The 89,671-nt window shown below is 43.5% G+C and carries 94 protein-coding genes and 1 riboswitch; of the genes, 45 read left to right on the top strand and 49 right to left on the bottom strand.

Annotation, left to right across the window (positions count from 1 at the left end; all coding sequences use genetic code 11):
- On the top strand, nt 1–506 hold a 506-nt coding region (locus QZZ55_RS09665), incomplete at its 5' end, for a tRNA (adenine(22)-N(1))-methyltransferase TrmK (protein ID WP_293267118.1).
- Between the two features lie 43 nt (nt 507–549).
- Here the strand turns inward: QZZ55_RS09665 and purU are convergent.
- The 3 genes from purU to QZZ55_RS09650 form a co-directional block, all read right to left on the bottom strand.
- Nucleotides 550–1,407 carry a formyltetrahydrofolate deformylase gene (purU, locus tag QZZ55_RS09660; protein WP_293267117.1) on the bottom strand — a complete coding sequence of 286 codons (858 nt, stop codon included), beginning with the start codon at nt 1,405–1,407 and terminating at the stop codon, nt 550–552.
- Nucleotides 1,408–1,468: 61 nt separating this feature from the next.
- Nucleotides 1,469–2,527 (bottom strand): arginine N-succinyltransferase, encoded by a 1,059-nt coding sequence (locus tag QZZ55_RS09655; RefSeq protein ID WP_293267116.1) that lies wholly within the window; start codon nt 2,525–2,527, stop codon nt 1,469–1,471.
- Nucleotides 2,528–2,844: 317 nt separating this feature from the next.
- A complete protein-coding gene (locus QZZ55_RS09650; RefSeq protein ID WP_293267115.1) occupies nt 2,845–3,045 on the bottom strand; it encodes a (2Fe-2S)-binding protein in 201 nt (66 codons plus the stop codon).
- A gap of 159 nt (nt 3,046–3,204) precedes the next feature.
- Between QZZ55_RS09650 and bfr (QZZ55_RS09645) the strand changes: the two genes are divergently transcribed.
- Nucleotides 3,205–3,669, top strand: a complete 465-nt coding sequence (gene bfr, locus QZZ55_RS09645; protein WP_293267114.1) for a bacterioferritin — start codon at nt 3,205–3,207, stop codon at nt 3,667–3,669.
- Nucleotides 3,670–3,686: 17 nt separating this feature from the next.
- On the top strand, nt 3,687–4,154 hold the full coding sequence (gene bfr, locus QZZ55_RS09640) for a bacterioferritin (protein ID WP_293267113.1): 468 nt from the start codon (nt 3,687–3,689) through the stop codon (nt 4,152–4,154).
- A 90-nt stretch (nt 4,155–4,244) separates the two neighbouring features.
- On the opposite strand, the gene metE is transcribed toward bfr (QZZ55_RS09640), so the two are convergent.
- Nucleotides 4,245–6,545: a 5-methyltetrahydropteroyltriglutamate--homocysteine S-methyltransferase gene (gene metE, locus QZZ55_RS09635; protein WP_293267112.1), complete on the bottom strand. Its 2,301-nt coding sequence runs from the start codon at nt 6,543–6,545 to the stop codon at nt 4,245–4,247.
- A 131-nt stretch (nt 6,546–6,676) separates the two neighbouring features.
- Between metE and QZZ55_RS09630 the strand changes: the two genes are divergently transcribed.
- The 7 genes from QZZ55_RS09630 to QZZ55_RS09600 all read left to right on the top strand — a co-directional run bounded on the left by QZZ55_RS09630 (nt 6,677) and on the right by QZZ55_RS09600 (nt 12,283).
- On the top strand, nt 6,677–7,579 hold the full coding sequence (locus QZZ55_RS09630) for a LysR family transcriptional regulator (protein WP_293267111.1): 903 nt from the start codon (nt 6,677–6,679) through the stop codon (nt 7,577–7,579).
- A gap of 308 nt (nt 7,580–7,887) precedes the next feature.
- Nucleotides 7,888–8,790 carry a GTP cyclohydrolase FolE2 gene (gene folE2, locus QZZ55_RS09625; RefSeq protein ID WP_293267110.1) on the top strand — a complete coding sequence of 301 codons (903 nt, stop codon included), beginning with the start codon at nt 7,888–7,890 and terminating at the stop codon, nt 8,788–8,790.
- Nucleotides 8,787–9,458 carry an ATP-binding cassette domain-containing protein gene (locus QZZ55_RS09620; RefSeq protein ID WP_293267109.1) on the top strand — a complete coding sequence of 224 codons (672 nt, stop codon included), beginning with the start codon at nt 8,787–8,789 and terminating at the stop codon, nt 9,456–9,458. Before folE2 ends, QZZ55_RS09620 begins: the two co-directional genes overlap by 4 nt.
- A gap of 41 nt (nt 9,459–9,499) precedes the next feature.
- Nucleotides 9,500–10,318 (top strand): metal ABC transporter permease, encoded by an 819-nt coding sequence (locus tag QZZ55_RS09615; RefSeq protein WP_366512304.1) that lies wholly within the window; start codon nt 9,500–9,502, stop codon nt 10,316–10,318.
- Nucleotides 10,319–10,328: 10 nt separating this feature from the next.
- Nucleotides 10,329–11,201: a metal ABC transporter substrate-binding protein gene (locus QZZ55_RS09610; protein ID WP_293267107.1), complete on the top strand. Its 873-nt coding sequence runs from the start codon at nt 10,329–10,331 to the stop codon at nt 11,199–11,201.
- Entirely contained in the window at nt 11,198–11,605 is a 408-nt protein-coding gene (gene hisI, locus QZZ55_RS09605; protein ID WP_293267106.1) for a phosphoribosyl-AMP cyclohydrolase, read from the top strand. Before QZZ55_RS09610 ends, hisI begins: the two co-directional genes overlap by 4 nt.
- Nucleotides 11,606–11,788: 183 nt before the next feature.
- On the top strand, nt 11,789–12,283 hold the full coding sequence (locus QZZ55_RS09600; RefSeq protein ID WP_293267105.1) for an Lrp/AsnC family transcriptional regulator: 495 nt from the start codon (nt 11,789–11,791) through the stop codon (nt 12,281–12,283).
- 23 nt (nt 12,284–12,306) lie between these two features.
- On the opposite strand, the gene QZZ55_RS09595 is transcribed toward QZZ55_RS09600, so the two are convergent.
- The 7 genes from QZZ55_RS09595 to QZZ55_RS09565 all read right to left on the bottom strand — a co-directional run bounded on the left by QZZ55_RS09595 (nt 12,307) and on the right by QZZ55_RS09565 (nt 18,582).
- Entirely contained in the window at nt 12,307–12,663 is a 357-nt protein-coding gene (locus QZZ55_RS09595; RefSeq protein WP_293267104.1) for a RidA family protein, read from the bottom strand.
- A gap of 44 nt (nt 12,664–12,707) precedes the next feature.
- Entirely contained in the window at nt 12,708–14,096 is a 1,389-nt protein-coding gene (locus QZZ55_RS09590; RefSeq protein ID WP_293267103.1) for an FAD-dependent oxidoreductase, read from the bottom strand.
- On the bottom strand, nt 14,093–14,473 hold the full coding sequence (locus QZZ55_RS09585; RefSeq protein WP_293267102.1) for a (2Fe-2S)-binding protein: 381 nt from the start codon (nt 14,471–14,473) through the stop codon (nt 14,093–14,095). Before QZZ55_RS09585 ends, QZZ55_RS09590 begins: the two co-directional genes overlap by 4 nt.
- Complete coding sequence (locus QZZ55_RS09580) at nt 14,451–15,575, bottom strand: FAD-dependent oxidoreductase (RefSeq protein ID WP_293267101.1); 1,125 nt, start codon at nt 15,573–15,575, stop codon at nt 14,451–14,453. Before QZZ55_RS09580 ends, QZZ55_RS09585 begins: the two co-directional genes overlap by 23 nt.
- Before the next feature lie 114 nt (nt 15,576–15,689).
- A complete protein-coding gene (gene dctP, locus QZZ55_RS09575; protein WP_293267100.1) occupies nt 15,690–16,688 on the bottom strand; it encodes a TRAP transporter substrate-binding protein DctP in 999 nt (332 codons plus the stop codon).
- Between the two features lie 39 nt (nt 16,689–16,727).
- Nucleotides 16,728–18,026, bottom strand: coding sequence for a TRAP transporter large permease (locus tag QZZ55_RS09570; RefSeq protein WP_293267099.1), 1,299 nt, complete (start codon nt 18,024–18,026; stop codon nt 16,728–16,730).
- Complete coding sequence (locus QZZ55_RS09565) at nt 18,019–18,582, bottom strand: TRAP transporter small permease subunit (RefSeq protein WP_293267098.1); 564 nt, start codon at nt 18,580–18,582, stop codon at nt 18,019–18,021. Before QZZ55_RS09565 ends, QZZ55_RS09570 begins: the two co-directional genes overlap by 8 nt.
- A 127-nt stretch (nt 18,583–18,709) precedes the next feature.
- On the opposite strand from QZZ55_RS09565, the gene QZZ55_RS09560 reads away from it, so the two are divergent.
- Nucleotides 18,710–19,645 (top strand): LysR substrate-binding domain-containing protein, encoded by a 936-nt coding sequence (locus QZZ55_RS09560; protein ID WP_293267097.1) that lies wholly within the window; start codon nt 18,710–18,712, stop codon nt 19,643–19,645.
- On the opposite strand, the gene QZZ55_RS09555 is transcribed toward QZZ55_RS09560, so the two are convergent.
- The 9 genes from QZZ55_RS09555 to QZZ55_RS09515 form a co-directional block, all read right to left on the bottom strand.
- Nucleotides 19,642–19,944 (bottom strand): TfoX/Sxy family protein, encoded by a 303-nt coding sequence (locus QZZ55_RS09555; RefSeq protein WP_293267096.1) that lies wholly within the window; start codon nt 19,942–19,944, stop codon nt 19,642–19,644. The genes QZZ55_RS09560 and QZZ55_RS09555 overlap by 4 nt on opposite strands.
- 271 nt (nt 19,945–20,215) lie before the next feature.
- Nucleotides 20,216–21,550 (bottom strand): N-succinylarginine dihydrolase, encoded by a 1,335-nt coding sequence (gene astB / locus QZZ55_RS09550; RefSeq protein ID WP_293267122.1) that lies wholly within the window; start codon nt 21,548–21,550, stop codon nt 20,216–20,218.
- A 29-nt stretch (nt 21,551–21,579) separates the two neighbouring features.
- Nucleotides 21,580–23,049 (bottom strand): succinylglutamate-semialdehyde dehydrogenase, encoded by a 1,470-nt coding sequence (gene astD / locus QZZ55_RS09545; RefSeq protein ID WP_293267095.1) that lies wholly within the window; start codon nt 23,047–23,049, stop codon nt 21,580–21,582.
- 1 nt (nt 23,050) lies between these two features.
- Complete coding sequence (gene astA, locus QZZ55_RS09540; RefSeq protein WP_293267094.1) at nt 23,051–24,079, bottom strand: arginine N-succinyltransferase; 1,029 nt, start codon at nt 24,077–24,079, stop codon at nt 23,051–23,053.
- Nucleotides 24,080–24,102: 23 nt separating this feature from the next.
- A complete protein-coding gene (gene astA, locus QZZ55_RS09535) occupies nt 24,103–25,116 on the bottom strand; it encodes an arginine N-succinyltransferase (RefSeq protein WP_293267093.1) in 1,014 nt (337 codons plus the stop codon).
- Entirely contained in the window at nt 25,117–26,346 is a 1,230-nt protein-coding gene (locus QZZ55_RS09530; protein WP_293267092.1) for a hydrolase, read from the bottom strand. It abuts the gene before it with no gap.
- Between the two features lie 315 nt (nt 26,347–26,661).
- Nucleotides 26,662–27,297, bottom strand: a complete 636-nt coding sequence (locus tag QZZ55_RS09525) for a glutathione S-transferase family protein (RefSeq protein ID WP_293267121.1) — start codon at nt 27,295–27,297, stop codon at nt 26,662–26,664.
- Between the two features lie 54 nt (nt 27,298–27,351).
- Nucleotides 27,352–29,277 carry an EAL domain-containing protein gene (locus QZZ55_RS09520; protein ID WP_293267091.1) on the bottom strand — a complete coding sequence of 642 codons (1,926 nt, stop codon included), beginning with the start codon at nt 29,275–29,277 and terminating at the stop codon, nt 27,352–27,354.
- Nucleotides 29,278–29,310: 33 nt separating this feature from the next.
- Nucleotides 29,311–30,498: an MASE1 domain-containing protein gene (locus QZZ55_RS09515; protein ID WP_293267090.1), complete on the bottom strand. Its 1,188-nt coding sequence runs from the start codon at nt 30,496–30,498 to the stop codon at nt 29,311–29,313.
- A gap of 167 nt (nt 30,499–30,665) precedes the next feature.
- Here QZZ55_RS09515 and yeiP point away from each other — a divergent pair, with 167 nt between their 5' ends.
- On the top strand, nt 30,666–31,232 hold the full coding sequence (yeiP, locus tag QZZ55_RS09510) for an elongation factor P-like protein YeiP (RefSeq protein WP_293267089.1): 567 nt from the start codon (nt 30,666–30,668) through the stop codon (nt 31,230–31,232).
- Nucleotides 31,233–31,408: 176 nt separating this feature from the next.
- Here yeiP and QZZ55_RS09505 read toward each other — a convergent pair whose 3' ends face one another.
- The gene (locus QZZ55_RS09505; RefSeq protein ID WP_028468567.1) at nt 31,409–31,618 is read right to left on the bottom strand and encodes a cold-shock protein; all 210 of its coding nucleotides are present in this window, start codon (nt 31,616–31,618) and stop codon (nt 31,409–31,411) included.
- Nucleotides 31,619–31,937: 319 nt separating this feature from the next.
- On the opposite strand from QZZ55_RS09505, the gene QZZ55_RS09500 reads away from it, so the two are divergent.
- Nucleotides 31,938–32,114, top strand: coding sequence for a hypothetical protein (locus QZZ55_RS09500; RefSeq protein ID WP_293267088.1), 177 nt, complete (start codon nt 31,938–31,940; stop codon nt 32,112–32,114).
- 270 nt (nt 32,115–32,384) lie between these two features.
- Here QZZ55_RS09500 and QZZ55_RS09495 read toward each other — a convergent pair whose 3' ends face one another.
- On the bottom strand, nt 32,385–33,608 hold the full coding sequence (locus QZZ55_RS09495; RefSeq protein WP_293267087.1) for an aspartate aminotransferase family protein: 1,224 nt from the start codon (nt 33,606–33,608) through the stop codon (nt 32,385–32,387).
- A 267-nt stretch (nt 33,609–33,875) separates the two neighbouring features.
- On the opposite strand from QZZ55_RS09495, the gene QZZ55_RS09490 reads away from it, so the two are divergent.
- Nucleotides 33,876–34,907 (top strand): GlxA family transcriptional regulator, encoded by a 1,032-nt coding sequence (locus tag QZZ55_RS09490; protein WP_293267086.1) that lies wholly within the window; start codon nt 33,876–33,878, stop codon nt 34,905–34,907.
- A gap of 19 nt (nt 34,908–34,926) precedes the next feature.
- Nucleotides 34,927–35,307 carry a VOC family protein gene (locus tag QZZ55_RS09485; RefSeq protein WP_293267085.1) on the top strand — a complete coding sequence of 127 codons (381 nt, stop codon included), beginning with the start codon at nt 34,927–34,929 and terminating at the stop codon, nt 35,305–35,307.
- Between the two features lie 35 nt (nt 35,308–35,342).
- Here the strand turns inward: QZZ55_RS09485 and QZZ55_RS09480 are convergent, their stop codons facing one another.
- The 8 genes from QZZ55_RS09480 to gatC form a co-directional block, all read right to left on the bottom strand.
- Nucleotides 35,343–35,852 carry a type II secretion system protein gene (locus QZZ55_RS09480; protein ID WP_293267084.1) on the bottom strand — a complete coding sequence of 170 codons (510 nt, stop codon included), beginning with the start codon at nt 35,850–35,852 and terminating at the stop codon, nt 35,343–35,345.
- A 165-nt stretch (nt 35,853–36,017) separates the two neighbouring features.
- Nucleotides 36,018–36,482, bottom strand: a complete 465-nt coding sequence (gene msrA, locus QZZ55_RS09475) for a peptide-methionine (S)-S-oxide reductase MsrA (protein WP_293267083.1) — start codon at nt 36,480–36,482, stop codon at nt 36,018–36,020.
- Nucleotides 36,482–37,015 (bottom strand): DNA-deoxyinosine glycosylase, encoded by a 534-nt coding sequence (locus tag QZZ55_RS09470; protein WP_293267082.1) that lies wholly within the window; start codon nt 37,013–37,015, stop codon nt 36,482–36,484. Before QZZ55_RS09470 ends, msrA (QZZ55_RS09475) begins: the two co-directional genes overlap by 1 nt.
- Nucleotides 37,016–37,029: 14 nt before the next feature.
- Nucleotides 37,030–37,407 (bottom strand): hypothetical protein, encoded by a 378-nt coding sequence (locus QZZ55_RS09465; RefSeq protein ID WP_293267081.1) that lies wholly within the window; start codon nt 37,405–37,407, stop codon nt 37,030–37,032.
- Nucleotides 37,382–38,377, bottom strand: coding sequence for an ATP/GTP-binding protein (locus QZZ55_RS09460; RefSeq protein ID WP_293267080.1), 996 nt, complete (start codon nt 38,375–38,377; stop codon nt 37,382–37,384). Before QZZ55_RS09460 ends, QZZ55_RS09465 begins: the two co-directional genes overlap by 26 nt.
- A gap of 307 nt (nt 38,378–38,684) precedes the next feature.
- Complete coding sequence (gatB, locus tag QZZ55_RS09455; RefSeq protein WP_293267079.1) at nt 38,685–40,133, bottom strand: Asp-tRNA(Asn)/Glu-tRNA(Gln) amidotransferase subunit GatB; 1,449 nt, start codon at nt 40,131–40,133, stop codon at nt 38,685–38,687.
- 15 nt (nt 40,134–40,148) lie between these two features.
- Nucleotides 40,149–41,600 (bottom strand): Asp-tRNA(Asn)/Glu-tRNA(Gln) amidotransferase subunit GatA, encoded by a 1,452-nt coding sequence (gene gatA, locus QZZ55_RS09450; protein WP_293267078.1) that lies wholly within the window; start codon nt 41,598–41,600, stop codon nt 40,149–40,151.
- Nucleotides 41,601–41,633: 33 nt separating this feature from the next.
- Entirely contained in the window at nt 41,634–41,921 is a 288-nt protein-coding gene (gatC, locus tag QZZ55_RS09445) for an Asp-tRNA(Asn)/Glu-tRNA(Gln) amidotransferase subunit GatC (RefSeq protein ID WP_293267077.1), read from the bottom strand.
- Nucleotides 41,922–42,068: 147 nt separating this feature from the next.
- Here gatC and QZZ55_RS09440 point away from each other — a divergent pair, with 147 nt between their 5' ends.
- From QZZ55_RS09440 to QZZ55_RS09410, 7 genes are all read left to right on the top strand, one after another.
- Entirely contained in the window at nt 42,069–43,106 is a 1,038-nt protein-coding gene (locus tag QZZ55_RS09440) for a rod shape-determining protein (RefSeq protein ID WP_028468559.1), read from the top strand.
- Between the two features lie 61 nt (nt 43,107–43,167).
- Nucleotides 43,168–44,070, top strand: a complete 903-nt coding sequence (gene mreC / locus QZZ55_RS09435; RefSeq protein WP_293267076.1) for a rod shape-determining protein MreC — start codon at nt 43,168–43,170, stop codon at nt 44,068–44,070.
- Nucleotides 44,063–44,551, top strand: coding sequence for a rod shape-determining protein MreD (gene mreD / locus QZZ55_RS09430; RefSeq protein WP_293267075.1), 489 nt, complete (start codon nt 44,063–44,065; stop codon nt 44,549–44,551). Before mreC ends, mreD begins: the two co-directional genes overlap by 8 nt.
- 19 nt (nt 44,552–44,570) lie before the next feature.
- Complete coding sequence (locus QZZ55_RS09425; RefSeq protein WP_293267074.1) at nt 44,571–45,149, top strand: Maf family protein; 579 nt, start codon at nt 44,571–44,573, stop codon at nt 45,147–45,149.
- 26 nt (nt 45,150–45,175) lie between these two features.
- The gene (rng, locus tag QZZ55_RS09420; RefSeq protein WP_293267073.1) at nt 45,176–46,654 is read left to right on the top strand and encodes a ribonuclease G; all 1,479 of its coding nucleotides are present in this window, start codon (nt 45,176–45,178) and stop codon (nt 46,652–46,654) included.
- A 120-nt stretch (nt 46,655–46,774) separates the two neighbouring features.
- A complete protein-coding gene (locus QZZ55_RS09415; protein WP_293267072.1) occupies nt 46,775–50,650 on the top strand; it encodes a YhdP family protein in 3,876 nt (1,291 codons plus the stop codon).
- A complete protein-coding gene (locus tag QZZ55_RS09410) occupies nt 50,650–51,459 on the top strand; it encodes a carbon-nitrogen hydrolase family protein (protein ID WP_293267071.1) in 810 nt (269 codons plus the stop codon). Before QZZ55_RS09415 ends, QZZ55_RS09410 begins: the two co-directional genes overlap by 1 nt.
- A gap of 35 nt (nt 51,460–51,494) precedes the next feature.
- Here the strand turns inward: QZZ55_RS09410 and yjgA are convergent, their stop codons facing one another.
- The 12 genes from yjgA to QZZ55_RS09350 all read right to left on the bottom strand — a co-directional run bounded on the left by yjgA (nt 51,495) and on the right by QZZ55_RS09350 (nt 60,898).
- The gene (gene yjgA / locus QZZ55_RS09405) at nt 51,495–52,025 is read right to left on the bottom strand and encodes a ribosome biogenesis factor YjgA (RefSeq protein ID WP_293267070.1); all 531 of its coding nucleotides are present in this window, start codon (nt 52,023–52,025) and stop codon (nt 51,495–51,497) included.
- A gap of 4 nt (nt 52,026–52,029) precedes the next feature.
- Nucleotides 52,030–53,382 (bottom strand): magnesium transporter, encoded by a 1,353-nt coding sequence (gene mgtE / locus QZZ55_RS09400; protein WP_293267069.1) that lies wholly within the window; start codon nt 53,380–53,382, stop codon nt 52,030–52,032.
- Nucleotides 53,383–53,483: 101 nt separating this feature from the next.
- Nucleotides 53,484–53,753, bottom strand: a complete 270-nt coding sequence (locus QZZ55_RS09395; RefSeq protein WP_293267068.1) for an HPr family phosphocarrier protein — start codon at nt 53,751–53,753, stop codon at nt 53,484–53,486.
- A gap of 36 nt (nt 53,754–53,789) precedes the next feature.
- The gene (gene rapZ, locus QZZ55_RS09390; protein WP_293267067.1) at nt 53,790–54,647 is read right to left on the bottom strand and encodes an RNase adapter RapZ; all 858 of its coding nucleotides are present in this window, start codon (nt 54,645–54,647) and stop codon (nt 53,790–53,792) included.
- 14 nt (nt 54,648–54,661) lie between these two features.
- Nucleotides 54,662–55,120 (bottom strand): PTS IIA-like nitrogen regulatory protein PtsN, encoded by a 459-nt coding sequence (gene ptsN, locus QZZ55_RS09385; protein ID WP_293267066.1) that lies wholly within the window; start codon nt 55,118–55,120, stop codon nt 54,662–54,664.
- A 19-nt stretch (nt 55,121–55,139) separates the two neighbouring features.
- Complete coding sequence (hpf, locus tag QZZ55_RS09380; protein ID WP_293267065.1) at nt 55,140–55,430, bottom strand: ribosome hibernation promoting factor; 291 nt, start codon at nt 55,428–55,430, stop codon at nt 55,140–55,142.
- Between the two features lie 42 nt (nt 55,431–55,472).
- The gene (locus tag QZZ55_RS09375; RefSeq protein ID WP_293267064.1) at nt 55,473–56,969 is read right to left on the bottom strand and encodes an RNA polymerase factor sigma-54; all 1,497 of its coding nucleotides are present in this window, start codon (nt 56,967–56,969) and stop codon (nt 55,473–55,475) included.
- A 54-nt stretch (nt 56,970–57,023) separates the two neighbouring features.
- Nucleotides 57,024–57,752, bottom strand: a complete 729-nt coding sequence (gene lptB / locus QZZ55_RS09370; RefSeq protein ID WP_293267063.1) for an LPS export ABC transporter ATP-binding protein — start codon at nt 57,750–57,752, stop codon at nt 57,024–57,026.
- A gap of 5 nt (nt 57,753–57,757) precedes the next feature.
- Nucleotides 57,758–58,261, bottom strand: coding sequence for a lipopolysaccharide transport periplasmic protein LptA (gene lptA, locus QZZ55_RS09365; protein ID WP_293267062.1), 504 nt, complete (start codon nt 58,259–58,261; stop codon nt 57,758–57,760).
- The gene (lptC, locus tag QZZ55_RS09360) at nt 58,251–58,820 is read right to left on the bottom strand and encodes an LPS export ABC transporter periplasmic protein LptC (protein ID WP_293267061.1); all 570 of its coding nucleotides are present in this window, start codon (nt 58,818–58,820) and stop codon (nt 58,251–58,253) included. The genes lptA and lptC overlap by 11 nt, the downstream gene beginning before the upstream one ends.
- A 118-nt stretch (nt 58,821–58,938) precedes the next feature.
- Entirely contained in the window at nt 58,939–59,925 is a 987-nt protein-coding gene (locus tag QZZ55_RS09355) for a KpsF/GutQ family sugar-phosphate isomerase (RefSeq protein ID WP_293267060.1), read from the bottom strand.
- A 16-nt stretch (nt 59,926–59,941) separates the two neighbouring features.
- A complete protein-coding gene (locus QZZ55_RS09350; RefSeq protein WP_293267059.1) occupies nt 59,942–60,898 on the bottom strand; it encodes a calcium/sodium antiporter in 957 nt (318 codons plus the stop codon).
- Between the two features lie 181 nt (nt 60,899–61,079).
- Between QZZ55_RS09350 and QZZ55_RS09345 the strand changes: the two genes are divergently transcribed.
- The 9 genes from QZZ55_RS09345 to hisD all read left to right on the top strand — a co-directional run bounded on the left by QZZ55_RS09345 (nt 61,080) and on the right by hisD (nt 67,707).
- Complete coding sequence (locus QZZ55_RS09345) at nt 61,080–61,901, top strand: ATP-binding cassette domain-containing protein (protein WP_293267058.1); 822 nt, start codon at nt 61,080–61,082, stop codon at nt 61,899–61,901.
- Entirely contained in the window at nt 61,901–62,683 is a 783-nt protein-coding gene (mlaE, locus tag QZZ55_RS09340) for a lipid asymmetry maintenance ABC transporter permease subunit MlaE (RefSeq protein WP_293267057.1), read from the top strand. The genes QZZ55_RS09345 and mlaE overlap by 1 nt, the downstream gene beginning before the upstream one ends.
- Nucleotides 62,684–62,686: 3 nt before the next feature.
- Nucleotides 62,687–63,145, top strand: a complete 459-nt coding sequence (gene mlaD / locus QZZ55_RS09335; RefSeq protein WP_293267056.1) for an outer membrane lipid asymmetry maintenance protein MlaD — start codon at nt 62,687–62,689, stop codon at nt 63,143–63,145.
- A 14-nt stretch (nt 63,146–63,159) separates the two neighbouring features.
- Entirely contained in the window at nt 63,160–63,789 is a 630-nt protein-coding gene (locus QZZ55_RS09330) for a phospholipid-binding protein MlaC (RefSeq protein ID WP_293267055.1), read from the top strand.
- A 6-nt stretch (nt 63,790–63,795) separates the two neighbouring features.
- Nucleotides 63,796–64,125, top strand: a complete 330-nt coding sequence (locus QZZ55_RS09325) for an STAS domain-containing protein (RefSeq protein ID WP_293267120.1) — start codon at nt 63,796–63,798, stop codon at nt 64,123–64,125.
- Between the two features lie 84 nt (nt 64,126–64,209).
- Entirely contained in the window at nt 64,210–64,452 is a 243-nt protein-coding gene (locus tag QZZ55_RS09320) for a BolA/IbaG family iron-sulfur metabolism protein (RefSeq protein WP_293267054.1), read from the top strand.
- Nucleotides 64,453–64,473: 21 nt separating this feature from the next.
- Nucleotides 64,474–65,736 carry a UDP-N-acetylglucosamine 1-carboxyvinyltransferase gene (murA, locus tag QZZ55_RS09315; RefSeq protein ID WP_293267053.1) on the top strand — a complete coding sequence of 421 codons (1,263 nt, stop codon included), beginning with the start codon at nt 64,474–64,476 and terminating at the stop codon, nt 65,734–65,736.
- A 12-nt stretch (nt 65,737–65,748) separates the two neighbouring features.
- Nucleotides 65,749–66,396 carry an ATP phosphoribosyltransferase gene (gene hisG / locus QZZ55_RS09310; RefSeq protein WP_293267119.1) on the top strand — a complete coding sequence of 216 codons (648 nt, stop codon included), beginning with the start codon at nt 65,749–65,751 and terminating at the stop codon, nt 66,394–66,396.
- A gap of 3 nt (nt 66,397–66,399) precedes the next feature.
- Nucleotides 66,400–67,707, top strand: a complete 1,308-nt coding sequence (hisD, locus tag QZZ55_RS09305) for a histidinol dehydrogenase (protein ID WP_293267052.1) — start codon at nt 66,400–66,402, stop codon at nt 67,705–67,707.
- A 62-nt stretch (nt 67,708–67,769) separates the two neighbouring features.
- On the opposite strand, the gene QZZ55_RS09300 is transcribed toward hisD, so the two are convergent.
- Nucleotides 67,770–68,918 carry a trypsin-like peptidase domain-containing protein gene (locus tag QZZ55_RS09300; RefSeq protein ID WP_293267051.1) on the bottom strand — a complete coding sequence of 383 codons (1,149 nt, stop codon included), beginning with the start codon at nt 68,916–68,918 and terminating at the stop codon, nt 67,770–67,772.
- A gap of 92 nt (nt 68,919–69,010) precedes the next feature.
- Between QZZ55_RS09300 and QZZ55_RS09295 the strand changes: the two genes are divergently transcribed.
- The gene (locus QZZ55_RS09295) at nt 69,011–69,772 is read left to right on the top strand and encodes a Nif3-like dinuclear metal center hexameric protein (RefSeq protein WP_293267050.1); all 762 of its coding nucleotides are present in this window, start codon (nt 69,011–69,013) and stop codon (nt 69,770–69,772) included.
- Between the two features lie 60 nt (nt 69,773–69,832).
- On the opposite strand, the gene QZZ55_RS09290 is transcribed toward QZZ55_RS09295, so the two are convergent.
- A complete protein-coding gene (locus QZZ55_RS09290; protein ID WP_293267049.1) occupies nt 69,833–70,360 on the bottom strand; it encodes a DUF1043 family protein in 528 nt (175 codons plus the stop codon).
- Nucleotides 70,361–70,504: 144 nt separating this feature from the next.
- Nucleotides 70,505–71,233 (bottom strand): FadR/GntR family transcriptional regulator, encoded by a 729-nt coding sequence (locus tag QZZ55_RS09285; protein WP_293267048.1) that lies wholly within the window; start codon nt 71,231–71,233, stop codon nt 70,505–70,507.
- 114 nt (nt 71,234–71,347) lie between these two features.
- On the opposite strand from QZZ55_RS09285, the gene QZZ55_RS09280 reads away from it, so the two are divergent.
- The 9 genes from QZZ55_RS09280 to QZZ55_RS09240 all read left to right on the top strand — a co-directional run bounded on the left by QZZ55_RS09280 (nt 71,348) and on the right by QZZ55_RS09240 (nt 80,571).
- Complete coding sequence (locus QZZ55_RS09280) at nt 71,348–72,061, top strand: pseudouridine synthase (RefSeq protein WP_293267047.1); 714 nt, start codon at nt 71,348–71,350, stop codon at nt 72,059–72,061.
- A 174-nt stretch (nt 72,062–72,235) separates the two neighbouring features.
- Nucleotides 72,236–73,843 (top strand): NAD(P)/FAD-dependent oxidoreductase, encoded by a 1,608-nt coding sequence (locus tag QZZ55_RS09275; protein WP_293267046.1) that lies wholly within the window; start codon nt 72,236–72,238, stop codon nt 73,841–73,843.
- A 162-nt stretch (nt 73,844–74,005) separates the two neighbouring features.
- On the top strand, nt 74,006–74,311 hold the full coding sequence (locus tag QZZ55_RS09270) for an MTH1187 family thiamine-binding protein (protein WP_293267045.1): 306 nt from the start codon (nt 74,006–74,008) through the stop codon (nt 74,309–74,311).
- A gap of 117 nt (nt 74,312–74,428) precedes the next feature.
- Nucleotides 74,429–74,779 carry a hypothetical protein gene (locus tag QZZ55_RS09265; RefSeq protein WP_293267044.1) on the top strand — a complete coding sequence of 117 codons (351 nt, stop codon included), beginning with the start codon at nt 74,429–74,431 and terminating at the stop codon, nt 74,777–74,779.
- Nucleotides 74,780–74,929: 150 nt separating this feature from the next.
- A complete protein-coding gene (locus QZZ55_RS09260; protein ID WP_293267043.1) occupies nt 74,930–75,346 on the top strand; it encodes a hypothetical protein in 417 nt (138 codons plus the stop codon).
- Between the two features lie 871 nt (nt 75,347–76,217).
- Entirely contained in the window at nt 76,218–76,721 is a 504-nt protein-coding gene (gene msrA, locus QZZ55_RS09255) for a peptide-methionine (S)-S-oxide reductase MsrA (protein ID WP_293267042.1), read from the top strand.
- 78 nt (nt 76,722–76,799) lie between these two features.
- Nucleotides 76,800–77,783: an MDR family oxidoreductase gene (locus tag QZZ55_RS09250; protein WP_293267041.1), complete on the top strand. Its 984-nt coding sequence runs from the start codon at nt 76,800–76,802 to the stop codon at nt 77,781–77,783.
- A 330-nt stretch (nt 77,784–78,113) separates the two neighbouring features.
- Nucleotides 78,114–78,983 (top strand): cobalamin-binding protein, encoded by an 870-nt coding sequence (locus QZZ55_RS09245; RefSeq protein WP_293267040.1) that lies wholly within the window; start codon nt 78,114–78,116, stop codon nt 78,981–78,983.
- 73 nt (nt 78,984–79,056) lie between these two features.
- Nucleotides 79,057–80,571: an HDOD domain-containing protein gene (locus QZZ55_RS09240; protein ID WP_293267039.1), complete on the top strand. Its 1,515-nt coding sequence runs from the start codon at nt 79,057–79,059 to the stop codon at nt 80,569–80,571.
- 29 nt (nt 80,572–80,600) lie between these two features.
- Here QZZ55_RS09240 and QZZ55_RS09235 read toward each other — a convergent pair whose 3' ends face one another.
- The 4 genes from QZZ55_RS09235 to ppk2 all read right to left on the bottom strand — a co-directional run bounded on the left by QZZ55_RS09235 (nt 80,601) and on the right by ppk2 (nt 84,464).
- Complete coding sequence (locus tag QZZ55_RS09235) at nt 80,601–81,173, bottom strand: cob(I)yrinic acid a,c-diamide adenosyltransferase (RefSeq protein WP_293267038.1); 573 nt, start codon at nt 81,171–81,173, stop codon at nt 80,601–80,603.
- A 48-nt stretch (nt 81,174–81,221) separates the two neighbouring features.
- Nucleotides 81,222–83,036: a TonB-dependent receptor gene (locus tag QZZ55_RS09230; RefSeq protein WP_293267037.1), complete on the bottom strand. Its 1,815-nt coding sequence runs from the start codon at nt 83,034–83,036 to the stop codon at nt 81,222–81,224.
- A gap of 33 nt (nt 83,037–83,069) precedes the next feature.
- Nucleotides 83,070–83,233, bottom strand: a riboswitch (cobalamin riboswitch).
- 87 nt (nt 83,234–83,320) lie between these two features.
- Nucleotides 83,321–83,548, bottom strand: a complete 228-nt coding sequence (locus QZZ55_RS09225; protein WP_293267036.1) for a phosphatase — start codon at nt 83,546–83,548, stop codon at nt 83,321–83,323.
- 16 nt (nt 83,549–83,564) lie between these two features.
- Nucleotides 83,565–84,464: a polyphosphate kinase 2 gene (ppk2, locus tag QZZ55_RS09220; RefSeq protein WP_293267035.1), complete on the bottom strand. Its 900-nt coding sequence runs from the start codon at nt 84,462–84,464 to the stop codon at nt 83,565–83,567.
- A gap of 270 nt (nt 84,465–84,734) precedes the next feature.
- Between ppk2 and QZZ55_RS09215 the strand changes: the two genes are divergently transcribed.
- From QZZ55_RS09215 to QZZ55_RS09200, 4 genes are all read left to right on the top strand, one after another.
- The gene (locus tag QZZ55_RS09215) at nt 84,735–86,489 is read left to right on the top strand and encodes a type I secretion system permease/ATPase (RefSeq protein ID WP_293267034.1); all 1,755 of its coding nucleotides are present in this window, start codon (nt 84,735–84,737) and stop codon (nt 86,487–86,489) included.
- Between the two features lie 2 nt (nt 86,490–86,491).
- Nucleotides 86,492–87,835 (top strand): HlyD family type I secretion periplasmic adaptor subunit, encoded by a 1,344-nt coding sequence (locus QZZ55_RS09210; RefSeq protein ID WP_293267033.1) that lies wholly within the window; start codon nt 86,492–86,494, stop codon nt 87,833–87,835.
- A gap of 444 nt (nt 87,836–88,279) precedes the next feature.
- A complete protein-coding gene (locus tag QZZ55_RS09205) occupies nt 88,280–88,432 on the top strand; it encodes a PEP-CTERM sorting domain-containing protein (protein WP_293267032.1) in 153 nt (50 codons plus the stop codon).
- A 166-nt stretch (nt 88,433–88,598) separates the two neighbouring features.
- Nucleotides 88,599–89,671, top strand: a 1,073-nt coding sequence (locus QZZ55_RS09200) for an SdrD B-like domain-containing protein (protein ID WP_293267031.1), incomplete at its 3' end; no start/stop codon positions are given.

Here is an 89,671-nt window from a genome sequence, read left to right as displayed (position 1 = left end):
AGCGTTTTTTTCCTGAGGGAGCAAAAACTAGCAGTTGGCAGACACATGTGGCTGATGTAGCAAAATTACAGTTGTCATCAGCTACCAATGTAAATGAAGGCAGTTGTCATTTAATGATAATTGCAGGTGTCGGTGGTGATTTACTGATTGAATTAGTAGCTGGGCTACTTGTTGAGAACCCTCAACAGAAAATGGAGTTTTTGCTATGTCCCGTGCTGCATACTTATAAAGTACGTAATACATTGATTGAAATGGGATTCTCTTTAATTGATGAGTGCTTAGTACAAGAAAATAACCGATTTTATGAAGTTCTACATGTTAGCTTACACGCAGCGCAGCCTATCTCCCCGGTAGGCTCTATTATGTGGGATCTGTCTAGGCCGGATGATCAGGCTTATTTAGCGAGAACTATTAGCCATTATCAGCGTGTGTCTCAAAATGTGGAGAGAAATGCTCAGCAGGTTCTAGAAGATTATCAGGCGTTAAACTGTGTACTTGGGAGTTAATCACTCATAACTCCAAGTACAGCAGCATAACAGCCTAAGTGGCTTAGTCAGCAAATACCACGGTACGTTGTCCGTTTAAGAAAACCCGTTGTTCAACATGATAACGTACCGCTCGTGAAAGAGTGACGCGTTCTATATCTCGGCCTTTGGCGACCAAGTCTTCTGGGTAGTACGCATGGTCTACTGAGTCGATACCTTGAGCAATAATAGGGCCTTCATCGAGATCATCATTAATATAGTGGGCGGTTGCTCCCACTGTTTTAACGCCTTTTTCATACGCTTGGTGGTAGGGTTTTGCGCCTTTAAAACCAGGTAGTAATGAGTGATGGATATTAATTGCCCAGCCTTCTAAATGCTGGCACAGTTGTGGAGACAGTACCTGCATGTATCGTGCAAGTACGACTAGCTCAGCGTCTACATCTTTGATGATCTGCATGACTTGTGCTTCTTGAGCTGGTTTAGTCTCGGCACTCACAGGTAGGTGGTAATAAGGGATGCCATGCCATTGGGCTAATGATTCAAGGTCCGGGTGATTGGAAATAATAGCCGGTATCTCGATTGATAGCTGCCCAATCCTGTGCTTATAGAGCAAGTCATTAAGACAGTGATCAAATTTGGAAACCATGATCACTACTTTAGGTTTGTTTGCAGTGGAGCGTAATTGCCACTGCATATCAAACTGTTCTGCTTTTAATGAGAACTCTTGGCGAAAGGCGGCTTCATCAAAAGAGTCATTGGCACGAAACTGTGCCCGGATAAAGAACTGGTTGCTATGGCAGTCATCAAATGAGTGCAGTTCAGTGATGTAATGTTGGTTGGTATACAGCAGCCCAGTAACAGCATCGATAGTCCCTAAGCGGCTTGGGCATTGTGCGGTAAGAATCCAATGATTGTTGTCCATCAATTTACCTCCAGAGAGTACGAAAAAAACCAGTGTAGAAGATATTACTCTCTAATACCCGTCATGCCGCCTCTGAGTGTGCTTTTCGGACAGAGGATTTGTTCATTGTGATAAAGCGTACTAAGCCACCAACGGAGAGCTGCAATGAGTGGAAAGTGGCTTGGTCTATAATGAAATCGCCATTGTCAGTCATTTGTCCAGGCGCTAAAGCAACACGGTAGTTATCTAAGCTTTCATTGCTGACTAAGTACATTTGTGACGATGTAGGGAGGTTATCTACCACTTGGAAATGGCTACTACAGCTCTCTTTAACACTGCGAATCTCTTTAGTATCGGCTTGCACCGAAGGGCCTCCATCAAATAAATCAACATAACCGGAGAACTGAAAACCTTCTTTTTTCAACATGAATAATGCAGGCGCCGAGAAATCATGCGGTTTACCTATAACTTCTTGTGCTTCTTGCGGTAATAGGTTGATATATATCGGGTATTTAGGCATCAAGTCAGAGATGAACTGTGAACCTTTGAGCGCTGCGGTATTCACCGCATCTTGAAACTCAATGCCAAAGAAGGGTTTACCAAGGTTATCCCATAGTGGAGACCGGCCATTTTCATCTTGCCAGCCACGTAGCTCAGCAATGATTTGATCACCAAAACGTTCTGGGAAGTCGGCCATGGTTAGAAAGCGCGCACGTGATAAAAACTGGCCTACACCCGGTTTGCGGTATTCGGGTAGCAAGTAAATAGAGCCAACTTCGGTTGATCCAGTGTAATCATTGACGATATTGAGTACTTGGGTTTTACGAATCATATCAAGGTCACTGCTGCTACTGACCAGTGTGGATATTTTATAAGAATAGAAAGGACGGCTAAGTCCTACCCCTGTATAAATAGCTGTCGTGCCAGCTAAATGCCCAGTAGCCGTATCTTCCAGCACCATGAAATACGTATTGCTCTGTGCAGCTGGCTGAGCAGAATTAAAAGCTTGAGCCGATGCATTGATCTTTTCTAGCCAGGCTGCTTCATCAGCAGGCATTGATGTCATCCCTTTGCCGACCGCATGGGAGATGTTCATCAAATCATCCAAATCACTTTCTTTGCAAGGGCGAATAATCAGCATGTTAGGCTCACTTAGTTATCATTATTAACTAATATTCTACGCGTAGCCTTTCAGAATGAGCTGTTTAAATGTTTACTTGGTTAGCAACAAAATACGGAAATAATTATATACGCCGAATATTATTCGGTCAGTGCGCTGTAGTGTTCTATTTGGAAATTTCTAATAGGGTAGGTGTTTAAATTCAGCAGCTGATGAAGACGTATTAGTTAGCAGCGTTTAGGGCGTAATAGACAAAATATTATTTTGTGCTGGCGCGTAGGTGAAGAGTAACGTATTTAGATAAGGAGGTACGTTAGAAGGCATTTAAGACATAGCCGTTACATTGCACTATACGATAGTTCATCAATTTCCATCGCCGATCTATATTGCTTGATGATCTGTCTAGCGGAGCGAGTACATTTACCACAGCAGCTACCAACTGATAGCGTTTTGTTTAGGTCAGCGACACTTGTAGCACCGTCGTCCAGCGCCTCTTTAATTTGTGAATCTGTTACCGCGTTGCAGATACATATGTACATAATTAGATAACCTATATGTTATTAAGATTGATAATAGTTCTCATGTAGATTTATATCAACCTTTTGTCGTCTTTTTTATCCTAACGTAAGACTTTTGTATTTCATCACTTAACGCTTCTGGTATCTTACAAACTTAAGTAGAGTCTGCCGGAGGATGGTATGAAGGGTGATAAGCAAGTACTAAGTATGCTCAATAAGGTTTTGACGGCCGAATTGACATCCATTAACCAGTTTTTTTTACATGCTCGTATGTATAAAAACTGGGGGTTGGGTGAGTTAAACGAGAAAGCTTATAAAAAATCGATCAAAGATATGAAACAGGCAGATGAACTGATCGAGCGAATTTTATTCCTTGAAGGTTTACCGAATCTTCAGCATTTAGAGCGATTACGTATTGGCGAAAACACTGCTGAAATGCTGCAATGTGATCTAGATTTTGAAACAGATCAATTGTCACAACTTCGTGAAGCGATAGCGCTGTGTGAAACGCAGTCAGATTACGTTAGTAGAGATATGTTAGAAGAGATTCTTGAAGCTGAAGAAGCGCATCTCGATTGGATTGAAGCCCAATTATATCTGATTAGCCAGATGGGCATCGAAAATTATCTACAGAGTAAGATGTAAGAGAGCGGAGAAAAAAGATGAAAGGTAATCAGCGCGTTATTGATGGCTTGAATTCATTGCTGGCGATGGAACTAGCAGCTATGGACCAGTACTTTATCCACTCACGTATGTACGATGATTGGGGGCTAACTAAGCTTTTTGAGCGTATCGATCATGAAGTGGAAGATGAAAAAGGGCATGCATCATTATTGATTGAACGTATGCTGTTTCTCGAAGGCACGCCAGATATGGTGACAAGAGAAGGTTTGAAAATCGGTACTAATGTTGTCGAGATGATTGAAAGTGACCTTCGGATTGAATATACCGTGGGTAATCAGCTCAAAGCAGTCATTAAAATCTGTGAAGAAGAGCAGGATTACCAATCTCGAGAAATTCTTGAGAAGCTACTGGAAGATACTGAAGTTGATCATGCTTATTGGCTTGAGCAGCAATTGCGTCTTGTTAAGATGATTGGATTAGAAAACTACCTCCAATCACAGATGTAATTCATTTTTTTTGTACCGATAGTCGATAAAAGCGGCCTCCTTTATTAAATAAAGGCGCCGCTTTTTTATTGGTCTTATAATCTATATCTATTAACTAGCGGCTTTTAATGCTTGTTGGCGCAATGTGTGTGCAGCGGCCACCATGTTTTGTAAAGCAGGAATGACCTCTTTCCACTGTCGAGTTTTTAAACCGCAGTCTGGGTTGATCCACAGTCGTTCAGCAGGAATCCGTTGAGCTGCTTTATCTATTAAGTCAACTATTTGATCCTGTGTTGGTGTGTTTGGTGTGTGAATATCATATACACCTGGGCCAATGTCATTGGGGTAGTTGAAATGATCAAATACATCCAGTAGTTCCATATCGGAGCGTGATGTTTCAATCGTAATAACATCCGCATCCATATCGGCAATGGCAGAGATAATATCGTTAAACTCGGAATAACACATGTGAGTATGAATCTGAGTCTTATCATCTACACCGTTGGCACTGATACGAAAACTCTCAATGGCCCATTGCAAGTATTCTTGCCATTGGGATTGGCGCAAAGGAAGCCCTTCACGCAGTGCTGCTTCATCAATTTGGATGATGTTTACACCGGCTTTTTCAAGGTCCTGAACTTCTTCACGTATCGCTAGTGCTAACTGGTAACAAGAGACTGAGCGTGGCTGATCATCTCGAACAAATGACCAGTTAAGTATGGTTACAGGGCCGGTTAGCATGCCTTTCATAGGTTTCTTTGTTAATGACTGGGCATATTGAGTCCAATTAACAGTCATGGCTTTTGGTCTGCTTATATCGCCAAATAGAATCGGTGGTTTTACACAACGAGAACCATATGACTGTACCCAGCCGAATTGACTGAAAGCATATCCTTGAAGCTGTTCACCAAAGTACTCCACCATGTCATTACGTTCAGCTTCCCCATGTACCAGCACATCCAGACCCAGCGTTTCTTGCTGGTCCACAGCGTATTTGATCTCTTGTTGCATCAGTTGTGCATAGTCGGATTCGCTGATTTGGTCTTTTTTATAGCGTAAGCGAGCGGCACGAATCTGTGCTGTTTGAGGGAAGGAGCCAATGGTTGTTGTTGGATAAAGTGGCAGCTTGATGTGTTCTTTTTGAAGTTTACTACGCGTATTAAAATCACTTTGACGTTGCCCCAGTGATGGGCTGATGTTGGCAACTGCTTGCTGTACGGCAGGGTTGTTAACGCGTGTTGACTGGCGGCGGTTGTTAATGGCTGTTTGATTTGCCGCTAGTTTTGAAGAAACCTTGTCTCGCCCCTCATTAAGTGCAGTTTGTAACGTAGTTAGTTCATCGAGTTTTTGATGAGCGAAAGCTAGCCATGATTTAATTTCAGGATCGAGCTGTTCTTCTGATTCTAAGTCAACAGGTACGTGAAGTAGTGAGCATGACGGTGCAATCCATAAGCGTTCTTGTAGTTCTTTGGCGATAGGCTCTAACCAATTAAGGGTGGTGTTTAGATCGGTTTTCCAAATATTACGGCCGTTGATAACACCCAAAGAAACAACGCTGCTGGCAGGTAGGCTTTTGATCAGGTCAACGACTTCATGCTTGGCATTAATAGCATCCAGATGAACACCTGATATGGGTAGCCGGCTGATGAGTGCTAGGTTGTCTTGCAGTGGACCGAAGTAAGTTGCTAAGAGTAGTTTTACTGGTTTTTTTTGTAAAAACTGATAGCTGTGTTCTAGTGCTTGTTTCCATTCCTGATCTAGTTCGGTTACCAAAATTGGCTCATCGACTTGTACCCATTCAACGCCTGCATTGGCAAGTTCAGCTAATAATTGTTGATATACCGGCAGTAAGCGATCGAGCAGCGCGAGCTTGTTAGAGTTATCTTTCTCTTTACCAAGGTATAGATAAGTAACGGGGCCAATAATGACAGGTTTAACATTAGCGCCATGACTTTGTGCTTCAGATATCTGCTGGAGCAGTTTTTCTGAGTGGAGGCTAAAAGCCGTATCTTGAGTGAATTCCGGCACAATATAATGATAGTTAGTATCAAACCATTTAGTCATTTCGCCCGCGTTAATACAACTACAGTCGGTATCCTTGCTTGAGCGGCCACGCGCAACCCGAAAGTATGTATCTAGCTCTGTGGCATTAGCATTGTGTTGGTTAACTGCTCTGGAAGGGATATTGCCTAGTGCAAAGCTCATGTCGAGTACTTGGTCGTAGAAAGAGAAGTCTCCTGCGGGCAGATAATCTAATGGTGACTGTTGTTGCCAGTGTTTGCTACGAAGCTGTTTTCCACATGTTCTTAACCCTGCAGAGTCTATTTCGCCACGCCAGTATTTTTCTTGTGCAAACTTTAGTTCTCGTTGCGAGCCGATACGCGGGAAGCCCAGGTTGTGTGTGATGGCCATGATGATTTTTCCTTTTTAATCAGTAACTTTGCATTCTGTTACCTATAGTAGAGATCGTGGCTTATGAAAAATAATGCTATTATTTTATCTATCCATAAATTTTATTCATATATTGGCGAGCAAGTTGGCAGATGCTAGAACGTAACCATTTAGTAATTTTAAGAGCAGTCGATCAGCAGGGGTCGTTGACGGCGGCAGCTGATTTTCTTTGTGTTACACAACCTGCTTTAAGCCATAGCATTAAAAAGCTAGAGCAAAGACTAGGCACTGCACTATGGCAAAAAGAGGGCAGGCAGCTACGCTTGACGCAGTCTGGCTTGTATCTGCTTAGGTTAGCGGAGCGTATTTTGCCTCAGCTAGAATTAGCCGAAGAGGTCGTCAGTGAGATTGCTAGCGGTCAGCGAGGAACGTTGCGCATTGGGATGGAGTGTCACCCTTGTTATCAATGGTTACTAAAGGTGGTAAGTCCCTATTTAGCTGCTTGGCCAGATGTTGATGTTGATGTTAAGCAACGCTTTCAGTTTGGCGGTATTGGTGCTTTATATGCGTATGAGATTGATTTGCTGGTAACGCCTGACCCGTTATTTCGTACCGGGCTGACGTATGAGCCCGTATTTGATTATGAGCAAGTGCTGGTGGTGGCAGATACTCACCCTTTAGCAAAACAAAAAGCCATAAGCCCAGAGCAGCTGGTATCTGAAACCTTGATTACTTACCCCGTAGAGCCACAACGTTTAGATATCTTTAGTCAGTTTTTACTCCCTGCTAGTTGCAGCCCAAAGAAGCATAAAACAATAGAAACCACTGATATTATGTTGCAAATGGTCGCCGCCGGGCGAGGCGTTGCCGCCTTGCCAGGGTGGTTGGTAGCAGAGTATCAAAGTCGCATGCCGATTACATCGGTGCGCTTAGGCGAGGGGATGCAAAAACAGATTTTTCTTGGCCAGCGCTCTACCGATTTACAAACAGATTATCTGACAGCGTTTATTGAGTTGGCTAAGGGGCATGCCAATACTTCCAGGGCAATGAGGTAGATCGTATTTTTTCAGGGGTATATCGATGGATCACAATCTCACCTGTTGCTGAAAGTGCCGTGGAATCAATGGTTGTGGGGGTATCGTTAGAGCGACCTATTTCTGGTTGCCCCAGTATTACGAGCTTTTGTCATTTACTGGAACGGAACAACTATTGTTGACTAGGTAGTTAGATGATTGTTCGAAGCTGTGAAGTTGCTAAATATTTGATGTAGTAGGTGGTGCCTGTTCATGAATTGTCTATTGACAAGGCAGGGCTATTTTTATATAAATGTTATGTTATAACATAACAAAGGTTGTATTTTTATATGAACTCCCTCGTATTGCCTGATGTAGCGAGTCAGGTCCATTCCTATCAAGGCATCCCTCTGAAGTTAGTCGGCATGCAGGGGATAGCTTTACCCATTCGACTTGCTGGGCAGCAGTTAAATGTATATGTAGATGCTGGCGTCAGTCTTGATAGTCCAGAGACTCGGGGCATCCATATGTCGCGCCTGTATTTGGCGCTTGAAACGCTTGAGCATCAAGAAGTGACAGTACCTCTACTTGATGAAGTGCTAGACCGTTTCCTCGATAGCCATTGTGGTTTGTCTAAAACGGCTAATCTAAGTATCAAGGGTGATGTACTGTTCAAACGTCCGGCATTGCTAAGCCAATTGGGTGGTTGGAAAGCCTACCCCTTTGAAGTGAATGCCACTCGTGATGCTCAAGGTTCGCACATGACGATGAAGTTAGAGGTTGGCTACTCATCGACTTGCCCTTGCTCAGCTGCTCTTGCCCGCCAGTTAATACAAAAACAATTCAGTAAGGACTTCGCCGACAGAGATTTACATCATGCGGAGCTACACGATTGGCTGGGAAGCTCGCAAGGTATCGTAGCGACACCTCACAGCCAGCGCAGTGCAGCCACGTTCAAGGTACATCTCGCATCGGGATGTACAGAGTTGCCCTTGTTGGTATTGCTTGAGCGCGTAGAGTTAGCGCTTGGCACTGCGCTGCAAACGGCTGTGAAACGGGTCGATGAACAGGCGTTTGCCTTGGCCAACGGTCAAAACACTATGTTCTGTGAGGATGCCGCGCGACGAATTCATCAGGCTCTGCAAGAGGAAGCCTGCTTACAGGGATTTCATTTGCGCGTCGAGCATATGGAAAGCCTGCATGCTCATGATGCCGTTGCCGAAAGTGCGTGGAACTGGGGAAGTCAGAGATGATCCAGTGTTGCGGATTGCAGTGGGGAGCTAATGGACGCTCTCTTACTCCTCCACTTGATTTGCAGTTGGTTCCTGGGAGCCTAACGGCAATGATTGGTAGAAATGGTTCTGGCAAGAGCAGTCTCCTTAAGATTATGGCGGGGCTGAACCAACCCCTGCGTGGGCAAGTTAAGATCAGCACACCATTGCTGGGAGGTATCTCCTACTTACCACAACAGCAGGAATTGGATAGGCAATTTCCCATACGTTTAGCTGAGTTGGTCAGTGCTGGTTTTTGGCGCACTCGTGTGAGCCGCCGCGAGCGCCAAGTGCGCCTGCAGCAAGCCTTATCTGATTGGGGTCTTCTTGAGTTGGAAAAACAGAGTCTAGAGGTTTTGTCGGGTGGCGAATTACAAAGAGCCTTGCTGGCGCGCCTTAGCTTGACCGCCGCCCAAGTCCTGCTGCTAGACGAGCCAGAGGTTGCGTTGGATGAACACGGGCAACAACTGCTCTGGCAGCATATAGCACGTTGGAAACAACAAGGCAGAACCATAGTAATTGTTAGTCATAACCTCGCTAGCCTGAATCAGAAGCTTGATATGGCTCTAATGATTTCGAGCAATGGCTGTATTTTCGCACCTATCGACCAGTTCAGCAGCAATTGTCAAACGCTAGAAGAGGTTGCTTGAACGTGGAATTGCTCTGGGAACCATTTACCGAGTTTAGCTTTATGCGTCGTGCATTGTTCGGAGGAATCGCATTGGCTTGTAGTGCTGGGCCGCTGGGTGTGTTTTTAATTCTACGACGTATGAGCCTGATCGGTGATGCTATCGCTCACGGTATCCTGCCCGGTACGGCACTAGCTTTCTGGTTGTTCGGTTTGAGTCTGCCTGCCTTAACTATTGGTGGCCTTATCGCGGGCTTGAGTATGGCTGGGCTGTCTGCTTGGATTAGTCGTCGTACAGGCTTGCGTGAAGATGCCAGCCTGGCCGCGCTCTATCCGATCTCTTTGGCAAGCGGTGTGCTCCTCCTCGGTTTAGGCGGGCCAAAACTGGATCTGATACATCTGTTGTTCGGTTCAGCATTGGCTGTGGATACAACAACCTTGAATGGGATGCTTGGTACGTCAGTGCTAAGTCTACTGTTGCTCGTCCTGATTTATCGCGCTCTGGCTCTGGACAGCCTAGATCCGCTGTTTCTACGCAGTGTTAGCCATTTTGGAGCACTCGCACATGGAGTGTTTCTAACTCTAGTGGTACTTAACTTGGTCATTGGATTTCAGGCCATCGGTGCGCTTATGGTTGTCGGTCTGATGATATTACCAGCTGCTGCCGCTCGTTTTTGGAGTAGGCAATTACCGGTCTTGTTACTGCTTGCCGCGCTCTTTGGCGCGACCTGTGTGTGGTTGGGACTGCTCCTGTCTTACTATGCAAACTTGCCTAGCGGGCCGTGTATCGTGCTCCTGGCAGGTTTTCTATACGTAACTTCTGTCGTGATTGGGCCTGTTCGTGGTCTATTGCGCTCATTCCCGTCGCTCACAACTATTTGAGGTATTTATCATGCGTAACTTGTTTCTTGCGATAGTCCTGTTGTTTCCCTTGTCATTGCATGCGACAGAGAAAGTTAAAGTGGTCACCAGTTTTAGTATCCTAGCTGACCTGGTTAGTGAAGTTGGAGGTGATCGAATTGAACTGACCAACTTTGTAGGCGCTGATGCCGATGCTCATAAATATGAACCCAGCCCAGACAACGCTAAAGCGCTACTTAGGGCTAACCTAATTGTTGCTAACGGCTTGGGGTTTGAGCCTTGGTTGGATCGTCTACTGGCCAGCACTGAATCAACGGGTAAGCGCATCAATGCAAGTGCTGGGGTACTACCATTGATGTTAGAAGACGAAGGTGAGCAAGTACCTGATCCGCATGCTTGGCAGAGCCTGAGCAACGCTGAAATCTATGTGCGTAACATCGCAAATGCTCTGATAGATGTAGATCCAACCCATGCTGAAGAATATGCTAGCCGCCGTGACGCTTACCTAACACACCTGCATGCGATGCTCAAAGAAGCTAATAATCTATTTGCTTCCTTGCCCGCCAGCAAGCGAAAAGTGGTTACCAGCCACGATGCTTTCGGTTACCTAGGCCAGGCTTGGCAGCTACAGTTTATCGCGCCGCAGGGCCTCTCTACTCATGACGAGCCTTCAGCTGGTGAGGTGGCTGCCCTGATTCGTCAGTTGCGCAAGGAAGGTGTGCGTGCGGTGTTTGTAGAAAATATCCGGGACTCTCGACTGATTCAGCAAATCGCAGAAGAAGCCGGCGCTAAAGTGGGGGGTACCTTATACTCTGATGCGCTGGCGAGTCAGGCTCCTGCTAATACTTATCTAGGTATGTTCAAGCATAATCTAAGCACACTCATGGCAGCACTGAAGCCGTGAGTATCTGGTTGCAACTGGAGCAGGCAGAGGTAGGTCAATCACTTCCTCTGGTTGATGTTCTAGATGCCATTCCATGGAATGCTAATGGCTTGGTCGCTACCATCGCCCAGCAGCATGATACTGGCGAAGTGCTGATGTTGGCTTGGATGAATCGTACTGCGTTGGAAGAAACCCTTGTGACAGGTCGGGTTTGCTACTGGTCTCGTTCACGGCAGCAGTTATGGAGAAAAGGAGAAACGAGCGGCCATCGTCAGTACCTGATCGAAGCACGTTTAGACTGTGATGGTGATGCTATTCTGTTGCGTATCGAGCAGCAAGGTCCTGCTTGCCATACTGGCCGACCAAGTTGTTTCTACAATTCCATTCAGAGCGATCAAGTAGTGGTGATCAGCGCGCCGCAATGAAACCTTTATTGTCATACTTAATATGTGAGCATCGTCCAGTGTGCATGTGGACGATGTTGTTGCGCATATAGATTGCCGAATTTTATTCGGCTCATGTAATAGCAAGGTTCTTAATGAATATCCCTGAATTAGCAGCTACTATGGGTGCATCTCCAGTATAGTTAGAAATAATCAGGTTACTTCATGACTCTTGATCGTATTAATCGAAAGATTCTTTCGGTGCTCCAGCAAAGCGCACGTATTACTAATCAAGATCTCGCTGATCGCGTGGGTTTGTCTCCAAGTTCTTGCTTAAACCGTGTAAAAAAGCTGGAAGAAGAGGGGTTAATTGATGCCTACATGGCCGTTTTAGACCTACCTTCTTTGTGTCGCAGTGTGACGGTTATCGCAACAGTCAGTTTAAAAGACCAAAGTACCGAAGCCTTTAAGCTATTTCGTAATGCCACAGATGACATCCCAGAAGTGGTGGAGTGCTATACCGTGAGTGGCGCATTTGATTTCTTTTTACGCATCATAGCGCCTGATATGCAGCGCTATAATGCTATTAATGACCGTTTGCTTGATCTATTACCTGGCCAGGTTAATATCAGCAGCCATGTTGTACTGGAAACAGGCAAGCCTTTTAAGGGCTATCCATTAGCGCAATTGTTGGATGAGATAAAGCCTGTTAAAGCATAACCGGCTTCATCTACTCTGTTATTTTACGCTTCGCTTATTGCGGCGATAACGGATATCTCGACCAGTAACTCAGGGCTGGCCATGCGTGCTTCCACGCAAGCTCTCGCCGGTGCTTTACCTTCTTCAACCCATGCATCCCAAACGCTGTTCATCTGGGCAAATAAGCTCATATCTTTTAAGTAGATAGTGGCTGAAAGAATGTTATCTTTTGAGCTACCGACAGTCTCAAGCAGAGAGACAACTTTTGCCAGCATGGTTTGCGTTTGCTCAGTAATATCTGCTGAGCGATCTTCAGCTACTTGTCCACAAAGGTAAACAGTATTGTTGTGTACAACAGCGCGACTCATGCGCACAGCGGTTTCATATCGGGTAATCGACATCTCTTTTACTACCTGTAAGTTAATAAGTGATGGGTATTGAGCTATTACTCTGCTAAATCTGCTAATTCACCAATAGTGAGTGGTTTAATCGGTGTGCGAATCTGGTAATAACCCACCTCACTGACAGTTACTTGTCTCTCATTAGCGATGATTTGAGCCACTGTTAATCCGCAAAGACGTCCTTGACAGGGCCCCATACCGGCTCGGCTAAAGGCTTTTGTTTGGTTGGGGCCTGTGCAACCTTGTGCGACCATACTGCGTATCTGGCCTGCGGTTACTTCCTCACAACGGCACACTAATGTTTCGTCTGAAGGCTTTAAAAACTCATCTGCAGGTTGATATAGTGCATCAAGAAAAGGGCGTATTGCCTGCTGTTGCTGAAGCAATCTGCCTGTTTTAGCTGTTTTTAGCAGTAACGTTTCTTGAGATAATTTATCGAGTTGCTGCGCGATACGCCGTGCAGTTAATTCGCCCATATACTCAGCGGCACGTGCGCCTGCAATGCCACTTGAGTCACCTGCTACGAAAATACCGGCTTGGCTACTCTCTCCCCAGCTATCGAGTGTCGGTTTCCAGCACTGCTGTAGCTCATCCCACTGGTGCTCTAACTGTAAAGCACGTGTTAGCTGCACATTAGGAACGACACCTTGATGCACCAGTAGTGTCTTGCAGTTGAAAGTGTCAGTTGCTTCTCCAGTTTTAAATTGCAGTTTGGTTAGCAAGCCAGTGTCATCAGGTAGTGCTTTTAGCTGTGCAGCGTTGTTGATATAACGAACACCAGCACGCTTAAGTTCAATGAGTAACCCCACCCCTTTTAAGAGTAACGGTAAGTTGCGCAAAGCGGCTGGTAAATGACGCAGAGACTTTAGGTAGCGTCCTTTTGGGGTCGTATCAAGAATGGCCTCAATCTCAACGCCTGCTCTGTTAAGCTGCGCCGCTATTAATAACAGCAGTGGCCCGCTACCCGCCAAAACGAGAGGTCCCGAAGGGATTAGCCCACTGCTTTTAAGTAAGATTTGCGCAGCGCCGCAAGACATAACCCCGGGTAGTGTCCAGCCTAAAAAGGGTACAGGGCGCTCTTGAGCACCGGTAGCGATCAACAGCTTTTTAGCCTTTATTTGGCTACTTTTCCCTGCTTTGCTAAAACTGATAAGTAGCTCGGGTGAAACAGTCCATACACTGCTGCTAGGGAAGTAATCAACCTTGGCATAGCGCATCGCCGATAATAATGTCCGGCCATGGTAATAATCAGCCCCAAGAATACTTTCGTTAGCGATAGCGGGACTGCTAATGGAGCGATAAATTTGTCCGCCAGGGGCTGCCTGTTCATCTAAAATAGCGACTTTCAAACCATGAGATGAAGCCGTTGTTGCAGCAGACATTCCTGCAGGGCCTGCCCCGATAATGACTAGATCATATTCGGGAGTGTTCATACGGCCGTGTCCTCATTTTTAATGTGACTATTTTTTAGATCAGTAGGCTTTAAATCACTAGGTTTTGAGTTGTTCAGTTGCCTTGCTTGTTTTTGGCTCATTATCTGCATTCCTTCGCGAGCGGGTGTCATGCAGCCCTGTACATTTTCTACACCGTCAATTTGAAGTAGGCATTCAAAACAAACACCCATCAGGCAGTAGGGCGCGCGACCGCTGCCGCTGACCACAGTCGTACGGCTAGGTTGTAATCCAGCGGCTAAAACGGCTGCTGCAGCACTATCACCTTGGCGTACTTTGACGGGCTGACCTTCAATATAAACAGTGACCCACTCGGCCTTGTTGGTAGGCAGACGTTTAAAGGGTAAAGCGTTTGGCATTGAATACCTCCAAAGGCAGTTCAGTTCGGTCATTGGCGATCCAGTCGGCAATAGGGCCTTCATGTAGGGCGCCTAATGTAACACCGCTATGGCAGGTAACGAGATAGGCCCCAGGATACTGTTGGGAAGCTTCATACAGTGGATAGCCATCAGGTGTCATAACACGTAAAGCACCCCAAGCGCGGATCAAGCGAACATCTCGCAGGAGGGGGAACATCTGGCTGGCTCTGTGTGCAATTTTTGCGATAATGTCTGAGGTTGTACCAGAATCGAAACCAACATCTTCTTTTGAGTCGCCCAATTGCAGAGTACCTTCGTTGGTCTGTCTCACATGGCCGGTAGGGTAATTTAGAAATGGCTTTACGCGTTCGCAGATAAGGACTTGGCCACGGTTGGGGACTAACGGCGCGGACAAACCTACGTGAGGGGCTAAATCACGGTTGCCTAAACCCGCGGCTAATACTATTTGATCACCATGCCATTGCCCGGAGTCAGATGAAAGCGTGAAACCTGAGTCTGTAGGCTCTATTTTAGATACCTTGCCGGAGTTATCGATTGTGCCACCGCGCTGAAGAAACTGCTCTGTCATGGCGCGCAAGTAGAAAAGCGGGTTTAAGTGGCCATCTTCTGGCCCCCATGTTGCTCCTGCTACTTCAGGACCAGCTTCGGGGATAAATTCACGAAGTTGTTGTAAGTCGAGTGTTTTAAAGGGGTAGTCGCCGGCCGCTGTTTTTTGCATGCGGGTTAGCATGGCATGCCGTTGGCTGAGCTCTTGCTCGCTCAAGCACAGAAACAAGCCGCCACGTTGTTGTAGCTGTATATCAATCCCGGTGGCTTCTTTTAGGCGTAGAGCATGATTAGCCCAGAGCTTAGCTGACAGGCGTGAAATAGCCGCATACTCAGGTAATGTGTCGCCTTTACCTTGTACCCAAACTAGGCCGAAATTGCCGCGAGAAGCACGCAATGCAATATCACCTTCGTCAAGAATAGTTACGCTCAGTCCATTGCGTTGCAGACCCAATGCGACGGCCAGGCCGACAATACCGCCGCCCAGAACGCAAACGTCTGTTCTACGTTGGCTGTCAGTTGAAAACTGCGTCATGGCATGTCCTTTTTGGGGAAAAAGGCCCGGCATAAATGAGCCGGGCAATGAGACAAAAATTACTGCAAGGTCTTCTTTGCAGGGTTTACATCTATTCTTTCTGCATTAAATGGCTTATTTTAAGGCTTCGTCTAAAACGCCTTGTGCCCACTCTGCGCCAATGTCATTGATAATTTCAGGCCATACTTTTTCACGAACGATTTTGGCATGCGCTTCAATTTGCGCTTCGCTAACAGGAACAATGTGCGCGCCGGCTTTTTCTAGCAGTTGCTCATTTTTCGCTTGATCACCACGTGCATTTTCCCAACGTGTTGCTTCAAACTTATCAGCGGCGCTGATGAGTTTGGCGCGTTGATCATCTTTCAGCTCATTGAAAACGTCTTTGTTGATGATCAGGTACCACATTTCAAAATGGGTATTGATAGGCAGGTAGCTCTTGGTTACGTCACGAAATGATGCGTAATAACCTTCCGCTCCGGATCCCATAACACCATCAACAACACCCGTTTGTACGGCGGTGAAAGCTTCAGAGAAGGGCAGAGGTGAGCCAATAAAACCGATGTTGTCAGCGGTTAACTGGAACGTTTTAATAGGTGGGACGCGAAGCTTTGCTCCTTTGTTTACTGAAGGGTCTGCCGCATTTTCGATCTCTTTATTCAAAGAAACACCACCGAAGTAAACCGGCCATGCACCCAGAACAGTAATGTTCTGTGCATCATAAAGTTCTGCAACGGTTTGGCGCATAGAAGAGCCTTTAGCAAACACTTTTTGTGCGTCATCCCACGTTTTCACAAGGTAAGGCATGTAAACAACCTGAAAACGTTTATCAACACCCGATGCTGGTGGTTGTACCGCCATATCAACTGCGCCTAAACCTACGCGTTCTTGTACAACGGTGTAGTCACCTAGTGCGCTAGCCGCATAGATTTTCACCTTAACCTTGCCATCAGTTGCTGCTTTTATGTCGTTAGCAAATTGTTTGGCATCCATATCGATGGCAGTCGCTTGTGGGCGAACATGTGACAGCTTTAGCGTGACAGCTTCTGCTGTTGCTGTGAGTGATACTGATAATGTGACCGCCATGGCCAGCTTATTAATCAGGTTTTTTTTCATTGTTATCTCCCGAGTGACATTGGATTTTTTTATGTTGTGTTAATAACCGAACGCGCGTGGAAAGTATTCCGACAAGTCAGGCCAAACTGAGACCAGTATTACAACTGGGATGTATCCGAAGAGGATGAGCAGCATGGCTGGCTTAACCACTTCTGTGAATTTAACTTTACCGATACGAGCGCCCAAATAGAGGATGCTGGCATACGGTGGTGTAACGCCGCCCATCGCTGTATTGACACCCATAATGGCTGCGAATTGAATAGGGCTAACACCCAAAGCAGACATCAATGGCAGTAACAGTGGGGCTGTTAGAATGATGGCAGTGATATCGTTTACGACCATGCCAATAGCGAACAGGAACAAGTTAACGAGTATTAGTAGCAGCACTTTGTCGTCGGTAATCTCAAAGATCTTATCGACTAACATTTGTGGAATGTCTTCCATTACATAAATTTGGCTCAGCATTAGACTGAACAAAATCATGATCAGAATGGCGCCTACAGCAGTGGCAGACTCCTTGCCGGATTCAAGTAGGGTTTTAAAGGTCAGTCCTTTGTAGATCATGAAACCGACAGGTAGTGAGTAGATAACAGCAACGGCGGCTGCTTCAGTTGGCGTCATAATACCGCCATAAATACCACCGAGAATGATAACAGGCATGAGTAGTGCGGGAACTGCGCTAACTGTGCGTTTACTGGCCTCACTCATTAGCTGCTTCATCGGCATTGGATCGTCGAGAATCAACGGGAATTTGCGTGACATCACCAGATTAACAATAGAGAAGTTAGTCATGATCAACAGCCCCGGGCCTAATGTTGCCAGGAAACATGCCAAAATTGATGTGTCTGTTACCCAGCCATAAACAATCATGGTGACGCTGGGTGGAATTAATAGTCCAAGAATAGAAGAGTTAGCTACCAAGGCTGTTGCATAAGCACGCGGGTAACCTTTGCGCTCCATTTCTGGAATCAACAAAGGGCCGATGGCCGCAATACCCGTAAGCCCACTACCTGAAATGGCACCGATAATGGCACAGCTAATGGCTGCCACCACACCAAGTCCACCGCGGATACGGCCAATAAAGATGTTTACAAAATCGAGTAAGCTAGCAGCAATACCGCTGATGCTCATAATAGTGCCGGCAAATACAAACAGTGGAATTGCCAGCAGTACAGGGTTTGTTAGTTGGCTAAAGCCCCACAACATCATGCCGCGCATAGACGCTTCGCCTACGGTGGTCATAACGATGAGCCCAGCACCAAAACAGTAGGGCAGTGGTACCCCAATGGTCAGCAAAATGACCAGTACGGCAAATGCCAGAATAGCGATCTCAACCATTGTTATTGCCCTTTTGTGTGTCAGCTAAAATCTGGAACTCTTCCACTTCATTGGTGGTTGGAAGGTCTGGATCAATCTCGTGATCAGGTTTAGTGCGATACCCAAGCAGGTACTGCACATTACGGATCAGGTGCCATATTGTGAATGCGGTCATCATAAGCAAACCGATAAACAGAGCTGATTCGTAAATAAAGGTAGGAATATAAAGTGTTGGTGTACCTTTCCACACTCGGATGGAGTAGCTGAAATACAACCAGGCCCACCAGGTTAACCAGATCGAGATTGCAATACTGATGACCTCTGAAATGGCTTGCAGTATGGCGCGTGCGTGATCGGTTTTAAGAAAGATCTCCAGCACATTAGCGCGTATCTGTGTGTCTTCACGTGAGGCGTTAACACTGCCCATGATGTACAGCCAAATAGTTGGAATCAGCGCTGTTTCTTCCAAACCCATAATGGGCGTTTCAAAAACGTAACGCGTAATCACTTGTATGAATTGGCAGGCGGCTACTGTGCTGATTAAAGCGGTCAGTATGTAACGAAACATTTGTTCCATCAGTCCCTCTCTTTTTATGTTTCTAGTTGAGGTGTCAGCTTTATTTAATGATGATGGCTTGATTAAATAACATCAAATCGTTTATTTATATTACTTGATAGTATTTTGTTATTAAGTGGAGGAGCTAATGGCGCGTGTAACCTATCGGCAAATAGAAGCATTTAGAGCCGTCATGATTAGTGGCACGACTAGTGGTGCCGCAGATATTTTATGTGTATCTCAGCCTGCGGTGAGCCGTTTATTGAGTGATTTTGAGAGCATGGTTGAGGTGCAAATGTTTGAGCGTCATAAGAAACGTTTGATTCCAACGCCAGAAGCACATGTGTTTTATGCAGAAGTAGAGCGCTCTTTTGTCTCAATGGAAACACTGGCGCGCGCAGCTGATGACTTGCGCGAATGCCATACCGGTACATTGCGGGTCGCTTCAATGCCTGCTGTTTCCATCGATTTTATTCCACGAATCACACAATTGTTTGGACAAGAATACCCCGATGTAACCTTTTCTTTGCAGGTGAGAAGTACCCAACAAGTAGCCGATTTAGTGGCCAGCCAGCAGTATGATTTGGGAGTAGTTTCTGCGATTCCTATGGCTGATGTGGCGATTGAAGTCGAGCCTTTGGCAGAAAGCCGTTTGGTGTGCATTCTTCCTATCGGCCATCCTCTTGTGGAAAAAGAGGTGATCGTTCCGAAAGACTTGGAAGGAGAGAATTTTATATCTCTGGGAACCGAGCAAAGTATCCATCATAAAATTGATAGTGTATTTGATTCTGTAGGCGTTAAACGCAAACTCTTAATGGATACACAGCTGTCTTACAGTGCGTGTGCGCTAGTCTTATCTGGAGCAGGAGTCTCTTTAGTAGAACCCATTACGGCATTGCATTATCAAAAACTTGGCTTAGTAGTAAAGCGTTTTGAGCCGCGTATTGCTTATCGTTATAACTTGATATTTCCTGCGCACAAAACTAAATCAGCGTTGACCTTATCTTTCGTTAAAATGTTACGAAAAGAGCTGAAACTACTTCATAAAAGCAGTAATGGGTTATTTGAAAAACTATCGAGTTAGAACTGAAGAGGCTTGTGCTCTTTTTCAAAAAGCTTTTCTAACTCTTGAAATCCATCTAATTGCATAATCAGTTGTGACTTTTGTTGCTTGGCGATGGTGAGCCAGTGCTCGCCTTCCAGCGCGCCGACCAGTGCATATAAAAGATTTAAGCTAGGTTTATTTTTACTGGTTTTTCTGACTTGAATAAAGACTCGAATAGCGCCTAAAGAGCGCAGCGTCTCAACTGAATCAACCCCTGCATCTTTAAGCATTTTCTCGGACATAGGGCCTAAGCCTTGAAGATCTTTTAGCGTTTTCATATTTAGTTAAAAGTACGCGATGTTTGTGTTTATGTATTTAGTTTATGTATGTCATCATATCTTATTGTGACGTTCGTTGGTTTTAGAAAAGCCATTAAGTATTCAGCTAAACATTGCAGAGCTAGTCTAAATCTTTCGTATGTCTTTAGTGAGTGTTTTTCAGAATATGACATGGGCGTGGTATTGATGAGAAGTGGGTTTGTATATGAAAAAAAACCGGGCTTTCACCCGGGACAGAAGAGCTATAACTAATAAAGATGTATTTAGAAAACTAGATTTTTTGAAAGGGATAAACAGAGCCTAGACTGAGTATTTGAGTGAGTTCATCCAGAGCGCTGCGTGATTCCAGCAATAGCTGAGGGTCGGCTAAGTCTGCTTCAGATATGCGGTCGCGATAATGCTGATTCACCCATTGAGTTAAACGGATATACAGTGCTTCACTCATCAGTGTATTGGAGTTGCAGGCCGCTTGTTCGTGCTCATTGAGCACGACGCGTAAACGCAGGCATGCAGGTCCACCACCGTTACTCATACTCTGTTTTAGGTCGAACACTTTCAACTCACTGATAGCCGAATCACCATCACGCAGCTCGGTTAAGTAATCCCAAACGGCGGGTGTTTTTTGGCACTCTTCAGGAATAACAATGACGGTTTTACCATCAATTGAAAGTAGCTGGCTGTTGAATAGGTAGCTTTTTACAGCATCCTCAACAGACACACGTGAGCTCGGAACTTCAATCACATTGAACTGGTTGTTCATGGCGGCCGCAAGGCGTTTAAGTACGTCGGGCTGATCCAAAAAGGCTTCTTGATGGCAGAACATCAGGTCACGGTTGCCCACAGCGATAACGTCGTTATGAAACACGCCTTTATCAATCACATTCGGGTTTTGCTGTGCATAAATCACGCCTTTGTCCTGCAAACCATGTAAGCGAGCGACGGCTTCAGATGCCTCGTAGGTGTGACGGGCAGGGTAGCGAGTTGGTGCGGGCTTACTGCTATCAAATGCATAGCGACCATAAACGAAGAACTCAACGCCGGCTTGGCCATACTCATGGCAGAAGCGAGTATGGTTTGCAGCACCTTCATCGCCGAAGTGCTCAACACCAGGCAAGGCTTGGTGATGAGAGAAATAGCGCTCATCACTGAAAGTCGCTTTAAGGATACGCCCTGTGACTTCATGCTCAATTGAGCGGTGAAATTTATTGGTCAGGTTCGCCGGTGTGAAATGTACTTTCCCATCGGCTGTATCGGCACTGGGCGAGACAGTAGCAGCGTTGGCTGTCCACATGCTTGAGGCAGAGCAGCAAGCTGCTAGTACCTTTGGTGCTTGCTTGCCGGCCGCTTGCAAAACCTCAGCGTCACTACCGGTAAATCCAAGGCGACGTAGTGTATTGAGGTCAGGGCGTTCTTGCGGCGCAAGTACGCCCTGAGTCATACCTGCATCGTGCAAGGCCTTCATTTTGGCCAAGCCTTGTAGTGCTGCCTGTTTGGGATTTGATGCTTGCGCAGAGTGACTCTGCGAAGCAACGTTACCAAATGACAGGCCAGCGTAGTTATGAGTAGGGCCAACTAGGCCATCAAAATTGGCTTCTACCGCGTTTATAGTGGATGTCATTTCAATCTCCATGCGGCTCAGTTAAGTGTTAGGCCAGGGGATAGTGTTGCTGGCATCGACAGCTGTTCTGCTTCAATGCCTGCTACCGGGTAGGCACAATAATCTGCAGCATAGTATGCACTAGCACGGTGGTTACCACTGGCTCCGATTCCGCCAAAAGGCGCAGCACTACTGGCACCCGTTAACTGCTTGTTCCAGTTAACGATACCGGCACGGATATGTCGATAAAAATGATCAAACTTGGCTTGGTTGTCGCTAAATAAGCCTGCAGATAAACCAAATTCTGTCGCATTGGCTTGGCGGATAGCATCATCAAATTCTGTATAGCGAATGACCTTTAGTAAGGGACCAAAGTGCTCTTCATCAGGCATACCTTTAACATCTGTGACATCAATTAAACCCGGAGAAACCAAACCAGTACCGGCTTTAATTTTTTCTAGTTTAAGTAAAGATGTTGCGCCCATATCAAGCAATTGCTGCTGTGCTGTAACCATACCATCGGCAGCAGCTTCTGATATCAGGCTACCCATGAAGGGAGCGGGTTCATCAAACTGGCCGCCTACTTTAATTTGGCTAACGGCAGTTTGCAGCTGTACTAGAAACTGGTCACCTGTGTCGTTTAACGGTACGAATAAGCGACGCGCACACGTGCAGCGTTGACCAGAAGTGATATATGCCGATTGAATGGTTTCGTGCACTGCTGCTTTGATATCACTGATTTCGTCAATGATTAATGGATTGTTTCCACCCATTTCTAAGGCTAAAATTTTACCCGGATGGCCTGCAAATTGCTCATGCAAGAGATGACCTGTACGAGAGCTACCTGTGAAGAAAAGGCCGTCAATTTCAGAATTGGCAGCGAGAGCGATGCCTGTTTCCTTCTCTCCTTGCACTAAATTGATTACGCCACTAGGTAAACCTGATTCTTCCCATAGAGATACCATCAATTCGGCAACTTTTGGGGTGAGTTCACTTGGTTTGAAAACGACGGTGTTACCTGCCAGTAAAGCCGGGACAATATGGCCATTGGGTAGATGTGCAGGGAAGTTGTAAGGGCCAAAGATAGCCACAACGCCGTGTGGTTTATGGCGTAGTACCGCTGTCGCACCAGCCATGTCACTGCTGCGCTCCCCGGTACGCTCAATGGCTGCTTTGATAGATATTTCGACTTTACCAATAACAGCGGCAGCTTCGGTTTGGGTTTCCCAAAAAGGCTTACCTGTTTCTTCTGCAATGGTACGTGCCAGTAACATTTTATTTTCTGTAAGTTGTTCTGCATAACGGCGTACTTGTTCGCAGCGCTGCTCAAAGCTTAGATTTGCCCATTCAGTACTGGCGGCACGAGCGGATGCCACGGCAGTGGTCACTTGTTCAAGATCAGCAGAAGAACCAGACCAGATAGTGTCTCCATTTGATGGGTTAACAGAATTAAAGCTTGTGCCTTGGCCTGCTAACCATTGGCCGTTAATAAATAGTGATGTGCTCATATTAAAATCTCCTTCCTGAGGACAGCGGAACAATGCGAACGGTAGTGCCTTCAATAACATTCAGTGCAGAGGCCACGTCGGGTGTTATAGTTATTACGTTTTTACCAGCACGGCTGATAGGTGACATGCAGCAGCGAAATTGTGAAAACTCAGTGTTACTGATTAAGTAAGTTTCGCCATCGGATGGGATGTCCGCGATATGCACCTTAACGTACTGGCTTTCTTGGATTGCACGGATATCGTTAACGCGTGCTTCAAGTGTCGGGCCTCCATCAAAAATATCGATATAGCCTGTGTATCGCAGCCCTTCATTTTCTAACAGGCGTCGTGCTGGTGTAGTCGCTTCATGGGTTTTGCCAATGGACTCTTGTGCATGCTGTGATAAGAGGTTTGTATAGATGGTGTTTTTAGGCATTAACTCCGCAATGAAAACTTTGTCCATTGAAGAGATCTTATCGGCTTCTGCAAAATCTAGAGAAAAGAAATGCCTGCCTAACCCTTCCCAAAAAGGTGATACACCGCTCTCATCTGAGTATCCGCGCATCTCAGCAATTAGGTGCTCGTTAAAACGTTGAGGAAATTCTGCTAGAAACATAAAACGAGATTTAGACAGTAACGAACCTTGCTTATCTTTTCGTGCTTCTGGTGTTAAAAATAACGTGCATAGCTCGGAATAACCGGTGTGATCGTTGGTAATCGTCAGAGTGCTAATTTGGTTGTAGACATCTAACTCTCGTGAGGCGTGTACCAGAGTACCGACGCGGTAGTTATACCAAGGGTCAGATAAACCTACGGCTGATTCTATACCGCAAATTCCGACAACCTCTTGTGTGTCAGTGTCTTCCATAACAAACAGGTATAGGGCTTCAACAGGAACACTTCCTGCTGTAAATGCAGAGAGGCCTGCCTCAAGCTTTGCCGCCACTTGCTCATCATTATCTTGTAGCGATGTGAAACCAGGCCCAGTTTTACGTCCCAGTTCTCGCAGTGCTTCATGATCATTTGCCTGAATAGGGCGTACTACCATCATAATTGAGCTATCTCCTGTCCGGGTTAAAGGCTAATAATGCGAACGTCATCGCCATTGCTGAGGTGTAATAAGGTCGCTAGTTCAGTAGTGATTTCCGGTTGCTGAGGATCGAGTTTGGTCACCACACAACGAAAATTTTCACGTTCGGTATTGCTGATTAATACGTCAACTTGATTCGCACCAGACACGTCGTTACTAATTTTTATAATGTCTTTTTTACACAGTGATACGGTGCGGATATCTTGGGTGCGAGCCTCTAGTGTTGGGCCAGCATCAAAAATATCGACGTAGCGTCGGTAGCTAAAACCTTCATCCTCTAAGAGCTTCTTAACCTCAATCATATCTGGACGAGGTTGCCCTAACGATGCCTGTGCTTCATCACTTAGTAATGGTACATAAACTGGATAGTGAGGCATCAGATCAGCAATAAAGCCTTTTGAGTTAATACCTGTGAGGTAGTTAGCTTTAGCAAAGTCCATATTGAAAAAATGTCGCCCTAAACATTCCCAAAAAGGAGAACGGTTTTTGCTATCAGCTACACCTTGTAGTTCGGCAATTAGCTTGTTTGCAAAGCGTTCAGGATACTCAGCTATAAACAACATACGGGAGCGGGATAGTAAGTTTAAGTTCTCTTCCGTGCGATAGGCTTTATCAAGAAATAGTGTGCAAAGTCTGGCTGATCCTGTGTAATCTTGGCACAAGTGTAATGCAGGAATTCGATTATGAATCTGTAGTTCGCTAGAGGCATGTACGACTTCATCAACGCGGTAACTATAAAAGGGGGTATTCATGCCTACGCTTGCATCGATGCCACATACGCCAACTATTTCGCCATTGGTTTGGTCTTCTAAGACAAAGCGATAGCTTTCATCAGAGTATTGAGTCACCTCTTTACGTAACGATTGACGAGTACGATTGATGAGTTCATTTAAGTGATCACGGTTGGCTGGCAGTGTCGTCATGCGACCACCAGAAACAACGGCTAAACGCTCTAAACCTTGTAAATCTGCAAATGTAAGAGGACGGATTAATAGCATCTATTGCTCCTTCAGCCAACTAAGGTCATCGGCGCTGGCTAACTTCATTAATAGCAAGGCGCTTAAGCGGGCTCGCTCAGATAAGCTACTCACAAACATATACTCATCACTCGAATGAATTTTCCCACCTTGAACGCCCAAGGTATCGATATTAGGAATGCCTGCTGCTGCTAAGTTATTTCCATCACAGCAACCACCGGTAGCAACCCAATTAATATTCATTCCTAGATCGGCACCGCATTCTTTGGCTAGTTCAAAGAGTTTTTGGTTAGCACCACTGAGGACTTTTGGCTTGCGCCCAAAGCCGCCGTGTAGTGTTGCATTAATACCATCGCGTTGGTTGAGTTCTGCAATAAGTTGTTCGATATTCTGCGTGCACCATGATTCATCTTCTGGGCGCTCTAAGCGTATGTTGAATCGTGATAAACATAAGTCCGGGACCACATTAACGGCACCGCCGCCTTCAATGAAACCAGGATTGATTGTCACACCTTCGCGTTGTCCATTGAGATCATCTAAAGCTGAGATGAAATCACACATAGCACGGATTGCATTGCGCCCAAGGTGGTGTTCACGCCCTGCGTGAGCTGCTTTTCCGCGTACAACAATACTGAAGTTTCCGCTCCCTTTACGGGCACCAGCGAGCGTTCCGTCAGGCATACAAGGCTCATAGATCATACCCAAATCAACACGCGTTGCAGCATCAGCAATCAAGGGTGCGGAGCCTGGTGAACCTATTTCTTCATCAGGGTTGAATAGAATTTCCCAACCGATGTTATCTGCCCATGGGCTGCGCTCCAAAGCTTCAATGGCTTTAAGCATCACCATTAAACCACCCTTTAAATCCGCGACACCAGGACCATTGAGAGTGTTGTCATCTAGCCACGTAATATTTTGAAAAGAGGAGTCCACGGGGAATACGGTGTCCATATGGCCGCAGAAGAATATTTGTAGTGGTGCTTCAGGGCGTTTTTTAATACGTAGAGCATCCCCTAATGGTGCTTGGGATACTTCTCCTGCTGCGTTAACGAATTCGAAAGGAGCGACTGGAATAATGTCAGCCTTTCCGCCAAGAGGCTCAAAGTATTGTGCTAGCTTTTCGCGAACACGGTTCACGCCTGAAGCATTGAGTGAACCGGAGTTTATCAAGGCGAGTTCAATGGTCTTGTCTAGCATTTCATCTTGCTGTGAGTCGAGCCAGTCCAGCCATTGTGCGTAATCGTGAGCCATACTTGAGTCCTTTTATCTGATTTGACCATTATTGGTGAAATCTTTAAAAGAATCTGTTGAGTATGCGACCTGATTTTCAGATTTTCAAAAGATAATTTGCTCTGTTATCAAGGGTGTGAGGCAAAGCGTTTAACAAACAACATCGTAGTGGACGTGTAGGTGTGATCAGTACCGCCTTGGAATGTAGGGGGAATATATTAAGGTGATCAGGAGGAAGGCCGCAGCGCTAAGGCTCGTTTTAGAGTAAACAGGCAAATAACAATGACGCGCTTGATTCACAATAAGCGCGCATTGAATTCACAGCGTTTTTACTTATTAGAGCTCAAATGAAAGGCCTTCTTGCTTTAGCATCGTTTGAATAGAATTACGTTTAAGAAGGTTTTTCAACAACTGCTGAAGCTTTGGATAGTCTTGTGCTCGGCTTTCGTAGCGACGGCTCCAGTAGGCGATCATGAATAAATGAAAGTCAGCACCGCTTAATGAATCTGCGAGTATCCAGGGGCCGGCTTTGTCTAAGTCATTTTCGATAACGTCCCAGCAACGCTTAAGCTCTTTAGATGCATGTAGTTTTAGTGATTTCTGGCCTGCGTCATTGTCACAGTACTGTTCGGGGTGTGCCCATCGGTTGGCCGCCTCTTGTAATGTATTAGACATCCACAACAGCGATTGATAATAACGGCCCCGCAGTGGTGACGTTGTCATGGGGGATAAGCTTGATTCAGGATGTTGGTCTAGTAGGTATAACAGAATGGCAGCTGATTCATAAATGATGTTGTCATTATGAAACAGGGTAGGTACCTTCCCGTTTGGATTAATGGCGAGGTATTCAGGCGTTTTCTGCATCTGACGGCTTAAATCGATTTCAACAAGCTGGTATTCAACATCCAGTTCTTCCAAAAGGGCATGGGTCGCCATATTAGCACCGCCTCGGTCCCAGTAAAGTGTATAGATAAAGTGTCTCCTTGTTGGTTGCTGTAATGGTGGTTCAATTCAATTCTATTCTAATTAAGTTCTTGAGGCTTGTGCGGGGAATTCTTGTTTAAGCAGTGATGTGAGCTCGTGTGCTGGTAGTGGGCGGCTAAAAAAGTAACCTTGTATTTCTTCGCATTGTTGCCCTTTCAAGAATTGAAATTGTGCTTCTGTTTCTACGCCTTCAGCAATGACTGTCATATTAAGTGCGTGGGCAAGTGCGATTGTTGCTTTCACAATAGCGGCATCGTCAGAGTCATCTGGTAAATCTTGCACAAAAGACTGGTCAATTTTTAGCTTGTTAATTGGAAAGCGTTTTAAATACGACATGGATGAATATCCGGTGCCGAAATCGTCAATGGACAATTGAACACCTAAATTTCTTATTGCGCTGAGGGTGTTGATTGTCTCATTAACATTTTCCATCATGATGCTTTCGGTTAATTCGAGTTCGAGCGCTGCAGCAATAATACCTGAGTTGATAATGGCTTTTTGAATAGTAGGTAATAAATCCTGCTGTTTGAATTGGCGGCCTGAAAGATTAACCGACATTGTTAAAGAAGAATACCCTTGATCTCTCCATTCTTTGAGTTGCTGGCAAGCCGCATTAAGTACCCACTCTCCAATAGGAACTATTAACCCAGAAGCCTCCGCAATAGGTATGAAGGTGTTGGGTGGGATAATACCTTTTTCAGGGTGTATCCAGCGTATTAGTGCCTCAAAACCGACAATGGAGCCAGTATATGTATTAATCTGAGGTTGATAGTGGAGAATGAAATCATTTTGTTCCAGTGCTTTACGCAACTCGCTTTCTAACTCGAGGCGATCATGTGCGTGTTGATTCATCTCTTCGGTAAAGAACTGAAAACCATCTCTACCTTGCTCTTTAGCTCTATACATTGCGCTATCGGCATTTTTTAAAAGGGTTGCTACATCTTGGCCATTTTGAGGGTAAATCCCAATACCTATGCTGGCTGAAATAGTAATTTCATGGTGTTCAAGTTGAATGGGAGGGATGAGGCATTGTTGGATTTTTAGTGCAACCATGCTGGCTTCGGCTTCAGACTTAATGCTGGGTATGAGTATAGTGAACTCATCACCCCCAAATCTGGAAATGGTGTCATTAGAACGAATGGCGCTTTTTAGTCGAGAGGCTGCTTGCTGCAATAACTCGTCACCAACGGGGTGGCCTAATGTATCGTTGATTAGTTTGAAGTGATCTAAATCGATAAACATTACGGCTAGTTGTGTATGAGTGCGCTTTGCTCGCTCAAGCTCCGCTATCATTTGGTTGTGAAATGCGACTCTGTTTGGTAATTGTGTCAGCATATCGTTATGTGCCAAATTGTAGATTCGCTCTTCTGATAGCTTTTTGTCAGTTATATCACTGAAAATACTGATGTACTGTTGTGGTTTACCGAAAGCATCACGTACAACAGTAATGGTTTGCCAAGCGGGAAAGATTTCACCGTTCTTGCGTCGATCACTAATTTCGCCTTGCCAGACTCCACTTTCTGTTAGTGATTTCCAAAAGTCTTTATAGAAGGCTGCAGAGTGCGCTTTGGATTGTAAAAATTGAGGTGTTTTTCCTATGGCATCTTTTGAAGAGTACCCAGTGATTCTGGTAAATGCTGGGTTTGTTCGAAGGATGCGAGTGTCAGCGGAGCAGATAATGATGGCCTCGACACTTTTTTTGAAGACACTATCAGCCAGTTCTAGTTCTTCTTGAACACTCTTTCGTTGTAATTCCATAGCAACATGATTGGAAAACAATCCTAAAATAGGTTGTGCCCAATCTTCTATCATCATAGGTTTAGTATCCATTATGGCAATAATACCAAGTATCTCACCTTGGCTATTTTTTAATGGCGCACCGAAATAGCTTTCAATATTTAGTTCATGTAGAAGTTTATCATTAGGGTAGAGTTTTGCTGTGTTTTCGGGGATGAACTTGATGCTCATATTGAGCACATTTTGGCAGGGTGTTCCTTCAAGCTAATATGTGAAATTGTCAACTGAGTAGTTGTTACTCCATACAGCTAGAGTTGTTATTGAGTTTTTGTTGTGGTCTGTATAGATACCTATTAATGCATGACGTGCTTTATAAGCTGCGGAAAGTTCTTTGGTGCACTGCTGAAAAAAATTGTCATACGACGATGCTTTAGTTGTATTGAGTAGCGCTTTAAAAGCTTTTGATGAAAGAGCTTGACGGGTTAACTCATCTTGCAATTGGTTATTGGTTGAATGAAGTTCTTCTGTTCGCAGCATTACTTGGGATTCTAAATCTTGCTGGGCCGTTTGTAGTAAGTCATTTGCTTTTTGGCGCTCCTGTGTACTGGTTGATAGTATCAGTGCTGTTATAGCGGTAGTACCAACGGTTGCTTGGAGTAGTAGTAGAGATTCATTCTCTGTCGCCATGATAAAGGGGCCGTGGCCACTTAAGGTGCCAATGATGGCTGCTGCTGTCAGTAAAAAAACCAGAAGAGTAGCGCCGTGATGCTGAAACCGTATTGCTGACCAGGTCACTATCGGTAGTAGCGTGAAAATTAGTAAATTGTGTTTTCCTGTGTGAGGTGAAAACTCAATGAATATTAACGCAGATAGTGCTAGCGATAATGTAATCAGTCCAGATAATTCGAATAAACGATGTTGAGCATATATGGCTTTGGGCGTACGAGCCCACGTTAGCAATAATGGCGTGATAACTAGGCCGCCGACAAGGTCGCCCAGCCACCAAGTTTCCCAGAGTAATGTATAATTTTCAGGTGTAGCTATTTGGTGCACAAACAAGCTTGTGACACCTATAGTGGCGCTTACGGTAGTTGAAATTACTACAATGATTATGAATGCTGCAGTGTTGGTAATACGTCGAAATGGATACTTGCTCGCATAACGTACCATTAAACATCCCGCTATTAGCGCTTCAAATGTATTACCTACAGCTATTGGGGTTGCGAGTGAAAGTGGGGAGCCTGCTGTAATATTTATGAGGAGGGCACCAATAAAAATGCCGGGCCATACTTTGTAGCCATAAAAGAGAACAGCTGCTATTGATATGCCCGTAGGAGGCCATACAGGGCTTGTATTTACTTGCTCAAAAGCAAGCGCTAAGCCTAACGAAGCCGCAAGATAGTAAGCAATGGCAACCGCAATGCAAGTTAGGCTACAGTTCGATTTATTCATATACACTAATGTTAGCAACCATCTGTGATATTCGCGAAAATTATTGCTGAATGAATAAAGTCTAAAATGATGATAAGTTTTCCATTCGGTGTTGAGCTTGTTTTCTATCTGTGCAGTTTTGGAGCATTAGCTTACAATAGCGCTTTTTTAATGAGCTGGTTGAAATCATGCCAAGAGCTTCAGAGCTTCGAAAAGGTCATGTCGTAGATATTAATGGAACGCTATATAAAGTTCAGCAGATTGATGTACGTAGCCCGTCATCAAGAGGTGCTCAGACGCTTTATAAAGTACGCTTTAATCAATTGCCGCAGGGAGGTAAACGTGAAGAAACCTTTACTGGGGATGACGTTGTTACTTCTGTGGTGCTTGAGCGTCGTCAAGTGTCATTACTCTATCGTGAGGGTAATATTTATACTTTTATGGACCAAGAAAACTATAGCCAGTTTAGCGTAGATAAAGAGACAGTAAGCGAGCAGTTACCTTTTCTAAGCGATGGTTTAGAGGGTATTAATGGCATGCTAGTAGATGAGCAGCTAATCGCGATTGAGATACCCATAATGGTCGAATTACTAGTAGCAGAATGCATGCCAGGAGCGCAGGCAGCTAGTGCTACTGGGCGGACTAAGCCTGCAAAGTGTGTAAATGGGTATGAGTTGCAGGTGCCAGAATATATAAAGGAAGGTGAGCAAATAAAGGTTAATACAGAAACGGGTAAGTTTGTTTCACGTGCATGATATTGGTTAGAGTAGATATAGAAGAGGTCCAAAACGACGAAAGCCTACATAAATGCAGGCTTTTCGGGCTTAACTCAGATCAGCAAATTGAAAGCAGTAAAGTTAATTCGCTGCTCTCAATATCACCTCAGCATTGCTATTTAACAAATGTTAATGAGTAATGCCGAAGAAGTTCTTTATACAGCTTCGATCTGGTCAGCTTGTGGGCCTTTTTCGCCCTGTACTTCTACGAAACGAACAGTCTGTCCTTCGTGAAGAGTTTTGCGGCCTTCTCCGATGATCGAACGAAAGTGAGCAAATAAGTCTTTGCCATTTTCACGCTCAATGAAACCAAAACCTTTCTCATCGTTGAACCACTTAACTGTTCCCGTCTGCTTGTCGGACATATTCAATATTTCTCATAAAAAGTAAGTTAAAAACCGGGAAGTCATTGTGCCTTCAAAGCCGGTTGTTCTTGCATGCATTTGTTTTACATCGCATTAAGAAATCCTATTTTAAAATAGAAAATCAATCGCTAATAAATCATCTGCATTAGATTCACAATACACAACTAGTGTTATAGATACAAGCGACTTGCGAGCAATTAAAGTACACCTAAATGGGGACATTAGAAGGGGGTGTATTTCTCTATGGGACTTGACCAAAGATTCTTGCGTGTAAAACTGATATACTAGAGGACACACAAATATAATAGGACTCTCTACTATGGCCGCTAAGCCTAAGAAAAAAGCAGCAACAGAAACACACGACTCGATTGAAGAACAAACAGCTGCTTTCCTTCGGGCTGGTGGTCAGATCCAGCAAATAGCTACTGGAGTTACTGGGCAACAGAATCTTGCCGGTCCGCGTCAGATTGTTTTAGGCAAACCTGCAGACAAGTAACATATGATGGGCTCGTCACGCGTTAAAGGGACATTTTCCCAAAAGCGGGCCCGTACCTTCCTTCTCTCAATGATTCCTTAACCCCCTCTTTTTTGTGTTACCTGCCATTAATACTTTTATATCTATTGTTTTTATTGCACAAGGTGGTACTGCTTGATAAAAGCTGGCTTGGGGTGATTTTAGTTATCAAAGAAAGATAAAAAAAGCCCGCATAGATAGCGGGCTTCTTTGGGAAGGTCTAGCGCTATGTTATAGCGCTACTTTTTAAGATTAACCTTTTTCGGCGGTAATGACTTTGACGATGGCACGCTCTAGTAGTGCCATCCCGTCTCGGATATCTTCATCTGGGATAATCAATGAAGGAGTCATACGTAATACGTTCGGACCTGCCATTAAAATCATCAGACCTTCTTCGCGAGACTTAGCTAAGAATGAAGCAGCCTTGCCATGCAAACTATCGATAAGCTCTACCCCGATCAATAAACCATCACCACGAACTTCTTTAAATACTTCGTGTTTTGCATTTATTTTTTCTAGCTCTTCAATAAATACGGCGCGTTTTTTGGCTACGTTGCTCAAGAGCTCCGGTTGGTTAATCAGTTCTAGAGCCTTGTCTGCCACAGCGCATGCCAGTGGGTTGCCGCCATAAGTGCTGCCATGAGTACCAAAGCCAAAGCTAGGAGCGACCTTGTTGGTTGTTAGCATGGCTCCAATAGGAAAGCCACCGCCTAATGCTTTAGCGCTGGTGAGAATGTCTGGTTCCACGCCCATGCCCATGTAAGCATAAAGATGTCCTGTACGACCTACACCTGTTTGTATTTCATCAAAAACAAGCAACGCATTATGTTCATCACATAACTCGCGAACACCTTTTACAAACTCAGGATCGGCAGGAATAACTCCGCCTTCACCCTGAATAGGCTCCATCACTACAGCACAAGTCTTGCTTGAAATGGCTGCTTTTAATGCCTCTAAGTCATTAAATGCTACATGCGTTATACCGCCAGGTGCTGGTTCAAATCCTTCACGATATTTTGCTTGTCCGCCAACGGAAACGGTAAACAGAGTACGCCCATGAAAGCCTTGGTAAAAAGCGATAATTTCATGCTTCTCTGGCCCGAAGTTGTCATATGAGTATTTACGAGCAAGTTTGAAAGCGGCTTCGTTTGCTTCGGCACCGGAGTTACAGAAAAATACTTTGTCGGCAAATGTTGCATCAGTCAGCCTCTGCGCCAAACATAATGCGGGTTCATTAGTAAAGGTGTTGCTTAGATGCCAAAGTGAATCTGCCTGTTCTTTGAGAGTAGCGACTAGTTCAGGGTGTACATGCCCTAGAGCATTAACTGCGATCCCACCTGCAAAGTCGATATATTCATTATCTTCCTGATCCCATACTCGTGAACCGCGGCCGCGTACCGGTACCATCTGCTGAGGGTTGTAGTTTGGAACCATTACTTCATCAAAAAGTGCGCGATTTACGGGTTGTTGTGACATGGGTGTTCTTCCTCTTATTAATACGGATCTTATTTTGGCGTCCGACCAGCCGTTAAGCAGGTTTGTTGTTCGGTAAAAAACCTGTTGTGTTGTCTATATTCAGTATCAGTAAAAAACGTTTTTGAAAACAGACCTTTAATTTCTGTAGTGCGACATGAAGTTGCGCTAAGCTGACATTTAGCTAAAAGGATAAGGAATTGGGCAGTAAAGATCATTACTGTTAGTTTCAGTTCGAACGACTCGTAATAGTAAGTAGAGGTAAATCTATTGGCAGTATGGAAGCAAGGTACGCAAAATATAATAAAAGATAGACCTAAACGGTTTGGTTTTTTATTGCTGCCTAATTTTTCTCTCATTGCTTTCTCATCAGCGATTGAGCCATTACGAATGGCTAATTGGGTGGGGGGAGGCGACCATTATGAGACGCTTTTAATAAGCCATGATGGTGGCGCTGTTGCTAGTAGTTTAGGTGTTGAACTATTGGTTGATTGTAGTCTTAATGATATTCCTGCTTTGGATGCAGTGTTTGTCTGTGGGGCGAGCCCTATCGCACGTACAGGTAATGAAGCTGTGATTGGATGGTTGCGTCGCCAAAGTAGAAGTAGCATGGCGTTAGGGGGAGTAGGAACAGGATCATATTTACTTGCCTGTGCTGGATTGTTGAATAATTATCGTGCGACCATTCATTGGTGGGACATATCGAGCCTAAAAGAAGAGTTTCCTAATACGTTAGTTACTAATAATTTATTTGAAATTGATGGTTCTCGATACACCTGCAGTGGAGGGACTGCGGCAATGGACATGATGCTGTTTCTTATTGCTAAGGAGCATGGGATGGAGTTGGCTGCTTCGATATCTGAGCAGTTTGTCTATGAACGGATGCGAACATCAGAAGAGCAGCAGCGAATACCGTTAAAGGCACGCATAGGCGCAAGCCAGCCCAAGTTAATTGAAGCGGTCACATTAATGGAAATGAACATTGAAGAGCCTTTATCTACGGATGACTTAGCTCATCATGTAGGTGTTTCTCGGCGACATCTTGAGCGGCTTTTCAAAAAGCATTTGCAGACAGTTCCGTCCAAATATTACTTGGACCTGCGCCTTGAACATGCAAGACAGCTACTGCGCCAGAGCGACAAGACAATTCTCCAGATTGGCTTGGCTTGTGGCTTTTCCAGTGCATCGTATTTTAGTACGGCCTACCGTAATCATTATGGTGTAACACCAAGAGAAGAGCGTAAACGAGAACCTGACAGTGCTGAATCCAGCGCTTTGGGGCGCTCAGCATTGATGAAGTGATGTGTGTAGAGGTTTGTTCATGAAAGTAAAAAAAATGGATCACTTAGTCCTGACGGTCAATGATATCGGTGTGAGTGTTGCGTTTTATCAGCGTGTTTTAGGAATGAGCAAAGAGCTGTTTGGGGAAAACCGTGTAGCGCTTTCTTTCGGTGAGCAGAAAATCAATTTACATGAATTAGGAAGTGAGTTTGAGCCAAAAGCAGGAGCTGTCCAGGTAGGTAGTGCTGACCTCTGCTTCTTGCTTGAGACACCTTTGCAAGAAGCCGTTACACATATAGAAAACTGCGGCGTTGAGTTATTGCAAGGGCCGGTAAAGCGTACGGGGGCACTGGGTCCTATTTTGTCATTGTATTTTCGTGATCCAGATATGAATTTAATTGAAGTATCGAATTATCTTTAGGGTAACTTTTCTCTACGTCTCTTTGTAAAAAAACTTTAGAGGAAGTTAAATGTGGTCACGGTACCGGCAGAAACTGTACCTGCATTAGTGAAGTAATAAAGCATATATGGGTCAACTGCTGCGTTAATTGCGGTGCCTTTAGGCTGTAGAAAAAGACAAAGGCTGGTATTTCCGAAAGATATCCACTCCGTATCTCCTAGAGTGACAGTGCCAAACTCTCCTATTGAGGGGGCGCTTTGCATTAAGTCTCTCCATAACTCGCTGCAGCCGGAAGAGTCTAATGTTGATCCTGTGGGCCAACCCTGTGCGGAATATTCATATGTAACGCCGTCCATTGAAATAGAAGTTTGGTTAGCGCCTTTAGCAAACCATGCACTTCTTGCAAGAGATAACGATGTAGAAAATGAGCCGAGAGTTGAGCTACTTACTGCTTCTTCTGCATCACCTGTAATGTCTATAAATCTGGGTAGGGCTACCGCAGACATAATACCTAGTAATGCAATAACTGTGACGAGCTCTATTATCGTGAAACCGCGTTGCCTCATGCCATATCCTGATGCTTATGTTCAAAGTGTTATAGATATAATAGATTAGATTTTATATTTGAGAATGTCGAAGACAAAAATACTTTTTATTCATGTACTTATGATTTGAGAAAGTGGTTTTTTAGTATTTAAAAAATCTGTGTTGAGATTTTATCGCTAATATTTTTACGTCCCGATACTATGCTTGGCAAAGTACTGTTGGTGCTCCTCCTCAGCTCGCCAAAACGTCGAAACGGGTATTATTGTTGTTGTATCAGAGTGGGGAGGTATGGCGCTTTTTCTCATCAATAGTTTGCTTTGTTCTGCTTCTATTTTTTGTGTGTCGTTATGATGAAAAATAACAGAGCGATATTGCGATCCTCTATTCTGGTCTTGTTGCTTATCTGAAATGGACTCATGTATTTCCCAAAACGTGCTGAGTAACTGTTCGTAGCTGATTTTTTCAGGGTTGTAAGATACTTGTACTACCTCTGCATGCCCGGTCGTGTGATTACTTACCTCTTCATAAGTTGGTTCTCGAATTGTGCCGCCCATAAAGCCGACACTTGTTTCTTGTACACCATCGAGTGAGGAAAATTTTGCCTCAACTCTCCAAAAGCACCCAGCAGCAAAAGTGGCTAGTTGATTCATTAGAGTCTCCCTTTGTTTTCAATACTCTCTTTCACTATATGCCATGCTTTCAGTTTATCCGCAAATGTCATTGAGGCATGGGCAGGGCTGGTTGAAGGAAGGTTAATACATGATAGATTCGGCGCTGTGAGCAAATCTGGGAAGTGTTGCTTGAATAGTTTGGCGGATGCTTTCCCATTAAAGCAGATGGTATGGATATGTGGGTGAGCTGACAAGAGTGCGGGTATGACGTTGGGTATAACGCTTTTTTGATCGATTTTACTGTCAAGGCTTCCTGGCCTAATGCACTGGTGTGCTATATCCCAGAGAGCGATGCCATGCGCCTGAATGAGTGATAGTCGTGCTTGATAGCTTAGGTTATTCGGGAGTTCCCATAACTCTCCCATTATCTTCCAAAAAACATTGCGAGGGTGGGCGTAGTACTGCTGGTCGTGTAATGACTTTACCCCGGGAATAGAGCCTAGAATTAACAGCTGTGCTTTAGTAGAAATGACGGGGTTGAAGCTAGTAACAGGTGCCTGCTCAATGTTCATGTCGTTATTGGAGCCTACGGTGTTGTTTTTTGTACAACTTTTCTAAGAATGCTTAATGCACCACGAATAACTTTTTGAGCTTTTTGAATATCATTGCTTTGGGGGATCATTGAAATATAAAAAGTATCATCTGTGAGTCGAAAGCATAAAAGCCGGCGTGCTCCCAATTGTAAGTGTGCTTCATCATATGGTTGAACGTTTACATCGTCAGACGATCGTAGCATATCAGCTTTATCTGCGTGTTTGAAAATGTGTGAAAACGCTTGTTGGGCAAGCTTTAATATCACTATGTCTTCTTTGGCAAAAGTTGAGGCAATGGGGCGCTTTAGATGAATAATTGCACTGCAATCGGTATCTGCCATTTTCTCAAGCTTCTGGAGTACTTTCGACATGGTCGCTCCATTGCAATAAATCTTCTGCTTGTTGGCGAATTTGCTTGTGCGTAAGTGATGGTAAAGTAAGCAAGCCTAAAGATTGGTCGGGTTCTAAAAAGACGGAAACAGAATCTTTTTTTGGTGCATACAAAGATATGTTCCTGACAGGGTCTAGCTGTGGTGCTTTGTTTTCTATAGCGGCTGCTAGTTTCGCTAAGGATGTAATGAGATCATTGCATTCTAATTCTTTATCAGAAGTATCAATAAGCTTTTGGGTATTGTCTAGATGAGTAGCACCTGAAATCCCGCGGACTTGCATTGCGGCTTCTACGATAGATATCTTCGGTACATCTTGAGTTTTCCTCAACCATTCAAATTGGGGTGAATCAGGGTCAGGGTTACGATTTTTTAGTTCGGTTACAGCAACTCTATGAGAAACTTCTGCCCAATCAATATCATCCTCTTGATTCAAAGAGGACATGACTAGGTCCATTACATCCATGGATTTTCGAGCGTCAATAAAGATGATGGGTGCAAAAATCCCTTTTTCTTTTAACCTGTTTTGGTATTGAGCTTCTGTAGGTTCATTCTTTAAATCTGAGCGTGTGACTGCAATAATAAAGTGTCGCTGGACGATAAAGTCCCAAAATTCACTCAGGTAAAAGTCGATATCGCGAAATGGGTAATTCCGGGTATTATCGACTAGCAATATCAACGCTGATGCATCGTTTGCTAAGTCACTAACCATTAAATCCCACATGAATTTAAAGCGTTCTTGTCCCGGTGTTCCATATAAGTGAAGCACTTTGCCTTCGCCTAGAGAGAGCTTTCCGTAATCCATGCCAACGGTGGTAGTTCTTTTCCGCTTTAAAGTGGAGTCAGATGCCTTTGTGTCGGTATCGACAACCTCTACGTCGCTTATGGTTCTGATTGCGGTTGTTTTACCCGAACCAGGAGAACCAACAAAAAGTACTTTATATGACTTCATGAAACTCCTTATGAAATGCCTTTCTAGACTTCCTGTCTAGCGTTGGGCGCTAGAATATAAATAACAGGCCAGAGAAGAAAAGTTGGCATTATCTTAGAAGTGGGTGAACTGCTACTGAATTATAGCTCAAAACCCGGGTTTTTACGTATATCTTTAGTGAATCATAATGAGGTAAGACTTTTGGGGGAGGCTTGTGTGGTATTGTGTTTTGGTAGTGAGTGAGGCGCTATGAAGCAAATATTAAAACCGAAAACACCGTGATGTTTTCGGTTTTGTGGTTAGAGAATGTACCTGGTCATTGGCTTGGCTAGCACAGAGCATCCAGCTTTTGTTTCATCAGTCCCTGAACTTGGCCAGGATTAGCTTTACCTCCAGATGCTTTCATCACTTGCCCCATGAAAAAGCCGATCATTTTTCCGCGCTTGTCGGGTTCAGCTGCCGTGTATTGATCAACCTGTTTTTGGTTGTTAGCGATGACCTCATCTACTATTTTTTCGATAGCGCCTGTATCGGTAACCTGCTTAAGGCCTTTGGCTTCGATAATTTCATCCGCACTGCCGCCTTCATTCCACATGGCTTCAAATACTTTTTTGGCAATGTTTCCTGAAATAGTATTGTCTTTAATACGCTGCAACAAACCGCCTAGTTGCAAGGCAGAGACCGGACTATTTTTGATATCAGTATCGTGTTGATTTAAGTGCTTAGAAAGCTCTCCCATTACCCAGTTAGCTGATAATTTGGCATCAGCTGAAACAGTGGTGACTGTTTCGAAAAAGTCTGAGAGTGGCTTATAAGAAGATAGAACTCCTGCGTCGTAAGCAGACAGTTGGTAAGTATCTACAAAGCGTGACCGGCGAACATCAGGAAGCTCTGGTAATGCTTTACGGATGGTATCGATGTACTCGTCATCAATAACAATCGGAAGCAAGTCTGGGCATGGGAAGTAGCGATAATCATTTGCTTCTTCTTTGCTTCGCATCGAACGGGTTTCATCTTTATCTGCATCATACAGACGCGTTTCTTGAGTGATGCGACCACCATCTTCGAGAATGTCGATCTGGCGTATGACTTCACCCTTTATCGCTTTTTCGATAAAGCGAAAAGAATTGATGTTTTTGGTTTCTGTGCGGTTTCCTAACTCTTCACCTTTGTAGCGAACAGACACGTTACAGTCGCAACGAAAAGAGCCTTCGGCCATGTTACCGTCACAGATGCCTAAATTGGTTACGAGGGCGTGAATTTTTTTCACATAAGCAACCGCTTCTTCAGCAGAGCGCATATCTGGCTCAGATACGATCTCTAGCAATGGTGTTCCTGCACGGTTTAAATCGATACCTGTCTGGCTAGTAAACTCTTCGTGTAGTGACTTGCCTGCATCTTCTTCAAGATGAGCACGTGTAACACCAATGCGCTTTGTGGTGCCATCTTCAAGTTCAATGTCTATATGCCCTTCGCCCACGATAGGGTAAAAGAGTTGGCTGGTTTGATAGCCTTTTGGTAAATCTGGGTAGAAGTAATTTTTACGATCAAAGACGGACACTTTACCAATTTCTGCATCAATCGCTGTCCCAAACATAACGGCCATACGTAGCGCGCTTTCGTTGAAAACGGGCAGTGTACCAGGTAGCGCTAAATCAACAGCGCATGCTTGGGTATTTGGCTCAGCGCCAAAAGCAGTGCTGGCACCTGAGAAAATTTTAGTATTTGTTGCGAGTTGGGCATGGATTTCTAGCCCTATCACTGTTTCCCATTCCATTATTCGTTATTCCTCTTAAAGACCCGCAGGCTTTAGGGTGTGCCAGTCAGTTGCCTGCTGGAATTTGTGGGCGACATTGAGAAGTTTTTCTTCAGCAAAATAGTTGCCAATAATTTGTAAGCCAACTGGTAAGCCGTTATTCATGCCGCAAGGGATTGACATGCCCGGTAGACCTGCCAAGTTTAACGATAGCGTGAAGATATCTTCCATATACATTTCGACTGGGTCAGATGTTTTTTCGCCCAGTTTAAAAGCAGGTGTGGGGGTTGTTGGTCCCATAATGACATCGACTTCAGATAGTACGCGTACAAAATCTTCTTGGATCAAGCGGCGAATCTGTTGTGCTTTTTTATAGTAAGCGTCATAGAATCCTTCAGATAGAGCATAAGTACCGACCATGATACGACGCTTAACTTCGGTGCCAAACCCTTCTCCGCGTGTACGTTTGTACATATCTTCGAGGTTTTTTGGATCTTCGCAGCGGTAGCCGTAACGTACGCCATCAAAACGAGATAAGTTAGACGATGCTTCGGCCGGTGCAATGATGTAATAAGCAGGAACAGATAAAGCTGTGTTTGGGAGGCTTACTTCTGTAACCGTTGCACCTAATGCTTCATATTCTTTGACAGCGGCGTGAATTAGCGTGGCCATTTCAGGATTAAGGTTCGCAGAAAGAAACTCTTTTGGTAAGCCTATTTTCAAACCTGTTAATGGCGCATCTAGCTTGGCTGTGTAATCAGGAACTTGTCGGTCTGCGCTGGTTGAATCCAGAGGGTCAAGACCCGCCATGACATTCATCATCATCGCTGCATCTTCAGCCGTTTGCGCCATTGGGCCGCCTTGATCTAATGATGATGCATAGGCAATCATTCCGTAGCGGGAAACACGACCATAAGTAGGCTTAAGACCGGTTAGGTTACAAAAGGCGGCGGGTTGGCGAATTGATCCGCCTGTGTCTGTACCTGTAGCTGCCGGTGCTAGACCTGCGGCAATGGCTGCTGCTGACCCGCCTGATGAGCCGCCAGGTACATGATCAGTGTTCCATGGGTTGCGAGATGGACCGTAAAAACTAGATTCATTGGATGAGCCCATAGCGAACTCGTCCATATTGGTTTTGCCCAACGTTACCGCGCCTGCTGCATTAAATTGGCGAATAACCGTTGCATCATAAGGAGAGACGAAGTTATCCAGCATTTTAGAGCCAGCACTTGTGCGAACACCTTGAGTACAAAATATATCTTTATGAGCGATGGGTAAGCCGGTCATGCTCGTAGCGTTGCCTGCTGCGCGAGTTTCATCAGCAGCAGTGGCTTGTGTTAATGCAAGCTCTTCAGTGACAGTAATGAAACTATTGTATTTACTATCTTCACGTTTAATACGCTCAAGGTATGCTTGAGTTAGTTCAACGCTACTGAATTCGCCTTGATCAAGCCCTTTGGCTAACTCGGCCAGTGTTTTATTCAACATCTTTATTTAGTCCTAATCGTTATGCAGGCGCTGTTATTCAATGACCTTAGGTACAAGAAATAGACCGCTTTCCACAGACGGAGCTACAGTTTGCAGGTGCTCGCGCTGGTTATTTTCAGTGATGTTGTCAGCTCTTAGGCGCTGTACAGCATCTAGTGGGTGTGCGAGAGGCTCAACATCTGAAGTGTCGATACTTTGCATCTGACTGATCAGATCTAAAATGTTCGATAGGTTTGTTGCATACTCAGGAACACTGCTTTCATCTATTTGTAAACGTGCCAGATGGGCAATTTTTTCTACATCGGTTCTGTTTAGAGCCATGGTTTGTCTCGCTAACTGTCTCGGATTTGGCGAAAAAAGACTAACTTAACATATTTGCTCCTTGCTCTAAATCCCTGCCGTTGCTAGAGTTACGTGTTTTTAAAATACTTCAGCTATACCTGTAACTCTTTAAGGTTTCCATTCGACATGTTCAAAAAAATACGGGGTCTGTTTTCGAGCGACCTATCAATCGATCTGGGTACAGCAAATACGCTGATTTTTGTGCGCGATAAAGGCATTGTTCTGAATGAACCGTCGGTTGTTGCCATTAGGCAAAGCGGTAATCAGAAGTCTGTCGCCGCTGTTGGTAAAGATGCTAAACGCATGCTGGGCCGTACGCCGGGTAACATTACAGCGATCCGTCCAATGAAAGACGGTGTTATTGCAGATTTTCATGTGACTGAAAAAATGCTGCAATATTTTATTAGCAAAGTACACGACAACAGCTTTTTCTCGCCTAGTCCGCGAGTACTTGTTTGTGTTCCCTGCAAATCAACGCAGGTTGAGCGCCGTGCTATTAAAGAATCAGCTTTAGGTGCTGGTGCACGTGAAGTTTATTTAATTGAAGAGCCGATGGCCGCGGCAATTGGTGCAGGTTTGCCCGTTGAAGAAGCCAGTGGTTCAATGGTTGTAGATATTGGTGGTGGTACTACTGAGATCGCAGTTATTTCTCTAAACGGTATCGTTTATGCTGAATCTGTGCGCATTGGTGGAGATCGCTTTGATGAAGCGGTAGTGACCTATGTGCGCCGTAACTACGGTAGCTTGATTGGTGAGGCTACGGCTGAGCGAATCAAACAAGAGATTGGTTCTGCATACCCGAGTAAAGAAGTGCTTGAGATTGATGTACGTGGGCGTAATTTGGCGGAAGGTATTCCGCGTAGTTTCACGCTTAACAGCAATGAAATCCTAGAAGCCCTACAAGATCCGCTTTCAGCGATAGTTCAAGCGGTTAAAAGCGCGCTTGAACAGTGTCCTCCCGAGCTGGCATCGGATATTGCAGAGCAAGGCATTGTCTTGACCGGTGGTGGTTCTATGTTGCGTCATATTGATCGTTTGATCAGTGAAGAAACAGGACTTCCTGTTATTTTGGCGGAAGACCCACTTACATGTGTAGCACGTGGTGGTGGTCGAGCGCTGGAATTGCTGGATAAGCACGCGTTTGAGCTACTAACGTTCGAATAACAGCGGTTGTTGTTATGAAAAATTGTGAACTCCCTTACTTTGTGCCGGGGAGGGTATCTGTGTGAAGCCCATATTTAAAGGCGGCGTACCCCGCCTTTTTTTCCTTATTTTGGTCATACTCGCTATCATATTTATGGTCAGTGACCTGAACCCCTCTCGTACGCGTGAAGCGCGTAGTGTGCTTTCTCTTGTGATGACGCCTGTTCAATGGTTGGTCGATATGCCAACACGCATCGCTGATGATTTATCAGATGTTTTGGTTAGCCGTCGCTCTCTAGTAAAAGATAATATACAACTGCGTTCTGAAGTCATATTACTGGACGAACAAGTACAGCAAATGTCTTCTCTTACTACTGAAAATTTACGTTTGCGTGAGTTGTTAAGTGGCCGGCAGCGTATTAAAAATGATGTACAGTTAGCTGAGTTAATCGGAGTAAATCCGGATCCATTTCAGCATCAGATTATTTTAGGTAAAGGCCTAGAAGATGGAGTTTTTCTTGGTCAGCCGGTGCTAGATGCTAGAGGAGTGCTAGGTCAGGTTGTTGATGTATCGCATTATACGTGTCGAGTTATGTTAATCACCGATGCACGCCATGCTCTTCCTGTTGAGATTAACCGAAATGGCTTCAGAGCTATTGCTTTAGGTAAAGGTACGTTAGGTGAGTTGGAATTAGAGCATGTGCCTGATACTGCAGATGTGCGAGTAGGTGATTTGCTAGTAACTTCGGGTTTGGGGGGGCGCTTCCCGTATGGTTATCCGGTGGCTAAAGTGACTAGTGTCGTTCGCGATCCAGGCAGGCCATTTTCAATTGTTAAGGCAATTCCAGCAGCTCGCTTAGATAAAAGCAGGCATTTACTACTCGTTGAACCCATTATAAATAGCAGACAAGAGCCCGTGGAAGACACTATAGATAAGCCTACTGATCAGCACTTACCTCCCAAGGTTCTAGAGCCTCATGAGTGACCGACATAATGGTGGGGTGCTAATTGTTATTGGTACTTTGATTATTGGGTTTATTTTAAGTCAAATGCCGCTGCCAAGCATGTTTGTTTGGTGGCGACCTGAATGGGTCGCCATGATTGTTATTTACTGGGTAATGGCGTTGCCGCATCGTTTTGGTATTGGAATGGCGTGGATTTCAGGCCTTGCTTTGGATGTTTTAAAAGGCAGTCTGCTTGGAATGAATGCTCTTTCGTTAACGACAGTCGCTTTTATAACCTTAATTTTGCATAAAAGGTTAAGAATGTATCCATTATGGCAGCAAGCTATGATGGTCTTGGTGCTGGTGGGTATTAATCAGCTGATATTTCATTGGATTCAATCTTTATTCGGTAGCTCTGGTGATAGTCTTATTTTCTTATTGCCTGCATTTGTAAGTGCTGTTTTGTGGCCTTGGGTATTTGTTGTATTAAGAGGCATACGGCGCACATTTCATGTTAATTAATTTTCTTTAGAGTTTTAATATGTGTGATCTTATCTTGGCTTCAGCATCCCCAAGGCGTAAAGAGTTGCTGGTACAGATTGGTGTAGAGTTTAAGCAGTGTAGTGTAGATATTGATGAAAGCGTCCTTCCAAATGAGTTGCCTGAAAATTACGTACGCCGTTTAGCCTGTGAGAAGTCGTTGGCAGGCTTTCAGCGTAATGTTCAGCCTGGTGCCGTTTTAGGTGCGGATACAACAGTGGTTGTGGACGGCTTAATATTAGGGAAGCCATCTTCTGAAGAGCAGTTAGTTGAAATGCTGCAGCAATTATCGGGTCGGACACATCAGGTCATGACGGGTATAGCATTGACCAATGATGGTTTTACCAATAGCCAGGTTGTTGTGACACATGTTACTTTTAAAAAACTTGATACTGAGTTATGCCGTCGCTATTGGCAAACTAAAGAACCCTGCGATAAAGCAGGAGGGTATGGTATACAAGGCTATGGTGCCATTTTTGTTGATAAGATAGAGGGGAGTTATTCTAATGTTGTTGGTTTGCCATTGGCAGAAACATCGGAACTCTTAGAGAAAATCGGAATCAACATTTGGCAATATTAACTCTTTTATAAAGTAGGTAGGCTCCTGTGGCGACAAACGTTGGAGAAGAAATACTGATTAATTTCACCCCGATGGAAACTCGTGTTGCTATTATAGAAAACGGGATGCCGCAGGAAATTTATGTTGAGCGATCTACAAAGCGCGGCATTGTAGGTAATATTTATAAAGGAAAGGTTGTTCGAGTCCTGCCGGGTATGCAAGCAGCGTTTATTGAAATCGGTCTTGAACGGGCAGCGTTTATTCATGTTGAAGATGTACTTCCTCAGCAGAGTGCTGGGGATGAAAAAAATAGCATTTCTATTTCTCAAGTACTCAAGGAAGGACAAGCATTAGTTGTTCAAGTAACTAAAGACCCTATTGGTACTAAGGGTGCGCGCCTAACCACTCATATTTCAATACCTTCTCGTTATTTAGTGTATATGCCTGGTAATAGTCATATCGGTGTCTCTCAGCGTATAGAGGATATCGAAGAGCGCGAGCGTTTGCGTAGTGCGTTACAAAAAAATGTTGCTCTGGATGAGTCAGATAAAGCTGGTTATATCTTACGGACCGTTGCAGAAGGTGCTTCAGAAACAGAGTTAATTGCTGATGTGCAGTTCTTGAAACGATTGTGGAAATCAATTGAAGCAGGGATTGTTAAAGCGTCATTGCCTTCCATTGTTTATGAAGATTTGCCATTGAATATGCGTGCATTGCGAGATATGGCGCACTCGGGTATTGAGCGTATTAGAATTGATTCACGTGAGACCTTTCAAAAAGCACAGTCATTTGCTAATGCACTTGTTCCTGAAATCTACGACCATCTTGAATACTACCCGGGCGAAAGGCCGATCTTTGACTTGTATAACGTTGAAGATGAGATGCAAAGGGCGTTAGGGCGTAAAGTTGATCTCAAGTCGGGTGGCTATTTGATTTTTGATCAAACAGAAGCAATGACTACCGTTGATGTAAACACGGGGGGGTTTGTTGGTCATAGGAATCTTGAAGAGACTATTTTCAAGACAAACCTTGAAGCTGCTACAGCCATTGGGCGCCAATTACGGTTAAGGAATCTGGGCGGAATTATAATAATAGACTTTATTGATATGGAGATGGTTGAGCATCAACAGCAAGTTCTGAGAACGTTGGAACGGGTGCTGGATCGTGATCATGCTAAATGTAAAGTTACGGGCGTATCTGAGCTGGGACTGGTTGAGATGACACGTAAGCGTACTCGAGAAAGCTTGGAGCATATTCTTTGTGAGCCTTGCAGTCAGTGCCAAGGGCGGGGCTCAATTAAAACGCCTGTCACTGTTTGCTATGAAATTTTCCGAGAAATTCTGCGCCAGCATCGAGCGTATGATACTGAAGCATATCTAGTGCTGGCATCTGGTGGAGTAGTCGAATATTTAACTGATGATGCTTCTGATCATGTTGCTGAGCTAGAGGCCTTTATAAATAAAACGATTCGCTTTCAAGTAGAGGCAATGTACAGCCCTGAACAATTTGATGTGGTGTTAAGGTGATATTTTAGTCCGGTAGCAGATAGTTAAAACTGTGATGTGGTGAAAGGCAGTATTAATAACTCTGTTTACATATCTGTGCGTTAATATACTCGGCTGACTAAAGCGAGTGGATAAATTTTGATGCTAAATCGTTTTTATAGCGTGATGGGTTGGGTGTTATTGGTGCTTTTGTTGCTAGTAGCAACGATGGTTGGGCTTACTCGGCAGTTTTTGCCGTCTATTGCCGAACATAAAGCCGCCATCGAAGAGTATATTTCTGATAAAGCAAATGTTCCTGTCAGTATTGAGCAAATCTCTGCTCATTGGGAGGGGCGTTATCCCACTTTCCAGTTACGAAATGTACGTGCATATAAAGAGTCTACTGTTGGTCCGATCGTCGACTTTAGTGTTGATCAGATAGATGCTGAGATTGATATTGTCGCATCAGTTTTTGCTCGATTTCTTATATTTGCTAAATTAGATGTTGAGCAGGCACATACATCTTTATATCAACGAAATGGGCGCTGGGGAGTAGAACAAACGAGTTCGTCTTCTATCAGTAGCCATACATTCATTAGACAAATTATTAATGTATTAACCCAGCAACCCGCCGTTTCTTTTACGAATGCCAGGTTGCTTCTGAATCCAGAAAAAGGAGTGGTTCAGGCAATATCGCCAATAACCTTTTTATTAAATAATGCAGATGAACAACATTACCTCTATGGTTCATTGGCTTTAAGTTTAGCTGATAATAGTTCGTCGAATGTGGAGTTTGCGGTTGAAACGGAGAACCTTCCTCTAGATCCGTTGGCAGGTGATTTCAAGATTTATGCAAAGGTTAATAATTTAGGACAACAGTTACTGAAGCTCGACTTGGTCGACCTCCCGTTTGACGTAAAAGAACTTGATATAGGGACTGAGCTGTGGGGGCGTTGGCGAAATAAAAAAGCTGACAGTCTGCAAGGGCAATTGAGTGTTAACCACTTGTCTTTTGAAGATGAGTCATTAGAGAGCATTACTGATAGCGCGGTTAAATTCTCAGTTAAACCACTATCAAATCAAAAATATAATTTCGTGATTTCTGATTTATTAGTGAAAAATAGCAAGGCCAAAATAGCCATGCCTTTTATTTCGGCTGAGGTTAGTTGGGATGAGGGAGTAGCTTCACTTCATAAAGTAGGTCTGAAAGAACTTGATTTAGGCATGTGGTCTCAATGGTTTGTTGATAAACCTTATGTGCCTGAAATTTTAAATGACACATTGTCGAAACTCAAACCTCATGGCTCTCTACATAATCTACAAATATCATGGCCTGACAGTGAAAATCTGACGATCCTGAAAGGAGAAGGTGATCTTTCTGGGGTGAGTGTGGGTGGCTACTATGGCGCGCCGGTATTAAAAAATGTGACCGGTCGAATACGCTTTACAGAATCATCTGGGGATATTGACCTTGATGCCACCGATTTTGTTATGGGGTTTCCGGAACTCTTTGCTGAGCATTGGAAATATAATGAAGCGAGTGGTCGTGTTAGCTGGGTTATAGAAGAAAGAGAAGGTCACTCCCGGCCTGTTGTCACTGTAAATAGTGGCTTATTAAACGTAAGTAACGAGTCGTTAAGTGCTGCGGGTCGGTTTAGCATATATTTACCATTAGATCATAAAAAGCAGACGGAACTAACACTGTTGATTGCGTTGAAGAACGCAGATGCTAAGCAAGCTTCTTTGTATATGCCACCGAATGAAGTAGGAGAGTCTTTGCATCGTTGGGTGGCTGCCGCGGTTGAAAAAGGCACAGTGAATGATGGCATGTTGCTTTTGCGGACAGGCACTAGGCGTTTATCAGACTCTTCTTCCCCTACTGTGCAGCTTTACTTTGATGTTGATGATGCGTCGGTTAAGTTTCAGCCGGATTGGCCTGTTGTGAGCCAAGCAGATATAGCTATTAGTGTGGATGGTGCTGTATTAGATATAGTTGCTACTGAAGGACAGTTTCTTAATAGTCAGGTAAGTAGAGTTGAAGTAGCTCTGCCTGCTAAATCTAATAAACTTAGTGTGAAAACGACTGTTACTGGTGATGCCAAAGATATTCTTATTTTATTACGGGCTAAGCCATTACGTGCCATGGTTGGAGACGGGTTAGATTCATGGTCTTTGTTAGGTAAACATAAAACAGAGGTTAACGTGCTTATCCCTTTATCGGAGAAGGGTTTTCCCGCTGTTAAGGTTAAATCTCGTTTGGATTCTGGGCGATTCGAAAGTAAATCAGACAACATAGTTTTCAAGAAAGTGTCCGGTAACTTTGATTTTTCTACCCAAAAAAGTTTATCTAGCAATAATATAAAAGCAACATTAATGAGCTCACCAGTTGCCATACGTATAGAGTCAGTTGCTAAAACGTCACAAGTTCCTGCGATAACTAGGGTATACCTTTCCGGAAAAATTGCTGTGGATGCGATAAAGAAAAAAACAGGTTTATCTATCCTAAATAGTACACAAGGTTCTGCACCTATTAATGCGCGGCTTGATCTTTGTTCCGGTGCCGCTACATGTAATAAGTTGGTAGTAGACTCTCAATTAAAAGGGATATCTTTGCGGGCTCCTGCCCCTTTTGGAAAAAGTGCTGATGCATTATTGCCATTGCAGGTTGTAGGGCAACTGGGAAGTACTAGCCCTGTTTGGCGGTACAAACTGGGTGATCAACTTCGAGGTGTTACTAAGGCAATAGAAGGGGCGTCAAGAACCCGTATCAGCTTTGGCGGAGAGCGTCCTCAGGAGCCTTTGAGCGCAGGGTTATGGGTTGATGGGTATATAGATAGTGTTGATCTTACGCAGCTTAAAACTTTTATGGCACAAAATGGTTGGTGGAGCGGGGACAGTCTTTCTTCTTCACAGGAAGGCTTAAAACAGTTGGCTTTGAGCATACGTCAATTATCGGCAGGAAATATTCACGTTAGCAATATCGATGTGATTGTAAATGCTCAGAAGGAGAGTGGCACAGCTATTGGTTTCGTCAGTCCTGATATTGCAGGTGAAATTCGAGTGCCTAAAGGTGATGGTGATGTTTATAAAGCTCGTTTGGATCACTGGTATCTGAGAACAAACCAAAATATATCAGTTCCTATAAATGCCCCGCAAGAAGTGTTACAAACAAACGAGTGGCCTGCTGTAGAACTTTTTATAAAAAAAATATTTCTTGATTCAAAACCTTTAGGCCAATGGAGTATGAAAATACAGCCTGATTCTGTTGGTCAGTTAATGGTTAATAATATCGTTGGGAGTTTAGGAGGATTTACAGCAACGGGTGAAGCTGGATGGCAGTTACAAGACAATAAACCAAGTAGTTTTATTGCAATGACTTATCAAGGTAATGATTTGGGTGCTCTTCTTAAGCATTTTGGTTATGGGGGCGTACTCGAGTCTAAGACGACTAATATGGTGACTAACTTTTCTTGGTCAGGGTACCCGTGGAGCTTTGATACTAAAAATTTAGATGGAGCCTTTAAGCTGTTGTTGAAAAAAGGGCGAATCATCGATACGGGACAACACAGTAATATTTTACGTCTATTTGGTATTCTTAATCTAAATACGATTGCTCGACGTTTGCAGCTGAACTTCACAGACTTACTTAAAACAGGTGTAGCGTTCGATCGGGTCAGTGCAAATTACTTACTTAATAATGGTATTGCGTATAGCCAGGAACCATTCTCTCTTGATGGCCCTTCTGCAAATGTGAACTTGAGTGGAAGTATTAATATTGTAGATCAGACGTTAGATAACAAGATGGATGTTGTTCTACCTTTAACAAGTAATGTTCCCGTTGCTGCTGTTCTGTTGGGAGCACCTCAGATTGCAGGGGCTGTTTTTCTGCTAGACAAATTAATTGGCGATAAATTAGAAAAAGTATCGACTTTGAAGTATCAGTTGTCAGGCCCATGGGAAGAACCTGATGTTAAGTTAATGAACCCAAGTGAGGTGAAGCCATCTGGTCATGTTCCTGCTTTACAAGGAAATAACTAGTGATTCAAGTGGCCGTTATACAGATGGTTTCAGGTTCAAGCCTTGAGTTGAATTTGATGAAGGCTGAAGGACTGATACGCGATGCGGCAGCGAATGGGGCAAAACTCATTTTATTACCAGAAAATTTTGCGTTGTTTGATAGTTCAAAATTGTATGCTTTAGCAGAAGATGAAGACGTAAATGAAGGAGTGGATCTTTGGCTTAGGAATCTCTCTCAAGTATTATGTATTTGGCTATTTGCAGGAAGTTTTCCGTTGCTTTGTCATACATGTAAAGAAAAAAAAGTGCGCTCAGCTTTGCGGGTATATAGTCCCGCAGGTGATTGTGTTGCAAGGTATGATAAAAGACATCTGTTTGACGTTGAGGTAGGTGATGCTCAGGGGGCTTATTTAGAGTCATCATTTGTTGAGCCCGGTGATGGTTTAGTTGTTGTCGAAACGACTGTAGGTCGAGTCGGGTTAAGTATATGTTACGATCTTCGCTTTCCTGATCATTATTGGCAGTTGAGAGAGTTGGGCGCTGATATTATTGTGGTTCCCTCTGCATTTACAAAAGTAACCGGAAAGGCGCATTGGGAAGTTCTATTAAGAGCACGAGCAGTAGAAACTCAATGCTATGTTCTTGGTGCAAATCAAGGAGGATCGCATAGCCCTTCTCGTGAAACATCAGGAGACTCCATGATCGTAGACCCATGGGGTTCAGTCATATCTCGTTGTGACGACGGAGAAGGGTGGGCGCTTGCCGAATTGGATTTTGACTTGTTGAAAAATGTACGTGATCGAATGCCGATTTTGTTACAGCAGCGTTGAAATTTTGCAGGCTTTTAATAAGCCTGCAGGTTTATTTATGGATTTTCTTCTAGTTCACGCAAATACTTAAATAACTTACGTGCTGCTGCTGGCGGTTTGTTTTGAGACACTTCTTTTTGTGCATTCCTTATTAACTGTCGCAAGTGTTGAATATCCGTATGCGGGTATTCAGAAATAATCACATCCAGCATTGAGTTATCTTTGTTATTGGCAATTAAACGGTCGCGCCACTTTTCAAGTTTATGGAAAACCTTGTTGTGAGCTTCTTTAGTAACATCAAAGCGGTCAATGGCGTTTGCTATTGCCTCACCATCTTCATAGCGCATTAACTTACCAATATATTGCATTTGGCGGCGCAAGGCGCTTCGGTGTGGTAGTTTTTTTGCTTCATCAACGGCGTGACGAAGCGTCTCGTCTATTGGGAGTTTATCTAGTTGTCCAGGCTTTAAGTCAACTAAACGCTCTCCTAATACTTGTAACGCTTCTGCTTCGCGCTTGACTTGGGAGCGACTAATAAAGTCCTCGTCATCATCGCTCTCAATATTGTCAAAATTATTCTCATTCATTTTTTTATCCGTAGAAGTAGGTAGCCAAGCCGAGAAATGCGAAAAAACCCACAACGTCTGTTATGGTGGTTAAAAGCACGCTTCCGGCTAAGGCGGGGTCAATACCCCAAGATTTGAGTGCTAGTGGGAGTACTGTACCCGCCAATGCCCCAGCAATTAAGTTGATGATGATCGCTAAACCAATAACTAATCCGATGGTAGTGTCTTCAAACCAGTAAATAGAAACAGCAGATACAACTAATGCCCAAAGTATACCGTTTAAGCCGCCTACAAGTAATTCGCGGTTTAATAACCAACCAGCGTTAGAGCGCTCAACATGTCCTAACGCTTGGCCGCGAATCATAAGAGTTAATGTTTGGCTGCCTGCTATTCCCCCCATGGAGGCCACGATGGGCATCAGGACGGCTAGCGCAACTACTTTGTTAATGGTTTCTTGAAAGACGCCTATAACAGCTGAAGCGGTGAGTGCAGTAATCAGGTTAATTCCTAGCCAAACTGCGCGACGGCGGGTCGTTTTCATTAAGGGGGCAAAGGTGTCTTCATCATCGTCAAGACCGGCCATGCTCATCATTGAGTGGTCGGCATCTTCACGGATAACGTCAACAACATCATCGATGGTAATACGACCTAAAAGCTTCCCTTTGGTGTCAACAACTGGTGCAGATACTAGATCATGCTTAGCAAACAACGAGGCCACTTCGTCATCCGGCATTTCTGCAGGAATGGGCTCAATGTCAGTATTCATTATTTCACGAACAGTAATATTTGGATCAGATACAAGTAATTTTGTCAGCGGTAAAATACCAATGTAAGACTCTTTTCTACGGCTAACTACAAATAAACTGTCAGTCATTTCTGGTATTTCATTGTGTCGTCTAATGTAACGTAAGACGGTTTCGACTGTGATATCTGGCCGAATGGTCACCGTATCAGTGTTCATCAACCCACCAGCAGTATCTTCTGGGTAGGCGAGTACCACCTCTAGACGTTCGCGGTTCTGCTGATCCATGATCTTCAGCAGTTCCCTCGTTACTCTTTCGGGAAGTTGCTGTAAAACATCTGCTACATCATCTGTATCTAGCGTTTCAGTAATTGCTAAAACACGGTCTGTATCCATGCGGCTTAAGATGTCAGATTGAATATCATCAGCAAGATATTGGAGTATTTTACCTTCGTTGTCTGGATGGATTAGGTTCCATAAGATCTCACGCTCTTTCGGTGGGGACTGCTCTAATAAATGAGCAGCTTCTGCCGGGCGTAACGAATTATTTAGCGTGAATCGCACCTGTTGAAAGGCGCCGCTATCAAGTGCTCGATTGAGTTTGTCGAGTGCTGTGGTTTCGTCATTAATAGCCATGATACCCTTAATTGCGAAAACGCACGGTACAAAATTATATGTTGTAATAGTATAGCGGATAGATGTGCTGTGTTCAGTACTGGGTGTTAGCTAATACTGGATTACTCATCTTCGTCGAAGCGATTGTTAATGAGGCTTTCAATTGCTGATATAGCATCTTGCTGATCATTGCCTGTAGCGATAACAGTTAGCTCTGTGCCTTTACTAGCGGCTAGCATCATTACCGACATAATGCTTTTTCCATCAACTTCTCGCCCTTCTTTTATTAAGCGAATTTCGGAAGAAAAACGTGAGGTAGTGTTAATTAATTTTGCGGCAGCACGAGCATGTAAGCCTAGCTTATTAATAATAGTTATTTTTAGTTCGAGCATGGCACTTCGTTTCCTCTGTGGAATGGTATAGAGCGTTTAGTGCAGCTCACGATGCCTAATATTTACATTATCCATAAGAGATTTAAAATGACCAGCCAATTTCTCAGTGACATAAACAGAACGATGCTGACCTCCAGTGCAACCAATTCCTACTGTGACATAACTTCGATTGTTTTGCATGAAGTGTGGCAACCACTTGTCTAGGTATAATTGAACATCCTGTATCATCTCGGCAACAACATTCTCTTGGCTTAGAAAATCTATCACAGGTTGGTCTAACCCCGTATGTTTTCTGAGTTCAGCAACCCAGTAGGGGTTGGGTAAAATGCGCATGTCAAAGACAACATCTACATCCATAGGAACGCCATGCTTGAAGCCAAATGATTCAAACTGTAGAGAGAGGGATTGTTCTTTGCGTTCGGCAACGCGTAGTTTTATGGTGTCACGTAACTCATAAATAGATAATAATGTCGTATCAATGCGTAAGTCGGCAAGGTCGGCGATTGGTTCTAATAAAGTACGCTCGTAATCAATAGAGTCAGGTAGGTTGCTGACTAGCTCTGCCATTGGATGGCGCCGCCTAGTAGAGCTGTATCTTTTTAAGAGCGTGTCATGGGATGCATCGACGTAAAGCAGCTCAACTGTGATCCTAGGATGCTTTTTGAAGTCCCTCCAGATGCTAGGTAGCTTTTCCAGGTTACTTGATAAATTACGTGCATCAATACAAACAGCAATACGGCCGAGCTGAGCATCATCCTCTAACATGTGATCAATTAAATTTGGCAACAATTTTGCAGGAAGGTTATCAATGCAATAAAAGCCAACATCTTCGAGGGCTTGTAGAGCCGTGCTTTTTCCGGAGCCTGAGCGCCCGCTGATGATGACTAATTTCATAGATCCAACTTTATTTAGGTCCGGAACAATTGAGTAGCAACTTCTAATAGTTGCTCTTTTGAATGCGTGTTTCTTAATTTATCTCGAAATTCTGATTGGCTGAAGACTTCTGCAAGTTTTCCTAATGTGCTTAGGTGTTCATCACAGGCTTCCTCAGGGACCAATAAGAAAAAAAGTAGATCCACTGGTTGGCTATCTATCGAATCAAAATCTATAGGTTCGGCTAAATATGCAAGAACCCCGATGGCTGTTTGGACGTTGGCCAGGCGGCAGTGTGGGATTGCCACACCTTCGCCTATACCAGTACTGCCCAATCGCTCCCTACTAATGAGGCCACTGAATACGGCTTCTGCAGAGAGCTCATCATTTGACTCAGCAATAATTTTGCTAACAAATTCGATGATACGTTTTTTGCTGCCTCCTTCAATGTTTTGAAGAACTCGCTCTGGTGATAATAGTGACAGAATGGGCATGTGATTTCAGTTTTAAAAGTTACTTATGGCTTTTGGTTTTTTCTTTGTGTTTGATGATTTGACGATCTAGCTTGTCAATTAATCCATCAATAGCAGCATACATATCATCTTGCTCGCTTGTTGCAAAGAGCTCCCCACCCGCGATGTGCATATCCGCTTCAGCTTTCTGGCGTTGCTTATCAATACTGAGTGTTACTTGCACATTGGTGATGTTATCAAAATGTCGCTCAAGCTTCTCAAATTTTGTGTGAACGTACTCAGAAAGCGGTTCAGATAATTCTACATGATGACCTGTAATGTTTATTTGCATAGGTATCTCCTTTTAAATGGCATATGTTGCCACAACTTAATATTAAACCAGACACTTCCTTTCATTAGAAGGAGCAATGTTCATTGCTTCTCGGTATTTTGCAACGGTCCTTCTTGCAACTTGAATACCTTCTTGATCTAGTAATTGAGCAATTTTGTTATCACTGAGTGGTTTTACCGGATTTTCAGCAGAAATCATTTTCTTGATAACAGCCCGAATGGCTGTAGATGAAGCGGCCCCACCATCATTAGTATTCACATGACTAGAGAAAAAATATTTTAATTCAAATATACCGCGGGGAGTATGCATATATTTCTGTGTGGTTACACGAGAAATGGTAGATTCATGCATTTCCACTGCTTCAGCAATATCATGCAATACCATTGGTTTCATCGCTTCTTCGCCGTGTTCTAGGAATTCAGATTGGCGATCAATGATTTCGCTTGATACCTTAAGCAGTGTTTCGTTGCGGCTCAGCAGGCTTTTGATAAACCAGCGGGCTTCTTGTAAATGATTTTTGAGGTAAGTGTTATCAGCACTGCTATCAGCCCTCCTAATTAAGTCCGCATAGCTAGTGTTTATTCTTAAGTTAGGAGATGCTTCCTGGTTAAGACGAACGGTCCAAACTCCTTGGAACTTTTCTACATATACATCGGGAATTACATACTCGGCTTTAGCGCTCGAAATATGGGATCCAGGGTAAGGATTAAGTGACTGAATTAAAGTAATAATAGCTTGAAGTTGAGGTTCTTTTAACCTGAGCTTACGTAATAGTTGCTTGTAATCACGGGAGCCTAACAAGTGAATATATTGATTGCATAACGCTATAGCTTGTTGAAGCAGTGGCGTATCAGAGGGGAGTTGGCGCAGTTGAATGCTTAAGCATTCCCCTAGGTCCCGAGAGGCAACCCCTGGAGGGTCAAACTGTTGTAGCCTGTGCAGCACAGCGTCTATTTCATCTAGCTCAGCTTCTTCAAAAAGTGTAGGTTCACTTTCTTTGAAGTGCTCCAGAATCTCTTCCGTCGTTGTGCGTAAATATCCCTCGTTATCAATACCATCGATAATTGCTTCGGCGATTAAGCGATCTGCAGGCCCCATCGGTGTAAGGTTTAGCTGCCAATTTAAATGATCTTGAAGTGTTTCTTCAGCAGAGTCATTGGATTCAAAAAATGAATCATCATCTCGTTGGCTCGTGCTAGTCCCTGATTGGTAAGTGTCTTCCCAAGAAGAGTCGGTACTCAGTTCTGCAGGTATGCTTTCATTCCACTGATCTTCTGCTGGTGTGTCTGCATTGTCTTCTTTGGACGCGGTAGATTGTGCGAGTTGATTATCTTCGCTTGGTGTGGTGATTTCTTGCTGTACCGCCGGTGTGTGCTCATCTGAATCATCACTGGTTTCAAGCATTGGGTTGCTGTCCAGTGCTTCCTGTATCTCATGTTGGAGGTCGAGTGTAGACAGCTGCAATAAACGAATTGCCTGTTGCAGTTGCGGGGTCATTGTCAGGTGCTGACCCATTTTGAGTTGCAATGATTGCTTCATATAACTACAAGGTTGCTCCGTTAAGGCCGTTCATGTTTCTTAGGGTATACAAAGTTAAAGTGTAAAAGTGTGCCCTAAGTATGCTGCTTTTACTTGTTCATTGGACAAAATCTCGTCCGGTGTACCCTGAGCTAGAATAACACCTTCACTTACAATATAGGCCTTTTCACAAATATCGAGGGTTTCTCTTACATTGTGGTCAGTTATTAAAATCCCAATGCCTTTGGATTGTAGGTGTTTTATTGTCTGCTTTATATCATTTACTGATATGGGGTCTACACCGGCAAAGGGTTCATCAAGTAAGATGAAGTTTGGTTCAGAAGCTAATGCACGTGCTATTTCTACACGCCGGCGCTCACCACCAGAAAGGCTCATGCCTAAGCTATCGCGCAGATGAGTGATATGGAATTCATCCAGCAGTGCTTCAAGTTTTTCGGTGCGCTGCTTGTTCGACAGTTCCTTGCGCATCTCCAATATGCCGAGTAAGTTGTCTTGTACGGTTAGCTTGCGAAATATTGATGCTTCTTGGGGAAGGTAGCCTATCCCTTTACGGGCACGCTCATGCATAGGTAGTTGCGTAATGTCATCACTTTGTATTCGAATGGCTCCTTTATCAGAACTGATGAGCCCAACGATCATATAAAAGCATGTAGTTTTACCTGCCCCATTAGGCCCTAGTAGGCCTACAATCTCCCCACTGTTAACTTCTAATGAAACGTCACGGACAACGTGACGTTTTTTGTATGATTTCGCAAGATGTAAAGCCTGAAGAAGAGTGCTCATTGGTTTTATTTGGCCTTAGGCTGAATAGTCATTTGGACACGTTGCCCAGTTGAACCAGCTCCGCTATATGCATTTACAATGGCTTTATCCATTTGATAAACGATACGCTCGCTACTGAAGGTATCACGACCTTGTTCGACTCGAGCTTCACCTGTAATAGTGACAGTCTGGTCGGAGATTTTGTATTCGAGCCTCTTTCCAAAAGCGTTGGTCATTACTTGGTTTTCAGAGGGCTGCTGGCTAAAGTTTGCAGGCCCTCCGGTTGCGATAATATGGCTCACATCGTCGTTTTTTCGGTAAAGGTTGACATTAGCTGCGCGGATTTTCATGCTGCCCTGAGTCATTAAGACATTACCTTTATAAGTCGTTGTACCCGTGTTGTCATCAATACGAGCACTATCAGCACTTATATGAATAGGTTGCTTACGGTCGGTTGGTAATGCAAAGCTTAGCGTGCTGAAAAAAAGGTTGATAATAAAGAGTGATAATAGTGACCTGTTATTTAGCATGGAATGTGCCTTTGACATCTGAAAGTAACTCAGATGTGTTTGTTTTATAATTAATAGTCATGCCTATCGCTGTTGTTATGTGTGACTGATTTGTAATTTCAACAGGCGCCTTAGTTTCAGCAATTTCCTTAGTATAATAAAGACTTAATTCTGATGTTTTAAGAGTGCTGGGTTCTTTATTTTGCTGATTGTGTGTGACGATGACTTGTTCACTAAGGTCAAAGCGGTCGGTATTGTCATACACTATTCCTGATATACTTTGAGTGCTGAGCCGAATAGTATTTTGTTCTATCAGGTTAATGCGCGGCTGTTTTAGCATGGCTTGATTTTTATGTGGAAAGTGGTTGAGCTCCTCTGAGTTAAGGGTAAGCTCTAGCCCGCCATGAGCATTAAACTGTTTGGTCGATACTGTTTTCATAAAGTAATCGACACCACTAATGATGTGAGGTTCAGAGGCATCGTTTTTGCTTGAATCAGAGTTAATGATCCAATATAAAAATAATGGAATTAGTAGCAGAATCGCCAGAGATATCCTGGTTTTGCTGCGCGTTAAAAACATATTTATAAAAACCTCTGGTAAGTAGGCAGACATTTTTCTTGGGCATCGAGTATGGCTTCACAAAAAGCACGAATTTTTTTCACCTTTTCTTTTAGCCGTGGAGTGTCTATTTTTCGCATTAAATCACTCCCGCTTTAAGCATGTCGTGCATATTTAACGCGCCTGTTGGCCTGTTTTGGCTATCGCATACAATTAATGCATTTATTTTCTTATCTTGCATGATCTTTAAGGCTTCAGCCGCTAGCAAGTCCCCAGATATAGTCGTGCAATGGGGGGTCATTACAGTTTCTATTGGTGTTTTTTTAAGATTCAGTTCTTGGTCTAAGGTACGTCGTAAATCACCGTCCGTGAATATGCCAATGAGTGCACCGGATTGATTAACAACCGTTGTCATTCCTAAACGTTTTTCAGTAACTTCAATCAGCGTTGTATTAATAGGGGTGCCTTGCTCCACGATAGGTATATCGTCGCCAGAATGCATAATGTCTTTTACTTTCAATAACAGTTTTCGGCCAAGACTTCCGCCTGGATGAGAAAATGCAAAATCCTCTGCACTAAACCCTTTCGCCTCTAGTAATGCTATAGCTAAGGCATCTCCCAGCACTAATTGAGTGGTTGTGCTTGAGGTTGGGGCGAGTCCTAGGGGGCAGGCCTCTTTCTCAACGCCTATGTGTAGATTCGCATTGGCCGCTTGAGATAAAGTAGATAATGGGTGAGCAGTAATACTAATCAGAGGTGCGCCCATGCGCTTTATCAGGGGTAAAATGGTAACAATTTCAGAGGTCTCTCCAGAATTAGATAGCGCTAATACCACATCTTTTGATGTGAACATACCCATGTCTCCATGGCTGGCTTCACCTGGGTGTACATAAAAGGCAGGCGTTCCTGTACTGGCTAGGGTGGCAGCAATTTTACTGCCTATATGGCCAGATTTTCCCATGCCCGTAATGATTATGCGTCCAGTGCATTCCATCATTAGGTGGCAGGCTCTTTCAAAGCTGTCGTCTAGATAGCTTAGAAGGTCACTTACGGCTTCCGCTTCTAGTTTTATAGTGCGGACGGCTGATTCAATAAAAAATTTTGTATTGTCGTTAGTTTTATTCATTGCGTTCGGCTTCTTGTCAGGTTGACATAGTGTATAACACAAACATATATGCCGCATATGCTGCTGTTAGGAGGCTGCCTTCTACTCTGTTTATTTTTGCAGGTCTTTGTAAAAGACAAAAAATTAAAAGAGCAACTGTCAGAGACAGCATTACCATGTAATCGCGGTTGAAAGCGATTGCATCAAGTGTGACTGGGCTTACAAAGCCTGGAATAGCCATTACAGCGGCAAGATTAAAAATATTTGATCCGACTATATTCCCTAAAGCAATATCGTGATGCTTTTTCAGGGCACTGGCAATAGATGCGGCAAGTTCCGGTAGGCTGGTTCCGATAGCAATAATTGTTAATCCAATAACAAGCTCAGAAATCCCAATGTGTGTTGCTATTTCTACGGCTCCCCAGACAAGCATCCGTGAGCTTCCAACAAGTAAGCTTAAACCAAGTACAAGCCAAAATAGTGCTTTGCCAGTACTCATTTCAGGTATTTCTTCAGCTTCATCTGAAATGTGATCTTCAGGAGTGTTGCTTTGTTGGAATTTAGCAAAGAGTATTAAGCATGCAATGAGTGATGCTACTAATAAAATACCGTCTATTAATGTTATGTTTAAATTGTAAAGTACTGCACCGGCTAGGAGTGTGATGCAAAGCAGAAGTGGCATTTCTTTACGTAAAACTGCAGATTTTACTGGCAGTGGAGCAATAATAGCCGTAATGCCTAAGACTAGACCTATATTGGCAATGTTGGAGCCTAGTGCATTCCCTACCGCTAGACTACCTGCGTCATTAATTGAGGCCATTAATGATACTAATATTTCAGGGGCTGATGTGCCGAATGATACGATCGTCAAACCGATTAGCATAGGCGACATTCCCGAGTTTTTTGCGGTTGCAGCCGCACCTATCACAAAACGGTCAGCGCTCCAGACCAATATGATGAGTCCAGCGAGAATAGATAGAATCGGAAATAGCATAGGGTTTATTGTGCCCGACTGTTAAAACGGCTTATTAAATCAGAACCAAAAAATGGTGCAAGTTAAAAGGAAGATCTGTTCATGTTTTGTGCAGGCAGTGGTATAGTGCGCCGCTGTATTTCTATATGGATTAATGGGTCACTAACCCTCCTCTAAATAGTAGGGAACAAGGCTATAGAATATGTCGGTGAATAACAGTCCAGAATCAATTATTGATATCAGCGCTTTGAGCTTTAGTCGAGGCACTCGTCAAATTTTCCGTCATGTGGATATGAAAATTCCTCGTGGGAAAATAACCGCCATTATGGGGCCGTCAGGGACAGGTAAGACGACGCTGCTCAAGTTGATCGGTGGTCAGTTGCGTCCAGATGGTGGCCATATAGAAATTGATGGGTTAGATGTCCACGGTATTTCACGCCAACAACTATTTACTTTGCGTGAACGTATGGGAATGTTATTTCAAAGTGGTGCACTTTTCACTGATATGAGTGTCTATGAAAATGTGGCTTTTCCTATAAAGGTCCATACAAAGCTGCCTGATGACATGGTGCGCGATATTGTTTTATTGAAATTGCAGGCTGTTGGGTTACGCGGAGCTAGAGATCTAATGCCCAGTGAACTATCTGGAGGGATGGCAAGGAGAGTCGCTTTAGCTAGAGCTATCGCATTAGATCCTGACATTGTTATGTATGATGAACCTTTTACAGGTCAAGACCCTATAGCTAAAGGGGTGCTTGTTAAGCTAATTCGTCAGATAAACGAAGCACTGGGTCATACTAGCATAATTGTTTCGCATGATATTCAAGAGACAATGAGTATTGCTGACAATATATTTCTGTTGTCGGATGGTGAGGTGATTGCATCTGGTTCACCACAGGAATTGCTGAGCAATCAGACAGAACAGGTTAAACAGTTTATGCAAGGCTTGCCGGATGGGCCTGTGCCATTTCATTTTTCCGACGATGATGTATTAGAAGACCTATATTTTACAGAGGAGCGGTAATGCTTAATCAGTTTGCTCTATTAGGTCGTTCGGTACTTGATCGTTTGGCAGGTATTGGGCGTTCAGGAGGCGTGGTGTGGCAGTCATTAGTGGCAAAGCCAGCCCCTTTTGTTATGTTTCCTTTGCTGCTGAAACAAATTTATTTTATAGGTGTGTTATCTCTCGTTATTATTATAGTGTCGGGTCTTTTTATTGGCATGGTGCTGGGTTTGCAAGGGTACACGATTCTGGTTGATTATGGGTCTGAGCAAGCGGTTGGCCAGATGGTTGCGCTGAGTCTGGTAAGAGAATTGGCACCTGTCGTTACTGCTTTATTATTTGCTGGGCGTGCTGGTTCAGCATTAACAGCCGAGATTGGTTTGATGAAGGCGACAGAGCAGTTGTCGAGCCTAGAAATGATTGGTGTCGATCCTCTACGTCGTATCGTAGCTCCTAGGTTGTGGGCTGGGTTTATATCTATGCCTATACTTGCAATTATTTTTGCGATGGTTGGAATTTGGGGCGGTGCTTTAGTCAGTGTTGAGTGGCTTGGGATCTTTGAGGGGTCGTTCTGGTCGAATATGCAAAATTCTGTAAGTTTTACAGGTGATGTTTTAAATGGGGTGATCAAGGCTGTTGTATTTGGGATCGTAGTAACGTGGATAGCTGTTTTTCAGGGTTATGATTGCGTGCCGACTTCTGAAGGTATTAGCCAAGCAACGACACGTACAGTTGTTTATTCGTCTTTAGCTGTTTTAGCACTGGACTTTATTTTAACCGCATTGATGTTTGGAGATTTATAAGAAATGCGTACACGATGGATAGAAATCATGGTCGGCTTCTTTATGGTGCTCGGTATTTTGGCATTATTAGGTTTGGCTTTGAACGTGAGTGGTCTAAAGCTATCTGATAGACATGGTGATTATACTGTGCATGCCCGATTTGAGAATATTGGTGGTTTGACATCTCGTGCGAAGGTGACGCTTTCTGGTGTTCAGATTGGGCAGGTTAAAAGTATTAAGATAGATACTCAGCGGCTGGTTGCGCTAGTATCTCTAGATATTTATTCTGAAATTGATTATTTATCAATTGATAGTTCAGCCAAAATTCTAACAGCTGGATTGTTAGGAGAGCAGTACATAGGTATCTCTGTCGGTTTTGAAGATGACAATCTGAAAGATGGAGATTATATCGATGACACTCAATCAGCATTAGTGCTTGAAGACCTGATTGGGAAGTTTCTTTTTAATAAAGTAAGTAACTAAAAGAGGTTATCTTAATGAAACGCTTTTTTGTAACCTTTTTGCTTGGAATGAGTTTGGCTATGCAGCCAGTTATTGCTCAGGCCACCTGGCAGGAGGCAAGTGTTAAAGTTCGCCAAACAATAGAAGACATGATTGTTGTCATCGATGAGCATCGTTTGGAACGACCCGTTGATATTGAATCAGTAACACACGATATTGAAACGATAGTTGATAGGGATGTGGATTTTGAATACATATCTAAGTGGGTGATGGGTAAGTATTATCGTCAAGCTAACCATGCTCAGCGTGAAAAGTTTGCAGTTGTTTTTAAGCAGACCTTAATAAAAACCTATGCAAAGTCACTGCTTGAATTTGATGTTGAAGAGTATGATTTAATTGCTACTAACAGCGTTAGTCCTGTCGATAGTAAGCAAATAGTATCTGTTAACGTTACCTCTAAAGCAGGCGTTGGCTACACCTTAGTGAATTATATGGTCAAAGCGGATGGGCAATGGAAATTGGTCAACGTTATGCTTAACGGTATTAATTTAAGGATTACTTTCCAGAATCAATTTGCAGAAATGATGCAACGCTCTCGTTATGATGTAGGTCGTGTTGTAAATTCTTGGGAAGCTCAAATTGATGATAAGCCGAAAAAGAGCTGATTTGTGATGGATCAAAAGGAAATCTCGCCATTGAGCATCACATCAAACCAAGAACAAAGTAGAATCGAACTGACTGGCGATTTGATTTTTCCTTATATCGATGGTGTTCGTAAAGCGGTCGAGACAGCAATCTCTGCTTCAGTTGGAGATTGCATACTAGATTTTTCGAATGTTCAAAAGGTAGATAGTTCATCATTATCACTGTGTTTATGTTTTTTGCGGCTTGCAAAAAAGCAACAAAAACAAGTGACGTTTGTGAATTTGCCTAAGGATATGATATCGATCGCAGATCTTGTCGATTTGAAAGTGATTGCGCACTCTTCTATGAAGAGTTAATCAGGTATTAACTTCGCCTTTTAAGTGTTAATTCGTTATCATTGCGCACCTCAATTGTAAACGTAACTTTCCCCGGAGCGCCTCATGAACGCTGAAGATGTAAAACAAATTATTGAATCGCAGCTGCAAGGCTCGCAGGTGATTACTGGAGGAGAAGGCTGTTCCTTCGAAGTTACCGTCATCAATGAAAAATTTGCTGGTTTAATGCCAGTTAAAAAACAACAGTTGGTATATCAGTGTCTTAATGAGCATATAGCCAATGGCACAATTCATGCTCTCACTATTAAAACTTACACTCCTGAGCAGTGGACTGCGCTGCAGAGCTAACCAACGGTTGGAATTTTTTGAATGGATAAACTCATTATTGAAGGTGGTGCGTGTCTGAACGGTGAAGTCCGTATTTCAGGTGCTAAAAACTCCGCATTGCCTATTCTTGCAGCAACACTGTTAGCAGATGAACCAGTTACAATCTGCAACTTACCCCACCTACATGATATTACGACGATGCTGGAGTTGATTCGTCGTACGGGCGTCGAACTTACCATCGATGAAAAGCTGAGTGTAGAGGTTGATACCAGTACGATAAAAAATTTCCATGCTCCCTATGAATTGGTAAAAACCATGCGAGCATCAATTTTGGTTTTAGGGCCATTACTTGCTCATTATGGAGAAGCTGAAGTATCTCTTCCTGGCGGTTGTGCAATTGGTAGCCGACCAGTAGATCTTCATATTCGTGGCTTAGAAGCCATGGGCGCAGAAATTACTGTTGATGCAGGTTATATTCATGCCCGAAGTAATGGGCGTTTGAAGGGCGCTAAAATATTTTTTGATATTGTTACTGTCACCGGTACCGAAAATATCTTGATGGCAGCAGCGCTAGCTGAAGGTCAAAGTATTATTGAAAATGCTGCTCGTGAACCAGAAATTGTAGATTTGGCAAATTGCCTTATCGCGATGGGAGCCGATATAAAAGGTGCGGGTACTGACACAATTACAGTAAATGGAGTTGAGTCTCTTAAAGGTTGTCGCTACTCCGTTATGCCAGACCGTATTGAAACGGGTACTTATTTAGTGGCTGCAGCGGCTACACGTGGTTATGTGAAAACTAAAAACACGCGTGCTGATATTTTAGATTCGGTGCTGTTAAAGCTCACGGAAGCGGGTGCGAAAATTGAAACAGGTGATGATTGGATCTCTCTTGATATGGAAGGTCGTCGCCCTAAATCTGTCAATATTACAACCGCTCCTTACCCTGCGTTCCCTACTGACATGCAGGCACAGTTTGCAGCATTAAATGCAGTAGCTGAAGGTGTTGGGCATATTAAAGAAACGATTTTTGAAAATCGTTTTATGCATATGCAAGAGATGATTCGGCTAGGTGCCAATATCCTTATTGATGGTAACTCCGCCACTATTGAAGGAGGGGAGCACCTTAAGGGGGCGCCAGTAATGGCAACAGATTTAAGAGCCTCTGCTAGCTTGGTTATTGCTGGCTTAGTGGCAAGTGGAGAAACCACAATTGATCGTATTTACCATATCGATCGTGGTTATGAGTGTATTGAAGAAAAACTGCAGATGATGGGTGCGAAGATTCGCCGCATCCCGGGTTAAGTGAACAAAATGATGAAGAAGCAACAGCTTACGATTGCGCTGTCTAAAGGTCGTATCCTTGAAGAAACGCTGCCCTTGTTGGAAGCAGCGAATATAATTCCGGCTGAGAATATCTTTAAAAGTCGTAAGCTGATTTTCGACACGAACCATGACAATATTAAATTTGTTGTGATACGGGCTACTGATGTACCTACGTATGTTGAGTACGGTGGTGCGGATATGGGTATTGCGGGTAAAGATGTCCTAATGGAACATGGAGGCAAGGGTCTCTATGAGCCTCTGGATTTAGAAATTGCCAAATGCAAGCTTATGGTAGCAGGACTTACCGACGCGCTTCCTGTTGAAGGACGCATGCGCATAGCCACCAAGTTTGTGAATATTGCTAAGCAGTACTTCGCACAGCAGGGTTGTCAGGTTGATATCGTTAAATTGTATGGGGCAATGGAGCTGGCTCCAATTATGGGTTTGGCGGATCGCATCGTTGATATTGTCGATACGGGTAATACCTTACGTGCGAATGGCTTGGAGCCGATGGATTTTATCGCTAATATCAGTTCACGTTTGGTCGTCGGGCAACCGGCATTAAAAATGAAGCATAAACAAATCCAGCCTATTATAGAAATGATGTCTGAAGCCGTTGTGAATAGAAGGGAGGGGTAGCTAATGTCTGAGCTATCAATTACTCGTTTAAGTAGCACTCAGGAAGACTTTGATTTTCAATTAGAAAAGCTTCTTGCATGGGAGAGTGTTTCTGATGCAAAAGTGAATAAGATTGTTGATGATATCTTGTTAGAGGTTAGGCAACAGGGGGATGAGGCCGTTGTTGCTTATACCAACCGCTTTGATTTAACTTCTGCAACATCCATGCAAGAGTTAGAGCTTAGTTCTGAGCAACTATCTGAAGCATTAAACGGGCTTCCACAGCAACAACGCACGGCGCTTGAAAAAGCGGCGCAGCGTATTAGTCATTATCACGAAAAGCAAAAAACAGATTCGTGGCAATATACTGAAGATGACGGCACTATGCTGGGCCAAAAGGTGACACCACTGGATCGGGTTGGCTTATATGTCCCGGGCGGAAAGGCGGCTTACCCTTCATCGGTTTTAATGAATGCTATTCCTGCAAAAGTAGCAGGTGTTGCTGAGATCATTATGGTTGTGCCAACGCCTCGCGGAGAATTGAATCAGCTAGTATTGGCCGCAGCCTCTTTAGCGGGAGTTGATCGAGTTTTCACTATTGGTGGGGCACAAGCAGTCGCTGCCATGGCTTATGGTACTGAAACAGTGCCTAAAGTAGATAAAATAGTCGGGCCGGGTAATATTTTTGTGGCAACTGCTAAGCGTGCAGTTTTTGGTGCCGTTGGTATTGATATGATTGCTGGCCCCTCTGAAATACTGGTTGTCTGCGATGGTTTAACCGACCCTGACTGGGTTGCTATGGATCTTTTCTCACAAGCAGAACATGATGAAGATGCTCAGCCTATCTTGGTCACTCCTGATGCAGGCTTTATCGAAAAAGTTGAAGCTAGTATTCGTAAGTTATTACCTACAATGGAGCGTAAGGAGATTATTGAAGTCTCATTGCGGAATCGCGCAGCCCTTATTTTAGTAAACGATATGGAGCAAGCGATTGAGATAAGTAATCGTATAGCGCCAGAGCATTTAGAGCTTTCAGTGGAAGAACCTGAAACTCTACTACCGTTGGTACGTCATGCGGGAGCTATTTTTATGGGGCGTCATACCGCAGAAGCATTGGGTGATTATTGCGCAGGTCCCAACCATGTTTTACCAACGTCTGGTACAGCTAGGTTCTCATCACCTTTGGGTGTATATGATTTTCAGAAACGATCTTCTCTGATTATGTTTTCAGCAGAGGGAGCATCCGATATTGGAAGCGTTGCTTCGGTGCTAGCTAGAGGTGAAGGGCTTACGGCGCATGCTCGTTCAGCAGAGTATCGGATAAAAGACTGATTAAGTATATTTCATATAAAAAAAGGCCTCTGATTGAGGCCTTTTTTTATATGAATGGAGTTTTAAGAGCTAGGGCGTGTAAGCGGTCGCTCTCCTACGGTGACCTCCGCAGTTAGACGTTTTCCCTCTCGTAAATACTCGATGAGTAAAGGTTCTCCGGGAGTGAAGTCAGCAATTCCAATCATCGAGCGACGCCCTTCGACAGGGTTACCATTTAACAAGAGCATGACATCACCGGGTTGTAAGCCTGCTTTATGTGCTGGGCCATCACGATAAATTCCGGCAACAATTAAGCCATTCATCTCTTTTAAGCCAAAAGACTCAGCAAGACTGGGTGTTAATTCTTGAATTTCTACGCCCATCCAACCACGCACGACCCTGCCTTGTGTAATAAGGTCGGTCATTACTTTTTTAGCCAGATTTGAAGGGATAGCAAAGCCTATTCCTTGGGACCCACCTGACTTTGAGAAAATGGCAGAGTTGATGCCAATCAGATTACCGTGAGCATCGACTAAAGCGCCGCCGGAGTTTCCTGGGTTAATAGCAGCGTCGGTTTGTAAGAAATCTTCATAGGTGTTTAGCCCTAAACTGTTTCGTCCTGTTGCACTGACAATACCCATTGTTACCGTTTGGCCTACGCCAAATGGGTTGCCAATGGCGAGTACAACATCCCCTACACGTAACGTATCTGAAGGAGACAGTGTTACGCTTGGTAAGTTATCCATATCAGTTTTGAGTATCGCTATATCCGTTTCAGGATCTGTGCCTATGATCTCTGCTGCTGCTTCACGTCCATCTTTCAGTGCGATAACAATACTGTCTGCATTTGCGATGACATGATTGTTAGTAATAATATAGCCTTGAGCATTTAGGATGACTCCAGATCCTAGGCTAGATTGTATTCGCTCACGTTGTGGCATATCACCGAGCTCATAAAACCTTTTGAATAAAGGGTCTTCGATAACAGGATGTTGCTGTTTTTCAATAATTGTTCGAGTGTAGATATTTACAACGGCTGGGGCTGCTTTTTCCACTGCATCAGAATAGGATACTGGTCCGCTTTTTCCCGGTACATGGACCGGTAGTGGGGTCTCTCTGATCTCTACAGTGGTAATTGGTGGCGCAAGTAGTTGGGGGAAAAACTGCAACAGGATAATAGCTATGAGCACTCCTGTAATTATTGGCCAACCAAGAAAGCTGAGTTTACGCATTAAAATAAATCCCAGAAATGCTGGTGAAAACAAAATCTCATCGTAGAATTATACGATTTGTACCAGATGGTTGCTAATGAGGATCTTATTATATGTCTGTTTTATTGCCTGAATTGGTTAATTATTGTGAAGATTTGTTAAGTGTAGGTTTGTTTAAAGATTATTGTCCCAATGGCTTACAAGTTGAAGGCAAACCAAAAGTAAAAAGAATTGTTTCAGGTGTCACCGCTTCTCAAGCATTGTTGGATGCTGCTGTAGCTATCAAAGCTGATCTTATACTGGTTCATCATGGCTATTTTTGGAAAGGCGAAAACGAAAAAGTTATTGGAATAAAGAAGCGCCGGCTGAGTACCTTGCTAAAAAATGATATTAGTCTTTTAGCCTTTCATTTACCTTTGGATGCACACCCTCAGTTAGGAAATAATGCTCAATTGGCAAAAAAAATGAACTGGAAAATTTTATCAGGCCTTGATGGTGAGTTGGGGTGTGCAATTGGTATGGTTGGCGAGTTACAAGAACCGCAAACGGCTCAGCAAATGTCTACTGAGTTTGCACAAGTATTGGGCAGGTCAGTACAGCATATTCAAGGTATTACCCGACCCATTAAGAAGATAGCGTGGTGCACAGGAGGCGCGCAAGGGTACATTGAAAAAGCACTTGAAGAAGGTGTTGATGCTTATGTTTCAGGCGAGATCTCTGAGCAGACAGTTCATATCGCACGTGAAGCGGGAATCGATTATTTCGCTGCGGGGCATCATGCAACTGAGCGATATGGTGTGCAAGCGTTGGGTGAACATTTAGCTGCACATTTTGGTATCGAGCACGACTATATTGAAATAGACAACCCTGTATAGGCACTACATGGCCTTGAAAAAATAAAAAAGCCTCACATGGAGGCTTTTTTAAAACAGAAATTATGCTGTTTTAGTTGCCTCTTCAGACGATGGGTCCGGCTCTGCTTGGCTTGCATCTTCGGTGTCGTCTTTTAGACCATATGATTCAGATAGTGTGCCTTCTTCATCTGGTTGCTTTGGTGCATAATCTCGTGGTGGTTCAACAGCAGACAGCGTTTCATTATCGTTACCGGCATCGCTGTCAGTGCTTGGTTCAGAACTCTCAACTTCTACTTCAGCCTGAGCCGTCAATTGAGGTGTCATGCTTGATTCAATAGAGCGCGCTGTATCCGCATCACATAGGGCTTGTGCGCCTGTTGCTAGGTGTTGATATACACCACGGTAAGATTCAGTCATTTTATTTACAAGATCAGCTGTTTCCTCAAAGTGACCAGCGACTTTGGTTTTGTAGTCTTCTAGCTCTTGTTTGGCATCTTCTAGTTTTTCTTGTTCATTTGAGTTATCACCTGCGCGTCCCATAAGGAAGCCAATTAATGCACCAATAACGAGCGCTACAACACCGATGATCCAAATATTACTTTCTTCCACAGTTAGTCCTCACTGCATAATCACGTTAGATATTAATTTTTCTCTAGGATAATAGAAACTCGTGCTAAAACCTATTAACCAGAGTGAATTATCAGACAAGATAACATGCATTTAGTTTTTGTTTAGCACGATTTGGCTGTCAGATTACTTGTTGGCTTGTGCGGCGCTATGTTGTTGGCTCAAGTAATTCACTTGTTCAGAAAGAATCTTAATAGATAGTTCAGTGTCTTGATTAGACAATGCTTCAAGCAGCCTTTCGTGTTGGTTATATATGATGGCTTTTTCCCGGTAATGATGCGCCACCATGTTAGCCACCGGCTGTAATGCTTCAATAACGGTGTGCATTACAAATGCTAGCATGCGGTTGCCGGTTGCGTTTGCGATTAAACGGTGAAAATTAACATCTGAAGCACAAAATTGTTCTGCAGAGGTGGCTGGGTTTGCTTGGATTTTTAGTTCATTACTTAATGCATTCAAATCTTGTTCTGAACGGTTTTGGGCTGCTAGTTTGCAGCAGATAGTTTCAAGCTCAAGGCGAGTTTGTGTTATTTCGTCTAATGAGAACGCGTTTAACCCCATCAAAAGAGTAGTGGCTCCAGCTAAGGAATCACTTAAGTCACTAACGCTAGGACGGTTAACAAAGGTGCCGCCAGTGGGGCCGCGTTTGGAGCGCACTAGATTTTGAGCGGCTAAGCGCTTAAGTGCCTCACGAATAGTGGGGCGTGAAACGCTGAAACGAGCAGCAAGCTCATCCTCTGTGGGTAAACGATCATCAGCAGCTAAAGAGCCATCAATAATAGCTTGGCGGATTTGATCTGCAATCTGACGAGACAGACTTTGCTGGCTGACGGGCTCAAATTCTATAGACTTCACACTATAATTACTCACAAAAAACAGACTGTGAGTATTTCACAGATTCGGTTTTTTGTTAAATTCTAAAGTCAGTCTAGAAACTATGGGCATGCAAATGATTATGGAAATTCAGTAATGCAGTCTAAACGTGGTCGGTTGGATCGTTTTTTAAGCAATCACTTAGGTGTTAAGCGTAAAGATGTAAGACTCATGCTCGCCAAAAATCGAGTCGTGGTTGATGGTGTGACAGCAGCTGATATTGGATTGTCTATCGATGAATTTTCACATATCGTTTTAGATAATCAGCGAGTATTACAGGTGAATAAACCTGTTTACATTATGTTGCATAAACCCGTTGGTGTAGTCAGTGCTACTAAGGATGATCTGCATCGTACAGTAATTGACCTGCTTGAAAGGCCAGATAAAGCGACGCTGCATATAGTAGGACGCTTAGATTTGAATACTTCGGGTTTGCTGTTATTAACTAATGATGGTCGTTGGTCCCGTCAACTAACATCACCAGAGAGTAAGGTAACAAAGTCTTATAAAGTTACTTTGAAAAATAGCCTTGCAGAGCCCTATATAGAGGCATTCGCTCAAGGAATGTACTTCTCCTATGAAGACATTACAACGGAACCCGCTAAACTTGAAATAATCTCCGAGTATGTCGCCCACGTGAACTTGACGGAAGGGCGTTACCATCAGATTAAGCGTATGTTTGGTAGGTTTCGTAATCCTGTGTTACAGCTGCACCGTATGTCTATTGGGTGTTTATCACTGGACTCGACCTTGCTACCTGGAGAGAGTCGTAATTTAACGCCTCAAGAGGTTGAGAGTATTCATCGTTAACACTTGGTTGAACAATTAACTGAGTAGTCATAAACATAAAAATTATAGAGCAGAATTGCCAATTCTGCGACACATCTTAAATAAGTGCGTAAACTGCACGCTTTACTATAACTAAGTAACTTTCGATGGGCTTTTTACGTTTTTATTAGAGCCCTCGTTTTTTGGGATTTTCACATGATACGCCTTACGAATATTCAATTACCGCTAGATCACGATGATCAGGCTATTGCCAATGCTGTTGTGGCTCGTTTATCCATAAAAGCTGATGACCTTGTTAGTTACCACGTACATCGACGCGGATACGATGCCCGCAAAAAAGCTAATATTGTTCTTATTTATACATTGGATGTTGAGGCGAAGAATAACGAAGAGCTTCTCGAAAAATTTTCAGATGATCAGCTTGTTAAAGCCACCCCAGACATGAGCTATCAGTTTGTGGCACAAGCGCCTGTTAATTTGCACGAACGCCCTGTGGTTATCGGTTTTGGCCCATGTGGCTTGTTAGCGGGGCTAGTCTTAGCACAAATGGGCTATAAGCCGATTGTTCTTGATCGTGGTAAAGAAGTACGTGAGCGTACTAAAGATACTTTTGGTTTTTGGCGTAAGAAAATATTAAACACCGAGTCTAACGTGCAGTTTGGCGAAGGTGGAGCAGGTACATTCTCAGATGGTAAGTTGTATAGCCAAGTGAAAGATCCGCACCACTATGGTCGTAAAGTACTTACTGAGTTCGTCGCAGCGGGCGCGCCTGATGAAATTATGTTTGTGAGTAAGCCGCATATTGGTACATTTCGTTTGGTATCGATGGTAGAAAAAATGCGTGCAAAAATCATAGAGCTGGGCGGCGAAATTCGCTTTAGCGCGCGCGTTGATGAGGTACAAATAGAAGCGGGACAAATTACCGGTGTTGCTTTGGCCGATGGTGAAATCATCAAGTCGAAGCATATCGCCTTAGCGATTGGTCATAGTGCTCGTGATACATTCCAGATGCTTCACGACAAAAATGTATATATCGAAGCGAAGCCCTTTTCTGTTGGTTTTAGGATCGAGCACCAGCAATCCTTAATTGATGAGGCACGTTTTGGCGCAAATGCAGGTAATGAAATCCTTGGCGCTGCTGACTACAAGCTAGTTCATCACTGTAAAGGTGGCCGTTCAGTTTACAGCTTCTGTATGTGCCCTGGAGGCACTGTAGTGGCGGCAACGTCTGAAGAGAATTGTGTGGTTACCAATGGCATGAGCCAGTACTCGCGAGCAGAGCGTAACGCCAATAGTGCGATTGTAGTGGGAATTGATCCGACAGATTACCCCGGTGGCCCTTTGGCTGGAATTGATTTTCAGCGAGAGCTCGAAAGCAATGCTTACCTGCTAGGGGGTAAAAATTACGATGCACCGGCACAAAAGGTTGGAGATTTCTTAAAAGGAGTCTCCTCTGAAACGATTGGTAGCGTAGAGCCCTCATTTAAACCGGGTATTAAACTAACAGATCTCTCGAAAGCACTACCCGACTTTTGTATCGAGGCTATTCGAGAAGCAATACCTGCTTTTAACAGAAAGATAAAAGGCTTTGCTTTAGAGGATGCGCTTTTAACGGGTGTAGAAACCAGAACCTCGGCTCCTATTTGTATCAAACGTGGTAAAGACTTTCAGAGCATTAATACCCAAGGCTTGTTTCCCGCAGGCGAAGGAGCGGGTTATGCAGGCGGTATTATGTCGGCTGCGATTGATGGTATCAAAGTAGCGGAAGCAATGGCGTTGAGCATTAATAACAGTAATTCATAGAAGAATTCATCGGGTGTAGTATTAGCCGGTACAGCGATCTACTCAATTGATACTTTGTATTAAAAGGGCTGGCCAATCTAAAAAAGCTGGTTGGCCCTTGATGCATTGCCGCAAGGACGGTGGAATACAGCCATATAACAGTCAAAATTGAGGAAGAGCACAATGTACGTATTGATGGATATTATGGTTTCACCGGGTGGCGTAGGTACTTCAGTATCACCGTACATAGCGATGTGCCAAAAGATCTTTGAAGACGCAGGCCTAACGCATACTATGCATGGCTATGGCACGAACGTAGAAGGTGAATGGGAAGATGTGATGGCCGCTGTAAAGCGTTGTCATGAAGTACTGCACAGCGAAGGCGCTGTGCGTATTACGAGCCACATGAAGCTAGGCACGCGCATAGATAAAAATCAGACTATGGCAGATAAAGTCACCAGCGTACAAGAAAAAATGATCGATAAATAACCCTCATACTCTTTACAATAATCAGCTGGTTTCATAGACTCGCTTGCTTTATAGATTATCAGGCCTGTAATCCACAGGCCTTCCTATCTTGCTTTGAAATACGGATATTTCAACACAGTGAAAACACGCCACTTTTTAGTCTTATTCTTTGTTATTACGTTGGCAGTCACTTGCGGTAACCTCTTATCTAATTACATTACAGCACGGTTTGTGGTCTATGGCGCGCAGCAGGCCGATAATGCTGTGGCGTTTGAGCGTCAGAAAATGACACAACAGACGCAGGCTGGCTTGGAAGAAATATCTGATGCAGCGAAAAAACAACGAGCACGTAGTAAAAAGGCCAAAATTCTGTGGCGATCCTGTGTGGATTGGACTGCTATGCATCAACAAAAACAAACCTACACAACTGAGAAAGAAAGCAAAAAGCAGTGCGCTATCTATCATCGTTATGTGGATACGGGGTTATAGCGCCGATGAGTGAGGTGCTGCCTTTCTATTTTACTAGACATGGTCAACGACCGATAATTGAATCAACAATCAGATGATTAAGAGAAATCATCTATACCAATGCTATGAGGAGAGGCTTCATAGCAAAAATAAATTTCAGGAAGCAATGGAATGAAGAATATATTAATAATTATGATTTTAGCTGGTGGAGGATACTGGTATTACAATAATGTTGTATCCTCACCATTGTTGGGGAAATGGGTTCCTGATGAAAAATCATTTCTGAATATGACGAAAAATGCAAAATCTTATGGCATGTCTTCAAGCCAAGAAAAGAGGGTTAAAGAAATAATTATTAAAAAACTTACTAAAAATATCAGTATGCTGATTAAAGATGACGGTCATATCACCTATAACTTCGGAAAGGTGGGTGGGGACTTATCTTATGAGTCATCACCAAGATTTGATGGATGTTTTGATTTAGATGTTGATCAACTGGGCTCTTTTAAAGCTTGTGTTGAAAATGATATGTTAGCAATGCATTCTCATAATGACGGAAAGACTGAGTACTATACAAAAATTCAGTAGTAAAATTAATAGAGTATATTTAACTGTGATTTTTATTGTGAGCATCATACATACAGCACACTAGAGCATGATTTTATAATAGTGATGCTGTAAATATGATTTTAGTGAGACGTACGATAGCTGCTAGCGCTATGATGTGCCTGTTTACTTTAAATTATTGTTTTCAGAAGCAAGAGATAGTAAGTAGCTCTGACTCAGTCGTAGATATAAATATACTTAAGCCTGTTGATGTTCGACAGAGAAAAATCAAGTATATCAGTATCTTGGAAATTGAGTGCCAGTATCATTTATTTCTGAAAGTGAGGATCATTTCCTGACTGAGCAAAGGACTGTTGCTGGTGAAAGTATTTCTCTTCCAAGGTTGTTTGACTCTACATATGTTTCCAATATTCCTCTAATTAATGATTTTGTAAAGTTTCAAAGGAAACGACTCATTGATACCTCTTCATTTGGAATGATTATTAAAAAAGCGAAACTATTCTCTTGGAGTTTTATTCGATTTAGGTCCATGTGAAAATATTTTATCCGTTATCACAGTGAATGACCTTACCTGTTCTCTTTATATTGGGTCTGAAAGTAAAAATAATTACAAGAATATTATAAATGCTTTCTATGGAGCAACGCTTTCATATTCTATTAGCATAAATGATGAGGTGATCAGTATTTAATTGAGCAGCGAAAAGTAGCCGGTATTGATATTCGTTAGTAATTTCTCATTAGAGTTTATATCTCATTACATATGTGCATGCGCTTCATTGAGTGGCTTATCTTATTCCAATATAAATGGAACCAATGACACTTCCTTAGCTTCCAACCCTAATACTGTTAGGCTTATAGCCTTTAAATCTGAGTCTTTATTGGAGATACCGACATGTCACAAGAACGTGCAGTGCTGGCAGGTGGTTGTTTTTGGGGTATGCAAGATCTACTTCGCAAGTTGCCGGGTGTTGATGCAACGCGGGTAGGTTATACCGGTGGTGATGTACCTAATGCTACGTATCGAAATCATGGAACACATGCAGAAGGTATAGAGATTTTATTTGATCCTGTTCGCATCTCTTATCGCCGTATTCTTGAACTGTTTTTTCAGATTCATGATCCTACAACGCTTAATCAACAAGGAAATGATCAGGGAGTGTCTTATCGTTCAGCGATTTATTATCTGAGCGATAATCAGAAACAGGTAGCTTTAGACACTATAGCTGATGTGAATGCATCAGGTTTATGGCCGGGCAAGGTGGTGACTGAACTAGAGCCAGCTAGTGATTTTTGGGAAGCAGAGCCAGAGCATCAGGATTATCTAGAGCAATTTCCAAGCGGTTACACCTGCCATTTTGTACGCCCTAATTGGGTGCTGCCAAAGTCTTCTGCTTAATAATTAAACAACAGTGTAGTATTTTTATAAGTACCGATGCTATTATTTGTTAAATTGTAAGACAAATAGGAGATTGTGATGTTTAAAGCACTAGTTCTGGACCAAGTCGATGGTAAGACGGTTGCACAGATTAAAACGTTGGATGTCAGTGATCTGCCTGAAGAGGATGTGTTGGTAGATGTAAGTTACTCGTCGATTAACTTTAAAGATGGCTTGGCGATTACCGGAACAGGTAAAATTGTTAGCAAATTCCCGATGGTGCCGGGTATCGATCTAGTTGGTACAGTGGCAGAAAGTAATAGCGATGCTTATAAAACTGGCGACCAAGTTGTACTCACAGGTTGGAGCGTGGGCGAGCGCTTCTGGGGCGGATTGTCACAAAAAGCACGCCTTAAGTCTGAATGGTTAGTGCCACTGCCAGCAGGTATGGCTCCTGAAGTGTCTATGTCTATAGGTACTGCAGGCCTTACGGCTATGTTGTGTGTAATGGCGCTTGAAGAAGGCGGTGTTACACCAGATAAAGGTCCGGTTGTTGTATCTGGTGCTGCCGGTGGTGTGGGGTCTGTTGCTGTGGCTATTTTAGCTAAGCTTGGTTATGAAGTCGCTGCTATTACTGGACGCGCAGAAACAGAAGGTTATCTACGTGGCCTTGGAGCAAGCACTATTTTAACGCGTGAAGAGATGAGTGAAAAAGCACGCCCACTTGAGCGCCAGCGCTGGGCGGGTGGTATTGATACTGTCGGCGATGCGATGCTGGCTAGAGTGTTGGCGGAGGCTGATTATAATGCCACGATTGCTGCATGTGGCTTAGCGGGTGGTTTTAAATTGCCTACAACGGTCATGCCCTTTATTCTGCGTAATGTTCGCTTACAGGGTGTGGATTCTGTTATGTGCCCTGTTGAGCGTAGAGTTCAAGCGTGGAACCGTTTGCAAACAGATTTACCAGCGACCGCATTAGGTGAGATTAGCCAGGTTATTGGGTTAGATGATGTGCCTGAATATGCAGAAAAAATTGTTAATGGGAAAATTCAAGGCCGAACAATTGTTGACCTAAATAAATAGTGATTTAAGCAAGTTGTTCAGCTGAACAGTATCCTGTTTGGTTGATATATATGTCGCTATAAAAAAGCCGTTTAGCGTTATTGCTGTTGGTAGGTGTCTTTGTTGATAACTATCGATAGATAGTAGCGTTAAGCGGCTTTGCCAGTTATAGGTTACTTATCCACTTTGTTACTTCTCGTTATTTTTATAGATTTCTATTTTATTGATTGATTTTATATCGTTACGGAGCACTGGTTCGTTATGATATAGATCCAGTTTAAAGCAACACCTGCGGACGTTAGTCTGGGGGTAGGCAATTTAGGGCTTTTGTTATCTAGGAGTAGGTCTGTCGTGCTTTACCCGTTGATTACTTTTTTTTTAGTACTCCTTTCTTTTTCGGCGCAAGCCTTGTCTGTAAAGGATGATGCAGGGACGCAAGTATCGCTAGAGAAACCGGCAATGCGGATTGTTACTTTGGCTCCTCATTTAACAGAACAACTGTTTTCGCTAGGTGTTGGTGAGCGCATTATTGCGACGGTGGAGTACAGTGATTACCCTAAGGCAGCGCTTTCCATTCCCCGTATTGGTGGGGCTGAGGAAATCAGCGCTGAGGTTATTTTAGCGCTACAGCCGGATTTAGTGGTGGCGTGGGAGGAAGGTAGCCCTGCAGAAGTGCTTTCTTTGTTGGAATCTTTAGGTGTGATGGTGTATCGGGCATCTAGCAAGTCATTGCGAGGTGTAAGTAAAACTCTGTCAGATCTTGCGGTGCTCACTCAGCGGCCGGAAGTTGCTGCTTCGCTAGTCACTGCGTTCAATGAAGAAATGGATAAAATAGCTTTGCTTTATCGATATAAAGGTTCTGTCTCAGTTTTTTATCAGCTCTGGTATGAGCCACTAATGACAGCCAATAAACAGCAAATGATTAATGAAATGATAGTCATGTGCGGAGGCCGCAATCTTTTTTCTGAGCAAGCAGAAGTCGTTCCTCAGACCAGCATTGAGAGTATTGTAGTACTCAATCCTGAGGTTATTTTAGCACCCGAGCAGGGGACGCCCACCGACTGGAAAAAACGCTGGCAGGCATGGCCAGAAATATCTGCTGTTAGCAAACAGCATCTGTATACACTCAATGCTGACCTAGTTAATCGTCCTACACTAAGAAGCCTGGAAGGGCTTCAACAGGTTTGTTACTTGTTAGATAGAGCCCGTTCAAATAGCTAGTGTTGGTGTGCGGATTTCCCTTCCCCTCTATTTTTGACTACTCTGTTAATACGTCACTTGTAGTAGGGTTATTGTGATTAAATATCAAGAAACACTAAAGAGTATCCATACCCAGTTGGGTAGTGGGGGGGACTTGCCTGTATTCAGTGCAACACTGAATCGTATTCAGGAACTCAGTCGCTCACCAGAAGGTGATGCAATGGTATTGGCGATGGCTATTATGAAAGATGCCAGTCTTTCCGCAAAATTACTTCGCATCGCTAATACACCTGAGTTTAATCGTGGCTTAGGTAATGTGACGGTTATATCGCGTGCAGTTGTCTTACTGGGCTTCAATCGGATTAAAAACTTATCTATTTCGCTGAAGCTAATTGAGAGTTTTACGGAGGCATATCCTGATTCAAATATCGAAAAATTGTTACTGCGTGCTTTTTTAAATGCATCGATGGCACGTGAGTTGGCGGCTAAAGCAGGCATCAGGGACATAGAAGAAACCTTTTTGTGTGGGTTGTTGTTCAATCTTGGAGAAATCATAACATCGAGTACGATGCCGGCTGTTTATCGGGAGATGTGTAGTATTAGAGCCGAGGGCAATAAATCTTGGAGTAGTATTCAGTTATCAACATTGGGCGGTCAGTTTAGCGATATTGGGCAGGATCTTGCGCAAAGCTGGGGCTTCCCTCCTTCTGTTGTAAAAACGATGGATGAAATGACGGCCGATGAGTCGGACCCTTTAGTGCATAAACAACACTTGTTAGTCTCTTTTAGTCACACCTTGATTGAAAAAATATACGGTGAATTGAGTCACGATCAAAGTATGGAGCAGTTAAGTAAAGCCTTGAGAGATAATTTCTCATTAAAGGATCAGGACGTGGAAAGTTGTTTTGAAGATGCCTGTAAGCTTTCTGCAAATATGGTTGAAGAATATGGTATTGATTTGCAAGGGTTGGTACCCGTGATGCAAGAAACAGGAGAGCCTCGCTTAGATGAATGTATACGCCGTACGGCTTACTTTTTTCATTCCCGAAAACAACTGGTGCAATCTGAAAACAGTGGAGTGAAGACACCTAAAAAAAGAGATGAAAGCCCTGAAAAACAACTGTATTTTTTAAGCCGTTTGGCCGAATTGACTGCTGAAAAGGGAACGGCTCACGATATTTTGTCTTTGGTTGTTGAGGGGATTAAGGCATGTACCTCATATGAGCGTGTCATGTTTTGTTTGTACCGTGAATCGCCTTTGATGTTGAGTATGAAAATAGCTCAGGGTGATTCTCTAGAGTCATTAGAACACTTTTTCACGACACAGAGAAAAGAACCTGATTTGCGCTTGTTTTTTCATGTCATTAAAAAAGAGATGACTTTACTGGTATCTGATATGAGCGAGCCGGGTTGGAAAGAACGCCTACCACAGGCCTTCCTTAAAGAGGTAGCCCCGAGCGGAATGGTGATTGCACCCCTTGTAGTGCGTGGGAAGGCTATTGGTTTGTTTTACGCCGACCGGGTGACCGTGCCTCTTGCCGATCCTGACTTTACCTGTTTTAACCAGTTTGTAATTCAAGCCAAAATAGCGCTGTCCCATAAATCATGATGTCTTGCTGTAGTGCTTTGTGCGGTGTTTTATTGAGAACCTTTCGACTTGTTTCTCGGTTGCCAATAAACTTCGACAGCGCCAGCCCTTAACGCCAAGGTTCTAGCACAAACGAAGAGTAGGTCAGATAAACGATTTAAGTAGATAGCCCCCATCGAGTTCTGTTCCTCTGCATTACATAAACGAATCATTTGGCGCTCTGCTCGGCGACAGATGCTTCTAGCTTGATGGCAGTAAGCTGCACTGCGGCTGCCGCCTGGTAATATAAACTCAGTCAGTGGCGGTAATTGCTCATTCAAGTTATCAAGGTGGCTTTCAAGCTCTGTTATCATTTCAGGTGAAATCGCTCGGTAGTCAAGATTGGCCATCGCTATTTCGCCACCCAAATCGAAAAGGTCGTTTTGTAGTTGGAAAAAGACAGGTGACAGCGGATCTTCTGTCGTCAACTCTGCACGAAGTACACCTAATATGGAGTTGAGTTCATCAATATCTCCAAGTGCTTCAATACGTTCAGATGTTTTAGCAACACGTCGACCATCTGCTAGTCCTGTTAAGCCTTTGTCACCGGTACGTGTGTAGATCCGCGTTAGCCTGTCTGCCATTACTGCTTTCCTCGTTGTTAGAATTGAGATAGCCGCTCTCTTTTGAGCTTAGAGAGCCATTTTTAATGTAACAAAACCTGCGCGTCCCTGAGTGTTATAGCCAGAAACTTGCTCGTATTCTTTATCTGTTAGGTTAAGTAGTTTCCCTTCAAGAGTAAGAGTAGGAGTGATCTGTTTACTGGCACTTACATTGACAATACCATAACCTGCAACATCACTAGGCGTATCTTTCTTACGGCTTTGTGCTATTAGATTAGCCCCTAAGCGGTATTTGCCTACTCGGTAGCTGATCGAACTATTTAAAGTGCGATGTGCTCGGCGCAATAGTGTGGAATCGGTTATTTCATTGTGTGGACTTTGGATCACAACAGAAGTATTCCAATCCCAGTTGTCTAGTACAAGCTGGTGGCTTAGTTCTACTCCTTGTATTAGCACTTTATCGATATTCCTTCCTTGGTATGTGAAAGGAGCAATTTCAACAAAGTTTATTAAGTCTTCAATTTGATTATAGAAAACAGCAGCGCTGATATGGTTAGCTGGATTCAGTTGGTACTTAGCTCCAATCTCGTAAGTTTTTGAAGTCTCTGGTTGTAGATTTATATTACCGCCGTAGCCATATAGATCTGAGGCACTAGGAGCACGAAAAGCGGTGGCCGCACTCGCGTAAAGGTTTAACGTGGGAGTAGCTTGGTAGCCATAACTTGCTTCCCATGTTGTGTTGTCGCCAAAGGTTTCATGGTCGGTAAAGCGGGCCGCTAGAAGAATACGGCTTAACCCTATTTGGATATTGTCTTGTAGGTAGATTGCTGCAGTATCCAATGTTTCGTCAAAACCTGAGCCAAAGGACAGTGATTCAATGGCTTCTCGCTGTATTGAAATACCTGCGGTTAACGCGTGATCACCGGTTTCATAGTCATGCTGCCAATCAAGCTGAGTGCGCTTTGTGTGTGCGAAATCGGAAGACTGGTTCTGGTCAAGCTCATCATTAAATAATCCAAACTTGAGGAGAGATAGCCAGCTATCAGTAATTTGCGTGTTTATGTCAAGGTTAAGCGCTTGTTGGGTGAAGTCCTGGTCTTGTTTTTCGAGGCTAATGGTGGGGAAATTTGAGTAGTTTTCTGCTAAATATTCAGTGTTGCCTTTGCTGTGTAAAACGCTGGCTTTAATATCGGTATTGCCAATATTATGGGCAAAGAAGATGCGAGCGTTCATGTTATCGTGACCGGTGTCTATGCTAGATCTTTTGTACGTTGGGAAGCCTTTTGTGTTAGACGAATTAAGACTGAAACCGAACTTTGTGCCGGATTCCGTGTTGTGGAATGTTTGGATGCCAGCTTCTTTGGTTGAGTTGCTGCCTATAGTTGCACGAGCAGAAAAAGCAGGGCCTTTTTGGCGAGTAAAAATTTGAATAACGCCACCAATCGCTTCTGAACCGTACAGCGTTGAGCGTGGGCCTTTAACAACTTCGATTCGTTCAATGTTGTCTGGGTGTATATAACTTATATTGGCTGAACCCAACGTACCAGGGTTCATCTTCATGCCGTCGATCAATACTAGAGTATGGTCACTTTCGGTACCGCGAGTGAAAATTGATGTCAGTTGCCCTTGGCCTCCACTACGAACTATTTCAATGCCAGGCACAATGCGCAAGATATCCGTAAGGTCGGTTGCTTGCATACGTTCGATCTGCTCGCGTGTGATTATGGTTACGCTGGCAAGAGTCTCATCTGCAGTTTGCGCGGTGCGCGTTGCTGTCACAGTGAGTGTTTCGAATTTTTTGTGTGTTGTTGAAGAGTCTGTTTGTGCAGCAAAAGCATTACTTGCTATGCAAATTGTTGCAGTAGCAAAAAAATAAGGATTCATATTTAGAGGCCTGTTGATGCGCCCACCGCGCATTGGATTAGAGATGATTCAGGCCGGTATCCGGACTCACGATTTTGTAACAATCGATGACCGTTGCGGGGGCAGTGTCGGCTTTGTATTCGCTTTGACGTTAGCGTAATACGCACCGCTCTTCCCGTTTAACCTTTGTTATAGGCACCTGGATAGCTGGGGGCGAAGTTTACAGGGTGGATTTTCGTGATGCAATCTAGGAGGGCGAGTAAAAGGCTGCGCACAGAGTTTGTTAACAGCCTGTTTGTTACTCGTTAACTATCGTAGCTTTCTGCAAAATTTCGGATTTCATGAGATAGCTTTTCGACACGGTCGGCCGCTTTTTCAAGCTCTTCAAGTACCGCGGTGCTGATTGCAGACTCTACTATTAGCTCTAATGCTGAAAAGTTGGATTCTCCAATCTCGTTTTGTAGCTCTGTGGATAGCTTTCCTTTAAAGGATTCTACGACTGTATGTGAATGTTGAGTTTGTTTCTGTGACATTATGAATACCCCCGTGTTAAGTGTTATCTGGCAAGAAAATATGTTCGTCTTGCTCATGAATATCACGTGCATTACCGACAATAAGTGGGTCGGGTGTTAGCAATATGTCTGGGTTTTTGTTTGGGTACGGTAGCGAATTTAATACAAAGCGCATGGCGTTGATACGTGCACGCTTTTTATCATCCGATTTGATAACAGTCCATGGAGCATCAGCGGTATCAGTGTAAAAGAACATAGCTTCTTTTGCTTCTGTATACGCGTCCCATTTATCAAGAGAAGCTAAATCGATAGGTGATAACTTCCATTGTTTTAATGGTGCAACTTTACGTGCTTGAAATCGTTCAAACTGCTCATCACGGCTGACTGAAAACCAGAACTTATAAAGCCTAATGCCGCTACGTACTAGCATGCGCTCAAAATCAGGCGTTTGGCGCATAAACTCAAGATATTCAGGAGGAGAACAGAAGTTCATTACACGTTCAACACCTGCACGGTTGTACCAAGAGCGATCAAATAAGAGGATATCCCCCTTGGTTGGGAAGTGCTTCACGTATCGCTGGTAATACCATTGGCCTTTTTCTTCTTCCGTTGGTTTCTCAAGTGCGATTACTTTTGCGCCACGAGGATTCAAATGTTCCATGAATCGCTTGATCGTTCCACCTTTACCTGCCGCATCACGACCTTCAAAAAGGATGACAATACGCTCCCCCGTTTCACGAGCCCAGCTCTGCATTTTTAATAACTCTATTTGCAGGTCTTTCTTTAATAACTCATATTCTTTACGGGATAGTTTCTCTTGAACGGCATCCTTATTTTTGCTGCTTTTCTTTGTTGCTTTAGGCTCATTCAGCTCAGATGCAGTCTCAAGTGTTTCAATAGCTTCTTGCGGGGTTACTTTCACAAAATCATCCATCATTGTCTCCTTTGAAGGTTGTTTATTATTAATAATTATCCTCTCTCTTGAGACAAATCCGTTGACCGGGATCACTTATTTAGTGATATCTGATATGAATGTTATAAAAGTGTCATTTTAGTCAAGGAAGTACATAAATATTTTATATTCCGTTTCACTGTCGATATAGTTTACCGTTCTGATAGCATTAGACTCTCGATAAAAAATAATGAGTAAATATATGCTTGTAGTCTTTTGTGCTCATCTGTTCAAAGTATGGAACCCAGCCCAGTTATGAAATCACAGCCACACAACCAAAAAGAATCTGTGGAAAAGTCTGAGTTATACCAAGCACTGTCTGCGTCTCGTACTTCATTTGTGTCGACAGGAATTTTTAGCTTCTGTATTAACATTTTAATGTTAGCGCCTGTTATCTACATGTTGGAAGTGTATGACCGTGTTTTGACGAGCAATAGTGAGTCGACATTGCTGATGCTAACGTTGTTATTGGTTTTTCTGTTTTTAGTGATGGGGACGCTTGAGTGGGTAAGGTCACAAGTATTGATCGTGACGGGAAACCGTTTAGAAAAAACATTAGGCCCGCGTGTATTTGATTCGCTATTTCATCAAGCACTTGCATCGGGAGGTAGTGTTGCAACAGCACAACCCTTATCAGACCTGCTGACATTACGGCAGTTTTTGGGTGGGGCAAGTTTATTAACATTGTTTGATGCCCCTTGGTTACCTATTTACCTTGGCGTTGTTTATCTTTTCCATCCATTAATGGGAAGTATCGCTCTTGCAGCGGCTATTTTCTTAATTGTACTGGCTGTTGTGAATGAGCGAATAACGCGTGGAGATATCCAAGATGCTAATAAACTCAATATCGAGAATACGCAAGAAACACAGCTGAATTTACGTAACTCTGAAGTTATTGAGGCGATGGGAATGTTGCCTCGATTGCGTGATAGATGGCAGCAGAAACAAGATCAGTTATTAGAGCTTCAAACCAGAGCAAGTCGTCAAGGCGGTTTGATTACCACTGTGTCTAAGACTTTTCGCATGACAATGCAGTCTCTAATGCTTGGTTTAGGGGCGTATTTGGCTATTCAGGGTGATATTTCAAGTGGTACGGTGATTGCGGGTTCTATTCTGTTAGGCCGTGCATTAGCACCTATTGATCAGTTGATAAACTCATGGAAAAGTTTCCTTGGAGCTAGGAGTGCCTACACTCGCTTAACAAGTTTATTAGAGAGCACTAAGGTTGCTGAAGCGCCTATGCCTCTTCCGCCACCTGAAGGGTTGGTTGAATTTAAAAAAGTGGTTGTATCACTTGCTAATAGTGCTGAACCAATATTGCAAGATATAAGCTTTAAAATTGAACCTGGGACCTCTGTCGCTGTTATAGGCCCAAGTGCAGCAGGTAAGTCAACTTTAATACGGGCCATGCTCGGTATATATCAAACTACAAGAGGAGCTATACGCCTTGATGGTGCTGAAATTAAACAATGGGATCGCGAAGTATTAGGCGAGCACATTGGTTATCTTCCGCAAGATATTGAGTTACTTGAAGGTACTGTTAGTGAAAATATTGCGCGTTTTGGCAACGTGGATCCTGAAAAAGTAGTCGCTGCTGCTATGGCTGCGGGTGTTCATCAGATGATTTTACAGCTAGCTGACGGTTATGCCACAACAATCACAGCGCACTTGTTATCTGCAGGTCAGCGTCAGCGTATCGCGTTAGCACGTGCTTTATATAATGAGCCTAAATTAGTGGTATTGGATGAGCCTAATTCAAATCTCGATACGGAAGGTGATTTGGCGTTAGCTGAAGCTGTCCGTAATTTGAAGGCCATTGGTTCGACGTTGATAGTGGTAACGCATCGCAATAACTTGCTGCAATTAGTTGATAAAGTAATGGTGCTCTCTAGTGGGAGCTTAGTTGCATTTGATAATACCGCTGTTGTTATGGAGAAATTAAATCCTTCGCAGCCAGCACCTAAGGTGATTGCAAAACCCATTTCCGAAAATGCAGTACACGAGAATTAATTATGCAGGTTGAAAATAAGGCAGAATCAACGACTAAATATTTAGAGAAAGCGGTAGATGATAGTCGCTTTCTTTTTATCGGTTTTTTAATTATTGCTATTGTGTTTCTCGGCATGGGTACTTGGGCTGCTGTGGCGCCTATAGCGAGTGCTGCGCATGCTCAAGGTAAAGTGCGGGTTGAGAATAATAAAAAGACAGTGCAGCACCTGCAAGGGGGGATTGTAAAGTCGGTCTTGGTGCGTGATGGGGATCATGTTGAGAAAGGTCAAGTGCTAATGGTTCTTGATGATACCCAAGCTAAGGCGCAGTTAGAGGTTACACAAGGGCAATATATTCTTTCGCGAGCTCGCGAAGCAAGATTGATTGCTCAGCGAGATCAGTTAAATGCTGTCGTATTTCCTAAAGATCTAATGGATCTAAAAAGTGATCGTCGTGTGCAAGAAGCTATTGTTGTGCAGCGCCAAATTTTTAATGTGCGTAAAGAATCATATGAGAATGAGCTTGCTTTATATGCCCAGCAAGCAGAGCAGTTAGAGTCGCAGTTGACGGGACTTGATGCACAAAAGAAGAGTCGGCAACGGCTGGTGAATTCATATTCTAAACAGCTTAAAGATTTAAAGTCATTAGAAAAAAAGGGGTTTGCAGAGCGTGGTCGTGCACGTGAAATTTACCGTGAAGTTGCACAAAGTCGCGGAGAGTTAGGGGAGTTGCTTGCCAGTATCGCCTCAACGAAATCAGAAGTGGTCGCGTCTAAACTTCAGGCTCTTCAGTTGCAAAAAGAGCTGCAAAGAGAGGTTGCTGCTGAAGTTGATGAGTTACAAGAGCGCTTATTTCAGTTGATTGAACAGCGACAAGCTCTTGTTGATACATTGTCTCGAACACAAATCCGCTCTCCTCAAACAGGCACAGTTCTTGAACTATCAGTGCATACTGTGGGTGCTGTTATAGGTGAAGGTGAAACGCTTATGGATATAGTGCCTGAGGGTGTGAGGTTAATTATTGAGGCTAAAGTTTCTCCGATCGATATCGATAGAGTCTCTATTGGCCAAATTGTAGATGTCCGTTTCTCGGCATTTAAAATGCGAGAGACTCCACGTATTGATGGAAAGCTGATTAATCTTTCAGCAGATAGTATCTTGGACCCAAATGATTCAACTCAATCACCTTATTACCTTGCTATCATCGAACTTACTGACGAAGGTTTGCAGCACCTAAAAGGCAATGACCTGAAACTTATTGCAGGAATGCCGGCTGAGGTATTTGTTCAGACAGGTGAGCGGACTTTATTCCAGTATTTGTCTGATCCTCTTGTTGATACCGTCGCTCGCTCATTTATTGAAGAGTAATTGCTTTTTCCTATCAAATAGGCCTAAAGGCCTGTTCCTTCCCCGGTTAATAAATTTAACCTTCGTTTAAAACGCATGCTTCTCTGAAGTGGATGATAAAAAACCTGTTTATTGCGTCAGGTTTTTTTACATCTGATTTTGGTGTGCGAAAAACAATAAAAATTTACAATTTTTGTTTGAAATAAAAAATAGTAAATATACTTATTTTTTATTATAAGCTCTTGTTTATAAAGATTAATATTCCGTTAATGTGGCGTGTTTATATTGCGTTCAGGTTGTATTTTTTGTTTGGTATAAAAATTGCTGTGTTAAGCATAGTTTAATTCTTGAATGTGCTTCTCTACTTTTAAGAATCATCTCGTACCCAATTGAGCTGTTGGTTACAAGCCTGACAGTCGTTTGACTGAAGGTTATTAAATTATTAATGAATAAAGGTGTTCTAACATGAAAAAAATTACCGCTTTATCTGCTTTGATGCTTACTTCTATACCGGCTATGGCTGCTCCTGCATTCAATACAGTGCCTGAACCAGGTGTATTGTCATTGTTAGGTGCTGGTGTTGTTGCACTTCTTATTACTCGTCGCATGAAAAAGTAAAGAAACAAATAAGCGAGGCTTCATAGCCTCGCTTCGTTATCTCGCTCTGGTCTAAGCGTTGCTTGTCACAGAACGGCATGTAAGTAGCTGGTAAAGCTGCAGCATTGAATTTAGCGCGAACACCCAGATCGGGTTTGCTGAAACTTATAAAGTAAGGAATTTTGTTATGTCTACGATGACAATCCGAGTAACCTCTTCAGCTGTAAACGAAGAAGGAACTGGTTTTGGTGAACAGCCGGATCTGGGAGCTCCCAGTTTTTGGGATGTAATTATATCAGATAGCACAAACTCTGATTTGCCAAACGGAACTTACGACGGTTACTGCTTACACCCTGAGTTACCAATTAACTTCTCACCTAGTGAATATCAAGGTGATGCTAGCAATGGCCAAGATATTGGCAATTACCTTGCTGCAGATGTTGTTAGCTCAATTACTGAGACGCAAATTTCTCAGATTAACTGGTTGTTATCGCAAAATTTCACATCCGATACCAAGTATGCTGGCCAATTCAATTACGGTGAAATGCAGGCGGCTATTTGGGAAGTGATGGGCTTTACACCAGCACAATACAACACTGGTATTAACCCAGGTGTATTATCAGATAATGGACGGCAGGTAGTTGAGACGGCAGATGTAAGCTTTCTTGTTTCACAATCACAAGCAGCCGTTGATAGTGGTATTAATGTAGTCCCTTCTGACACTTTCTTTTCTATGGTAGTTGACCCAGATGGGGTGCAACAGCCGCTTATAATCCAGTTACAGTCTGCCAAGTTAGGTAATTATGTTTGGTTAGATGCAGATCAAGACGGTATTCAAGACGCCAATGAGTTGGGTGTTGATGGTGTTGTTGTAGAACTTTACGATGCAGCAGGGACTCTAATAACAAGTACTATTACAGGTGATGACTATAGTACGGTAGAGACTGAAGTAGGTTTTTATCAATTCACAGGCCTAGATGCTGGAGACTATACAGTTAAGTTTCTAACACCCGCTAATATGGTGTTGACAGCGGCAGATGCGGCTTCAAATACACAAGATGATTCTGACAGTGATGCCGATGAAATTACGGGCATGACAGCAACAATTTCTTTAGCCCAGGGCGAGTCAAACCAAAGTGTTGATGCGGGTTTAGTTGAAGTAGTCCTACCAGCCAGCCTTGGCGACACTGTCTTTGAAGACAGCAATGCCAACGGCATTCAAGATGCAGGCGAGACCGGCATTGAGAACCTAACGGTTAA

It is taken from the genome of Neptunomonas sp., assembly GCF_016744175.1.
Lineage (GTDB): Bacteria > Pseudomonadota > Gammaproteobacteria > Pseudomonadales > Balneatricaceae > Neptunomonas.
Note: the sequence above shows the minus strand (reverse complement) of the source record. Positions and strands in the feature narration are given on the sequence as shown.

What these genes read in the sequence shown, in the direction of transcription:
- purU (WP_293267117.1), bottom strand. Translation starts at nt 1,407, where the DNA reads ATGGACAACAATCATTGGATTCTTACCGCACAATGCCCAAGCCGCTTA.
- QZZ55_RS09655 (WP_293267116.1), bottom strand. Translation starts at nt 2,527, where the DNA reads ATGCTGATTATTCGCCCTTGCAAAGAAAGTGATTTGGATGATTTGATG.
- QZZ55_RS09650 (WP_293267115.1), bottom strand. Translation starts at nt 3,045, where the DNA reads ATGTACATATGTATCTGCAACGCGGTAACAGATTCACAAATTAAAGAG.
- bfr (WP_293267114.1), top strand. Translation starts at nt 3,205, where the DNA reads ATGAAGGGTGATAAGCAAGTACTAAGTATGCTCAATAAGGTTTTGACG.
- bfr (WP_293267113.1), top strand. Translation starts at nt 3,687, where the DNA reads ATGAAAGGTAATCAGCGCGTTATTGATGGCTTGAATTCATTGCTGGCG.
- metE (WP_293267112.1), bottom strand. Translation starts at nt 6,545, where the DNA reads ATGGCCATCACACACAACCTGGGCTTCCCGCGTATCGGCTCGCAACGA.
- QZZ55_RS09630 (WP_293267111.1), top strand. Translation starts at nt 6,677, where the DNA reads ATGCTAGAACGTAACCATTTAGTAATTTTAAGAGCAGTCGATCAGCAG.
- folE2 (WP_293267110.1), top strand. Translation starts at nt 7,888, where the DNA reads ATGAACTCCCTCGTATTGCCTGATGTAGCGAGTCAGGTCCATTCCTAT.
- QZZ55_RS09620 (WP_293267109.1), top strand. Translation starts at nt 8,787, where the DNA reads ATGATCCAGTGTTGCGGATTGCAGTGGGGAGCTAATGGACGCTCTCTT.
- QZZ55_RS09615 (WP_366512304.1), top strand. Translation starts at nt 9,500, where the DNA reads ATGCGTCGTGCATTGTTCGGAGGAATCGCATTGGCTTGTAGTGCTGGG.
- QZZ55_RS09610 (WP_293267107.1), top strand. Translation starts at nt 10,329, where the DNA reads ATGCGTAACTTGTTTCTTGCGATAGTCCTGTTGTTTCCCTTGTCATTG.
- QZZ55_RS09600 (WP_293267105.1), top strand. Translation starts at nt 11,789, where the DNA reads ATGACTCTTGATCGTATTAATCGAAAGATTCTTTCGGTGCTCCAGCAA.
- QZZ55_RS09595 (WP_293267104.1), bottom strand. Translation starts at nt 12,663, where the DNA reads ATGTCGATTACCCGATATGAAACCGCTGTGCGCATGAGTCGCGCTGTT.
- QZZ55_RS09590 (WP_293267103.1), bottom strand. Translation starts at nt 14,096, where the DNA reads ATGAACACTCCCGAATATGATCTAGTCATTATCGGGGCAGGCCCTGCA.
- QZZ55_RS09585 (WP_293267102.1), bottom strand. Translation starts at nt 14,473, where the DNA reads ATGCCAAACGCTTTACCCTTTAAACGTCTGCCTACCAACAAGGCCGAG.
- QZZ55_RS09580 (WP_293267101.1), bottom strand. Translation starts at nt 15,575, where the DNA reads ATGACGCAGTTTTCAACTGACAGCCAACGTAGAACAGACGTTTGCGTT.
- dctP (WP_293267100.1), bottom strand. Translation starts at nt 16,688, where the DNA reads ATGAAAAAAAACCTGATTAATAAGCTGGCCATGGCGGTCACATTATCA.
- QZZ55_RS09570 (WP_293267099.1), bottom strand. Translation starts at nt 18,026, where the DNA reads ATGGTTGAGATCGCTATTCTGGCATTTGCCGTACTGGTCATTTTGCTG.
- QZZ55_RS09565 (WP_293267098.1), bottom strand. Translation starts at nt 18,582, where the DNA reads ATGGAACAAATGTTTCGTTACATACTGACCGCTTTAATCAGCACAGTA.
- QZZ55_RS09560 (WP_293267097.1), top strand. Translation starts at nt 18,710, where the DNA reads ATGGCGCGTGTAACCTATCGGCAAATAGAAGCATTTAGAGCCGTCATG.
- QZZ55_RS09555 (WP_293267096.1), bottom strand. Translation starts at nt 19,944, where the DNA reads ATGAAAACGCTAAAAGATCTTCAAGGCTTAGGCCCTATGTCCGAGAAA.
- astD (WP_293267095.1), bottom strand. Translation starts at nt 23,049, where the DNA reads ATGAGCACATCACTATTTATTAACGGCCAATGGTTAGCAGGCCAAGGC.
- astA (WP_293267094.1), bottom strand. Translation starts at nt 24,079, where the DNA reads ATGATGGTAGTACGCCCTATTCAGGCAAATGATCATGAAGCACTGCGA.
- astA (WP_293267093.1), bottom strand. Translation starts at nt 25,116, where the DNA reads ATGCTATTAATCCGTCCTCTTACATTTGCAGATTTACAAGGTTTAGAG.
- QZZ55_RS09530 (WP_293267092.1), bottom strand. Translation starts at nt 26,346, where the DNA reads ATGGCTCACGATTACGCACAATGGCTGGACTGGCTCGACTCACAGCAA.
- QZZ55_RS09520 (WP_293267091.1), bottom strand. Translation starts at nt 29,277, where the DNA reads ATGAGCATCAAGTTCATCCCCGAAAACACAGCAAAACTCTACCCTAAT.
- QZZ55_RS09515 (WP_293267090.1), bottom strand. Translation starts at nt 30,498, where the DNA reads ATGAATAAATCGAACTGTAGCCTAACTTGCATTGCGGTTGCCATTGCT.
- yeiP (WP_293267089.1), top strand. Translation starts at nt 30,666, where the DNA reads ATGCCAAGAGCTTCAGAGCTTCGAAAAGGTCATGTCGTAGATATTAAT.
- QZZ55_RS09505 (WP_028468567.1), bottom strand. Translation starts at nt 31,618, where the DNA reads ATGTCCGACAAGCAGACGGGAACAGTTAAGTGGTTCAACGATGAGAAA.
- QZZ55_RS09500 (WP_293267088.1), top strand. Translation starts at nt 31,938, where the DNA reads ATGGCCGCTAAGCCTAAGAAAAAAGCAGCAACAGAAACACACGACTCG.
- QZZ55_RS09495 (WP_293267087.1), bottom strand. Translation starts at nt 33,608, where the DNA reads ATGTCACAACAACCCGTAAATCGCGCACTTTTTGATGAAGTAATGGTT.
- QZZ55_RS09485 (WP_293267085.1), top strand. Translation starts at nt 34,927, where the DNA reads ATGAAAGTAAAAAAAATGGATCACTTAGTCCTGACGGTCAATGATATC.
- QZZ55_RS09480 (WP_293267084.1), bottom strand. Translation starts at nt 35,852, where the DNA reads ATGAGGCAACGCGGTTTCACGATAATAGAGCTCGTCACAGTTATTGCA.
- msrA (WP_293267083.1), bottom strand. Translation starts at nt 36,482, where the DNA reads ATGAATCAACTAGCCACTTTTGCTGCTGGGTGCTTTTGGAGAGTTGAG.
- QZZ55_RS09470 (WP_293267082.1), bottom strand. Translation starts at nt 37,015, where the DNA reads ATGAACATTGAGCAGGCACCTGTTACTAGCTTCAACCCCGTCATTTCT.
- QZZ55_RS09465 (WP_293267081.1), bottom strand. Translation starts at nt 37,407, where the DNA reads ATGTCGAAAGTACTCCAGAAGCTTGAGAAAATGGCAGATACCGATTGC.
- QZZ55_RS09460 (WP_293267080.1), bottom strand. Translation starts at nt 38,377, where the DNA reads ATGAAGTCATATAAAGTACTTTTTGTTGGTTCTCCTGGTTCGGGTAAA.
- gatB (WP_293267079.1), bottom strand. Translation starts at nt 40,133, where the DNA reads ATGGAATGGGAAACAGTGATAGGGCTAGAAATCCATGCCCAACTCGCA.
- gatA (WP_293267078.1), bottom strand. Translation starts at nt 41,600, where the DNA reads ATGTTGAATAAAACACTGGCCGAGTTAGCCAAAGGGCTTGATCAAGGC.
- gatC (WP_293267077.1), bottom strand. Translation starts at nt 41,921, where the DNA reads ATGGCTCTAAACAGAACCGATGTAGAAAAAATTGCCCATCTGGCACGT.
- QZZ55_RS09440 (WP_028468559.1), top strand. Translation starts at nt 42,069, where the DNA reads ATGTTCAAAAAAATACGGGGTCTGTTTTCGAGCGACCTATCAATCGAT.
- mreD (WP_293267075.1), top strand. Translation starts at nt 44,063, where the DNA reads ATGAGTGACCGACATAATGGTGGGGTGCTAATTGTTATTGGTACTTTG.
- QZZ55_RS09425 (WP_293267074.1), top strand. Translation starts at nt 44,571, where the DNA reads ATGTGTGATCTTATCTTGGCTTCAGCATCCCCAAGGCGTAAAGAGTTG.
- QZZ55_RS09415 (WP_293267072.1), top strand. Translation starts at nt 46,775, where the DNA reads ATGCTAAATCGTTTTTATAGCGTGATGGGTTGGGTGTTATTGGTGCTT.
- yjgA (WP_293267070.1), bottom strand. Translation starts at nt 52,025, where the DNA reads ATGAATGAGAATAATTTTGACAATATTGAGAGCGATGATGACGAGGAC.
- mgtE (WP_293267069.1), bottom strand. Translation starts at nt 53,382, where the DNA reads ATGGCTATTAATGACGAAACCACAGCACTCGACAAACTCAATCGAGCA.
- QZZ55_RS09395 (WP_293267068.1), bottom strand. Translation starts at nt 53,753, where the DNA reads ATGCTCGAACTAAAAATAACTATTATTAATAAGCTAGGCTTACATGCT.
- rapZ (WP_293267067.1), bottom strand. Translation starts at nt 54,647, where the DNA reads ATGAAATTAGTCATCATCAGCGGGCGCTCAGGCTCCGGAAAAAGCACG.
- ptsN (WP_293267066.1), bottom strand. Translation starts at nt 55,120, where the DNA reads ATGCCCATTCTGTCACTATTATCACCAGAGCGAGTTCTTCAAAACATT.
- hpf (WP_293267065.1), bottom strand. Translation starts at nt 55,430, where the DNA reads ATGCAAATAAACATTACAGGTCATCATGTAGAATTATCTGAACCGCTT.
- QZZ55_RS09375 (WP_293267064.1), bottom strand. Translation starts at nt 56,969, where the DNA reads ATGAAGCAATCATTGCAACTCAAAATGGGTCAGCACCTGACAATGACC.
- lptB (WP_293267063.1), bottom strand. Translation starts at nt 57,752, where the DNA reads ATGAGCACTCTTCTTCAGGCTTTACATCTTGCGAAATCATACAAAAAA.
- lptA (WP_293267062.1), bottom strand. Translation starts at nt 58,261, where the DNA reads ATGCTAAATAACAGGTCACTATTATCACTCTTTATTATCAACCTTTTT.
- lptC (WP_293267061.1), bottom strand. Translation starts at nt 58,820, where the DNA reads ATGTTTTTAACGCGCAGCAAAACCAGGATATCTCTGGCGATTCTGCTA.
- QZZ55_RS09355 (WP_293267060.1), bottom strand. Translation starts at nt 59,925, where the DNA reads ATGAATAAAACTAACGACAATACAAAATTTTTTATTGAATCAGCCGTC.
- QZZ55_RS09350 (WP_293267059.1), bottom strand. Translation starts at nt 60,898, where the DNA reads ATGCTATTTCCGATTCTATCTATTCTCGCTGGACTCATCATATTGGTC.
- QZZ55_RS09345 (WP_293267058.1), top strand. Translation starts at nt 61,080, where the DNA reads ATGTCGGTGAATAACAGTCCAGAATCAATTATTGATATCAGCGCTTTG.
- mlaE (WP_293267057.1), top strand. Translation starts at nt 61,901, where the DNA reads ATGCTTAATCAGTTTGCTCTATTAGGTCGTTCGGTACTTGATCGTTTG.
- mlaD (WP_293267056.1), top strand. Translation starts at nt 62,687, where the DNA reads ATGCGTACACGATGGATAGAAATCATGGTCGGCTTCTTTATGGTGCTC.
- QZZ55_RS09330 (WP_293267055.1), top strand. Translation starts at nt 63,160, where the DNA reads ATGAAACGCTTTTTTGTAACCTTTTTGCTTGGAATGAGTTTGGCTATG.
- QZZ55_RS09325 (WP_293267120.1), top strand. Translation starts at nt 63,796, where the DNA reads ATGGATCAAAAGGAAATCTCGCCATTGAGCATCACATCAAACCAAGAA.
- QZZ55_RS09320 (WP_293267054.1), top strand. Translation starts at nt 64,210, where the DNA reads ATGAACGCTGAAGATGTAAAACAAATTATTGAATCGCAGCTGCAAGGC.
- murA (WP_293267053.1), top strand. Translation starts at nt 64,474, where the DNA reads ATGGATAAACTCATTATTGAAGGTGGTGCGTGTCTGAACGGTGAAGTC.
- hisG (WP_293267119.1), top strand. Translation starts at nt 65,749, where the DNA reads ATGAAGAAGCAACAGCTTACGATTGCGCTGTCTAAAGGTCGTATCCTT.
- hisD (WP_293267052.1), top strand. Translation starts at nt 66,400, where the DNA reads ATGTCTGAGCTATCAATTACTCGTTTAAGTAGCACTCAGGAAGACTTT.
- QZZ55_RS09300 (WP_293267051.1), bottom strand. Translation starts at nt 68,918, where the DNA reads ATGCGTAAACTCAGCTTTCTTGGTTGGCCAATAATTACAGGAGTGCTC.
- QZZ55_RS09295 (WP_293267050.1), top strand. Translation starts at nt 69,011, where the DNA reads ATGTCTGTTTTATTGCCTGAATTGGTTAATTATTGTGAAGATTTGTTA.
- QZZ55_RS09280 (WP_293267047.1), top strand. Translation starts at nt 71,348, where the DNA reads ATGCAGTCTAAACGTGGTCGGTTGGATCGTTTTTTAAGCAATCACTTA.
- QZZ55_RS09275 (WP_293267046.1), top strand. Translation starts at nt 72,236, where the DNA reads ATGATACGCCTTACGAATATTCAATTACCGCTAGATCACGATGATCAG.
- QZZ55_RS09270 (WP_293267045.1), top strand. Translation starts at nt 74,006, where the DNA reads ATGTACGTATTGATGGATATTATGGTTTCACCGGGTGGCGTAGGTACT.
- QZZ55_RS09260 (WP_293267043.1), top strand. Translation starts at nt 74,930, where the DNA reads ATGAAGAATATATTAATAATTATGATTTTAGCTGGTGGAGGATACTGG.
- msrA (WP_293267042.1), top strand. Translation starts at nt 76,218, where the DNA reads ATGTCACAAGAACGTGCAGTGCTGGCAGGTGGTTGTTTTTGGGGTATG.
- QZZ55_RS09250 (WP_293267041.1), top strand. Translation starts at nt 76,800, where the DNA reads ATGTTTAAAGCACTAGTTCTGGACCAAGTCGATGGTAAGACGGTTGCA.
- QZZ55_RS09235 (WP_293267038.1), bottom strand. Translation starts at nt 81,173, where the DNA reads ATGGCAGACAGGCTAACGCGGATCTACACACGTACCGGTGACAAAGGC.
- QZZ55_RS09230 (WP_293267037.1), bottom strand. Translation starts at nt 83,036, where the DNA reads ATGAATCCTTATTTTTTTGCTACTGCAACAATTTGCATAGCAAGTAAT.
- QZZ55_RS09225 (WP_293267036.1), bottom strand. Translation starts at nt 83,548, where the DNA reads ATGTCACAGAAACAAACTCAACATTCACATACAGTCGTAGAATCCTTT.
- ppk2 (WP_293267035.1), bottom strand. Translation starts at nt 84,464, where the DNA reads ATGATGGATGATTTTGTGAAAGTAACCCCGCAAGAAGCTATTGAAACA.
- QZZ55_RS09215 (WP_293267034.1), top strand. Translation starts at nt 84,735, where the DNA reads ATGAAATCACAGCCACACAACCAAAAAGAATCTGTGGAAAAGTCTGAG.
- QZZ55_RS09210 (WP_293267033.1), top strand. Translation starts at nt 86,492, where the DNA reads ATGCAGGTTGAAAATAAGGCAGAATCAACGACTAAATATTTAGAGAAA.
- QZZ55_RS09205 (WP_293267032.1), top strand. Translation starts at nt 88,280, where the DNA reads ATGAAAAAAATTACCGCTTTATCTGCTTTGATGCTTACTTCTATACCG.